Genomic DNA, 115,343 nt, shown 5'->3' with positions numbered 1-115,343 from the left:
TCACCACCACTGTTGATTCTATCAAAGACCATTTGTTTCATAGTCTCTGCTTCTTCAGGTGTTTTTGCTGTTTCATTAAGCAGGATGATTGATGAAATGTATCGACGATCGATCCCTTGTTTCACTAATTTTGGTAATGATTCATAATTCTTGCCATTTAGTTCAGGCCATTTTGTTAATCCAACTAAAGAATATTTATTATCATAAAATGAAGATATTGCAGTAAGACGTTGGAGCCCGTCCATTACTTCATAGCTAGAGTATTCATATTCATAAAGAAAAATTGGAGGTAATGGCACGTTCATAATTAGAGATTCTATTAATGCGGAGCGTTTCTCATTAGACCATCTATGTCGACGCTGGAATTCAGGGTTCATTTTATAACCATTGCTGCTAACCATTGAAGATATAGTGTTCAGAGGATAACGAGCTTGTTCTGTTACGATACGGATCTCTCCTTCTCGGTACTTTTTGTTTATTTCTTCATCAGTCATTTTGACTTCAGGTATTTTTCCATCACCTAAAATCAATTCTTCGCCATCTAAAAGTTGAATATCCATTGCCAGCCTCAGTTAGATAAAATCATTCTAATCTATAATAAATACAATAATATCATACATTAAAAACTCGACATCGTTTAATCAAAAATCTGTTATTTGATTTTTACAATAGTTTTTTGTGTGTCTTTATAGAGCCTTTTTTGATAGAATTTAATTATAAAATAGTACAAAAATAATGTTAAATCAGATGAACATCAATGTTTATTGTCCTTAACTCTTACCATATAAATGAGATGCGTACAAAATTTAGTGGTGTAACTTAAGTAAATATTAAAGACTTCAAAGCATACATAAGAAGAGATTTAATGAAGGTAATAGAAAAAAACTTCCCATTTGAAGTCATTGATCCAATAGCAGAAAATGAAAGTTATCGTAAAGAAATAAATCGTCCTATTTATCACATTCACAAATGGTGGGCTAAGAGACTCGGTTCAGTATTTCGGTCTATCGTTTCGGGCTCATTGGCTCAAGATAAATGGCCGGATTTTTATACAAACCAGAATTATCAAAATTCTGTAGTCTTAGACCCATTCATGGGATCTGGTACTACTCTAGGAGAGGCAGCAAAGTTAGGGGCGAAGGTTATCGGTTGTGATGTCAACCCTGTTAGTACTTTTATGGTTCGTCAAGCACTTACTCCCGTAGAACAAAGTGAGTTAATTAGCACTTTTAAAGCTATTGAGTCTGATGTAGCTAGTGAAATTCTTAGCTATTTTAAAACTGTTATCCCAGGTACTGACGTTACAACCCAAGCATTATATTATTTTTGGGTTAAAGAAGTAATTACACCATTAGGTGAAAAAATACCACTTTTTAGCAGCTATATTTTTAGCAAAAATGCATATTCTAAAGCAAAGCCTGAAGCTCAGATTTTGTGTCCTCAATGTGGTGCTGTATTTCAAGAGCTATATAATTCAACCGAAGTTAAATGTCCGGAATGTTTTGTTCAATTTAACCCTCAAGTTGGTCCCGTTCTACGAGCTACCGTTACAGACAGCAAAGGTGTGAAGTATAAAATTAAAGATTTAATTCAAGCAAGTGACAGTGCACCTTGTCACCGCTTATATGCAATTTTAGCTTTAAGTGAAGATGGAAAGAAGAAATACATTAAACCTAGTCGTTACGATTTTAATTTGCTCGAGAAAGCTTCCTGTAGACTAAGTGAGCTAGGGAAGGATCTTCCTCTACCGACAATGAAGGTGAGGCATGGTCATAATACTAACCAAGCAAGGGGCTACAACTATAATTATTGGAGAGATTTTTTCAATGAACGTCAGCTTTTAACTCTTGGTCTTTTACTTCGTCGTATACTTCAAATAGAAAATGATTCTATCAGAGATCATTTTGTCTGCCTTTTTAGTGGAACACTCGAGTTTAATAATCTTTTTTGTTCATTTAAAGGGGAAGGAACTGGAGCCGTACGACATATGTTTTCTAATCATATTTTAAAGCCTGAACGAACTCCGCTAGAGAATACTGTTTGGGGTGTTGATGGTAAAAGTAGTGGGTCATTCTCTGGTTTGTTTAAGAGTCGCTTACTAAAAGCTAAGAAATATTTAGATGAACCCTTTGAAATTTTCCTTGAAAATACTAATGGTAAGCTGAAAAGTTCCAAACTTGTTTGTAGTGATCCCATAGACCATATTCTGTGCACTGAGTATGAACAATTTGATAAACATGACCGAGCAGCTTTAGTATTAAATGGTGATAGCGCTAATCTTCCTCTACCAGATAATTCAGTGGATGCGGTTATTACAGACCCTCCTTATTTCGACTTTGTTCATTATAGCGAGTTAAGTGATTTCTTTTACGCTTGGCTTAGTAATGCTTTAGGCGAACATTATGCTTATCTAGCCAGAGATAATTCGTCGCATGAGAACGAAGTTCAGGATAATGATCAGGTTCGATTTTCGGCCAAGATTCAAACAATATTTGAAGAGTGTCATCGAGTTCTTATTAATGAAGGACTGATGAGCTTCAGCTATCATCACTCAACTATAGATGGGTGGATGGCGGTTTATAACGCAATTACTAAAGCTGGTTTTTATATTGTAGCTGCTCATCCAGTCAAAGCCGAGATGGCAGTCGCTACTCCTAAAAGCTTTTCGAAAGAACCGATTAATCTTGATGCAATCTTGGTTTGTAAGAAAGAACAACAACCACCAGAAATTAAAGATCCAAATATTGAAATGGTTGAACGTTTTAATGATTATATTACTCGTTTCAATAATGTAGGACGTAATCTGAGCTTGGGAGATAAGTTTGTTATTGCATGTTCAAGTGCACTTTCTATAGCATCTTGTTTAAATATGGATACACAGCAAGCAAGAGATCTAGCTCAGAAAGCTGTAGATGATCTTGTGTTCTGAGCGATCTAACTGGGTTATAAAGTAGTTTAGATAATGAGGTAGCAAAGCTATCTCTGTATCTAAATTCAAGAATCCATGTTTATCAAATGTATTATTAGAGTAGTGATATTTAATAAATTATTTTTATTTTTTTTGTGGTCGAATAGACTTATTTTGCTTTCTTTTTATTCCAGTCTTATAATTCTTAGAACCTTGTCCTTTGAGCAATTGGAAACTGACAGATTGAACATTTTCCACTAATTGATGTAACTGAAAAATTAACGGTTGCATGAAATTATTGTATATTATTTCTCGTTTATTAATTGATTCAAGCTGAGACTCCCAATGGGCTGTCATATCTGGTACAACCATCTGAATTGGAAGTGATTTTATTAATCCTTTACCAATGTCCGTAGACTGAATATCTTTACCTTTACGTTGTATAAACTGGCGTTTAAATAAAAGTTCAATAATGCCAGCTCTTGTTGCTTCAGTTCCAAGGCCATCAGTCTCACGCATTATTTTCTTTATAGATGAGTCTTGAACATACCTTGCTATACCAGTCATAGCAGATAAAAGCGAAGCATCATTAAAATATTTAGGTGCAGAAGTTTGTTTTTCAATTTGTTGAGCATTAATGCATTGAACTAGTTCTTTTTTTTGACGTTTGGCAGTTTCTTAGTAGAGAAGTCGTCATCTGATTTTATATTGTTTGATAATTTAGTTGGAAATAGTACTTTCCATCCTTGTAATATTACTTCTTTTTGTTTAGCAACGAATAGTCCACCTGAAATTTCTGTATCAATTTGTTTCTCTTGATATTCAAAATCAGAATAAAACTGAATTAAATATTGTCTGGCAATCAGTTCATAAATATTAATTTGGAAGGAAGATAGATTACTTATATTTAATGTTTTACTAGTTGGTATTATTGCGTGGTGAGCCGTTACTTTTGAGTCATCCCACGCTCGGCTCTTTAGGCTTAGATTTGCATTGTTTACAGCTTCAGCCAAGACTTTATGGTTTGATTTAATAGCATTAGTCACTTGGTTAACTTCTTTTAAATGCTCTTTAGGTAAGTGACGGCTGTCTGATCTTGGGTAGGTAATTAGTTGAAAACGCTCATAAAGCTCTTGGCAAGTATCTAAAACATTTTGAGCGCTCATGCCAAAACGCTTTGAAGCATCAATTTGTAATGCAGATAAACTATAAGGCAAAGGAGGTGCTTGTTTCTTTAGTGTCGTTTTAACATCAGTTACAACACCTTCTTTATTGATAATTTTTCCAACAACAGTCTCTACTAATTTTCTTGAAACTACATGATTGTCCTCATCCATATAAGGCTCACAAGCCTTACTAGGTTTCCATTTTGCCTCATAGCATTCACCAGTATTTGTTTTAAGAGTCGCTAATATTTCATAAAAAGGTTTAGAAACAAAATTCTCAATCTCCAAATCACGATGAACTACTAAGCCCAAAACAGGAGTTTGAACTCGGCCAATAGAGAGCACGCCCTGGTAACCAGATTTTTGCCCTTGAAGTGTGCATAACCTAGTCATATTAATGCCATAAAGCCAATCAGCTCGAGCTCTAGCTAATGCTGAGGTAGCAAGTGGTATAAAGTCAGAATTCTTTCGAAGTGAATTTACTGACTTTTTTACAGCCGTAGGATTAAGATCACTTATTAAACACCTTAATGTTTTAGCGTTTTTAGCTTTAGATACACCACAAAAGTGAATTACTTCGTCGACCAAAATTTGGCCTTCTCTATCTGGATCCCCTACATTGACAAGTTGATCGGCTTGTTTAATTAGCTTTTTGACAACTGAAAGTTGTTTCTTTGTTTTTGTTTTGGCAACAAGCTTCCATTGTTCTGGAATAATAGGCAAATGATCTACTGACCATTTCTTGAACTCAGGATTATAAATCTGAGGTTCGGCTTGTTCTAACAAATGACCAATACACCATGTGACGATATCGCCGCCGCCAGTTTCAGTGTAACCTTCATGTTTTTTATGGGGCTTAGGTAATACGGCTATTAGAGCTCTGGCTAGGCTAGGCTTTTCAGCAATAAATAATCTCATTTTATACTTTACTATCAAATCTACATGTTAACACTGTATATAATAACAGTGATTGGTGGCCGATGCATCACGCAGCCGAGAGTTATTATTAAATTTGTACAGTGTTAATTTTCTGGGATATTGTTAAGTTGCTTAATTAATTTTTTCTTGTCTTCTGTAGATAAGCGGCTAATCAAGCAAGCAAGTTCAGCTGATTCAGCCGTGTCACAGAAAAAATAATTCAATGGTACACATAGCTCATCAGCCATTCTCTGAAGAGTTTGCACATCTGGGGTGTGCCTATCTTTTTCATAATGGTTCATCCTACTGCTAGCTGAGCTAGGATCCATACCAATACGAATACCAAGTTCTTTTTGAGTCATATTAGCTCGCTTGCGAGCTTCATTGAGCCTGAGAGGGATAGGGTTAGTTTGTGCCACTTAGTTTTCATCTTGATACCTTGAATAACTTAGATTGTCTAAGTTTTACCTATATTAGTATACTTAGCAATCCTAAGTTTTTATTTGGTAAGTACACATGTCTCAAACTATTAAACTGAATGCGCATATTTATTTTTTGTTAATTGAAAAGAAACTAGACCATTTTACCGTCAGTTCATTGCGTAATGAATTGCAAGCTTATACTAACGCATACAGTGATCCTGTTGAGGCGAGGGTATTTATTTATAAACAAATTCGTTATTTAGCTAAGCAAAATTTACTTGCTAGGGCTGACTCTCCAAGTCCGATGAGAGCAATTTATAGTAAAACGTTGTTATTCAAAAGCTCTAATTTTATTAGAAAAACCATTAAAAATCGTGTTGGTGATTCACTTTTTAAAACTCAATCCAATAATAAAGTTAACTATTTTGAAGATGAACTTAATCAAGCGATAAAGACACATGAAACTGAAATGTTAGTTATTGCTAGTGAAACTAAAGAGTACCTACGACTGATGGGAAAATATACTAGTAAAATTGATAATATATTACCGCTTTATGAAAAAGGGCAAATTCGACTTTTAACTCTCAAGGGCAAGTTAGTGGCATTAAAAAATTTGAAAGAAAAAAATAGTGAACATTGTAATATTTAAATATTTCAATCTTATATTTCATATATATTAAATATAGTGATTTATTTTATGTATATGAAATATAAATAATAAGTCTGTAATTTTAGTTGCTAAAAAACTTCTTGAGTGGTAAAAAATAATTCAAGCACAGGTAGTTATTTTTGACTTTTGAAAGTTGAGAACAGCTAGACAGTTATTCTCATAAATTATGTAGTGTATCTAACTTTATTGAGAATCGTGATGAAACCAGTCTATAAGCTGTATTTCTCACAATTCTCATTTTGAAAAGTTAATTAGTGACAAGCTATCCACGTTCAGACAGCCGCTATTTACCCAAAGATCAACATAGCTTGGCTCCTAAAGTATTGGATGCGGTACTTAATGGTGCGGCCGGATTAGTTGACGGTTGCGACATGCCTAACGCCAAGCTTAAATCTAAAGCGTGGGACGACAGTAAAGTAGATGCTCACCATGCCATAGTGCCTACAGAGAAAGTGGCTAATTTATCATCGTTATCCACTAATGAGGCCAAGTTATATCAGCATATTGCGCGCCAATATCTAGCCCAGTTTTACCCAGCTTATATTTATGCAGAAACCACAGTTGAAGTCACTATTGCTGGTGGTCTTTTTGCCACTAAAGCACGTCAAGACAAAAGCTTAGGTTGGAAGCAACTGTTTAAACGGGTAGCTACGGCAAGTCATACCAATACACATTCAAATAACAGTGAAGACGATAACGACGATGCGGTGCAGTCGTTGCCACCCTTGGTTAAAGGGCAAATACTACAATGTGATCGCGGCGAGTTATTAGAAAAAATGACCCAGGCACCAAAGCATTTTACCGACGCCACCTTATTAGGCGCGATGACTGGGATTAGTCGTTATGTCACCAACAGTGACATTAAGAAAATTCTTAAAGAAACCGACGGCCTGGGCACAGAAGCGACTCGCGCTGGGATTATTGAATTGTTATTTAAGCGTGGTTACTTAGTTAGACAAGGTAAATCTATTCTTGCTACACCGGTCGGTATTGGCTTAATCCGCAGTTTACCAGAATCAGCCACTACTCCAGACATGACGGCTTTGTGGGAAAATAGCTTGGATGCTATCAGTCAAAAACGGCTTAAATATGATGCATTTATGCAGCCATTATTGAGTCAATTAGAAGGTTTAATCAGCCAAGCATCTAGTCAATTACCCTCAGCGTTGCAAGGCGTAGCAAGCCCTCATAAGAGTGCGAAAAGGTCCTTTAAGAAGAAAGTTACTGCAAGTAATAGATCAAGCGCCAAATCAACCATTACACCAAGGGCTAAAACACAAACTAAGCGCTAAATTACTCAAATTGGGTAGATTAGTAACACCATAAAGTCTCTGCCTTTTACAAATGACCAGCCACTCGCTGCAAAACCAAACTTGAAAGATCAACAGACCCTGTAAGGTTTAAAATAACCAGACTTATCTTAATCTTACACGTTTATGTCTGCCATAAATGCAAAAATATCATTATTGTTATTAAGTTTTAAATACACGTTTGATTCATTATTTTTTGCAGGCTATTGAACGCTTCGCGAAACAAAATAAACTTCATTTTAGTAAAATCATTACTACTTTTTACATTGTTATTTAGTGCTATTGGTTGCAAGGTCTTGTATATAAACTTTTGTATACAAAGTACTGTAAAGATAATGCGTTGATGTCAGCATTTAGTGCTTTCCTGCGTTAGTCGATTGATGCACTAACGCAGGGGCTTCTGTAATGTGTTAGTTAATGGGGTTAGTTAAGCTGCTTAGCTTCAATGATGGCGCTAAGCTCTGTGGGCCAAAGGGGGACTTGCTGAGCCAGTTCATCTTTACCCGCTTGTGTTATTTGCTCTTGAGTCTGTTCAACTTTGGTGTTGACCGTGTCTTTCACCAGTTTCTCAGCAAAAATCTGCGGTGAACCGCCAGTAAGTAACATCACTGCCATCTGATTATTATCAGCGTTCCACACAAAGCCTGCTTTGTCGGCAATATCAGGAATTGGGCTGTGGTTAGAAATCACATAATACAAGGGGCCTTGTTGTTGGATTTCATCTGCCGTTGCCAGTATTTTCATGGCATTGCCATATTGTGGCCCTAAAATCGCCTGCATTCTGTCTTTAACTATGGGCTGCTCAAACAGGCTGACATCGTTAGGGTCTAACCCAACTAAAGGCTTCATTAATGCCCACATCATTTGCCCTTGTGGAGACAACAGCAGCAGTGGCATTGCACAGGCATTTAATAAAAAACCAACCAGATAAGGTGGAGCTTGTTGCGGATTAAGCGTGTGTTACCCAAGATGGCAACTCCTAGTTATTACCCGCAAATTCGGGCAAAGGAGTGTAGTCATTTTTTGTACAAAAAACGAATGCTCTATAGCAAAAACTACTATTTTATAGTGCAATCTATCGATTTTTTATTCACGAAGTTGGTGTTAGTGAGGCGGTAGCCAATATTCAGTGTACGCTAACAGGTCGCTGGATTTTAATGCCTGTTAATCTTTTCGCTATGGCAAATATGTATAGGAATAAAAAAACAATATCCGCCATAAAACCAGAGTTAGAAACAATAAAAACACTCTATAAAGATAACCCTAGTGAAATAGCTAAACGGACAATGACACTATACAAACAGCACAAGATTAACATCGTGGATAAAAACAGTATTATTAATATTGTAAGCCAAGGTGTTTTTGGTTTTGGGATGTTTCAAGCCCTTCAACAGACAGTGTTTAGTAGTCAGTTTGCTTGGATTGCAAATATTGCAAAACCAGATGTTGTACTCGCATTGCTTGTCGGGGCTATTACCTATTTCTCTATGATCATGATGCCCGGCAGCGCAGAGCAAGCGAGTACCTTATTATTTTTAATCCCCGCAATTATTTGCATTATTACCTTAATTAACTTTCCATCTGCTATCGGTTTATATTGGGCAACATCGAGTGTTACAGGCTTACTTCAATCATTAGTATTGAATAAATATTTCCGCAACCAGGAAGCATCGACAGCCATTTAATTGCAGCCTTTAAAGATGCATTGCTCTACTTGCCCCCTCAATACATAGCGCAGTAAAAAGCGGCACAAGTGATGAACTGTGCCGCTTAATTCTGTTTATGTTAGAAATGAGTCTTATAGACGATAAGTTAAGGTTAACTTGGCGTTGCGCTCTTCCCCGGGCATACCCCCTAGGAACATGGCTTTTTCGTAATAGACTTTGTTAAGCAAGTTATTAAGATTTAGTTGTATTTTATAGGTCTGGGCATCGTAGCTGACGGCTGTGTCCATCACGGCGTAACTCGGCACGTAACCGTCTGGGATCCCAAATGAACTTGAGTGCGTGCTGCGCTCACCAACATATCGGCCACCGAGACTGAAGGATACCGCTTCACTTAAGCCTAGGTCTGCAGCGTAGGTTGCCCAAGCCCCCGCGGTGACATAGGGAATGCCTTTTTGACGTTGATTCGCATCTTTACTCGTAGGGTCTTGGTTGTCTCTGGCATCTTGATAGACGGTGTTGACATTGACGCTCCACTGTTCGTTTAAGTACGCATTAAGGTCAAGTTCTACGCCTTCAGTATCTTCACTGCCGTTATTGAAAAACTGCGCGACTTCAGGGCCTGACAACGCTGAATCATAAAGTGGGTTGGTGTATTGCAAGTTAGTACGCGAGGTTTTAAAGACCACTAGTGAAGCCAATAATTGATCGTCAAAACCTTTGGCTCTTATACCAAAATCATCACTGATGGATTCAGAGTCTTTACGATCACTTTGATCACCTTTGATATCACCCAGCACGCTATAAGCTGTGCGGCCTTTTGCATGGTTGACAAAAAAGGACAAGTCGTCGGTAGGCATATAAGTTAAGCCAAGGTTATAGGTGACACCGTTATCTGTAGTATCAGCCAATGGGGTGGGTTCAGCTTTGCTTGAGCTGTAACGGGCATCGACACCTAAATGCTGATAACTTTGTTTGATTTCGTTAAATGCGACGCCAACACGGCTGGTAAAGCCATTGCCTAAATAGCCTACATGCTGCATACCCACGCCCCAAGCACCGATAGTTTTGTCATAGTTGCTGGTAAGCAACGGGTCGTAGTCTTCAAATTGCCCGGTGCCCCAGTTTGGGTTACGAATATCGTAGATATAAGGCAAGCTACCTTGGTAGAGCTGTTGACCTTGTTTGTTTTTGATAACGTAATCTTTATCCCAAATCGAATATTGTTTTGAGCGTATGCTTCTGTCTTCAAAGTTAGCGTTAATTAATAACTCATTTTCTATACCCGCGAGGTCAAAGTCGTAGCGTAAATCGGCAAAGTACTGCCATGATATTTCATCGGCAGTGGCTTTACGATATTCTTGACGACGCGCAGCAAAGGGATACAAGGTGTCGTTTTCAAGTAAGGGTGCGCGCGGATCGGCATTAATGACACTGCCGCGTTTCCAGTAAACATAGTTATAGGCGCCTGTTTGTCGAGCAAAGCCAGTGTCGTAATTACGGTATTGTAATTGCTGATTCAAATACAGGTTATCGGTTAGGTAAATATTATGGGTCAGTTTAAGCCTTAGTTCTTCGCCTTCGTTAGCCTTGGCCATAGGAGAAATTAAACCATTGTGGCCGAATGAGTAGGGCGTTAAACCATCATTTGGGGTCAATGAATCTGCAAGTTGCTGACGCTGAGCATCGTTAAGTTGTATGCCTTTGTTAGCGGGGTCATTGACGAGATCTTGCCAAGAAACTTCACCTGCGGTTTTACCGTCAACAGATTCAGCATTGAAAATACGAATAGGGTGCCCGATAGAGTCAACCGGAATAGCATCTTTGATATAAGCTGCGGATAACATCAGGTTTTGCTCCTCTGTAATCACAAACTTTAGTGAGCCATAGATTTCATCTCTGTCTGTACCCATGTCACGATAACCCTCGCTGCGGGCACTTTTGGCGACTAGGCGGTAAGCTAAATCGTCAGTAATGCCTCCAGTGGTGTCCGCTAGCATTGAATAACTATCCCACTGACCCAGCTCTAATTCAAATTCATGATTGTTGGTGAACTGTGGTTTTTTCTCAATAAGATTGATCACCCCGCCAGCGCTACCCATGCCATAAAGCCCAGTAGCAGGACCTTTTAACACTTCTACTGAACTGACGTTTGTCAATGATCGGGTTGGGTTGAAGGTATTGCCTAACCCAGCACCGCCATACATGCCATCGTAGGTGTAGTTTGCGCCTAGTCCGCGGATCACTAAGTTGTCGCCTATGCCGTAGTTATTACCAGCCTGAGTGACACCACTGATATTACGCACTAGATCTTGCATGTTGGTAAGTGCTTGGGCATTTATCAGGGCTTCATCGACAATTACAACAGCTGCAGGTGTTTCCATCAGTGACATGTCTGATTTTGTCGCAAGGCCTGAGCTCATTACGACTTGGTTTTGTCTGCCGTAGACAGTTATGTGCTCATAGTCCTTATTGTTTTGTATGGTTTCAGTCTGATCTTTTGACTGAGCCGAAGTCTTAATAGACTTGTCTGTTTGTATCGCTTGCGCGGCGTAAGCAGGGATAAATGCACTGTGACATGCAAGGGCTATAAGGGATAAACGTAACGACTTCATATTTGACACCTTCATTAATAATGGTGCGAATGATAATGATTATCATAAAGGTTTCAAGTTTAATTTTAGTCATTGCTAACATTTGCCGCAAAAGTAAACGTTATGTCGTATTAATAATGGGGGAATTAAACCTTGGTTAGATAATCAGGTGAGATCTTATGCATCTTATTTGTGTTGATAATAGCCAGATTATTAACTTTTTTGCATTGACTTTTTGCCCATAACCCATGGTAGAGAGTCTGAATATAGGGCAGTTTAAAAGTAAAAAAAAGGTAAACCAATGGGGTTTACCTGTATACGGGAAGGGTTTAAAAATTAATGTGGTGGGTTAAATATCAATCATTAAACGGAAATAAATGTACAAAGAGTGTGTAGAACGAGTTGATCTTACCCATTGATACTTAACTCATACTTAATTAGAAATGAAGTGCGTGTTAATCAGTATTTAATGGCCAATAGTATAATCACTCTTGTATTTATTACTCCCAGTCTCGTGATGTTATCAACGCAAGCAGTGGCCACGATTAAGGCTAATCAACTTATCTAAAATATGTTCACCATCAATACGAATACCATTGTGCTCGTATTCAGACGTTAACCAATACTTTAAATTACCAACTTGTTTGGCTGTTTCTAAGCTGTATTGCATTTCTACATACATGTCCTCGCTATAAATTGCCGCTGCAACAGGTACCGAGTTATTCGCAAGTTGATGTAAATCATATAGCTTAGACCAATCATTTTTTCTGGCGATTAATTCTGCTGCAGCCGTTAGCGGCTTTAACGCATCAAATTGATTGAACATCCACGGGTAAATCATCTCGCCAGTAAACAGTAGTGGTTTATTCGGCTGATACTGGAACTCAGGAAAATTATCACGCACCCTATGTGCTGCCCATTTTGATGGGGTTTGTTGGCAATAAATAGATTCATGCAATAGGGCAAATATCGGGTTGGTGTTGTAATCTAAAAACTGACTAAGTTGATGTAAAAAGAGTGGATTAACATCAATGCCATGGCTGGTTTCAATTAAGGCTTGTTCTAGCAAATAATAAACCGCTTCAGGGCCTTGTTCCATGCCTAAATTAATTCCCAGTAGCTGGAACATTTCTACGGTGAGCTGCTCACCGGTTGCTAAGTAGACTTTATGCTCATACAAATATTGGGCGATATGGTCTACTAAGGTTCTAGCGTCAGTAAAACGGGTGAAGAAGTCAGCATTTTTAGCCAACACACGTTGATAAGTGGCTTGGTAAACTTCATCTGCGCTGCGTGTTAGGGAGGGAATACCGCCTGTGATATAGGCTTCTTTAACGCCCTGTGGTGCAGCAGATAAATAATGCAGCACGCAAAAACCGCCAAAGCTTTGGCCTAAAATGCTCCATGGCTGGTTTGCCGATAATTTAGTACGGATAAACTCTGCGTCACGAATAATATTGTCGGCGCGAAAATGACTTAAATACTCTGCTTGTTGGTTAGCCGTTAAATGACTTAACGATACGGCATTAACAGGTGTTGAGAGCCCTGTACCACGTTGATCGAGTAACAATACACGGTATTCTTGTAAGGCGCGCTTTATCCAACCGCTATTCGTCACAGGCCGAGCGGCACCAAACCCTGGACCACCCTGAAAAAATACTAAATAAGGAAGCGCTTTATGTTGATTTGCGACACTGACGATTTCACGGGCAAAGACTGAAATTTGCTGGCTTGAGCTGGACAGATAGTCCAAAGGCACTGAAAAGGTGTGTTTTTGAACAACAATGTCTTTTAAGGTTTGTGAAATAATCATATGAGCTTATCGTTATTAATTTGATTGTAATTGTATGTGCCCGCTTGTTTTATCACAATCAATCTGACTGATTAAATTTAAGTAAATTGCTATCAAGATCAAGTTAGCAAAGGTAAAATTAAATAATAATGATAACTTAGCAACGGCATTTAGGAGAGTTTAGATGAAATATCAAATCATACCGGTTACCCCGTTTCAGCAAAATTGCAGTGTGATTTGGTGTGAAGCTAGCCTAAAAGCTGCGGTTGTTGATCCCGGTGGTGATATAGACCGAATTATAGCTGAAGTGAAAAGACTGGGGTTAACGGTTGAAAAAGTACTGTTAACCCATGGGCATATCGATCATGTCGGTGGCGCTAAGAAACTTGCTATTCAATTAAATGTTCCCATTATTGGCCCGCATATAGCTGACCAGTTTTGGTTGCAAGGACTTGTTAAACAAAGTCAAAATTTTGGTTTTCCGCTTGTTGAAGCGTTTGAACCGGATCAGTATCTGAATGACGCAGATGTGGTTCGCGTGGGGGAACAGTCTTTATCGGTATTACATTGCCCTGGACATACTCCGGGACATATTGTGTTTTATTCCAAAGTTTCAGGATTGGCTTGGGTTGGAGATGTTCTCTTTAGACGATCGATTGGCCGTACAGACTTTCCGCAATCTAATCATCAAGACTTAGTCAGCTCCATTACCCAAAAACTATGGCCTTTGGGTAGCCATGTTAGTTTTATTCCTGGTCACGGCCCAATGTCTTCTTTTGCCGAAGAACGTGAACATAATCCTTTTGTTGCCGATCAATTACTCAGTTAGTTTTCACTAGTTCAGACTAAGTTAGTCGCTTGGCTAAAGGCTCAGTTATAGATTCAGCTATAGGTGCTCATAACGCATTCCCCAAACTAGATAAAACGACATTACATACTTTTATACATCTTCATGCTTTTCATACATAGCGTACAGTGTTAGGTTTAATCTACATAGCACTGTAGTTCGAGTTCTGAATGCGCCAACACTTGGTTGATTTATTAGATGTTTGGCAAGCTGATTATCAAGATGATTGGGTTGTCGCTATTCTTACACATGTACAAGGTTCTTCGTATCGAAAACCCGGAGCTATGATGTTTTTTCATCCGCTAGGGAAAACATTAGGAATGCTCAGTGGTGGCTGCTTAGAAGCCGATTTACGCCGACATGCACAGCGCGCTATTCAAACCCAGCAAGTTGTGCAATTAACCTATGATGCCACTGACGAGTCAGACACTAGCTATCAATTAGGTTGCGGTGGAATTGTCAATATTATGATGTTACCAATCAATTCATCAAATCAGTATTTAGGCCTGCAAAAGCTCTATTTTGATTTAAATAGCGGTAAAGCAGGTGAGTTTCAAATCGATATAGCCAAACAGGACACACCTTCAAATAAGGTCAGTGGTAAATGGCAGATTAAATCTAAAAATCTACAGGTTGAAAAAACGACTTTTATCCGATCCGTTAAGGGAAGCGAAAGCGTCAGCTCAGACGATGCTCAAACTCATCATATAGAAGGGCAGTTGATTATTCCTATTACTCCGCCAATTCATCTTGGTATTTTTGGCGGCGGATTAGATGCACAACCTATTGCACAAATGGCCGCTATTTTGGGCTGGCAAGTGACTATTTTTGATGAACGCACTGCCTATGCTCGTCAATACGATTTTCCCAGCGCCAACATAATGAAAATGCCGTTTGATGGTGTTAATGATGAGGTGTATCAAACTTTGGATGCCGCCTTTGTAATGACCCACAACCTTATTCTTGATGCTAAGGCGCTTAACCAACTGGTTAAGTTTAATTTAGGGTACATTTCCTTATTGGGGCCAAACCATAGGCGTGATAGAACGCTTAATATAGCCCAATTGAATATTAATGATTTTAGTGGCTATTTTTCAGCCCCAGCAGGGCTAGCATTGGGCGGTGAGTTACCAAGTTCGGTAGGATTAAGTATGTTGGCACAATGCCATGGGATATTACATAACAGCCAGTTAATTAGCTTAGATAAAGTGATGCGTTAATGTCACTCATCAAAATACCCAATCTAAACCAACAGGATGATAAATCACTCGTCGCGGTCATTTTAGCCGCAGGTAGCAGCAGTCGATTTGAAGGTGTTAAACAAATCGCGCAAATTAATGCGAGTCATTCCATACTGGTTTCGACAATTGAGGCTGTTAACGCCGCGCAGCAGGCATTTAATCATGTCGGCGTTAATAGAAATAGTGCAGAGCAAGCCAATATTATCCGTCAAAGTGCATTTACACTGGCGAAAGTGGCAGTGGTATTGGGCGCAAATCAGCAGCAAATAATGGACGATAAATTATCCTCCATGATGATTAACCAAGTAGAAGTGGTGGTTAATCAACAGTGGCAACAAGGTTTGTCCACCTCGATACACAGTGCGGTTCATTATGCGCTTGAACAACAAGCTTGCGGATTAATGCTGATATTAGCTGACCAGGTCGCATTAACTCGTCAACACTACCTGACCTTATTGCAATCTTTTGCCATGCATAATCAGACAGTCTGTGCTTTTTATCAGCAAAGTGTGGGCGTGCCAGCTATATTTTTACCAGATGATTTTGAACTATTGTTAGGGCTAACTGGTGACAGTGGCGCTAAAAAAATATTAAAAAAACGACAACAATCACATCGCTTAGTGGCAATAGATTTACCGCAAGCGAGCATAGATATTGATACCCGAGCCGATCTATCAAGATTTTTGGCAAACAAGGAGTGAGTGATGACAATTCCAACCCAAACCCTATTAGTTAATGGTAAAAACTTTACCATAGAAGCAGACCCTAATATGCCAGTTCTGTGGGCATTACGCGATATTATAGGCTTAACCGGCACCAAATTTGGATGTGGTTCAGGGCTTTGTGGTGCATGTACCATTCATGTCGATGGTGCGCCAATGCGTGGCTGTTTAACTAGTCTTAAACAAGTTAGCGGTAAGCAAGTGACGACTATTGAAGGTGTCGAAGCTGACAAGCTAAAAGCCAAATGGGCTGAACATAATGTGCCACAATGTGGCTACTGCCAAGCGGGGCAAATTATGTCTGCAGCGGCATTAATTGCACAAACTCCTAAACCAACAGATAGCCAAATTGATCAAGCTATGTCAGGCAATTTATGCCGTTGTGGTACATATCCACGTATTAAAGCTGCCATAAAAGCGACTACAACTGACAGTGCGGGGGCGTAATCATGACAACATTTACCGCAGTAGAAAATATTAGTCGCCGCGATGTATTAAAGCTTTTTGGTGCAGCAGGTGGTGGATTAGCATTAGGTGCGACAGGCCTAGCCTGGAGCCCAATGGCATTAGCACAAGATAAGCTGGCGATGATGAATATGTTCATCGCTATTGGCGAAGATAATAAAGTCTATTTAACCTGTCATCGTTCAGAAATGGGACAGGGGATCCGTACCGGAATTCCACAAGTCTTAGCCGATGAGTTAGAAGCGGATTGGGACAATATTGTTGTCGTGCAAGGTTTAGCAGATAAACGTTATGGCAGCCAAAATACCGATGGTAGTCGCAGTATTCGTAAACATTACACCCGAATGCGCCAGATGGGTGCGATGGCCAGAACCATGTTAGAAATGGCAGCGGCTGAAAGATGGCAAGTAGCGCTTACTGAAGTTTATGCAAAAGCGAATAAAGTACACCATAAAGGATCAAATAAAAGCTTATCATTTGGCGAACTCGCCCTTGATGCAGCCAAGCAAAAAGTGCCAGAAATCGAGTCGTTAACCTTAAAGCCTGCAAGTGAATTTACCCATATTGGTCAATCTAAAACCATTGTTGATATGCAAGCTATGCTTGATGGCAAAGCGATATATGGCTACGACATTAAGCTCGACGGTATGGTGTATGCCAGTATTAGTCGCCCGCCAGTTTTGGGCAGTGATGTAGCCAGTTTAGATGACACTGAGGCCAGAAAAGTGGCTGGGGTTATCGATGTTATTCAGTTGCCAGTACCAAAAGGTGCGCCGCTGTTTCATGCGTTAGGTGGTGTGGCTGTTATTGCCACTAATACCTGGAGCGCGATGCAAGGTCGTAAAGCATTAAAAGTGACCTGGACTGCGTCAGTAAATGACAGTCATGATACTGATAAATATATGGCTGAACTGGTCGTAAACGTTCAAAAACCTGGCAAGGTGATGCGCCAATTAGGCGACAGTGTCCAAGACTGGCCAAAAAAATCAACGCTAAATGCGGTGTATACAGTACCTTATTTAACCCATGCCATGATGGAACCTCCGGTTGCCACCGCGCATGTTACGAGTGAGGGGTGTGAGCTGTGGTCATCAACCCAGACCCCGCAAAGTACTCAGCAAAATGTGGCCGGCGCTTTGGGCATAGCAGAAGATAAAGTCAAAGTGAATGTCACTTTATTAGGCGGTGGTTTTGGGCGTAAATCTAAGCCGGATTTCAGTGTAGAAGCGGCGATTATTTCTAAACGATTAAATAAACCCGTAAAGGTATCATGGACCCGCGAAGATGAAATTCAGCACGGTTATTACCATGCTATTAGTGCTCAATTTTATCAAGCAAGGTTTGATGGTAACAATAAAGTTGATGCTTTTTTAGCGCGAACAGGTTTTCCGTCAATCAGTTCAACGTTTGCCGAAGGTGTTGATATGCCATCAGCCGGTGAACTCGATTTAGGTTTTTCAGATGTGCCGCTTGCGTTACCCCACATTCAGTTAGAAGCCGTTAAGGCAACAGCGCACACACGCATTGGCTGGATGCGATCAGTTTGTAATATTCAACATGCTTTTGGTATTGGCAGTTTTGTTGATGAATTAGCGGTTAAAGCCAATAAGTCTTGTATTCAAATGTGGCGTGATATACTTGGGGCTTCACGGAAAGAAACCTTTGCTAATCAAGGTTTTGAATACGGTAATTATGGTGAAGAATTAGCTGCTCATCCCGTTGATGTTGGCCGTTATCATCATTTGCTCGATATCATGGAAGACAAGTTAGCCAAGCTGCCTAAAGCAGCGAAAAACCAAGGCTGGGGTTTTGCTATTCACCGCAGTTTTGTCAGTTACGTTGCAGTGGCATCGTTAGTTGAAGTAATAGATGGCAAGCTTAGGGTATTAAAAACCATTGCCGCGATTGACGCGGGTTTAGTGGTTAATCCTGATAGGGTTAAATCACAAACTGAAGGCGCGGTTATCTTTGGTTTAAGTTTAGCTATGATGGGTGAAATTACCTTTAAAGAGGGTAAAGTGGAACAATCAAACTTCCATGATTATCTACTTCTACGGTTACCACAATGTCCGGATATTGAAGTGATACTAGTGCCCTCAAATGCCAACCCAGCAGGTGTTGGAGAACCAGGTGTTCCACCCGTAGCGCCAAGTTTAACTAATGCTATTTATGCCGCGACAGGGAAAAGATATCGAGATTTACCCCTAAATCGTGATTTATCGCTCTAAACAGATCATTTAATTAAAGTATAAATAGGTCTATGCCGACATAGATACAAGCCTAAGTGTTGGGTCAACACTTAGGCTTTTTATTGGTCTTGTGGTTAGGCTTTATCTCAACATATTTATCTGAGCAAAATTAAATTAAAAAATTAATACACTATACTTTGGTTCAGATTACTTTTTTGTGTACTTAAAGATTACTAGGGAAATCTTATGAAGGCTATTCAGTTTCGTAAAGTCGATGCTATGCTTATTAAGCTCAGTTTAAACGGTAAGTTTTGGGTTGTTTGCTCACTTGTTACCGTGATTACACTTGCCATAGCAGTGTTAAATCATCAGCATAATCAAGCAATGATACAAGCCAGTTCAATGGCTCAGGTCAGTGCGAGCGTGCAGGCGTTTGCAGATGTCGCAGCAAACCAGCAACTGTCTGCGGAGCAATTAAATCAGTTTGCTGAAACGAACCAATTATCTGTGGTGACACAATCGTCTGCAACTAGACGAGGTGATTCCATCACGGTAACGGCACCAGTGGCTGGTCAATTTTTATCATTAACAAGAGATGTTGCACAATGGGAGCAAATGCAATCTGATAGCAGCTTATTTTGGTATGCCTTACTGGGTTTATTGCCGTTATTTCAATTATGCTATTGGATCTCTACCTCGTTAGGTGGCGGATTATGGGATATGTATGTCGCGATTAAACGTTTAGCTGATGGCGATTTAAGCAAAAGGCTTAACTTTTTTGGTACCGATGATTTTAGTTTAATTGCCACTGAAATTGATCGCTGCGCAGATAATATGAGTGAAATGGTCAAAGCCATTGGTGAAAATGCTAAAACCTTAGCTATGGCAGCAAGCACTTTCAGCCAACAAGCCAGTACCAATGAAGACTTAATAAAACATCAACATCATTTTTTAGATTCGGTTTCACATTCTATGGAACAAATGACAGCAGCCATTGCAGATGTATCACATCACGCATCAACAACTTCAGGTCATACTAAAGAAAACTCAATCCAAGTGAATCAAAGTCGTAAAGGAATTAAAGATGCTGAAGAGCGTATTAATTTTTTAACTGCGCGCATTTCTGACGCCTTCGCCTCAGTAGAGAAACTGTCTAAAGATGCGACCCAAATTAATGTTGTAGTGACAACCATTAACTCTATTTCAGAGCAAACTAACTTACTGGCATTAAATGCGGCCATTGAGGCTGCGCGAGCAGGTGAGCAAGGCCGCGGCTTCGCAGTAGTTGCCGATGAAGTCAGAACCCTTGCAGGGCGGACGCAGAAAGCGACTGTTGAAATTCAAACTATGATTGAAGGGTTACAAACAGGTACAACCAAGTTAACTCAAATCACCAATGAAATAGTTGAGCAGGCAGACGAGGGAAGCGTCAGTATTAAAGCTGTAGGGGAAGAGATTAGCCATATGGCAGAATCGATTAATGTCGTATTTGATATGAGTAGCCAGATCGCTGCCTCAGCAGAAGAGCAAAGTGTGGCATCCGCTGACATCGTTTCACAAGTTAATGAAGTAAGAAGTCAATCCGATACTATTCTGGCTAATGCCAATCAGGCATTGGTTATTGCCAAAGACTTAAATGTGTCCTCAAAAGGGCTAAGCCAAATTTTGGCACAATATCGCACGAGTTAACCCACAGTAAGATTAATAATAACAGGCTCATGAATGGTTCTTGATTGAGCCATTTTTTGTTGTTAATTTACTGCTTATAAACTGACAGCATTGTGGAGTCATAAATGAATGGAATTATTAATTTATCGACATTATTAGCGACTATGAAGCCTGCTATTATGCCCGGAGATTGGGTGTTTTGTACGGTTAAAGGGACATTAGTGGATTACGTACACCTTAATCCGCTAGCTACTTTTGTAGAAGCTGAAGGGTTAACGTTACTGCTTAGTCAAACTCAGGCAGATCAAAATAACATTGCCTATAGTGGTACTTTTAAACAAATTACTCTCACGGTCCATTCAAGTTTAGAGGCTGTTGGGTTAACGGCTGCTATTGCCACTCAATTAACCGAGCATAATATTAGTGCTAATGTGGTGGCGGCTTATTATCATGATCATATTTTTATCCCAATAGATAAAGCGCAATTAGCACTAGCGGCTATTAACACTCTAAGTGCAGAACATAAATAGAAAGAGTAAAGTCCGTTTACGATAATATTGAAGGTTAGGGCGGCGGTGAAGGTTTTCTGTATAGTGATACTGGCGCATTGATGTACAAGTGTAATTTAGTATTTAAACATTAAATTTTACGGCAAGTTTTGTATAAAAAAATGGGGTTGGTTAGGGTGAATGTTGATAAAACGTTTATCTATCGGTCAGCTTCCGTTTGTTTTGGAGGGGATGGCATTTCACAAACAATATTTCGACCACTGTGTTTCGCTTTATATAAAGCAATATCAGCAAGTTTTATAAGATCCTCTAATTCACCCATTTGATTATTAAAGTTAGCGACACCTAAACTTGCGGTGATAGATAGCGAGCCTCCATCATGTAAAACAACCATTTCTGCTATCCTGTTGCGGATCACATTCGCCAATGCCACCGCAGCCTGTTTATTGGTATTGGGTAAAAAAATAATAAATTCTTCACCGCCCCAACGGGCTAAAATGTCATTATCTCTTATGTGCTGGTTTAACGTATCTGCAATACCTTTAAGTACCGCATCACCTGCAGCATGACCATGTTCATCATTTATTTTCTTAAACCAATCCACATCTAGTAAGATCATCGAAAAGTCTGTGTTATCCCTAATACCTAAATCCCACAATAGGCTGGCAGTGGCGGTAAACGCACGCCGATTATATAGCGCCGTTAAGTGATCGACCTGTGCGGTGACCTCTGCAGTGATACGGGCTTTATCGACTTCCTTTAAATTAAACGCCAATGCCAAAGCCAAAATTGACATTTCAATTAACATACCGATTTCAATACTATGGAATAACAATGTGTTATAAGGAATTACCCCACCAGTAGTTGCCGCCGAAATAGCAGCCCCTCCGGCGCCCATAAAGACCGCTGGGATAAAAAATTTCACCATTTTATGACCATTATTCAAGGCTAAAAAAACCCAGAGATACAAAAATAATGACTAATAGCGACGTGAGTGCGACAGCCACCTTCACTGCGAGTAATTGATCTGCATTAATCAATAAACAGACAATGAGTAAAACCAGGCTGGTGTATATCCAGCTATTGAGTTTGTATATTTTGGGTGAAAACACTTTTAATTTAAGAAATTCAAAACAAAAAGCGATACCAAAAATAATGTAAAAATACAAAAATAGGGTCATGAGCCATTGTTGTAAAAAAACATTGTTAGGCCAAATAAATTTAAAGCCATGACCAGTGTAAGCAATATTCAAACTTAAAAATGACAGTAAATATAAAGCATAAAAAACGTAACTGACATCTTTTAGGCTGATGAAAAGCGCAATGTTATAAACAAATAAGATAAAAAATGCACCGTATAGAAATCCATAAAAGTAGCTTGAGGACACGAGGTTGTTTTGGATGGTTTCTTCGGTCGATAAGTAAAGTGGAATTAGCAGAGGGTCATTGGACTTAAATCGCATCAACACCTGAGTCATACCCGGTTTAAATGTGTGTGGTTGCGATAGCATGCGGGTTTGTTTTTTTCTGGCGTGGTAGGGTAGGGCATCCCCTATATAGGCTTTATCTGTCAGCTTATTTTGATGAATGAAATAAAAATCCGCATGATCTAACCAGGCTGTATCGAGATAGAATACTCTTTTTACCTCCTCTGCTGACGCATTATTTATTAACACAGACGCCCATAATACATCATGGGTAAAGCCAAAGCTGACTTTTTTATCTCTGTTTTCAGTAAACAGTCCTTGCTTATACTGCGTTAAAGCATTTTGGTACGACAAATTCGCACTACTATCTTGTAGAATACTTAAGTGTTCGTTAATAAATAATTCACTAGAAACGTGTGATAATTCAATAGCTTTTCCCGTAGCGAAAAGACTATAAAATAATAGAAGTAACCATAAGAAACGGATGGCGAATACCCACAGTCATCAAGGATTGAACTTAGATTAGCCCTTAGAAAATCTTTTGTCTAATAGAGAAACTCACAATTACTACGAAATATCCAATCACTTCTACTAGTCGATTTTTATACCAATTAAATCTGCTCGCGGTATAAACATACTGGATGCCGTTCGCTTGAAAATCTTTGTCAGGCAAAGTGCTTTCAGCCTGCCCAATCCGACATTTTACTTGGTTAGAATTATCCAGCGTACTTAGTGTTTATTGATACCACAATGAAAAGAGCAGCCCTATATGGCTGCTCTTTTTATGTTAACTGATGTTATGGCATATATTGCTAAAGCTTAAGGGCTAACTTAATTGTTTGTCATCTGTTCTATCATGTCTAATGCCACGGCTTCAGCAATACTAATACCGTCAATACCCGCAGATAAAATGCCGCCAGCATATCCGGCTCCTTCACCTGCAGGGTACAAACCTCTGGTGTTGATACTTTGATAATCAGCACCACGTTTAATTTGTAATGGTGAAGAGGTACGAGTTTCAACCCCTGTTAACATGGCATCTTTGCTGTCAAAGCCGCGTATTTTCTTACCAAATGCAGGTATTGCTTCGCGAATAGCATCAATCGCAAATTGCGGTAGCGCGTCACTTAAATCGGTCATTTTGACATTAGGCTTATACGATGGCTCAACGTTTTCAAACGGTTTACCTGAGCCTGCAGCTAAAAAGTCGCCGACCATTTGCGCCGGAGCATCGTAATTACTGCCACCCATAATATAGGCATGACGCTCTAACTTACGTTGCAATGCAATACCTTGCAGTGGGTCGTTATTAAAGTCACTTGGATCAATACCCACTACGATAGCGCTGTTGGCATTACGTTCGCTGCGCGAGTATTGGCTCATACCGTTAGTGACTACCGCGTGTTCTTCTGAGGTTGCTGCTACAACCACACCGCCAGGACACATACAAAAACTGTAAACGCTGCGACCACTCTCACAATGATGCACTAGTTTATAATCAGCCGCGCCTAACAAAGGGTGACCTGCGTTATCGCCAAAACGGTCTTTGTCGATCATTTCTTGTTTGTGCTCTATACGAAAGCCAATCGAAAAAGACTGAGCTTGCATAAATACACCTTTATCATGCAACATTTGAAAGGTATCGCGGGCACTGTGACCTATTGCCGCAATCACATGCTTTGAATGTAAAACTTCACCATTTCTCAGGGTGACACCTGTGACTTGTCGATCGCTAATATTGATTTCATCAACACGGGTTTCAAAACGTATTTCACCGCCAAGTCGGGTAATTTCACGGCGCATTTTTTCCACCATGGTCACCAACTTAAAGGTACCAATGTGAGGTTTGCTGACATAAATGATTTCAGCCGGCGCACCTGCAGCAACAAATTCTTGTTTTACTTTTAAGCCTTTAAATCCAGGGTCTTTAACTTGGCTATATAACTTACCATCTGAGAAGGTACCTGCGCCACCTTCACCAAACTGCACATTCGATTCGGTATTTAGTTCACTGGTACGCCAGAAGCGAAAGGTATCTTTAGCACGTTCATGAACAGATTTGCCACGCTCTAAAATAATCGGTTTAAAGCCCATCTGTGCCAATATTAGGCCAACAAATAAACCGCAAGGTCCCATGCCTATTACTATCGGCCGCTCGGTTAATCCTGTTGGGGCAGTGGCAACGTACTTATAATCAGTGTCTGGTGACACGCGAATATTGTGATCATCGGCAAGGGATGCTAATAACGCTGCTTCGTCGATATTTGTTAAGGTGACATCTAGGGTATAAATTAAGAAAATTGCACTCTTTTTGCGGGCATCATAACCACGCTTGAATACATGTATCTTAGTCAGCTGATCCGCTGTAATAGAAAGCCTTTGCAATACGACTTGTTGCAAAGCATCTTCATTATGGTCTAGAGGCAATTGTATTTGGTTTAAACGGATCATTATTTACCTAAAAAGAGACTTAAAAAATCAGCGCGTAGTTTACGTGATTTAGACTAAAAATGAAATTAACTATTGATGTTATATACACGGAAAACGGTGCCATTTTACTGATCAGTGATATCTATTCTAATGATAATATCAGTGCATTATATTAATAAATGCTGCGGGGGGTCACTTAGCTCAGGTAGAATAGCGACTTGCCCACTTTTTATTTTTCGGATGTATTTTAGATGCAAATCAATCGTGTACTTCTAACCGCTATTGGCTGTGTTTTACTGGCCATGGTGACTATTCAGTCTGGTGCTTCTTTAGCTAAACAACTTTTTCCTGTAGTTGGTCCAGAGGGAACAACAGCACTGCGTTTAGGCTTTGCTGCAGCAGTACTTTGGTTGGTATTTCGCCCTTGGCGTGCCTTACCAAAGGGAAGAGACTGGCAAAGCATTATTATTTATGGTTTGTGCTTAGGCGGAATGAATATCTTATTTTATCTGTCTATTGACCGTATTCCGTTAGGTATCGCTGTTGCTCTTGAGTTTACTGGCCCTTTAGCGTTAGCGCTTTTAGGGTCAAAAAGAAAAACAGATCTACTTTGGGTGGGCTGTGCGATAGCAGGTATTTTACTACTGTTGCCAGACTCATCCAGTGCAGAAGGGCTTGACCTTACAGGTGCGTTAATGGCATTAGGGGCGGGAGCATGTTGGGCTGGATATATCTTGTTCGGTACTCGTACTGGCAAACAAGCATCAGGTGGTATTACTGTTGCCCTTGGTATGACAGTGGCTGCCATTGTATTGGTTCCCGTTGGCGTTGTGAGTCAAGGTTTAGCATTATTTAGCTGGGAAGTGTTGCCGCTAGGATTATTGGTGGGCATATTGTCCAGCGCCTTACCTTATTCTTTGGAAATGGTGGCATTAAGAAACATGCCGACGCAAACTTTTAGCGTATTTATGAGTTTAGAGCCAGCAATCGCGGCATTGGCTGGTTTTATTATTCTAGCCGAGCAACTGACTTTACTGCAGTGGTCCGCTATTGGTTTAGTGATAGTTGCGTCTATTGGCAGCAGTTTTACTCCTAAAAAAGTAATTGAGATGGGAGTGTAAAAAGTTATTTCGATTGCTAACACGCTTTTTTATCACTAAATGTCTGAGGGTTTGTTAGTCATTAAATAAGATGAGGTTTTTCTAACATGTATATTGGTGAAATATCAACAAAGACCGGATTATCTATCAAGGCCATTCGTTTCTATGAAGAAAGGGGACTCATCCAAACGCCTGAAAGAAAAGGGCGTTATAGGATATACCGCCCAAAAGATATAGAACTGCTGATATTAATCAAAGAAGCTAAAGCACTAGGGGTTACTTTGTCTCAACTTGAAGGCGTTATAGTGTATAAAAATGGTCAAGTTGACTGGGCAAAAATCAAGCTATTTCTTAGTGAGTTTAGAGAGCAACTTGTGGTTAAAATTAATGACCTCAATAATAAAATAGCTAATATTGATCGATGTTATGAGCAAATAACATGTTAGAAAGACTTGACTCTCCCCTAATAGGGAGACGCTAAGCTACATCTCAAATCACCTTCTTTGGACAATGAGATGAGTAAGAAAATATTAGTGTTATCAGCAAACCCAAGAAAGAATAGTTTTATTAACCATTTAGCTTGCGTATATGCTGATGCCGCAGACAAGAACCATCAAGTTAAACGACTCGATATATCCGATATGCAGTTTATTCTGGATCTATCTGCAGGATATAAAGAGAGCATGCTAATGGAAGATCCACTTCAGGAATTTCAGGCTGCACTTGAGTGGTGCGAGCATCTAGTGATTTTAACCCCAATTTGGTGGGGAGCTGTGCCGGCAAAGCTAAAAGGGCTAATCGATCGTACTTTTTTACCTGGTTTTGCATTTCAATATGAGCAGGGCAAGTTAATCCCTAAAAAACTATTACAAGGTAAAACCGCTCGCATTATCATGACAATGGATACTCCACCTTGGTATTATATTTGGGTGCAAGGTGCTCCAGCGCTCAAGCAGTTAAAGAAAACCACGCTTGAATTTGTGGGTTTTCATTCAATAAAAAACAACATGCTTGGCCCTATTATTAATTCAACCCAAGACACGAGAACGCAATGGATTCAGCGGGTATCAAAACTTGGTTTTGAGGCGAGTTAGTCATGCTAAATAGCACCCGTGATAACGTCTTAAAGTCATTTAAGCTGTTAATATCATTAGCTGATTTTAGACGGGAATTTCACTTATTATCTATTTCTTTTAGTGCTTTCTGTGAACTCATTCTTATCGATATTGCTGCTAATTTAGCTGGCCTGTGGATTTACATTTTTGGCATTAAAACGAGGTATTAAGTTTGTCATTAGTGACTAGCTTTAACCTCAGAGAATCATTTAATCTGCTAAATAGTATGCAATTGTTGAAACAACTCTAACTTGTTTAATGTGTGGGTTGTTCTTGTCGCGGTCATTAATTGAAAACTGTCCCTGTGACGCCTTTTTAATCTTACCTAACTGACTGTTTGAGTCAGTAGCAAACTTTTCAGCAACCATGCGAGCATTAGTCGTTGATTGCTCAATCATTTGCGGTTTAATTTGATTTAGTCGGGTAAAGATATATTCAACCTGTGCATTGTAATCATTTTGGCTAAATACAATGCCTTTTTTACCTAATTCGGTCAGTTTGGGCATGGCATTGCGCACCAGTTGAATACTTTTAGAGTAAACAGTAATGGTTTGCAGTGCGGTGTAACGGAACTCAAAATCTTGCTGTCCACCATATTGCTGTGCCAATTTATCGTTAATAGTGGGAGCTGAAAGGCTGATCTCATCCACAGCGATATTCTGTGAGGTTAGAAAGTTAATCACTTGCTGTGCCTGGGAATCGACTTGATTATATAAGCCTTCAATGTCATTACTGGCAGCGGTAAATTGTATCGGCCAGATAACTATATCGGCTGGGAACTCTGCTTCAGCTAATCCTTTTACTGTGACACTTCGGTCATAGGTTTTTACTTCAATTAAGGCCTGTTTTATCAGTATGCCAAAAACGGTGAAGCTGAGGACTAGCATAAGCCCCAATATTGTTGCAGTTGATTTTTGCATTTTTCTACCTTCATGATTGATTATAAATTGTCATACTTTTAGTATAAAAAATATTCAACTGGCTAATTGAATATATCTAGCTAAGATAAGTTGGTGCCATTGCAAAGGACTGAAAATGCCCGCCACGTTATTGAATCAGGATTCAGACCAAATCAAGCTAGTATTACCGTCAGCTATTATGGCATGGCGTAAAACTGTTTTTGAACGCATTTTCAGTATTTTATCCCTCATTTGCATCCCCGTTTATATTACCAGTGTTTACCTGTGTATCAAGCTCGATTATTGGTGGCTAGTGGTGTTTGATACTTTTGTATATTGTGCATTTTTAAGTGTTGCCTTTGGTTTTTTTATTCCGCTTAAAATACGCTTTATTATTGGCTGTGCAATGACTTATTTGATTGGCGTTGCTTTTTTACTGGCTATTGGGCCCTCAGGAGCTGGTTTTTTTTGGCTCTTTACTTATCCACTATTGAGTTGTGCTTTACTCGGCAATAAGGCGGGTTATATTGCACAAGTGATTAACTTTTTTACATTGTCTGTAATAGGTCTACTTTTTGATCATCATGTATTAACGTGGCCAGAGATTACCAATTATTCATTTTTTATTTGGTGCGTCGTCGCGATTAATTTTATGGTGACGAATATTCTAGCCATGGCTATTTGTGGTTACTTATTACAGGCAACGGTAAAGCAGTTAAAACAAACACAATCATCTCGCTACGCCTTTATCGTCAGTTTGGCCACATTGTCAGAATCGTATCATTCAAGCACTAAATTACACATTCATCGTGTGGCAATGTATATGCAAATTTTAGCAATGCAACTGGCCAAGACAGCACCTAGTCATGATGAAATGATTGCGAACATTGATGATCTCATGCTGGCCAGCATGTTACACGATGTAGGCATGCTTAAGATCCCAGAGCGATTATTGTGCTACAAAGGCAAGCTATCTTTAGATGATGTTGAAGACATAAAACGTCACTGCATCAGTGGTGCATCTTCCCTAAAAAGCTTACAACATTACCACTCTAATGATGAGTTGTTATTAATGGCTAGAGAGATGGCGTTATATCATCATGAAAATTGGGATGGCTCAGGATATCCGCAAAATGTGATGGGTACACTTATTCCGCTAAGTGCACGTCTTATGAGATTAATTGATGTGTATGACGGCATGACGAGTGAGCGGCATTATAAGCAAGCGGCAGGGCATAAGGCTGCTGTTGAGTTTATTAGTCAGCAATCAGGCGTTTTATTTGATCCAAATGTCGTTAATGCTTTTCTACTGGTAACAACAGATTTTGCCAAATTGAACCCAAAGTAGACCTTTTTTGGGCATAAAAAAACCAGCGTTAAACGCTGGTTTCTCGATGTAAGCAGTTATGATCTCTATTACTTAAATCAGTACTGATAAAGCTATAGCAATTAAAAAGGTTCAAAACTTAATCGTTATTAAACCAGTTTTGCTTTACGGTCACGTGAAGCTTGCGCTAAATCACGCAGTAATTTTTCTGAGTCTTCCCAATGCAAACATGCATCGGTAATACTTTGGCCATATGTAAGCGGCTGACCTTCAATCACTTTCTGATTACCTTCAATCATAAAGCTTTCTGCCATTATGCCTGCTATCGCGGTTGAACCATCACGTAATTGGGCAATAATGCTATCGGCAACATTTAATTGGTTTTTATGATTTTTCTGGCTATTGCCATGACTAAAATCAACCACCATACGCTGGCTAATTCCTACTTCTTCAAGTTGCTGACGCACGGCTTCTATATCAGCAGCTTGATAGTTAGGTTGTTTACCGCCACGTAAAATGATGTGGCCATAAGGGTTTCCATGGGTGCGGTAAACCGCCATGGCGCCATCTTTATCTGGTGAATAAAATATATGCGGTACTTGCGCTGCGCGTACAGCATCAACAGCTATATTGATATTACCGTCTGTGCCATTTTTAAAGCCGACAGGACACGATAAAGCTGATGCCATTTCACGGTGAATTTGGCTTTCTGTGGTGCGAGCACCAATAGCGCCCCAGGTGATGAGATCTGCAATATATTGACCATTTACCATGTCTAAAAACTCAGTGGCGATAGGCAACTTTAATTCAGTAATTTGTTGTAGCAGTTGACGCGCCATGCGTAAGCCTTTATTAGGGCTGAAGCTGCCGTCTAAGTCAGGATCTGAAATCAGACCTTTCCAACCTACAATGGTTCTAGGCTTTTCAAAATAGACTCTCATAACAATGCATAAGTCATCTTTTAATTCATGGTGTAATGTCGATAAACGCTGGGCATAATCTAATGCGGCTTTAGTGTCATGAATCGAGCAAGGTCCAATAATCACTAACAGGCGTTGGTCTTCACCAGAAATAATAGCTTCTACTTCTCTACGCTGCTGAACAAGGTAGTCAGCGGCATTTTGAGTAAGCGGGTATTCAGACGCAAGTTGTGCGGGTGAAATTACTTTGCATAATAGGGATGTGCGTAGTTCATCTGTTTTAATCGTCATTCATCTTACCGCTAAATCGTGAGATGCTTATTTGCACCATAATGGAGGCGATTATAACCTCAAATGTGCTGACGATGCGAGTTTCAGAGGTCAACTAATGCTTGAAAAATATCAATGATCTTCAGCGGTAAATCCGATTAGGCCCTTTTTCACATGCTTTCGAATAAATTCCAGACAGCTTTTGAAATAGCTTTGACGAATACTCCTTCATTATATAGATGAAATATTCGTCAAGTCAGCCGTGTTCGAGATTGTTCTATATTAAAGACAACCTAGAACATGTGGCGCTCTAATCCTGTAATATCAAGAATTTTAGTCGCTATCTCTTCTACTGAATGATTAGTGGTATTCACAAAGGGAATACGCTCCCTTTTATACATCATTTCAACCTCTTTGACTTCTAAACGGCATTGTCTAAGCGATGAATAGCGGCTATTTTCCATGCGACTTTGACGAATTTCATGTAAACGGTTGGGATCAATCGTTAGACCGAATAATTTAGACTTATTTCGTTTAAGCGCATCGGGTAATTTAAGGTTATCCATATCATCTTCAGTAAAAGGATAATTCGCTGCTTTTATACCAAATTGCATTGATAAATAGAGACTTGAAGGAGTTTTTCCACATCGCGATACCCCTAAAAGAATGATGTCTGCTTTATCCATATGTTTCATGGTTTGGCCGTCATCGTTTTCCATTGAAAAGTTAATCGCTTCAATTCGAGCTTCATAACTGTGGTTAGCTTTACCATGAGTTCGATGTAAAGCGGGTTTAGCTTCGACACCTAAATGTTGTTCTAATGGCGCAACAAAGGTGTTTAAAAAATCATAATCCATTCCTTCTGACGAGAATATGACATTCCTGATGTCGGGGTTAACGATAGAATGGAACACCAAGGGTCTTTCTCCTGTGGTAATAAAACTATCATTTATTTGAAGCTTTACTTTTTCTGCTTTTTGGAGCGTTTCGACAAATGGAATGGTAAGTGCTTCAAATTGAATAGGAAATTGCGATAACACCGCATGACCAAAAACCTCTGCTGTGATCGCTGTTCCATCTGATATGTAGAATACTTTAGGTGCCATAATGACCTCTTGTAGTAATAAAATTACAAATAAAATTAATTATTTACGCGTCTTATAGGGGAGTGTAAAATGCTACTGCCCTTATGTGAAGTGGCCACTGAAATAAAAACTTGCGGAGATAAAACTGTGCAGCAATACGTACTCTGGTATCAAGAATTAGGCATGGGTGATGTGAACAAGGTCGGCGGTAAAAACGCATCCCTTGGAGAAATGATCAGTAATCTAGCCAATGCAGGCGTTCAAGTACCTGGTGGTTTTGCAACTACCTCTCATGCGTTTAATGAGTTCCTTGAGCAAAGTGGTGTTAATCAAAAGATTTACGACCTACTCGAAACCTTAGATGTAGACGATGTAACCGCGCTAGCTAAAGCCGGTGCACAGATTAGACAGTGGGTTATTGAAACTCCATTCCATCCAGAATTTGAAGCCGCCGTACGTGAAGCTTACGAGCAGTTAGCTAGCGAAACTTCAGAGGCTTCATTTGCCGTGCGTTCATCGGCAACCGCTGAAGATATGCCAGACGCTTCATTCGCTGGTCAGCAAGAAACCTTCCTAAACGTAAAAGGTTACGATGCAGTTATTCTTGCTATTAAGCATGTGTTTGCTTCGCTCTTTAACGATCGTGCTATTTCATACCGGGTTCACCAAGGTTATGAGCACCAAGGTGTGGCATTGTCAGCCGGTATTCAGCGCATGGTTCGCTCTGACAAAGCGGCATCAGGTGTGATGTTTACCATGGACACTGAATCAGGTAACAACGACGTTGTCTTTATCACTTCATCATTTGGTTTAGGTGAAATGGTTGTGCAGGGCGCGGTTAACCCAGACGAATTTTATGTACACAAACCAATTTTAGCGCAAGGGCATCAAGCTGTTGTGCGCCGTAATATCGGCAGCAAGTTAATTCAAATGGTTTACTCTGATGAAACATCTCACGGTAAACAAGTTAAAATTGAAGATGTTGCTGCTGATCAACGCCGTATATTTTCAATCAATGATGCTGAAGTGATGGAACTGGCGAAACAAGCCGTTATTATCGAAAAGCATTATGGCCGTGCAATGGATATTGAATGGGCAAAAGATGGCAACGACGGTAAGTTATATATCGTTCAAGCTCGCCCTGAAACCGTGCGTAGCCGTGAAGATGTTCAGTTAATTGAACGTTACCATTTAAAAACCAAAGGCGACGTAGTGTGTGAAGGTCGTGCAATTGGGCATAAAATTGGATCAGGCGTAGCAAAAGTATTAACATCAATTGCCGACATGGATCAGATTCAACCAGGTGATGTACTAGTTACTGACATGACAGACCCTGATTGGGAACCTATCATGAAGCGCGCTAGTGCGATCGTCACTAACCGTGGTGGCCGTACATGTCATGCAGCCATTATTGCGCGTGAGTTAGGCGTTCCTGCTGTTGTAGGTTGTGGCAACGTCACAGACCTTATTAAAAACGGCGAACTCGTTACCGTTTCTTGCGCTGAAGGTGATACAGGCTTTATTTATTCTGGTAAACAAGAGTTTGAAATCGTCACCAATCGTGTTGATACCTTGCCTGACTTACCAATGAAAATCATGATGAATGTCGGTAATCCTGACCGTGCATTTGATTTTGCTCGTTTACCTAACGAAGGTGTAGGTCTTGCGCGCTTAGAGTTCATTATCAACCGTATGATTGGTATTCACCCTAAAGCTTTGCTTGAGTTCAATCAACAAACTGCTGAGTTGCAAACTGAAATCAACGAAATGATTGCTGGTTATGACTCTCCTGTTGAGTTTTATATCGCACGTTTAGTTGAAGGTATAGCGACTATCGCTTCTGCTTTCTACCCGAAAAAAGTGATTGTACGTATGTCAGACTTTAAGTCTAACGAATACGCTAACTTAGTCGGTGGTGAACATTATGAGCCAGAAGAAGAAAACCCAATGTTGGGCTTCCGTGGTGCGAGTCGTTATATCTCTGAATCATTTCGCGATTGTTTCGCGTTAGAGTGTGAAGCAATTAAGCGTGTTCGTAACCAAATGGGCTTAACCAACGTTGAAGTGATGATCCCATTCGTACGTACCCTAGGCGAAGCAGCTCAAGTTATCGACTTACTTAAAGAAGAAGGCTTAGAGCGCGGTAAAGATGGATTACGCGTTATTATGATGTGTGAATTACCGTCAAACGCATTACTTGCCGAACAGTTCTTAGAGTACTTTGATGGCTTCTCAATCGGCTCTAACGATTTAACGCAGTTAACTTTGGGTTTAGATCGTGACTCTGGCATTATCAGCCATCTATTCGACGAGCGTAATCCAGCCGTGAAAGCGCTTTTAGCTATGGCCATTAAAGCGGCTAAAGACAAAGGTGCTTACGTGGGCATTTGTGGCCAAGGCCCATCTGACCATGCTGACTTTGCACAATGGTTAGTCGAGCAAGGTATCGATAGCGTATCACTTAATCCGGATACTGTGATCGACACTTGGTTGTACTTAGCAAAAGATCATGCTTAATCAATTAAACTTATCAAAATAGCTGGTTTGAATTCGATTTAGCATTTAGCTTCGAAGCCAATTACAGCTATTTTTATCAAGTTGATAAAAAAGCCGCTATTTAGCGGCTTTTTTTTGTTTATAATGGCTGCAACTAATAATAAATAATAAGTCTGCCATGTTACCTCTACTTTCACATAAACAAACTTTAGAACCGATTTATCTAGCGTATTTAGACGTGCTGGAACAAAGTGATTTTAATGGTGAAATCGACAAACGATATAGCGCCAGACTTATTCAAGCCACCGACAATTCTGTTTATCAATTTTTGCCCCAAGCGGTCATTTATCCAGCCAGTCAAAAAGACGTTGAGCTGGTCTTACGTTTAGCTGCAAAACCTGAATTTAGTGCGGTGACATTCAGCGCCCGTGGTGGTGGAACAGGCACTAATGGTCAATCATTAACCCATGGGTTTATTTTAGACGTATCCCGTCATATGAACCAAGTGATCGAGATCAACGCCAAAGAAGGTTGGGTTAAAGTGCAGGCTGGGGTGGTTAAAGATGCACTTAATGATGCACTCAGGCCCCATGGTTATTTCTTCAGTCCTGACTTATCCACGTCAAACCGTGCCACAGTGGGCGGAATGGTTAACACTGATGCTTCAGGGGCTGGGTCTTTGGTGTACGGTAAAACATCCGATCATGTTTTAGGACTTACCAGTGTATTAATCGACGGTAGTGTTTTAACGACTAGACCAATTAATCAAGATTCAACCCATTCTTCACCGACAGAAAATGCACTAGCAGATAGTATTATTGCCAAAGTAGCTGATATTTGTCGTGATAAGCGTGAATTAATCGATAACCGATTTCCTAAGTTGAATCGTTTTTTAACCGGTTACGATTTAAAACATGTGTGGAATGATACCTTAAGTCAATTTGATTTATCGCGTATTCTTGCTGGATCAGAAGGCACGCTTGCAGTGATCACCGAAGCAAAATTGAATATTACACCATTACCCACCACACGGATGATGGTTAATATAAAATATGACTCATTTGAGTCTGCTTTACGCCACGCTCCATCATTAGTTCAAGCCAAAGCCACAGTAGTTGAAACCGTTGACTCCAAAGTATTAAACCTAGCAAAAAAAGATATTATTTGGCACTCGGTAGCTGATTTAATTCAAGATGTGCCTAACAAGGTTATTGAAGGATTAAATATGGTTGAGTTTGCTGGTGATGATGCTGACGTTCGGGCCAAGGTCGCCAGTTTAGAAGCGGTATTAACCCAGCAACTTAACGACGAGTTATATGGGCTTGTTGGTTTTCAAGTAACCAGCGATAAACCCAGTATCGAGCAAATATATGGTATGCGTAAAAAAGCGGTAGGTTTACTGGGTGCCACTAAAGGTCGCCGTAAACCTATCGCTTTTGCTGAGGACACAGCAGTGCCACCTGAAAATTTGGCCGACTTTATTATGGAGTTCCGAGCTCTGTTAGATGGCCATAAATTGCAATATGGCATGTTTGGCCATGTAGATGCTGGTGTTCTGCACGTTCGCCCAGCCCTTGATATGTGTGATGAGGCCGATGAAAAGCTATTAAAGGTTATTTCTGATCAAGTGGCTGCATTGACCCTTAAGTACGGCGGCTTGATGTGGGGCGAGCACGGAAAAGGTGTACGCGGCGAGTATGGTCCTGCGGTTTTTGGTGACGAGTTATATGGCGTACTGCAATATATAAAAGGCTTATTTGATCCAGATAATCGTTTAAACCCTGGTAAGTTAGTTGCCCCAGCACAATCAGGTCCATTGATGTTTAATGTTGATAGCGCCAAACGAGGCAGTTTTGACAGACAAATTCCAGTAGTAGTGCGTGACGCTTTTCCCGATGTGATGAATTGTAACGGCAATGGCTTGTGCTTTAACTACAGTGCTTATTCGCCTATGTGCCCATCTTTTAAAGTCACAGGTGACAGAATTCAATCGCCTAAAGGGCGTGCGGGATTAATGCGAGAGTGGTTAAGGTTACTTGAAGCTGAAGGTGTTGATGTCAAAGCGTTAGCCGCATCAAAGTCATTAAGCTTATTGCAACGGGTGCAAAATACCATTAATGCTAAACGTGATTATGACTATTCACATGAGGTGATGGAGTCTTTAAAAGGGTGTTTAGGCTGTAAAGCGTGTTCTAGTCAGTGTCCGGTAAAAGTCGATGTGCCGAAATTTAGGGCACAATTTTTTGATATATACTACAAACGTTATTTACGTCCGGCTAAAGATTATTTAGTTGCCGGCATTGAAGACTCGCTGCCATTAATGGCCTCAATGCCAAAAGTGACCAACCTTGCGTCACAAAATCCGTTAAGCCAATGGATTATTAAAAAAACGATTGGTTATGTCGACTCCCCCAAGCTGTCAGTCCCGACATTAAAGCAACGTTTAGATGGTCACCCAAGTAGGGGTTATGACCTAGATGCTTTATACAGTATTCCTGAAGCTGATCGCGCCCAATACGTACTTGTTGTACAAGATCCGTTTAACTCTTTTTATGATGCCGATATAGTGTATCGTTTTATTCAGTTAATCGAAAAGCTAGGCTTTAAACCGGTTTTATTACCCTTTAAACCCAATGGTAAGCCTAGCCATATCAAGGGCTTTTTGTCTAAGTTTGCTAAAACGGCTCAAGACAGTGCTGACTTTTTAAATAAGGTCCATTCCCTTGGGATGCCGATGGTCGGTTTAGATCCTGCTTTAGTATTGTGCTACCGAGACGAATACCACGAAGCTTTGGGGAAAAAGCGTGGCGACTTTGAAGTAAAACTGGCTAATGAGTGGTTAGTTACCGCAATTGAACATTTACCTAAAATCATTAAGCAGACACCTGCAGAGTTTACCTGGTTTAGCCACTGTACCGAATCAACGGCTAAACCCAATACAGGTAAGGAATGGCAAACTATTTTTAGTCACTTTGGTGCTAAGGTAAGTAGTTTAAATCTAGGCTGCTGTGGTATGGCGGGCACATACGGTCATGAGTTAGAAAATCTTGAGCGGTCTAAAGCGTTATTTGACATGTCTTGGCAATCAAGTATTGATAAAGTGGCTCAAAAGAGCCAGATTCTAGTGTCAGGGTACTCATGTCGAAGTCAGGTTAAACGGTTTGCCAAATTTAATCCAAAGCACCCAATAGAAGCATTGCTAGCTTTGCTTGATAATAACTAGGTAGTGATGAAATGATAGATAACGAGACTGAAACAATGCCATCTATTGAGCAATTCACCCATAAAGACGGGGCGAAGTTATGCAGTGATGAGGTGTTATTCAGTATTTTATCTGATGGTAGTTGGCTGTATCTTAACAGTCCGCTACCGACTAAATTTGCGCGAATGTTTAGTCATATTTTACATTGCATCGATACTGAGTACTTCTTAATTACTCCTGTCGAAAAGGTGAAAGTATCTGTTGAAACCTGGCCACTGTTAATGGTTGATGTCGATAAAACAGAGCAAGGTTTTTGCTTTAAATCTAACCTTGATACTGACTTTAACGTGATACCATCAGATATTGAATTGGAACAGCAGGGAATTTTTGTAAGCCTTCCTAGGGGATTAACAGCAATATTAAACCGCGCTTGCTATTACCGATACATTAATGAACATGTCGATTTTGACTAAAATACTGTTTTGTAGCGTATGCTTTAACGTAAGTTTATACGATATGTTTTATGAGTGAAAATTGATCTTCGGAGTATTCGCAGTACAACCGCAGCGAGGAGGCATTAATTGAAACGATTCGAAAGTTTAAATTACTTGGTATCACATTTAAATTTGACGCTGCAGCAAGCGTTAGATGCGCGCCTCAAGCGATATGAGTTAGATATTAAGCTATGGCCGGTATTGTTTACCCTGTGGCAAGAAGAAGGCTTGAGTCAAACAGAACTGTCTAAACGATGTGATGTAGCTAATTACACCATGACGCGGTTACTTGATCAGTTGCAAGTGCAAGGGTTCGTCACTCGCCACCAAGAAGCCGATAATCGGCGCGCATTTCAAATTTATTTAACCGACAACGGTAAAGCCTTAGAGCATGACCTCATCCATGAAGCAGAATGGGTCAATGAGCAATTTTTGGAGCAACTGACCGATACTGAGCAACAAGAGTTAATGCGTTTGTTAAATAAAATCAACAAAACATGCTAAAATCTCAACGTTTTCAATTATGATAATAGATTAATAATCAATAAATATTGAAAATGGAATAGCCAATCATGGTTGATGAAAATAGCATTATTGCTGAAACAGAACGTTTAATTTTGCGCCCTTTTACGGTATCAGACGTGCCTAGCCTTTTTTTACTGAACAGTATCCCAGAAATTCTTACCTATATTCCTGCAGAGCCAATGACTCAAGAGTCGCAAGCGTTAGATATTTTTGAAAATGTGATTACTGCAGACTATCAACTACATGGGTTTGGCCGCTGGGCGGTACATCATAAAGCAGACAATAAGGTCATTGGTTTTTGTGGGCCTAAATATTTACCTGAGTTTGATAAGGTCGAATTGGGTTACCGTTACTTACCAGAGTATTGGAAAAGGGGAATTGGTTATGAAGCGGCACAAGCTGCAATTAACACATTCAAGCCATCATATGGAATTGAACTTGCTATAGCATTAATTTTGCACGGAAATGTTGGCTCAGAAGCGGTAGCTAAAAAGGTGGGAATGTCAGTCTTTGAACAGAGCGAGTATTATGGTCATAAAGTGCATGTTTATCAGCGCGATTTATAAAGACCATTGATGATAATTTTAGATACAAAAAAACCAGCTATGTTAGCTGGTTTTTATTTGCTTGATGCAATGGATAGTTTACTAATCTTAATAATCTAGCTTTCTGAACAATAGCATTAACTATTCGTCAGCGTGGTCGCAAGTATCATTAGTACAATGGCCGTAAAGGTACAAGCTGTGGTGAGTTAATTTAATATTATGACGCATAGCAATCTCGTCCTGGCGACGTTCAATAACATCATCAGAGAACTCAATAACTTTGTCACAGGTTAAGCACACTAAATGGTCGTGGTGCTTTTGAGTCGACATTTCAAATACCGCTTTGCCCGACTCAAAATGGTGACGGTTTAAAATACCGGCATCATCAAATTGGTTAAGCACGCGGTAAACAGTAGCTAAACCAATTTCTTCGCCTACTTCAAGTAACCGCTTGTACAAGTCTTCTGCACTGATGTGTTGATTTTCAGGGTTTTGCATTAGCTCTAGAATTTTAACTCTTGGCAGGGTAATTTTTAAACCGGCTTTTTTAAGCGCTTGATTTCCATCTGTCATTGCTAATCTCTTGATTGCAGAACCAATCGGTTCATCCGTGGGTAATTAATTCATTATATGTGTTGAATCGGAAAACTTAAACCTCTTAAACTGCTTAATCGACTTATTAGCCCAAAAATCGCCGTTATTAACAACGCTTAGCAAAAAAATAGCTTATTTGTGACAGTAAGCCTACTTATACTAAGGGATTATTGCCATTAATGATCTTTGGATTAACACTAGAAAATATGTTTTATTTAGTCTATTGAAATAAATAAAACTAAAAATGATTGAAGTTAGTTGCAGGTTAAACCCTGCTATTGATAGTGTAAGCTTGATTACTTAGCCTGCTATTTGTCTGACAGCGGCAGAGCTGTTTCATTATATAACTTAAAAATACACCCTAATAATAAAAAGGAAGCACCATGTACCGGAATATTGTCGTGTTAACCGGCGCAGGCATTTCTGCAGAGTCAGGTATTCGCACTTTTCGTGATCAAGATGGTTTATGGGAGCAGCATCACATAGAAGATGTGGCGACACCTGAAGGCTATGCTAAAGATATTGCATTAGTTGAGCGATTTTATAATAACCGTTGGACACAATTACATTCAGGTGAAGTATGTGAGAATTTGGCTCATATTGCCTTGGCCAAATTAGAAGCTGAGTTTGAGGGCAATCTACTAGTGATTACCCAGAATGTAGATGACTTGCATGAACGTGCTGGTTCAAGACGTTTATTGCATATGCACGGGGAATTATCCAAAGGTCGATGCCCTAAATCACTGCAAACATTTATTTTGCGCGAACCCTTTGGTCCCGACAATTGCTGTACCTGCTGTATTCCTGCAATGCGTTTACGGCCACATATTGTCTGGTTTGGTGAAATGCCTTTCGGAATGGACCGAATACATGATGCACTGGACCGCTGCGACTTATTTATCGCTATCGGCACTTCAGGTACGGTTTATCCTGCAGCAGGTTTTGTTGATAGTGCTAATCATCATGGCGCGCAAACCGTTGAGGTTAATCTTGTTGCGCCCGATAGACATAGTCAATTCCAATACCATTTTACCGGTAAAGCAGGGGACATTATGCCCCAGTTAGTGGACAATATTTTGCAGGGTAAAACTATTGGCAGCGAGTCGATATCGTCATGAGTACTAAGTCCGCAGACATTAAGTCAATAGATTCTGAAACAATAGATACTGGGTCAGTGAGCACTGAGCACACATGCATTGATGGTGAGTTATTCCATAGGCTAGCTATCATTATGCGTGGTTTACCCGGAAGTGGTAAATCACATTGGGTAGAGCAATTTATTCAATCACAACCTTTGTCAGTTGCGTTGCAGACTAAGCAATATGGTTATTTCTCAACCGATAGTTTATTTGTTGTTGAGGGGCTGTATCAATTTGATATCAGTAAATTATCTGAATATCATCAAATTAATTTAAGCTTATTCATTGAGGCCTTATCAAGAGGTGAACCCATAGTCATATGTGATAATACCAATGTGTGTCATTGGGAATATATCGCTTATAAAACTGCTGCTGTCGCTTTGGGTTATAAGGTGAAAATTGTTATAACTGGTGAGCCAAAATCAGCATTTCATCAACAATTGTGCGCAAAACGCAACAAGCATAATGTTCCTTTGAAGCATATTCAAAGAATGGGGAAAGCGTTTGACCTAGGATGAATATTTGTTTTTTGAATACAAAAAAGCGCCTTTCGGCGCTTTTTTATTTAGACATCATTTAATGAATTAACGTTTGTCTAAACTCACAAATTCACGCGCTGACTCACCAGTATATAACTGGCGAGGGCGGCTAATTTTGTGACCTGGTTGATCTAACATTTCTTTCCAATGTGAAATCCAACCAACGGTACGTGACAATGCAAATAGCACTGTAAACATATCATTAGGGATACCAATGGCTTTCATGATGAGACCAGAGTAGAAGTCAACGTTCGGATATAGCTTCTTAGAGATAAAATATTCATCTTCAAGTGCAATACGCTCAAGTTCCATTGCTACATCGAGTAATGGGTCAACCACTTTAAGTTCATTTAGAACTTCATGACAGGTTTCACGCATCACTTTTGCGCGAGGGTCAAAGTTCTTGTAAACACGGTGTCCGAAGCCCATTAAGCGGAATGGGTCATTCTTGTCTTTCGCTTTAGCGATAAACTCTGGGATACGATCCACAGAACCAATCTCTTCAAGCATAGCAAGACAAGCTTCGTTTGCGCCGCCGTGAGCAGGGCCCCATAGTGATGCGATACCCGCTGCGATACACGCAAATGGGTTAGCACCAGAAGAACCAGCTAAACGTACAGTAGAGGTAGATGCATTTTGCTCATGGTCAGCATGGAGTACAAAAATACGATCCATTGCTTTTTCTACAACAGGGTTAACTTTATATTCTTCGCAAGGTGTTGCGAACATCATCGATAAAAAGTTACCCGCATAGCTTAAGTCGTTACGTGGATACACAAATGGTTGACCCATTGAGTATTTGTAACACATAGCAGCGATTGTTGGCATTTTTGACACCAAACGATAAGCTGCTATTTCACGATGCTTAGAATTGTTAACATCAAGAGAGTCTTGATAGAAAGCAGACAGTGCCCCTGTCACACCACATAGCATTGCCATTGGGTGTGCGTCACGACGGAAACCGCGGAAGAAGAAAGCGATTTGCTCGTGAACCATAGTGTGTTCTTTCACTGTGGCTTCAAACTTGTCGAAATCAGCCTTAGACGGTAGCTCTCCGTATAAAAGCAAGTAGCATAAATCTAAATAAGTTGATTCAGTTGCAAGTTGATCAATCGGATAACCACGGTGTAATAAAATACCTTGATCACCATCGATATATGTAATTGCAGACTCACAAGAAGCTGTTGCTAGAAAGCCTGGATCGAAAGTGAAATAACCTTTCTTCCCTAATGTACTGATGTCGATTACATCAAACCCTTCAGTACCTTTCTTGATTGGTAAGTCGATTGAATCGTTACCTGGTAACTCTAATTTGGCTATATTATCAGCCATACCCCGTTCTCCTTACGTCATTCTATATCTATGAGTGCGGCATGTTAAGCGGACATTACTTTACAGTGAATAGGGATCACAGATCAATTTAAATAAGCGTTTAAATTTGTTAGACCAAGGTATATATCTAGCTGAAAGCCTTGTGGTATAGGCTTTAGAATAAAAAAATCATAAAAAAACAGAATTTGCATAATGTGATGTTTGTATTTGACAATTCTCACGAGTATACTTGCTTACGTCCCTAAGGGCGACAAACATCACACTTTAGAAATGATTACTTTACAAACTAAAATAGTGATTTCTCAATTGCTTAGATGTTTGATAGTAATTTCTTTTTTGCTCAAATAATGTAATAAACATTTTTTGACCTTGATGCGTTTAAAGCAAAAAAGAGATACATAAAAAAATAATGCTCAATGGAGCTGAGTGAGCAGAACGTGAAAAAGCAAAGACCTGTCCATCTAGACCTGCAGACGATAAGCTTCCCTGCGACAGCTATCGCATCTATCCTACACCGCATTTCCGGTGTCATCATGCTATTCGCTATTGGTATTCTTTTGTGGCTGTTAAATTCAACTTTAACATCTGCTGAAGGCTTCGCTAGCGTACAAACCTTGTTTGATGGTTTCGTAATGAAGTTCATCCTTTGGGGCATTCTAACCGCGCTTGGATATCACTTATTAGGTGGCATACGTCATTTGATTATGGATACTGGCCGTTGGGAAGAGCTAGCTTCAGGTATCGCTTCAGCTAAAGTGATGTTTGCTTTAGCAGCAACCTTTTCTATCATAGCGGGGATTTGGGTATGGTAACTAACGCAGCAAGTTTTGGACGTAGTGGTGTCCATGACTATATTTTATTACGCGCAAGTGCGGTAATCCTAGCTTGTTATACTATTTTCTTGGTGGGATTTATCGCGTGTAGTTCTCCACTGACTTTCGAGATTTGGCATGGCTTGTTTAGCACATTGCCAATGAAAGTATTTACACTGTTAGCCTTAGTTGCTTTACTCGTCCACGCTTGGATTGGTGTATGGCAAGTATTGACTGACTATGTAAAAAGCACATCGTTACGTGGTGTATTACAATTTACCTTCGTTGTGACCGCATTCAGTTATTTAGCGGCCGGCATCGTGATAGTGTGGGGTGTATAAGTGAGTATTCCAGTACGCGAATTTGATGCAATCGTGATTGGCGCCGGTGGCGCTGGTATGCGAGCAGCATTACAGATTTCTAAAGAAGGTAAAAGCTGTGCGCTTTTATCAAAAGTGTTTCCTACCCGTTCTCATACCGTATCTGCGCAAGGTGGTATCACTGTTGCGTTAGGTAATGCGCATGAAGATCACTGGGAACAACACATGTATGATACGGTGAAAGGTTCTGATTTTATCGGCGACCAAGAAGCCATTGAGTTTATGTGTAAAACCGGTCCAGAAGCGATTATCGAACTTGAGCAAATGGGTTTACCATTCTCTCGTTTTGAAAATGGTACTATTTACCAGCGTCCTTTTGGTGGCCAATCAAGAAACTTTGGTGGTGAGCAAGCTGCGCGTACCGCTGCTGCCGCAGACCGAACAGGTCATGCTCTACTGCACTGTTTGTATCAACAAAACGTCAAGCATAAAACAGATGTTTATTCTGAATGGTATGCTTTAGATCTTGTTAAAAATGAAGATGACGTTGTTGTTGGCTGTACTGCGATTGAAATTGAAACAGGCAACATTGTTTATTTCAAAGCAAAAGCAACTATTTTAGCAACTGGCGGAGCAGGGCGTATTTATGCGTCAACCACTAATGCGCACATCAATACTGGTGATGGCGTTGGTATTGCGGCTCGTGCTGGTGTTCAGTTACAAGACATGGAAATGTGGCAGTTCCACCCTACGGGTATTGCTGGCGCAGGTACATTGGTGACTGAAGGTTGTCGCGGCGAAGGTGGATATCTTTTAAATAAAGATGGCGAACGTTTCATGGAACGTTATGCACCAAATGCCAAAGATTTAGCATCGCGTGACGTGGTAGCACGTTCAATGATGACTGAAATTCGTGAAGGTCGTGGTTTAGATGGTCCTTTAGGTCCACACTTATTACTTAAGCTTGATCATTTAGGCAAAGAGACCCTTGAAGCCCGTCTTCCTGGTGTGTGTGAATTATCACGTACTTTTGCTCACATTGATCCGGCTGATGGTCCAATTCCTGTTATTCCAACTTGTCATTATATGATGGGTGGATTGCCAACTAAAGTCAGTGGTCAAGTTATTCGTCAGAATGCTGATGGTACTGAGCAAGACGTACTAGGTTTATTTGCTGTAGGTGAGATCGCTTGTGTATCTGTACACGGTGCGAATCGCTTAGGTGGTAACTCTCTTCTTGATTTAGTGGTATTTGGTCGTGCTGCAGGTCAGCACTTAGGTAAAGCTTTAGATGCTACGCCTGATCCAAAAGCGGCCACAGACGTAGAAATTAGTGCATCACTTGCTCGTCTTAATCGTTGGGAAAGCAACAAAGACGGCGAAGATCCTTCGGTTATCCGTAAAGAGCTTCAATTGTGTATGCAGTTAAATTTCTCTGTTTTCCGCAGTGGTGATTCCATGGCAGAAGGTCTAGAACAGCTACAAGCAATCCAAAAGCGTCTTGAGAAGGCTAAGCTATCTGATAACTCTGATGAATTTAATACTCAACGTATTGAATGTTTAGAATTAGATAACTTAATGTCAACAGCGCTGGCAACTGCCTATGCAGCTAACTTCCGTACTGAAAGCCGTGGTGCACATTCTCGTGAAGATTATTTAGACCGTGATGATGATAATTGGTTATGCCACAGCTTGTATGATCCAAAAACACAAGCTATGACAAAACGTGATGTCAATATGACACCTAAATTACGTGATGCGTTTCCACCGGTAAAACGTACCTATTAGGCAGGAGTTGCAAAGATGAAATTAACATTTGCATTGTATCGTTATAATTCTGATGTAGATACCAAGCCTTATATGAAGGACTACACCTTAGAAGTGCCTGATGGCTCTGATATGATGGTGTTAGATGCATTAATTAAGCTGAAAGAACAAGACCCAACAATTGCGTTTCGTCGTTCATGCCGTGAAGGTGTGTGTGGTTCTGACGGTGTTAACATGAATGGTAAAAACGGCTTAGCGTGTATTACGCCAATTTCGACCTTTAAAGGGAAAAAAATTGTAGTTCGTCCTTTACCAGGCATGCCAGTTGTGCGAGATTTGGTCGTTGATCTAACTCAGTTCTATAAGCAATACGAAAAAATTAAGCCTTATCTTATCAATGATGAAAAGGCCCCAGCGCGTGAGCATTTACAATCACCTGAAGAGCGCGAGCACTTAGATGGTTTATACGAATGTATCATGTGTGCATGTTGTTCTACGGCTTGTCCTTCTTTCTGGTGGAATCCAGATAAGTTTATCGGACCAAGTGGTTTATTACATGCGTATCGTTTCTTAATTGACAGCCGTGATACCGCTACTGAAGAGCGTTTATCTGAGCTTGACGATGCTTACAGTGTGTTCCGTTGCCACGGAATTATGAACTGTGTTGATGTTTGTCCTAAAGGACTAAACCCAACTAAAGCAATTGGTCATATCAAGTCAATGTTATTGAAACGAGCTGTTTAATGAACACAGAAGAGCCTTTAAATACGTTTAATTAGCTCTTTATGAGAGTCATCTTCATATTGGAGATGGCTCTTTTGTGTGTTTACGGATTACCTTTGTCATTAATTTGTTAGATCCGTTATTTAGTACAAGTCTTTGGCAGAGATAGAAGTTAAGCATGACGATTGTGTTAATTGTTATGCATTATGGCTAGCACGTGTATCAAGTTTGAAAGGAATAACAATGCACCAAGGCATCATGAAAGCCTGGCTCGAGTCGTCTCACTTAAGTGGTTCGAATGCGACCTATGTAGAAGAGATGTATGAAGCCTATCAAGAAGATCCGCAATCAGTTTCTGCTGATTGGCAGGTCGTTTTTGATAATCTCCCACCTGTTAATGGTAGTTCTGTTGAAGTACCAGAGGTTTCCCACTCTAAAGTTCGTGACTATTTCCGTAGTTTAGCCTTAGAAAGCCGTGCGAAAGGGGCTGCTCGTGTCAGTGACCCAGAGTTAGATGCAAAGCAGGTTAAAGTACTGCAATTAATTAACGCTCATCGTTTCCGTGGTCATCAAAATGCTAACCTAGATCCATTAGGTATGTGGAAGCGTGACGTGGTTCAAGAGCTAGATCCTGCTTACCACGGCTTAACCGCTGAAGATATGCAGCGTGAGTTCAACACGGGTTCATTCGCATTAGGCGGTGAGACCATGAAACTTGCGGATATTATTTTTGCCCTTAAGAGCAGCTACTGTGGCTCGATTGGTGCGGAATATATGCATATCACTGATACCGACGAAAAACGTTGGATCCAGCAACGTCTAGAGCCAACCTTAGGTAAGGCTAATTACGACAATGCTGTTAAAAAACGTATTCTTGAAGGCCTAAATGCTGCTGAAGGTATTGAAAAATACTTAGGTGCAAAATTCCCAGGCGCTAAACGTTTCTCTTTAGAAGGTGGTGATGCGCTTGTTCCAATGATGCGCGAAATCATTTACCGTGCCGGTGAAGCGGGAACTAAAGAAATCGTCGTAGGTATGGCTCACCGTGGTCGTTTAAACTTACTCATTAACGTGCTCGGTAAACGTCCTAGTGAATTATTTGACGAGTTTGCTGGCAAGCATGCCGACACGCATGGTTCAGGTGACGTTAAATATCACCAAGGTTTCTCATCAGATTTTGAAACGCCAGGTGGCAATGTTCACCTAGCGTTAGCTTTTAATCCATCACACCTTGAGATCGTTAACCCAGTGGTTATCGGTTCCGTACGCGCTCGTCAAGATCGTCGCGGCTGTAAAGATGGCTTACAAGTTATGCCTATTACTATTCATGGTGACTCAGCTATTACTGGGCAGGGTATCGTACAAGAGACATTTAACATGTCTCAAACCCGTGGTTTTACAGTGGGTGGTAGTATCCGCATCGTGGTAAATAACCAGGTTGGTTTTACCACATCTAACCATGCAGATGTCCGGTCAACAGAATACTGTACTGATATTGCTAAAATGGTTCAGGCACCGATTTTCCACGTTAACTCAGATGATCCTGAAGCGGTTGCGTTTATTTCGCAGCTTGCGGTGGATTACCGTAATGAGTTTAAGCGTGATGTGGTGATTGATTTAGTTTGTTATCGTCGTCATGGCCATAACGAAGCTGATGAACCTAGTGCAACACAGCCGTTGATGTACGCAAAAATTAAAAAACACCCAACGCCGCGTAAAATTTATGCTGACAAGTTAATTGCTGAAAACAGCATTGCTGCTGATGAAGTAACAGGCTTAATTAATCATTACCGTGATGCGCTTGATGCCGGTGACTGTGTGGTCAAAGAGTGGCGTCCAATGACGTTACATACCGTTGACTGGACACCTTATCTGAATCGCGAATGGGATGAAGATTACGCAGGTTCTATGTCAATGGAACGTCTACAAAACTTAGCTAATAAGTTAGTCGATATTCCTGAAAATCATACGCTGCAATCACGAGTTGCCAAAATTTGTGCTGACCGTGTATTGATGGCAAAAGGCGAGAAGTTGCTTGACTGGGGGTTTGCTGAAACCTTAGCGTATGCTTCTATCCTTGAAGATAAAAAACGCGTGCGTATTACGGGTCAAGACTCTGGCCGTGGCACTTTCTTCCATCGTCATGCTGTATTGCATAATCAAAAAGACGGTACAACCTACTTACCTTTGCGTAATGTGGCAGAAGAACAAGCACCGATTGATATTATTGACTCAGTATTGTCAGAAGCATCAGTACTTGCATTTGAATATGGCTACGCGACTGCAGAACCAGGTGGTCTAACCATTTGGGAAGCGCAATTTGGTGACTTCGTTAACTGTGCTCAAGTGGTCATTGACCAATTCTTATCGTCAGGTGAACAAAAGTGGGGCCGTTTATGTGGTCTAACTATGTTACTACCACATGGCTATGAAGGTCAGGGCCCTGAGCATTCAAGTGCGCGTTTAGAACGTTTCTTACAATTATGTGCTAACCACAATATGCAGGTATGTGTGCCATCAACACCGGCACAGGTTTATCACATGTTACGTCGCCAAGTGGTACGCCCAATGCGTCGTCCATTAGTGGTGATGTCTCCAAAATCTTTGCTACGTCACCCATTAGCAGTGTCTAGCCTAGAAGAACTTGCTGAAGGTACTTTCCAAAATATTATTGGCGAGATAGATACGTTAGAGGCAAGCAAAGTAGACCGAGTTGTGTTCTGTAGCGGTAAGGTGTATTTCGAATTACTTGAAAGACGCCGTAAAGAAAATATCACTAACATAGCAATCATTCGTGTTGAGCAGTTGTATCCTTTCCCTGATGTGGAAATGCGTGCAGCACTAGAAACATATCAACATGTTACTGATTTTGTTTGGTGTCAGGAAGAGCCTCAAAACCAAGGTGCGTGGTACTGTAGTCAGCATCACTTCTGGGCTAATATTCCTGCAGGCGCTCAATTAACTTATGCCGGTCGTGAAGCGTCAGCTGCACCAGCGTGTGGTTATCCAGGGTTGCATGTACATCAGCAAGAGTCGTTATTGAATAGCGCATTAAAACTGTCGTAAAGATAATTTATATAAAGGGAAGCTTTCCATGAGTATCGAAATTAAGGTACCCGTATTACCAGAATCAGTTGCTGATGCAACTATTGCTACTTGGCATGTTAAGCCTGGTGAACAGGTGTCTCGCGATCAAAACTTAGTTGATATCGAGACCGACAAAGTTGTTCTAGAAGTTGTTGCACCAGAAGACGGTTCAATTTCTGAATTATTATTTGAAGAAGGCGACACCGTTTTAGGTGAGCAAGTTATCGCAAGATTTGTTGCTGGCGCTGTATCTGGACAAGAAGTGACTAAAGCTGAGGCGACAGCGCCTGCTGCTGAAGCTGCACCAGAGCAAACTTCTGATGAATCAAATGATGCATTAAGCCCATCAGTACGACGTTTAATTGCGGAGCATAATCTTGATGCTGCTAAAATTAAAGGTACTGGCGTTGGCGGACGTATTACTAAAGAAGACGTAGAAGCATTTGCTAAATCAGCACCTGCTAGCAAACCAGCGGCTGTAGCTGCACCGGTTGCACCGTTAGAAGGTCGTAGCGAAAAACGCGTACCTATGACGCGTTTACGTAAAACAATTGCAAAGCGTTTGTTAGAAGCTAAAAATTCTACCGCGATGTTAACTACGTTTAACGAAGTTAACATGAAGCCAATTATGGATATCCGTAAGCAATACCAAGATGTTTTTGAAAAGCGCCACGGTATCCGTTTAGGCTTTATGTCTTTCTACATCAAAGCGGTCACCGAAGCGCTTAAGCGTTTCCCTGAAGTTAATGCATCAATTGATGGTGATGATATTGTTTATCACAACTATTTTGATATCAGCATTGCAGTATCAACGCCTCGTGGTCTGGTAACCCCAGTACTACGTGACACCGATACTATGAACTTAGCTGAAATCGAAAAAGCGGTACGTGAATTAGCGCTTAAAGGCCGTGACGGAAAATTGTCTGTTGCTGACATGACCGGCGGTAACTTCACTGTGACTAACGGTGGCGTGTTTGGTTCGCTTATGTCTACGCCAATTTTAAATCTGCCACAAAGTGCAATCTTAGGCATGCATGCCATTAAAGATCGCCCAATGGCAGTCAATGGTCAGGTAGAAATCCTGCCAATGATGTACCTAGCACTCTCTTACGATCACCGTATTGTTGATGGTCGTGAGTCAGTTGGCTTCTTAGTCGCGATTAAAGACTTCTTAGAAGATCCAACTCGTCTACTACTTGATTTATAAGTAGTTAGATAAACCCTCGTCGCTGGCTCATATTGGGCCAGTTGGATTTGATTAGAAGTATATGGATAGATCATCATGAATTTGCATGAGTATCAGGCAAAATCTTTATTTGCCGAATATGGTTTACCAGTCTCTGAAGGCTTTGCATGTGATACTGCTCAAGAAGCAGTAGAAGCAGCTGGCCACATTGGCGGAAACTTATGGGTTGTTAAGTGTCAAGTACACGCAGGCGGCCGTGGTAAAGCAGGTGGCGTTAAAGTTACCGGTAATAAAGACGAAATCAGAGCATTCGCTGAAAACTGGTTAGGTAAGAACTTAGTAACGTACCAGACTGACGCTAAAGGTCAGCCAGTTGCTAAAATTCTAGTTGAAAGCTGTACTGACATCGCCAACGAATTGTACCTAGGTGCAGTAGTTGACCGTAGCACGCGTCGCGTTGTGTTCATGGCGTCGACTGAAGGTGGTGTTGATATTGAAACTGTGGCTGAACATACGCCAGAGCTTATCCACACAGCTATCATTGATCCGTTAACAGGTCCTCAAGCTTTCCAAGCTCGTGATCTTGGCTTCAAGTTAGGTTTAAACCCAACTCAAATGAAGCAGTTCACTAAGATCTTTATGGGTCTTGCGAACATGTTCAACGACCATGATTTTGCGTTATTAGAAATCAACCCACTTGTTATCACCACTGAAGGCAATCTTCACTGTTTAGATGGCAAAATTGGTATTGATGGCAACGCATTATATCGTCAGCCAAAAATCAAAGCGATGCACGACCCATCACAAGATGATGCTCGTGAAGCGCACGCTGCTAAATTTGAATTAAACTATGTTGCTTTAGACGGTAACGTAGGTTGTATGGTTAACGGTGCCGGCCTAGCAATGGGTACAATGGACATCGTAAACCTACACGGCGGCAAGCCAGCTAACTTCTTAGACGTTGGCGGTGGAGCAACTAAAGAACGTGTTGCTGAAGCATTTAAAATCATTCTTTCTGACAGCAATGTTAAAGCAGTATTAGTTAACATCTTCGGTGGTATCGTACGTTGCGATATGATCGCTGAAGGTATTATCGGTGCAGTTAAAGAAGTTGGCGTTAAAGTGCCAGTAGTTGTACGTCTTGAAGGTACTAACGCCGAATTAGGTCGTGAAGTATTGGCTAAGTCTGGTCTTGATATCATCGCGGCAACAAGTCTAACTGACGCGGCTGAACAAGTTGTTAAAGCTGCGGAGGGCAAATAATGTCTGTTTTAATTAACAAAGATACCAAGGTAATCTGTCAAGGTTTCACTGGTGGTCAGGGTACTTTCCACTCTGAACAGGCGATTGCTTATGGCACGCAAATGGTTGGTGGTGTTTCTCCTGGTAAAGGTGGTCAAACTCACCTAGGTCTTCCAGTGTTCAACACTGTTAAAGATGCGGTAGCTCAAACAGGTGCTACTGCAACTGTTATCTACGTACCAGCTCCATTTTGTAAAGACGCAATTCTTGAAGCAATCGATGCTGGCATTGAGCTGATCGTTTGTATCACTGAAGGCATCCCAACACTTGATATGTTACAAGTGAAAGTGAAGCTTGAAGAAACTGGTGTTCGCATGATCGGTCCTAACTGTCCTGGTGTTATCACTCCTGGTGAATGTAAGATTGGTATTATGCCTGGTCACATCCACTTACCTGGAAAAGTAGGTATTGTTTCTCGCTCTGGTACATTAACGTACGAAGCGGTTAAGCAAACTACTGATGAAGGTTTCGGCCAATCTACTTGTGTAGGTATCGGTGGCGACCCAATTCCTGGTACTAACTTCATCGACGTATTGGAAATGTTCCAAAACGATCCACAGACTGAAGCGATTGTAATGATCGGTGAAATCGGTGGTAATGCTGAAGAAGAAGCTGCTGCTTATATCAAAGCTCACGTAACTAAGCCGGTTGTATCTTACATTGCTGGTGTTACTGCACCAGAAGGTAAGCGCATGGGCCATGCTGGCGCAATTATCGCTGGCGGTAAAGGTACTGCTGAAGATAAGTTTGCGGCTCTTGAAGCTGCAGGCGTAACAACAGTTCGCTCTTTAGCTGACATTGGTAAAGCACTGCGTACTCGTACTGGTTGGTAATATCGTTACCCACTCGTTTAAAAGGCGCTTCGGCGCCTTTTTTGTTTTTAATTTTGACCATTATTGATGTTCTTTAAATCAATAAGCATAGGTTTGAGATAGCTGTTATGTCGATTTTTGGGATCATTTTTCCGTTAATATTTATGGTAACTTTGGGTTATCTACTGACACGTTTTGATTTTTTCACTAAAGAGCATATAAGCGGCATTAGTAAATTTACCTTTTATGTCAGTATTCCTGCCTTTTTGTTTATCAATATGTTGGCAGCACCTTTATCTGAAAGTATCGACATCTATGCATTATTATCGTTCTATATTCCCGTACTGATCATTTTCGCTTTGGGTTATCGTATTAATCGCCGCTTTAATCCGGTTCAATTTAGAAGCCGAGACGCCAGTGCTGTTTTTGCCTTAGGCTCAAGCTACTCCAATACCGTACTAGTTGGTTTGCCGATAATTATTGCTGCATTAGGTCAGGCGATGATAGGGCAAGTATTTATGATTATTACATTTCATAGCGCTTGTTTGTTTGCGTTAACTTTTATTCTGGCAGCAAGAGCACACGAACAGGGTTTCTCTTGGAGAAAATTTACTCGTTCTATGGTGTTAAACCCGGTTGTGATGAGTATTAGTTTAGGGATTGCAGCCAACGCTGTTGGTCTCAATTTAGGCACACATTTACAGGAAAGCCTTACGTTACTTTCAAAACCAGCCTTAGCGTGTGCTTTATTCGTACTTGGTGCTAATTTAAGTTTTTATAAAATAGGCGACAGTTGGCGGTTAGCGTTATTGGCGAGTGGGTTAAAAATTCTGTTGCTTCCAGCACTTGTTTACCTGATGTCGGTGATGGTATTTAATTTAGAAAGCCAAAAAACGACCATGCTTGTGTTGCTCAGCGCTTCACCTTTAGGGGTTAATGCCTACCTAATTGCCACTGAACTTAAACAACATGAGTCGACTTTAGGCAGTACGGTAGTGCTATCGACATTGCTCTCGGTATTCAGCTTTAGCTTGTGGTTGTTTTTTTTGTTATAAATTTTAACGTTTGTTTGTTAAAAATTATTTGGATTGTATGTGGCTAGTGTGGAACATAAATTTTTTATATTTTACAGGTGCTTAGTCTAAATTTAGATTAATATTATTTTTGTGGTGGTTGAATTAGTCGGACACTTAAATAAAAGATTATAATCCCATTATCGAGGCGAATATGCCAAAACGAATAAATAAACAATATCCAGACGATTTTAAACAAGAGGCTGCAGATCAACATCAAGCAAGGATTAAGTTATTTAGGTGGGATGTCACTAAAAATATCCAAAGGCATTATCAAATTAGTAATGGTAAATAAACATATATCAAACTGTTTAAATAGATTAAAAATAGTTGATTATGTTTCACATCACATCACATCACATCACATCAAAGCTAAGTATCATTCTCGACCGTTATTAGCAATCAATCAGCTGAGCTTTATACTTGGGGTAACAAATGTGATAGCTGGCATCTTGTAAAATCCTAAAGCCTAAGTGTAATCCAATAGCGTGTCCCTTTTGTTGCTCTGAAACTTATCATTTTTACACCAAAGCAGAGCAATTTTTCATATTTTCTGGAGTTGCAAATATGGAAGTTGAATAAAAAATATTTACTGTGCATCCTAGTCAAGGTATTGATAATCCAGCAAGCTCAAAGCATCAATTAAGTAATCAACACGAAAGTGATTTGGTATTTACTGTGGCGTCGACGCCCCCAATTCAGGGTGATAGAGTTGAAATATAATGAATGTAGTAGGCTGTACGCCATTGCTTTTTATTTTAAGTGTTGAATTTTTGCCATTGGCATACTCCCGAATTTAACCCCGAAGTGCAACACTCACAAAATTAAGCGACTACTCGTTATTTAATAACTATTATCAGTATTTCGATCTAACCCTCCCTTAACATATCTGTTATCTATTTTCTGTTGCCATTTGTCATATTCCTTTAAAAGTCAGTTGGGTTTACTTACTCCCCTCAAAAATTACAGTCTATCAATTTCGTACCACAAAGTGGCTTATTGTAATAACGTCATATCAAAGTCTATCAGCCTTATTATTGGCTCACCTCTATTGGTTGAAAAATAGTCTGTTTTTACATTTAAAATATCGTTCTTTCATGTGCTTAAGTTTAAATAAAGGGAAGCCGTTTTATAATGCAAGGCTGTGATTTACAGAATCTTATGCGCTGTAAAAAATAGAATGGATGTTTTAATAAAATAATAAAGGACTTTTTAATGAAAAGTACAACACTTCTGGGGGCCGCATTTGCTTTAACAGCAATGCAGGTCATCCTCCCTGAACAACAAGCTCATGCCCATGGTTGGACTGAATTTCCTCAGGCCAGACAATCAATATGTTATGACCAAGGTGGGCTTTGGTCTGGTACACCGCCTAATGCCGCTTGCGCACAAGCAAAAGCGATATCGGGAACTTATCCGTTTGTGCAACGTAATGAGTTTGCTATCAATATTGCTGCGCCGCGTTATAACAACATGGACGCGGTTAAAGCGGCTGTGCCCGATGGCAGTTTATGCTATGCCAATGACCCACAAAAAAGCGGTATGGGTGCTGAACATACTGAGTGGACGCGTACTGAAATGCAGCCAGGGATGTTTGAATTAGTCTTTAATGCTACAGCACCTCACAATCCTTCTTTTTGGCAATTTTATATTACCAAGGACGGTGTTGATGTTACTAAGCCACTAAAGTGGGATGATTTAACGCTTATTGAGGAATATGGTAATGTCGCGGTTGGTAATGATAAGAAATACCGTATGAATGTGACCATTCCTGCAGATCGTAGTGGCGATGCAATTTTATATACTCGTTGGCAACGGGTTGATGCTGTCGGAGAAGGTTTCTATAACTGTAGTGATATTACGATTTCAGGCGATGGCCCAATTAACCCACCCGAACCTGAGTTGCCTCATTTAGTGCAAGGCAGTGCTTTTATTCCAAGTGATATTAAACTATCAACACCTCAAATAGGTGAGTCAGTTAACTACACAATATTTAACAAAGACGGTGTAGAGCATACACACTTTTCGTTAACCATTACCCAAGATAATAATACCGACTGGGATCGTTTATTAGCATCGCAACTTAATGGCTATTACGACACTAATTATGGTGGCCAGGTGTTTATTGGTCGTTGGCATGCTGAAATGAATCACTATATGTATTTCCGTAACGAATTACATAATAACTTTATTAACAGCAAAAACAGTGAAACTTCTGGCCAGTTCAGTATCTCTGCAGCTAACTCATATGTAGATGCGGTTATCACACCAACCGTTTTACAGGTAATTAAAAATGCAACAGTTACCTATGGTGATTATGTTGTGTTAACACCAAAAGACAGTGTAGGTGATGTTGTCTCTGTTTCCTGGCTACAAATAAGCGGTTCACCTGTTGACACTGAAATTGGCTCAAACAATGAATTGATGATTAACACGGGTTTGCTAGAAAATACTGAGCACCAGCTAAGTTTCGAATTAACCATTTACGGTCAAGGCGAACAAGACTCTACAGTGTATAGCTTCAGTGTGATCCCTACTCAGGTTGAACCTGATCCAAACCCAGAGCCAGAACCGACACCTGATCCAAACACCAATTGGCATCCTAAAGTGATTTATACCGGTGGTGATCAGATCAACCATAATGGCAAAACGTGGACCGCCAAGTGGTGGACTCAAGGCGAAGAGCCTGGCACCACGGGTCAATGGGGAGTATGGCGTTAAGTTGTTGTAGATGAATGTTGGTTTATGAATACTGAGTCTTTTTATGTTAATTGATAATGTGTTTAATGATCAAATATTCAGCTAGTTCAACGTTAATTCGATGCTAATTAGTCATTTATTAGCAGCTCATTAAGCGCTAGAACAGTGCTTATTAAGTATTCGCTAGGTTATTTGAACTCGATGTATGACTGCGACTTATCCTCAACTTAAGGTAAGGCACTTTTATACATCGAATTTTTTATAGTGCAGCGCTATAAAATCATCATTGAATGGCAGATAACGGCTGTTACAGTCGATCTCTGGTTAGAGCGTGTTATTCATAAGCTTTTATTAATTGAGTGATGACAATATTAAAAGGAATGCAGATGGCGTTTAATGATATGTTTCGGCTGAGTGCCCATGCGGTAATAACTAATGATGAAGGGCAGGTATTACAACTTAAAGCGACCTATGGCGCTAAACATTGGGGCTTGCCTGGTGGCGCGTTAGAGTTAGGTGAAACCATACATCAAGCCGTTATACGTGAGTGTTTAGAAGAGTTAGGTTGCGATATTGCAATTGACTATCTGTCGGGCGTTTATTATCACGGTGCTTATCAATCACAGGTGTTTATTTTTAAATGCAATATTATGGATGTAACCATGATTGCATTGAGTTCAGAACACAGCGAGTACCAATATTTCGATATTGCTGATCTATCTACTGTGCAGCAAATTCGGGTCAAAGCTTGCTTAGATTTTTCTGGAAAAGTTGATAGCAAAGTTTTCTAAAAGTAGTGCTATGTATTGGTGAAACAATGCGTCTGCTAATAAACTCAGACTTTGATAATCTTTGTTAATCCAGACGCATATAACAATTGATGTTCCGACCCATTTACTTGTTAATCATGCCTTTTAATACAATATCGTCATAGGTTACAAATCCTTTGATGTCGTTGTCTTCTAATACTGGTGCTTTGTTAATGCCAAACCGCTCAAATAATCTGGCGGTATATCGCACATCCATATCAGCTGAAACAGAAAACACCGGTTTAATCATAATTTCATATACATTGGTGCGATCCGGTGACTTGTCTTTGGCCAAAACTTTGCGCGCAATATCACTCATCAAAACCAGGCCATACTCGTCATGTTCAGTGCGTTTATTAACCACTAACACTTTGACATTATTGGCAACAGCGGTGGCAATTGCTTCTGACACTGTAATTGTGCCATCTACCATGGCATAGTCTTGATTTAACACATCACGGTTTCTTACAGGGGATTTAACGTTCATATTTGGTCCTCAATCTCTTTAGTCAGCTGTTGTACTTGATGCGCCACACCCACGGCGTCTTCAACATCTATTTGAATGGCTATTCCGCGGCCTTTATTGGTATCAAATTTACCCACTTTAGAAATTGTCTCCAAAATATGACGTGACATGTGTTCTTCAACTAACCAGAAAATAACATCACGCTGTACATCTAAGCCTAAGCCCATAAAGGTTTTTTTCTTTACCAGACCTTCACCTCTTGCATGATTAATTACCGTTGCCCCAGTTGCGCCAGCTTCACGGGCGGCATCTAAAATTTCATCGGTACAGTCGTCATCCACAAAGGCGACAATTAATTTAAAGCGCATCTGTATGCTCCTCTTGCTGCTCAGCGGCAGCTTTACGTTTAGAGATGTATTCGACTATTTGGGCATAGGCCATCACGGAAATAATCGGAAATAAACTGGCAAAAGCGATCAGACCAAAGCCATCAATTAAAGGGTTACGGCCTTCCACGTTAGTGGCTAAACCTAAGCCTAATGCGGCAACGAGAGGCACGGTAACGGTTGAGGTAGTGACTCCGCCAGAGTCATAGGCCAATGGAATAATCATTTTAGGGGCGTAAAAAGTTTGAATGACCACTATGATGTAACCGCCCATGATGTAGTAATGAATGGGGTCGCCAACTACGATACGAAAACAGCCTAATGCAATACCAAAGGCAACACCAATAGCAACCGATATACGCAGGCCTTGGATGCCAACAGTGCCACCGGATACTTCATTGGCTTTAATTGCTACTGCAATCAGTGAGGGCTCTGCAATTGTGGTACTAAAACCTATTGCAGCTGCAAATACGTATACCCATAAATAATCTTGCCAAATAAACGGTGTGGGCGCGCCGTCAGGATGCAAAAATTCTGCTGTGGTGAGCTGATTGGCCATGCTTTCGCCTATAGGGAATAACGCCATCTCTAATCCGACTAAGAAAAAAGTCAAACCCACAATGACATAAATGAAACCCAAGGCCACTTTACGCCAGTTAGGAATAGGGCGTTTTAGTACGCCTAATTGAAAGCCAAATAAGATAACCGCAATGGGCACCACATCTCTGGCTGTCAGTAATAAGGTTTCCAATAGCTGATAAAACATGTTGGCTCCTTATAGAAAGACCATGCCGTAAAGCATGACAAAAATCATTGGCGTTAAGCTAGCAAAGGCAATTAAACCAAAGCCATCCAGCATAGGATTTCTGCCTTTAATAACGGTGGCTAACCCTACGCCTAAAGCCGTCACTAATGGAACGGTTATGGTCGATGTAGTGACACCTCCAGAGTCGTAGGCAATACCAATAATACTTGCTGGGGCAAAAAAGGTCAGTATCATCACGATGGAGTAACCGCCGATGATCATGTAATGGATAGGCCAGCCTTTTAAAATACGAATAACACCGAGTAAAATGGCCAAACCAACGGATATTGCTACAGTTAAGCGCAAGCCCATAGCATAGTCATTTAAAGCAGCTTCATTGTTAGTTATGGCACCTGCTTCTGCGGCAACTTTAGCGGCTTCATTGGCTACGGCTGTCAATGCAGGCTCTGCCAGTGTGGTACCAAATCCCAGAGAAAAAGAGAAAATAACTAGCCAAAACAGACTGCCTTTTCTGGCTAAGGCTTCTGCTAAAGATTCACCGATAGGGAATAAGCCCATTTCTAGGCCAAAAACGAAGAATGTTAAACCTAGTACAATAAATACTAGCCCAATAAGAATTGAACCTAATTGATCGGGTGCTTGTTTTAGAATAAAAATTTCAAAAAAAACCACAACGACAATAATGGGAACTAAGTCTTTAAAACTACTGAACATAGAGGTTAATAGTTTGAGCAGTGCTGACATCCATCCTCCATTAAAATCAACAATCTAGCCAATTCGTTAGCTTATGTAATCAGTGTGCCTTAGATGTTAGAAATAACAACAATATGGTTACAATAGTTACCGTTTTTTTGATGTAAATCAAAAAAGAGTCAATTGATGTGAGCTAGGTGGAATAGATTAACGATTAACATTTTTTCAATACAGCGTATTATCATTACATTGCTACATTTTTAGATATGCACTATTTGGAGATATGCACTATGTTGAAGTTATTGGGTATTTTTAGTCTTTTTGTTGTGTTAGTTTTTAAATTATTTTATGCAAATGCCAATGAGTCCTTCATTAATCCTACTGGGAATTTGCTGCAATCGCGTTCTGCTGACAGCTATTTTCAGGTGTTCAGTTTAACTAAAGGCATGTCTCTAATCGTTGAGGAAGGACGATTAGAGCCTCGTTCTATTGGCAGTATTAGCGTTAAGTTATATCGCAATTTCGATGTAGGTGACTTTGCCGCGGGTATCACTTTTCCCCGTGATGGCACTATATCTAAAGTCTCGATTTCAAATGATGCCGAGGAGGAACAGCAGGTAACCATTACGACTGTTACCGCAGGCAGTGGACGCTATCGGTTGGAGCAAAAAGTATGCATTATCAATGCCACACTAAAGATGTGTGGAGTCAGCCATGAGTAACATTGTTATTGCTGGCGTAGGTATGACGCCTTTTTGTAAGCCAGGACAGCATCAGCCTTATCGTGTGATGGCAGCCAATGCAATTAAGTTAGCTTTGGCCGATGCCGGTATTAATGCTAAGCAAATACAACAGGCATTTGGTGCATATATTTATGGTGATAGTACCTGCGCGCAACATGCTTTTTATGACGTTATTCAAAGCGGGATACCTATAATTAATGTCAATAATAATTGTTCTAGTGGTTCAACAGCTTTGTACTTAGCTAGGCAGGCTGTGATGTCTGGTGAAGTTGAGTGCGTATTAGCCTTTGGGTTTGAAGAAATGCAGCCAGGTGCCCTAGGGTCAAATTGGCAAGACAGAGAAAGCCCATTTACTCGAATAGCACCGGTGTTAAGTCAGTTTAATGCACCCGATGGTCCAATCGCCTTACGGGCTTTTGGTGCAGCGGGTCGACATTACATGGATAAATATAATGTCACTGCTGAATTATTTGCCAAGGTTGCAGTAAAGTCCCGCTGCCATGCGATGAACAACCCTTATGCTTTATTGAAAATGCCATTATGTGCGGAGCAAGTATTGGCTGATAAGGTGATTTACGATGACTATTTAACTCGCCTTATGGCGTGTCCTCCCACTTGTGGTGCGGCAGCTGTCATTGTATGCAGTGATAAATTTGCTCAACAGCATGGTATAAGCTCCAAGGTTAAAATTCTTGCTCAAGCTATGGCAACCGATACCCAAGATTCTTGGCAAGATCCTATTAATGCAGTAGGCCAGAGCATGACTCAAATGGCGGCGCAAAAAGTGTATAACGCCGCAGGTATATCGCCACAGGATGTAAATGTGATTGAGCTACATGACTGCTTTACGCCTAATGAAGTTATCACCTATGAAGCTTTGGGGTTATGTGCAGAGGGTGAAGCTGAAAAGTTTATTAAGCAAGGAAACAATACCTATGGTGGTCAGTTTGTTATTGGCCCTTCAGGTGGCTTAATGTCTAAAGGTCATCCTATTGGTGCGACAGGATTAGCGCAATGCGCTGAACTTGTGTGGCATTTACGCGATCAAGCAGGTGCTCGTCAGGTGCAAGGTGCTCGCTTAGCATTACAACATAATGTGGGTTTAGGTGGTGCTGTTGTGATGACCTTGTATGGCCACTAGTCAATTTTTATAATAGGATAATCACGACTTTAAAATCGTTATCTATCGCTGTTATCAGCGAGTATTGGTTTCAATGTAATAAGGTTAGTGCAATATAGGTCTTTAAATATTTGCATGTTTCCTACGTTTGAATAAGCATTGAGTGACTTTAAGCAAGAATGTAAATGACGAGTAACGAGAGCAGTAGAGTCATTAAGCTTGCTTCTATTAGTCGCTGACTTTGCTGTAATTGTTTTTTCCCTTGCCTAAGTACTGTGACTAATCTGCGTTGATTATAGATCCTGCAGGTTAGTAAGTCAGTTTGAGGATCGACCAATAATTTACATTGATATTTATGACCGTCTTTCAATAAGATATCGTGGCAACTTAAAATGCCGAAATTGAATTTTTTCGACACTACTTTACCATTCAATATCACCTTTTCTAGTCCACACCAATCGCTGGCTTGCAGCTCAAAATTGTCTTGGTTTAAAAGATAATTAAACTTGATCATAGCATCACTCCTGTTTTGCTTTAACTGTTGCGGCTAGTACTAAGCTAAGCAGAGTAATATGACATTTTCCAGTGTCAAAATATGAAGGTTTAAAGAAAACAGGCTAATTGATTGGTGGCTAAATGAATTTTTATTTTCACTATATTTTCTTGCCTAAATGGCGGTTATACACTTATTTACGTTTGCGATGATAAGCCAAACGTTACTCCGACTCACTGTAACTTTTAAGCAAATCTTTCCAAGTAATAATGCCAACTAATGTACCATGATCCAAAACAGGTAAACTGCCTATGCCATGTTTAAGAATAATCTCACAAGCATGTTTGATTGATGTGCTAGGTGAGACTGTCATCGGGTTGTGGGTCATTACTTGGTGGACGCGCTTATTGAGCGTTTCAGTGTCGCGGATAAGTTCTGCAGCGGTGCCTAGGTTAGGACTGAGAGCTTTTAGAAAGTCTCGATGAGATAAAATACCTTGCAGTTTGTCATTTTCATCAATGGCTAATAAATGGTGAAAGCTGACATTGTCGAAAATGTTTTTTGCAACAGATAGCCTATCATCCATCGAAACGGTAACAATACGTGTTGTCATAATGTCGCGAACTAATATCATTGCTGCAGGCATATTTATCTCCTATAACACGGCGAATAATATAGGCGTAAGCCGTATTATTTATGTATATCAGATAAACTATAGTACAACAATGAGTTAGCTACATAATCTTAATCAGAAAAAAGCTAAACGCTATCTCGTTAAGCCAAGATATTTTTGTGCTTTAATCGGTTTGAGCTGATGAACATCAACCAACACTAGGCCATCAATACAATCACCAAACTCAGCATCAATGCCAAAGTCGATGAATTGCACGCCCTGATCTTCACACAATTCACCATATTGTTTAAATAAAGTCGGTACTGAAACACCCATATTAGCTAATGTCCTTTTCAGAATTTTAAAATTGTCAGCGTATGTCTCACCATTGAATTGACGACATAATTGGTGTGACCGTTCATCGGTAAACTGGTAACTGTTAAATGAGGTTGCGAGTATAGATTGGGTTGGAAATTGATTTTTATAAAAATAAATAAGTAATTCTTTAGCGGGCTCTGGATAGTTGTTACTAATCGAAACAGGGCCGAATAAGTAACGATATTGAGGGTTTTTGAGTAGAAATGCGCCAATCCCCTGCCATAAATATTCAAGACTTCTTCTGCCCCAATATTTAGGTTGCACAAAGCTTCGACCTAACTCTAAGCCTTGCTCAAAATAAAGGCTAAAATCTGGCTGATATTGAAATAGGGTTTGGCTATATAGTCCTGTGGTAGATATTTCACTATGAATACGCTTTGCACTTGCAAAACGATAAGCACCGACGATTTCTAAATCATCTTTATCCCATAATACAAGGTGCCAATAGTCATTATCATATTTGTCGGTATCTCTGCGTTTACCCGTGCCTTCACCTACAGCTCTAAAGGCTATTTCGCGTAATCTGCCGATTTCACGCATGATGGCACTGCTGGCATCATGCTGATAAAGATAGATGATTTTATTGTCTGATGTGAGTCCAAGTTGTTCACATTGTTGTAATTCATGTTGTAAAGTGGTGCGCGATTCTGGGTGAGCGATGGCATTTTGAGTACTAAACAGCGGTGGCCTATTTTTACCTATACGGTAGAGATGGTTTTTTAGTAGCTTAACCTGAGTTTTTAACGGAAAGTCATTATTAGACACGGTTTCTTTCGCAATCAGTTTGCCAATACGAACTGGCATCACTTGATTGATTTGGCGAAACATTTCCTTAACAAGTAACAGTGTTGCTAATGGCTTATAAATCATTGATGCGCCATAAAAGGTTGCTGAATTTTTCGCATCAACAAACATAGGTAACAATGGTGCATTACAGGCTTTGGCCATTTTAACAAATCCACTTTGCCATAATAAATCAGTTACCCCGCTTGGGCGTAATCGAGACACTTCACCCGATGGAAAGATTAATAATGCACCTTCACGTTTTAGATGTTGATGGATATTATCTAAATTTTGCTTCGGGGTACCGCCAGTCATGTTTCTGACGGGTAATAAAATTGAGTGCAGTGGTTTAATAGCCATTAATAACTCATTGGCGACCACTTTAATATCTGGGCGGACTTTGCTGATTAACTTGATTAATGCAAGGGCGTCAAGTGAGCCGATAGGGTGGTTAGCATAAATCACCACTCGGCCGTCAATTGGAATGTTTTCTATTTCATTATTAGGTACGCTGTAACTAAAATTAAAGCTAGCCAGTACCTGTTCAACAAAGTCTACCCCAGTTAAATGCTTATACTGCATCGCAATATCATTGCATTGCTGCTCATGCAAAAGGTAACGTAACATGGTTTTGGTCGGTCTAGATAACCAAGGGAATTTAGCCAGTTGAGGCAAGTTCTTGTCAACCATTTGATCGACAGTAAACATCATTTCTGCTGACTTCATTATGCTACCTTCTTATTAGGGTGTTTTTGGGATGAAGCGGTATGAAGCGGTAAGGGGTCAGTGGTGCCAATATTGTCGATAATTTGCGGTGTTTTAGTCAGTTCATTCCATTTTAATAATTGAAAGTCACCGGAGAGGGTTTCCGCGATTAAGGTACAGTTTTCAACCCAATCACCGTCGTTAGCATAGATAATCCTATGCTTACCCTTATGGTGAATAGAGAGCTCGGGCTGATGAATATGGCCACAAATGACCATATCGACTTGTTGTTTTAAGGCAAATCGTAGCACTGCATCTTTAAAACTATTAATGGCTTGTTGGGCTTTGTTTACTCTGAGTTTTATATAGCTGGCAAGTGACCAATAAGGGTAGCCAAGTTGGCTGCGTATACTATGAAGGTGTCGATTTAGCCATAACAAAACATCGTATAAATGATCACCTAATTTGGCGTAGGTGCGGCTGACACACACTTCAGAGTCAAATTGATCCCCATGTAACATCAGGCAGCGTTTGCCCAGAATAGATTGATGAATATAACTTGGTGCGATTGTGATACCACGAAAATGACTATCTACGTATGGTTTGAACATATCATCGTGATTACCTGGGATATAAAATACTTGGGTGCCATTTTGGGCTAATGACAGTATTTTGGTTAATACGGCTTGATGGCTATCTGGCCAGTAGACCCGTTTTTTTAATGCCCAAATATCGATGATGTCACCGACTAAATACAGGTATTGGCATGGGTGATTATTTAAAAAATCTAATAAAAAATCAGCTTTGCAGTCAATACTGCCTAAATGAACATCCGACAGCCAAACGGCATAAAATGACTGTTGCTCGGATGATGACTCCTCTTCGCTATCATTTTCTTGATGAAGGTGTTTAGTCGATATATGAGATGAGAATACAGAGTGAGCAGATGCTTGCGAGACTTGTTTAAATAACGCACTGATTTTATCCATTCGCTTAATCTCTACAAATAGTATTGCATTAAGATAATGAAAGCTTACTGGGGATTATTGACTAATTCGTGACGGATATATTGCATTTAGGTGAAGCTTACAAATTGCTACTGAGTTAATTGACTTGAACAAGTAACAAAAAGGGAAGCCTATGCTTCCCTTTTTTGATCCTGCTTGGGTAATGAATATTTAACTATCATTACTTTGAACTGATTTAACGGCCTGCATTAATAATGGCACGAGCCATTTCATCGGCGACTGAACCTGTTGTGCGGTTTTCAGCATCTGCGCGAGTAAACACAGTTAATAATGTTTGATAAATTTGCTCAACCTTAGCGGTTGCAGCTGCTTTATCATAGTTATTTTCAAAAGAGACATTAATAATACCACCGGCATTAATCACATAATCAGGTGCGTATAAAATACCCATTTCTTTGAGCTTTTCACCGTGACGCACTTCAGCTAGTTGATTGTTGGCACAACCTGCGACAATAGTGGCTTTTAATAAAGGTAATGTAATGTCATTTAACGTTGCCCCTAAGGCACAAGGTGCATACACATCAACATCTTGGTTGTAGATATCCTGCGGCTCTACTAGGGTAGCACCAAACTCGGTTGCGACACGGTCAAGAGACGCTTGATGAATATCAGTAACAATGAGTTTTGCACCGGCTTCATGTAAATGTTTACACAAATAGTATCCGACATGGCCAACACCTTGAACTGACACTTTAATACCTTCTAAGCTATCAATTCCACGTTGGTGTTTAATGGCCGCTTTAATGCCTAAATAGGTACCTAGAGCTGTTAACGGCGAAGGATCACCTGACTTGCCTTCAAGTCCTGCTACATAAGGGGTTTCACGGTTGGCTATCATCATATCTGATGTGGATACGCCAACGTCTTCCGCAGAGTAGTATTTTCCGCCTAAGCTATTAACAAAACGACCAAAAGCGAGGAACAGTTTTTCACGGTCAGTGGTTTTAGGATCGGCAATAATAACGGCTTTACCTCCACCCATAGTTAAACCAGCAAGGGCATTTTTATATGTCATCCCTCTAGAAAGACGCAAGACGTCTGTCAATGCTTCATCATCAGATTGATAATTCCACATTCTACAACCACCCACAGCGGGGCCTTTGTTGGTATTGTGCACCGCAATAATGGCTTTTAAGCCACTTTCTTTATCATGACAAAACACCACTTGTTCGTGCTCATCAAACGAGACATGATTAAATACCGCCACGTAAATTCTCCACTTGCTTTGGGTCGTGTGTTAGTTTTCCAACACTTAATTATTAGCATATTTGATAATACTTGAACACAGGAATAGACAAGATTGAAAGTAACAATTCAGCAAGGGTAGATTGAGCTACACCAATGGCTTAGTACTACTTTTGTATGGTCTAAGGTCAAAATATCAAATATGTACCAAATTCGTTATTTGGTATTGCAGCAAGATAGCATTTAGCGATACTCTCAACAAAGCCTGATGTCGTAAATTTTGAAATTAAGCTGGCAATTTTGCTTGCCACTTTACGTAAACGTAAAGTATTTTAGGATGTGTGTTAAATTAAGTGTCGTTGGTGCTTGAATTATGACCGACGAATGCGTGATAACAATAAGATAGGAAGTGTTATGACTGATGAAGTAGTTGAGCAGGTTGCAACACCCGCTGTAGATCAAGAAGCATTAAGACAAGATTGGGTAAAAACACAATTTCAAAAAGCCAATCGTTTTTTAGCTGAAAAAGGTGTGCTGCCAAATAAAGTGTATGCAGAAGAAAGTCGTTACCTTGCACCTTATTTAGCGATTTGGAAGATGGATTCTAAACAACCGACTAAACAAACCTTTTGGGTGATGTCTGGTGATTTACCTACAGATTATGTCGATGTGAAAGTGGCTAAAACAGCTCGTGAAGCAATGCGTCACTTTTCAATGATGTGGCAACTTAAAGCTGAAAATTTACATAAATCTGGTGCAACGCGTGATCAGACCCAGCTTAAATTTGCTAATTTATTGGTAACTCGTGCAGAAAGTCTATACAGAATGCATGAAGATGAAAAGCTTTGGTCTTAAGCTCTGAACGTAAGCTCTGATCGTAAATTTTAGTAACATATGTTGACTGGGTTTATAGATTAAAAAAGGCACATTGAGTGCCTTTTTTATTTTATTCAAATGAGTTTAAACATTACTCAGCTAGGTAATACAGACCCTGATTTATCAGCTCAACTAATAGTTCTGCAATCGCTAAATTGTCGAACATTGTTGCAGCAAGTTCATTGTCTAAATTCACAGTATTAGCAAAGCTGACAAGTTCTGCTTCGGTAACATTTTCAAGTGCAAACACTTCACCATTAATAAACAAGCGGCTAATATTATCATTTTCTAAACGTAATACTTTTAAGCCGCCAATGCGCAATATGCTGGCGCCATCTTCAATGACTTGTTGTAATTCTTCTAAATCAAGCGGCTCTTCACCTTCACAAATATCAAGCTCAAAACGATTTTGACTTAATAGCTTACCTAACATAGTTTGATATTTTTCAGGTTGGGTAGCCAGCTCAGCTAATAGCTGCATAATCCCTTGTTGTTGTTCTTGACTCACTATTCCTGGTTCTAGGGCTTCTGAGTCTGAGGTGAAACGCTGGTGGCCACTGTTGTTATCAATCAGTGAATCCGCTAGCTGAGTTAGCAACTCTTGTTGGCTTGGTGCCCTGAAACCTATTGAATAGCTTATTGCTAAAGATAAGGTTTCACCGCAATGTGGGTATCCAGGTGGGATATATAACACATCACCTTTTTTCAATACCACGCCGATAATCGGCTCAAAATCTTCTACTAATGGCGAGTTTTCGTCACCACCTCGACGTTTATGATCGCCTTTATTACCCACTTTCCAGCGGCGTTCACCTTCACCTTGAATAATAAACACATCATAATTATCTATGTGTGGTCCGACTCCGCCTAATGGGGTCGCAAAGGACACCATTAAATCATCAAAACGCCAATCAGGTAAAAAGCGGAAAGCATCAACTAATGGTTGCGAGTCTGGATACCAATGATTAACGGCCTGAACTAACAGTTGCCAGTGGGTCTCACCATAAGCATCATAATCTTCAAATGGACCTTGAATAACGTTCCATTGATTCTGGTTTGCTTCAGTGACCACAATACGTGATGAAATTTCTTCTTCACAAGCAAGACCAGCTAATTCATCTGCGGCAATAGGGTCAACAAAGTCCTCGAAGGCTTGTGTTAATACTACTGGGGTTTGTTGCCAGTGCTTTTTTATGAATGCTTGGGTGTCAAAAGTTAATTGATACATGGTCTTACTCTCTGTTCGGTGTGAAAGCATTATAAAAGAAAAGCGGCAACTCGAATATCGAACTGCCGCTAGATTCAGTGAGGTTAATACACCTCAGCTGACGTCTTATTTTAGTTCGTCAACAAAGGCTTCTGCACGGCCAATGTAATTAGCTGGGGTCATTTTCTTAAGTTCGATTTTTACTTCAGCGGGTAGCTCAAGTCCATCGATAAATACCGCTAATTGTTGTGCATCTATGCGCTTACCGCGGGTTAATTCTTTTAGCTTCTCATATGGCTTTTCAATGCCATAACGACGCATAACGGTTTGCACGGGCTCAGCAAGTACTTCCCAGTTAACATCTAATTCTGCACGAAGATGCGCTTCGTTGACTTCTAGCTTGCTAATGCCTTTTAACGTGGCTTGATATGCAATCAATGAATGTGCAATACCCACACCTAAGTTACGTAATACCGTTGAGTCGGTAAGGTCGCGCTGCCAGCGAGAAACCGGTAATTTGGCCGCTAAGTGTTGCATTAATGCATTGGCGATGCCTAAGTTACCTTCAGAGTTTTCAAAGTCGATAGGGTTAACTTTATGTGGCATGGTTGAAGAACCAATTTCACCAGCAATGGTACGTTGTTTGAAGTGACCTAATGCCACATAGCCCCAAATATCACGATCGAAATCGATTAAAATGGTGTTAAAGCGCGCGATAGCATCAAATAGCTCTGCAATATAATCATGCGGTTCAATTTGAGTGGTGTAAGCATTCCAATGAATACCTAAACTGGTCACAAAACGTTGTGACAATGCATGCCAATCTACTTCTGGGTATGCTGATAGGTGGGCGTTATAGTTACCTACCGCACCATTAATCTTACCCATAATTTCTACGGCTTTAATTTGCTTCAATTGGCGCTCTAAACGGACAACCACGTTAGCCATTTCTTTACCTAAGGTAGAAGGTGAGGCTGGTTGTCCATGGGTACGCGACATTAAAGGCACGGTTTTATTGTCATGGGCTAGTTTTTTAATAGCATCAATAATTTGCTGACACTGAGGAACAAGCACTAATTCACGTGCTTCTTTTAACATTAACCCATGTGACAGGTTGTTGATGTCTTCAGATGTACAAGCAAAGTGAACAAATTCATCTATTGCGACTAATTCAGCATTGTCAGCAATTTGTTCTTTAATGAAGTATTCAACGGCTTTGACATCATGGTTAGTGGTGCTTTCGATAGCTTTAACACGTAATGCATCTTGCTCACTGAAGTTATCTTTGATGCTGTCTAATAAAGCCAGTGCTGTTTCACTGAACGGTGGCACTTCTTCAATGTCAGGACAGCTAGATAACAATTTTAACCAGTTGATCTCAACTTGTACGCGGTACTTAGTAAGACCGAACTCGCTGAAAATCCCTCTTAATGAGGCGGTTTTACTACCATAACGACCGTCTACCGGCGAGATAGCAGTCAGTGCGGAAAGATCCATTTGAAGCTCCTTGATGAACTTTTATATTGTAGGGTGATTCGAATTATTTATTTTGCTGGCTGCTGACAGCCATATCAAATATTGCTTTACGAGCAAACACTAAGTGGCGGCGTTTGCCGCCTAATTGACGCCACAGTACCGCGCTGCGCATAGCCGATAATAATAGTGAGCGAATTTTATGCTGCACATGTGTTTGCTTTAAAAATGCAGGATTACCCGAAATTTGTAATTTAGGGCCAAGGGCGCTAATCACATCGCTGTAAATACTGGCAAAATTAGCCAATACTTGTTCATCGGTAATCGCAAAATGGTGAAGTTGACGATGCACTTGACTTATACGTTCAGCAAGCATGCCTAAGCCGTTAGGTGAGCGAGATAGCTTACGCTCTAATGCCAATACACCAACCAGATAACGCGTAGTTTCAACGTCTTTATTGCTGCCGTCACCTAGTTGGTTTTGAATAAGCTGATAGCCTTTATCCAATAAATCCTTATCAGGATACACATCGGTAATGCCATCAGGATTAGTCACCAAAATAGTATTAAGGCTTGCCGCTAGGGCTTGCTCGTCACTCTCACCATGGCGGGCGATATATTGTACTTGCCCGATGGCCTGTAAAATGCCTGCAAAAGCCATAGTGCGTTCATATAATATATTGTCAGTCACTGTGCGGCTTACCTATCCCTTAATTAAATTATCAATGATGCCGCCGCCTAAGCATACTTCACCATCATAAAATACTGCTGATTGCCCAGGTGTAACAGCGGCAACAGGTTCATCAAAAATGACTTCGATAGTGTCATTGTTGATGTGTTTGATTTTGCAGTTAACATCACGTTGACGATAACGAGTTTTTACGCTAATACTGCTTGCATCAGCAGGACCTTTACGATCAACCCAATCTAACTGATTCACTATCATGCCAACAGACATTAACCGGGGATGATGACCACCTTGGCCAACCACAAGCACATTGCGGTCTAAGTCTTTATCAACCACATACCAAGGGTCGTCATTGCTATTTTTTAAGCCGCCAATCCCCAAACCTTTACGTTGACCTAAAGTGTGGTACATCAAGCCCTGGTGAGTACCAATGACTTCACCTTCAGCTGTTTCAATGCTACCTGGTAATGCAGGAAGATAAGTGGCTAAAAAGTCGGTGAATTTACGTTCGCCGATAAAACAAATACCTGTACTGTCTTTTTTGTCATGGGTGATTAAGCCCATTTCTTTAGCAATATCACGTACCTGGTGTTTTTCTAGCTCGCCGACAGGGAATAAGCTGCGTGCGACTTGCTCATGGCTGAGCGTGTATAAAAAATAGCTTTGATCTTTATTACCATCAACACCACGTAGCATTTGGGTAGTACCATCGGCATTGTCACGCCGGCGGACATAATGACCCATAGCGATGTAATCAGCGTCTAAAATTTCATCAGCGAATTCTAAAAACGCTTTGAATTTGATTTCTTTGTTGCACATGATATCGGGGTTAGGTGTACGGCCAGCCTTATACTCGGCTAAAAAGTACTCAAAAACATTATCCCAATATTCAGCGGCAAAGTTGACAGTATGTAATTTAATACCTAGCTTGTCGCAAACCGATTGTGCATCTTTAAGATCATCACTGGCAGCACAATATTCATCGGTGTCATCTTCTTCCCAGTTTTTCATAAATAGACCTTCAACCTCATAGCCTTGCTGCATAAGCAGATAAGCTGAAACTGAAGAGTCCACACCGCCGGACATGCCAACGATGACTTTTTTACCATTAGTGGGTGTGATTGATGTCATAGATCCTATAAACCGTTCAGTGTATCAATGAAACGCCCTTTTAGGGCATTGCAAAAAGGGAAATTGTGTAAATTCTGCGGCGCATATTCTATCACGCATTAGCCTTTGGGGCTATCTTGAAGCTGGTTTTGTGTGTTTCATGTATACCGCGTTCAAAAGTAGTCTGCATTCAGCACATCTAGCGGGTAATGTTGGCCTTGTTGGTCTAAAAAATCATCGATAGATTTAAGCACTAATGGGCTGCGCATTTGCGTCGATTTTGAACTTATTTCATCGCGTGTAAACCAGTGGGTAGCAGTAATTGCGCTGTCTTGTGGAATAGCAGTGACCTGCACAGGTAGCTCGACACAAAAACTAAACCTAACAAATGCGACATCATTGGCGGCGGTAAATTGATAAATGCCGACTAACCCAGATGGGGTGATATTAAGGCCTGTTTCTTCCAGTACTTCACGTTTGCAGGCGGCTATAATGGTCTCGTTAGCTTCTAGATGCCCAGCAGGCTGGTTATAACGTATTTGTCCATCAATCCATTCTTCAACCAATAAAAACTTACCGCTACAATGAATGACAGTAGCCACGGTGGTGTTAGGTTTATATCGCTGGCTCATAAATTTCTCTTAAATTGATCACGACTGTAATAACAATAAGCCTAGTTTATACGCCGCTTTATTGCCGTTATGTACTGCTTGCTGGCAGTACCGAAAATTCACCACTTTGAAGATCATCCAAACACCATTGACCTATTTTATAACGGATTAATCTAAGTGTAGGGTAACCGACATGTGCCGTCATACGCCTTACCTGGCGATTTTTTCCTTCGCATATTTGAATTTCTAACCAGCTGGTCGGGATAGCTTTGCGTTCTCTTACTGGAGGTGTGCGTGGCCAAACATCAGGTGTTGGCATTAAACGTACCTTGGCAGGTAAGGTCTTACCGTCTTTTAATTCAACGCCTAATTGAAGCGCGGTTATCGCATCTTGGGTAGGCTCGCCTTCAACTTGTACCCAATAGGTTTTAAATGTTTTCTGGTTTGGCTGGGTAATTTTTGCCTGTAATTGGCCATCATTAGTGAGTAGTAATAATCCTTCACTGTCTCTATCTAAGCGTCCCGCGGCATAAACATCGGCTATGGGGATAAAATCTTTTAAGGTCTGCCTGCCCGCTTCGTCGGGTAAACTGGCAAAGCACATCAAAGGGTTTATTAAACAACAAAATGACTGGGTTTGACGGCCTTGGCTTTACTTTACCCGAGTGAGGTGAAGTAGGAGATGGTTTTTTATATGTTTGTTTTTTTTCAGCAAAAAAATTTGAAGCAGATTTAGATGCTTTACTGTTAAACGGTTTTTTAGTCGATTTTTTATTTGCGGGAAGCGCCATAATGGGAACTGAAAGCCTTTGTGTGTTTATGCAATTGTCTCAATTTAGCCAAAGTAAAGTCGGCTATTGAAAACCAAGGGTTAACTTAAGTTTAATCAGCATTAAAACAGTAAAATAAAATGAACAGCAACAAGTTTACTGCTTATTCGCCATAAGTGGAATTTGAATATTATTCAGAATGCTCTATGATGTTGGCCTGAAAATTGTGATCTGCACCTAATTTTTTTAAAAAATGGGTTTACTGTACCAGTGACAATTGATCTTTCGATATGATTTTTGACGATGAAAGCTCAACGGTTGCTGTGAAGCAAGTAACTGATTTTTCATTGCTTGGTATCTAAAGCAATGCAGCAAGTACTAATAATAATAAAAAATGGGATTGGGGATTTCACCAGCGTTGGAACAAATAACACAGGTTAGCGATGCACATTTAATGGGTACTCACTAATAAGGTGTATTGGCTCAACTTCATTTCATCAATGTATACAGATTATGCTTGCATGATGACATAAGCGTGAAATCGACTTTATATCCGCACCAAAATATTCTAATAAATTATTAATTTACAATAATGTAGGAAAAACCATGAAAGATAACTCTCCAACGATTATTTATACTGAAACCGATGAAGCACCAGCATTAGCGACACTTTCTCTGTTACCTATTATTCGTACCTTTACTAATGCCGCAGGCGTTAAAGTTGAAACACGTGACATTTCCTTATCTGGTCGTGTGCTTGCTAACTTCCCTGAAAATTTAACAGCAGATCAGAAAATTGCTGATGCATTAACGGAGTTAGGTCAATTAGCTAACCAGCCTGAAGCTAACATCATTAAATTACCTAACGTCAGCGCGTCAGTGCCACAGTTAAAAGCGTGTATTGCTGAGCTTCAAGCTAAAGGCTATGACATTCCAAACTATCCGGATGAGCCAAAAACTGACGCTGAGAAAGAAACTCAGTCACGTTATGACAAAATTAAAGGCAGTGCAGTAAACCCTGTATTACGTGAAGGCAATTCAGATCGTCGTGCGCCAACGTCTGTAAAAAATTACGCCAAGAAAAACCCACATTCAATGGGTAAATGGGCGAGTGATTCTAAGTCACACGTTGCTCATATGAACGAAGGCGATTTTTATGGCAGCGAATTATCAGTGACGTTAACGGCTGCTGACAAAGTCAGTATCGTTTTAGCGAAAGCCGATGGCAGCGAGCAAGTATTAAAATCAGGTTTAGCGTTATTAGCTCACGAAGTGATTGATACTGCCGTAATGAGTAAGAAAGCATTAATTGAATTCTATACCCATGAAATTGAAGCTGCTAAATCAGAAGATATTTTATTATCGCTTCACTTGAAAGCAACGATGATGAAAGTATCTGATCCGATTTTATTTGGTCACGCCGTTAAAGTGTTCTTTAAAGCGGTATTTGATAAACACAGTGCCTTGTTTGCTGAGTTAGGCGTTGATGTTAATAATGGTTTTGGCGATGTATATGCCAAAATTAAATCTTTACCAGACGCACAGCGTGCTGAAGTTGAAGCAGATATTGCTGCAGTTTATGCCGCACGTCCAGCACTTGCTATGGTTGATTCAGATAAAGGTATCACCAACTTACACGTGCCAAGTGACATCATTATAGATGCTTCTATGCCTGCTGCTATTCGTTCATCAGGCCAAATGTGGGGCCCTGATGGTCAATTAAAAGACACTAAAGCAATGATCCCAGATCGCTGCTATGCCGGTGTTTATCAAGAGACTATCGCATTCTGTAAAGCCAACGGTGCATTCAACCCAACAACAATGGGTAGTGTACCTAACGTCGGTTTGATGGCGCAAAAAGCAGAAGAATATGGCAGCCACGACAAAACATTTGAAATCACAGCCGCTGGTACTGTAAAAGTTATCAATCAAGCGGGTGATGTTATTATGAGTCACGCGGTTGAAGCGGGTGATATTTACCGCATGTGCCAAGTGAAAGATGCACCAATTCGTGACTGGGTGAAGTTAGCGGTTAAGCGTTCACGTTTAAGCAATACTCCAGCGGTATTTTGGTTAGACAGCAACCGTGCTCACGATGCTGAGATCATCAAAAAAGTGAATACCTATTTAGCTGACAGTGACACTGCAGGGTTAGATATCCGCATCATGTCACCGGTAGATGCTACGCGTTTCACATTAGATCGCATCATTAAAGGTGAAGATACTATTTCTGTTACCGGTAACGTATTACGTGACTACCTAACAGATTTGTTCCCAATTCTTGAATTAGGCACAAGTGCTAAAATGCTATCTATCGTGCCATTAATGAACGGCGGTGGATTGTTTGAAACCGGTGCAGGTGGTTCAGCGCCTAAGCATGTTCAACAAGTTGAGAAAGAAAACCACTTACGTTGGGATTCTTTAGGTGAGTTCTTAGCACTTGCAGCTTCACTTGAGCACCTAAGTCAAACAACAGGTAATACAGAAGCTCAAGTTCTTGCAGATGCACTAGACGTGGCTATCGGTCAATTTCTTGATTGTAACAAGTCTCCATCACGCAGAGTGGGTGAGTTAGACAACCGTGGCTCGCATTTCTACTTAGCAATGTATTGGGCACAAGCTGTTGCTGCACAGACAACTGATAAGGTATTAGCGGCTAAGTTTACTCAACTAGCAGCTGACTTATCATCAAATGAAGCAATTATTGTTGCTGAGCTAAATGAAGCCCAAGGCCCATCAGTTGATTTAGGCGGATATTACCGTTTAGATGCGGCTAAAGCTGAGCAAGCCATGCGCCCAAGCAAAACACTAAACAGTTTGATTTTGGCATAAGCTGATATTTAAACTAAAAAAACGCGCCTAAATTGGGCGCGTTTTTGTTTGTGATAAAGCTATTTACTAAAAATAAAAAAGACAGGGATTAAAATCCCTGTCTTTTTGCTTTATAGTTCCATCCAACTAATTAGTTGGTGAAATGGCTGAAGCATGCATCCCTTTTGGGCCTGCTTCTATCTCAAAAGAAACTGGTTGACCCGCTTTAAGCGTACGGTAACCTTCCATTTCTATAGTTGAATAATGCGCAAATACATCTTCGCCACCCTGATCTGGGCAAATAAACCCGAATCCTTTGGCGTTGTTGAACCATTTAACAGTTCCGCTTGCCATACTTCCACTTCCTTCTTTTGTCTACTTACCAGTAAGATAGTAAAACTTATTATTCAGCGGTCTTTAAACGCCGCCTGACAAACAGAATGAAATTTGTACGAAAAGAAGTCAAGCAGAAATTAACAAAAAGACAACATTAAATTAATTTATTATTATCATGTGGTCGGTATTGAAATGAGAGGCTAGTATTAAAGCATGGCTAAAATAGGCAGCATTGAAAAAGTTGAAGAAAAAGTTGAATCAGACATACAAAGGCCCAACCTATACAAGGTAGTCCTAAATAATGATGATTACACACCAATGGATTTTGTGGTTGAAGTGTTACAACGTTTCTTTGATAAGAACGAACAGCAAGCAGTAGACATTATGCTAGCTATTCATCACCAAGGAAAAGGACTCTGTGGTGTTTTTTCATTCGGCATTGCTGAAACTAAAGTGTTACAAGTAAATCAGTGTGCAAGAGAAAACCAACATCCGTTACTGTGTAGTTTAGAGAAAGAATAGTGTAGCTTAAGACATAATAATCTTACTCTGCAGTTTGTGGTTAATTTGAGGGGGTGCTTATGCTGAACAAAGACTTAGAAGTCACCTTGAACCTAGCGTTTCAGCAAGCTAGAGATTCGCGTCATGAGTACATGACGGTAGAACATTTATTATTAGCGCTATTAGACAACCCCGCAGCTTATGAGGCGTTGATTGCTTGTGGGGCCGACATTAATAAACTTCGTGAAGAAGTGCATAATTTTATTCAACAAACCACGCCAATTATTGCAGATAGTGCAGATGAAAAAGAAACCCAACCAACATTGGGTTTTCAGCGTGTTTTGCAACGAGCAGTATTTCATGTTCAATCATCTGGGCGTAATGAAGTCACCGGAGCCAATGTTTTGGTTGCCATTTTCAGTGAGCAAGAGTCACAGGCGGTGTATTTATTACGTCGTTGCGAAATTACTCGTCTTGATGTGGTCAATTACATTTCCCACGGTTTTTCAAAAGATGAAGAAAAAGCCGATGATGGCGGCAGTGAACACACAGATGAGCAATCAGAATCGTCTGAAGATCGCAGCATGTTGTCGCAATTCGCAGCCAACCTGAATCAATTATCAATTGATGGGGTGATTGACCCATTAATTGGCCGTGATGCGGAAGTTGAGCGCGCGGTACAAACCTTATGTCGTCGTCGCAAAAACAATCCCTTGTTAGTGGGCGAGGCTGGTGTCGGCAAAACTGCCATTGCCGAAGGATTAGCGTACCGTATTGTTAATAAGCAAGTGCCTGAGGTGATGGCGAATGCTACGGTTTACTCATTAGACATGGGTTCATTATTAGCAGGCACCAAATACCGTGGTGACTTTGAGAAACGCTTTAAAAGCTTACTGAAAGAGTTAGCCGCAGATGAGCATGCTATTTTGTTTATCGATGAAATTCATACCATTATTGGCGCTGGTGCCGCTTCTGGCGGCGTGATGGATGCCTCTAATTTGCTTAAACCATTATTATCCAGTGGTAAATTACGTTGCATGGGCTCAACCACATTCCAGGAATATCAAAGTATTTTTGAAAAAGACCGGGCATTGGCGCGTCGCTTCCAGAAAATTGATGTCAATGAGCCTTCAGTTGCTGAAACCACTAAAATTTTAATGGGGTTAAAGTCGAAATACGAAGAATATCATGGCGTACGTTACACCCAAGCTGCAATTAGCAGCGCGGCTATTTTATCAGCCAAACACATTAATGATCGTCACTTACCAGACAAAGCCATTGACGTGATTGATGAAGCGGGCGCACGTATGGTGATGATGCCTGCAAGTAAACGCAAGAAAACCATTGGCCAAGCTGAAATCGAAGCCATTATCGCTAAACTTGCCCGTATTCCTGAAAAGTCGGTGTCCTCGTCTGACAAGGACTTACTTAAAAACCTTGAACGTAACCTTAAGATGGTGGTCTTTGGCCAAGATAAGGCCATTGAGAGCTTATCAGCGGCTATCCGTCTCTCTCGCAGCGGTTTAGGTAGCGATAAAAAGCCGGTTGGTAGTTTCTTATTTGCAGGCCCTACAGGGGTGGGCAAGACGGAAGTGACCAATCAATTAGCCGCTGCGTTAAGCTTAAAGCTAATTCGTTTTGACATGTCAGAGTACATGGAACGCCACGCGGTCTCACGCTTGATAGGCGCACCTCCAGGCTATGTCGGTTATGATCAAGGTGGTCAATTGACCGATGCGGTGATTAAAAACCCACATTGTGTTGTGCTTTTAGATGAAATTGAAAAAGCGCATCCTGAAGTATATAACTTGTTACTACAGGTTATGGATCACGGTACCTTAACCGATAACAATGGCCGTAAAGCTGATTTTCGCAATGTCACATTAGTGATGACAACCAACGCGGGTGTGCAAGAAACCATTCGTAAATCGATTGGCTTTCAACAGCAAGATCATACCCAAGATGCGCTTGCTGAAATCAATAAAGTGTTCACACCGGAGTTTCGTAACCGTTTAGATTCGATTGTGTGGTTTAACCATTTAGACTTAACCGTGATTGCCAAAGTGGTCGACAAGTTCTTAGTTGAACTTCAAGCTCAGTTAGATGATAAACGTGTCACCTTAGAGGTCAGTGATGAAGCCCGTACCTTGCTTGCTGAGAAAGGTTACGACAAAGACATGGGAGCGCGTCCAATGAGCCGTGTGGTCACTGAATTGATTAAACGCCCATTAGCGGATGAAATCCTATTCGGTAAGCTTGAAGCCGGTGGCATAGCGCATATCGACGTTAAAGACGGTGAGATTTATATCGAGTGTGAAACACCTGAAAAAGTGTCTTAATATATCATTATAAAGCCATAAAAAAAGATGGCCACGGCCATCTTTTTTTATGGCTTTATAATGATACGAGCTTGCTGAGTTGGTTTTTGTGAAGTAAAAATTGCACCAGAATACCAATCAGCTTTATGCCTACATTATCGTGACAGTGACTATAAAAAAACCGACACTAGAGTCGGTTTTTTTCATACGAAAACTATAATCATTAACGTGCGCGGAAGACGATACGTCCTTTAGATAAATCATAAGGAGTCAACTGAACAGTGACTTTATCACCCGTTAAAATACGGATGTAGTTTTTGCGCATTTTGCCAGAAATGTGGGCTATCACCACATGTCCATTTTCAAGCTCTACGCGGAACATTGTGTTGGGCAAGGTCTCAAGGATAGTCCCTTGCATTTCAATGTTGTCTTCTTTCGCCATTAATAAATTATCCCATTAGCCTTCAAATATGAAAATCGGGCGTATCATGCCGCAAAAACGCCTTGCTGTAAAGGCCGTTAACAAGATAACGGCTTAACTTGCTCTTCATTTTGCCAACCGTCAGCAGTTAATATTTGGTAAGGGCGATATTGGCGCTTATAAGACATTTTACGATTTTCATCGATTTGATAACCCAAATAGATGAAGTGTTTACCTAGGGATTTTGCCAGCTGGCACTGGATTAAAATCATCAAAGAACCTAATGAATTTTTTTCATAGTCTGGATCAAAGTAACTGTAAATTGCCGATAAGCTGTGGGCAAGATTATCTGTGACAGCGACACCAATCAATTTATCTTGATGGTAGAGTTCTATAAAGGTTGATGGTAGCCAATCACACAATAAAAAATCATCAAATTGAGATTGTGAAGGTGGGTACATCGGGCCGCCGTGATGACGTGCACTTATGTAACGGTCATATAATGCATAATGAGCAGCCGTGCTGCTTTCAACCACTTTCCAATGCAGGTGTTGATTTTTTTTCAAGGTGCGTTTTTGACGTTTTGACAACATAAATGTTTGCACGGGCACACGGATAGACTGGCATGCCTGGCAAGCAGGACAACGCGGTTTATAAATCGCATTCCCATTACGTCTAAAGCCCATCGCGAGTAATTGTTCAAACAATTGCCCATCAAGATGAGACTCTTGAATAACCAGTAGTTGCTCTTGATTACCAACGATATAGCTGCAATCAAAAGGTTTACTAATTCCTACTGTGACAGATTTAGAATTCAAATTTTACCTCTTGTTTGAGCCATATATTAGGTGAAACATCTAGTTCTCTATTTTGTCTTAAAGTCGTCAAAAATGAGGTTCTATTAACTGTCTCTGCGCCTAAATTAATCAAGTGTGGGTTAACTAATTGAGCGTCAATAAGCGCAAAATCATGCTTTGCCAAATGTTGATTTAACATGGTAAATGCTGCTTTTGAGGCATTGGTTTGCCGATGAAACATCGATTCACCGCAAAACACCTTACCTATTGGAATACCATATAGGCCACCAATTAGCCGATCTTCGTCCCATACTTCAAACGAATGGGCGAACCCTTGTAAGTGTAACTCGTAATAAGCCATTTGAATTTCTGGGGTGATCCAGGTGCCATTTTGATCGGCTCGAGGCTGAGCGCATTCTGCCATCACATCCAAAAAAGCATGATTGATGGTGTATCGCCAAGGTACTTTCTTTAGATACTTTTTTAAACTTTTACTGCCAAAATTCATTTTGGGAGTAAATACTGCTCTTGGATTAGGTGACCACCATAATATTGGGTCGTTTACGTTAAACCAGGGGAAAATACCATGATAATACGCCTCCAATAATCTTGCTGGAGATAAATCACCCCCTACAGCTAATAAGCCGTTAGGTTCAGATAAGGCCTGTTCTGGTGGGGGAAAATTAATTAACTCATTTAAATAAGACAGTGATTTCACAATTGATTATAGTTAGCATATAGGCCTTACTTATTAAGTTAACGGAAAAAGCGTATGTTGAACATCTCAGCGAGTAAATTATCTGGTTTTTTACTGTTAATATTTCTGTTCGGCAGCGTAAATTCGCCAGTATTGGCAGCTTACGACAGAAACCAAGCAGTACCCGTTGAAAAAGTACTCTATGGTTATGTTGAATCGGTTAAAAACATTACCGAGAAACAACTGGTCGCCGATAAAAACCAAGGATGGCGAACCTTTGGCGGTGCGCTTATTGGCGGGGTTATTGGTCATCAATTTGGTGGTGGATCCGGACAAGATGTTGCCACAGTACTTGGGGCACTATTAGGTGGTGGAATTGCGAACCAATATGGTAGTCAAGAATATTATCTTGAGTACAAATTAGTTGAAATGATGATTAAACAAGAAGACGGTACTCAAGTGATGATCATTCAAGACTTAGATCCTGGAATGGTGTTTAAAGCCGGAGATGAAGTCAGAGTGGTTTACTTACAGGGTTATGTTCGAGTTGATGTGGCGATGTAACTTTAGCAATGTAATCTATTTAAACATATCACGTTTAGAAATAACAAAGGCGCATAAAGCGCCTTTATTGTTGGAATTTAAATCAATTTAAAAACCACGCGGTAAGGTATTTTTACCTTTGGTATTTTCAAGTTTTGCACGCCATAGCTCTTTTGGGCTTAAGCCTGAACCTTCACTCGCTTGAGCTGATTTAACTGTCGTAGAAGAGGTTTTTTTAGCGGCAGCTGGTTTTGCTTTTGTCACGGTGGCTTTTTTAGCTGCGGGTTTTGTTGCCACCTTCGTGACGCTTTGTGAACCACTATCCATTTCTGCTAGCATTGATTCTAGCTCACTAAAACGAACTGATTTTCCGCCATCAATTTTATACCAACTTCCAGATTGTTCGATGTTAACTGCAGTACCTGACTGTTTTTCTAATGCAGCCTGCAATGAGCTAATAACGTCTTCCTTTGATAATGTTGTCATAATTTAACCTATTTTTAGCTAACTTACTTTTTGGTTTGAGCTAATTTTATAGGTTAAATGACACAAAAGTCCAATTTAGGGTATTTTTTATGTTAAACAGTATTTGTTATTGTTGGTACTTTAGGTGTTGTTTTGTCTGTTTGAAGCACGACTTTTAACAATGATAAGTCCCCAAAACAACACCTCGAATAATATTCCTAAACCTATAAAAGCGGCAATGCCAGATGAAAATCCCATTACATAACAGGCTAACGTAGCCAAAATGCAGAGCATTAATATCCAAAATCGTGATAAATGTTTCATGTACCGTCCCTGACACCATTGAAAAATATTAATTCATCTTAGTCTTAAGCATTAAGGTACTCAAATGAATCATTTTTCATGCTTTTTACAGGGTGTCACTTGATTAGCAGATACTGTAAAATAATATGATTAACCCAGCATCAATAATGGATTACTACCATGAGTCATAACGAAATAGATCGTCATTCTTTGTCAACTTACTTAAATGAGTTTTTGAATGTCGCAAAATTTAAAGATTATGCGCCAAACGGATTACAAGTGCAGGGTAAAAGCGCTATTCGCACAATTGTGACTGGGGTGACAGCCTGCCAACCGTTAATAGAACAAGCCATTGCTTTGAACGCCGATGCTATTTTGGTTCACCATGGCTTTTTTTGGAAAAATGAGCCTGAAGTATTAACGGGAATGAAATACAAACGCATTAAAGCACTCATGGATAATAACATTAACTTATTTGGCTATCATCTTCCGCTAGATGCTCATCATGGTGTTGGTAATAATGTGCAACTTGCACAGCAACTAGGTATTTTAAATCCAACTGTTTATGAAGATGTTCCGCAAGATTTATTATGGCATGGCCATTTAATGCAAACCATGAGTGCCAGCGAGTTCAATGCGCACATAAGTCAGGTGTTGAAAAGACCAGCGCTACATATTGGCGATAGCAGTAAACCTATTAATACCCTTGCCTGGTGTACTGGTGGGGCGCAAGACTATATTGATTATGCCGTTAAGATGGGTGTAGATGCATTTATCAGTGGTGAGGTGTCAGAGCGAACTTACCACAGTGCAATGGAGCAAAATATTCATTATTTTGCAGCAGGCCACCACGCAACTGAGCGTTATGGTATTCAGGCTTTAGGTCAGCATTTAGCGGATAAGTTTGGCTTAACTCATCATTTTGTCGATGTGGTTAATCCGGTTTGATTTAGGATGTTTCAAGCAAAAGCCCAGAAGTTTCTGGGCTTTTTTATTGAACAATTTGATCCGTTAATTTGATTCGGTAGTTAAATTAAAATTATCTCAGTGGTTAAAACAAAGTATTTGTGTCTTTACTTGGTTTGCCATATGCCTTTTTTATCCTGATAGATATGGCCTGTATTAGCCGCTTCAATGGCTTTTTCTGCGGCGAGTTTTGCTACGCTGGCAGTACTGAGGCCATTCTTTTGAGCTATACGTTGATAATGTTGTAAACGCTTAGCATTAATATCAGTGACTAATGCCTCAACCTCGGCAGAGCTTGTTATTACCGCCAGGTAACCGTTAATTTGTTCACCCACAAGTGCATTATTTTTAGCATCCTGTAACGTCATCGCCGATGCATTGAAACTGAGCAGTAAGCTAACTAATAGGGCGGGTAAGGTATATTTCATATTAAATTCCTATTAAAATAGCTGCTCGTTTTCTAATAAATTATCGAGTTCTTTATCCACTTTTATTCTAATATCATGCTCAATTTTAACGTTTAAATTGATCACAATAGGCTTATCTGATGGCTCAATTCTAACCGTGGGCGTACAGGCTGAAACTAAGCTGATTAACATCAAAGTTGAAGCAAACAGGGCGGCAAGTTTCACAGTGTCTTCCTTATTTAACGGACTTCTCTATATTCGATTGTAGCTGATTACCAATTTGGGTGCTGCGGTACAATTGAATCAAATTTTCTTCATGGGTGTAGTTAAGATGAATTGGCCGAGCAATATCCAGGCTTTTACCTTTAATGGCAACATTAATTTGTGCATCGCCATTAGAGCGCATTGCAAATTTACCCGATAACTGACGATAGTTTAAATGTTCTAAAGCACCGAAGACTAAGTTCAGATAAGGCTGCGATTGTTTTAATTGTTCAATGGCTTCATTATTATCCACTTTAATTAGGCCACCAGGTTGTCGTGCGGCTATATGTCCATCTGAGATAGTCAGTTCACCGTTGATAAATTCGGCGGGTAAAACGCCATCAAACAAGCCATCAGCATACACACCCACTTGCGGTTGCTGCTCAAGCAATTGTTCAAGGCTTAATCCTTGTAACAGTAAATAGCCATGGGATTTATCATGCAGTTTGAATACAAACTCTGGCACAAGAAATTGGCCCCCCAAAGCATCACCTCTAAGGGTCATTTTGATATCTGTTTCACTCAGTCCTGTTAGCTTTTGTAACCAATTATTCAGTGGCTTAGTAGGATCCATGTTGAGTTCAATATTAGCTTGTAAATTCAAATTGCTAAACAGTAATCCTGCACGGCCTTTTGCGATATTAATGTTGGTTTCAGGGCATGTTAGCTGACTTGTTGATATTGAATCTTCAATGTGTTGTTTCCAATTAAATTGGCATTGAGTATTGATCCAAGAGTCTGAAATATAATAGTCGATATAATCAAGGTTTAAATCGGTCAGCTGAGGTTGAATTAACATTTCAAAATATTGGATTCCATCCTGCTCTCTCATTGAATAGCTGCTCGCTACCTTAACCCGACCTGCGATGTTTAAACCTGGTGCAATAGGCTGATTTTTACCTATGGTAGGTAATGCTTGGCTAATATCGGTTTCTAGCAGCCATTGTCCTGCTAGCGATTGAGATTTAGGCTGAAAGAAGTGTTGGCTGGTGGCATTGATATTATCAAATTGCCATTGTTCTTGGCTTTGAATTAAGCCTTTATCTACAGATGTTTGCTGTTTTAAACTGACATGACCTAAATTAAGTAACGCCTGTTTTCGCTGTTTTGGGAGTGTCTGGCTGAGTTTGATATGATCTAATTGACTACTAATTTGATATTGACTGCTTTGCGCAAGGAATTGATCAATAAGGCTGTTAGTTGTGTTTACTTGCAATGTAAAATGAGTTGATGGCAGCCAATCAAATTGAGCACTCTTAGCAGAAAATGATTGCTTTTTACCCATGGAATCGATTGCTACAGCGTTAACTTTTTGCAGTTCAAGTTTTAATGGGGCTAACGTTAGCTGAGTATAACCTGTTGTCGATTCAAGTTTACTTTGTTGGTGAAATTGAATACTCATTTCTGTACTAGTAAAGCTTTGTGAGCTCGTTTGGGCGATGGTCGATTCTGATGCTGAGTTATTTTTATTCACATATAACTGAGACATTAAAATTTGGCTTGAAGGCATAATAATGAGCTTATCAGTAAAGTCTTTATTTAGCGTATGTTGTTCACTGTTATTATGCCTGTTTAATAAACGTTCAAATTCTGCTTCAAAGGTTACGCGTGCTTTAGATAAGGCGAATTCATTAAAGGGTAATGTTAGCGCTAAGGGTGACTCGGTTAATGGCGTAAATAGCTTTACCATATCAACTGCTTGAGTGATGTCTAATTCAACAGAAGGGGCGATATGGATTTCGCCTAAATCATTGACCTGAACATCAGTTAGGCGAAAGGTGTTGTCGATAATACCGCCTGAGACACTGGCAATAATTTCAGGTGTGAAAAAACTCACTGGCACTACAGTGCTAGTATTATCATTTGAATGTTCATTTGTTTCTAATGCCGCTAAAGGTAACCACAATAAACTTGGTTTAGGCACTGATACCAATAAACCAATCTGGCTAGTGGCGTCGCGCGAGTCAACTTTTAGACCGTCAATAAACGCATTAAGCTGAGACGCGATATTATCCGCAAACAACTGTTTAAGAAGTTGACTAAGCTGAAGTTGATTAACACTGATTTGTTGTTCAAATGGCGCTATATCGATTTTGGCTGCAAAAATATTTTGCGCACCTTGGTTTATACCTGCAGGAACAGGTTGTTGTTTAACATCCACTTCTATTTTAAAGTCATCAGGTACATTAAATGCTAAGTGCTCAAATTTTTGTGACTCAACTTTGAGTGCGCTGAAATGATTAACCGAATAAATTTCATTATTGGTTAAGTTAATTTGGGTATCGGCATGCCAATTACCATCAATATCAATTTGATATTGATTAAGAGGGGCTAAAACAGTGGCTAATTGTTGTTGGATTCCAACAATCATGCCGTATGTTTCCTGCTCACTTCTCTTAGCTTTAAGCGAAGTAATAGCGGCCGTGAGATAGTCTGATAATGCATTTAATCCAAGCTGACTTTGTTTGAGATTCAATTTGGTGGACAAGTGCAATTGTGTTGGCATTATTTGCGCATTAACGTTAAATAATTCATTGTCATCGAATCGCCACAGGGTAGATAAAGCGCCTTGTGGGTTGAGAGTAAATGTATCCATTTTTAAACTGTGGGGAAAATGAGTCATAACACCATTAGCCGTGGTTAATTCAGGTCCGGCAGCGGGCAAAGCGGGTAAGCGAATTATCGTTTCACCTAAATCAATGTCGGGGATGTGGTTAAATACTAATTGCCATACTGCACTGGACTCGGTTTGTTGCTGAGTTTGACGCTTAAAAAAGCTAGCGCCTAAATCAACATAAACGCTTTTACTACTCAACTTAACAATGTCACTGGGATCGAGTTGTTGTTTTTTTGCTATGGCAAGGGTATCTGTTAGGGTGAGTTCAAAACCTTGTATGGAAATGTAACTGTCTTCTATTTGTAAGATAAGCCGAGGAATGCGCAGTTGATTTATCGATACTAACTGTGTGTCTAAGTTCAGTACTTGAATATCATAGGGTGATAACAGTTTGTTGAGCACCTTGACACTGATAGGGTGAATATTTTGGCTGACATACCAAGTTGCACCGATAATCATCAGCAGTAAAAGTAGTAATATTCGCTTAACGGTGAATATGCCTTTAATCATTAACACTTCAAGAAGTTAAATAAAAAGCCAGCGTATCAAACTCTGGCTTAAAAGTAATGTTATCTATTGTTGAATTAATGCAGAATTAACCGTTTAAACCCAGCGAATATGAGTTGTTAGGGTATGGATTTCGCCGGGAGATAAGGTCACCTTGTCATCTAATACATTGGCGGCTTCTAAACATACCATAGTGAGGTAGTCATCTGCTTTAAAACGAGAAAGGCGAGTCGACTTTTCTATCCACGGATTCCACAATACTGCCGATTGGCTGTTCTCTCGGCTAACTTCGATAATCCCAGTTGGCGTGTGTAAGTGCTGAACTGGCGATAAATCCGTGTACACTCGATCTGTTTCTTTATCAAAGTTCACTTTATCATTGGGTTGTTGATAAGGACCTTGACCAAATTCAATATACTTAGAACCGTCAAAACCTGTGGCTGACAGTTGATGAATATCATTAATAGGTAAATAGGTATGGAGTGCTTGGGTTAAACTGACAGGATAGTTAGCACTATTTTTATTAACGATACTGACGGATAAAGTATCACTTAGGGTAAATAGTACTTTAACTTCGGTATCATGTGGCCAATATTGGCGGTCTTGTTCTGTGAGCTTTAGGCTAAATATCAAATCCACTATTTCATCGTGCATATTGATAGAGTCAAGACTCCAAAGCCGAGTACGGGCAAAACCGTGTTGAGGAAATCCGTCATTGCCACTCATACCAAACCATGGCCAACAAACGGGTATACCGCCGCGGATCCCATTACCTACTTGATAATCGTCTGCTGCTGATACCCATAATAATGGTGCTTTGCCAGTCGGGATGAACTGGTCAATTTGTGCCCCTTGAAGAAAGATCCGTGCTTGGCATAAATCGGTACTGACCTCGACATAATCAAGACCATTTTGATGTTTTTTGGTGGTCACTGAACCCATAATACATTTCCTTGTGTTCAACTTCGTGGTGTTTTAAGGCTGTGTAGTAAGTTAACGTTTTTTATTCAAAAAAGTAAGTTATTCAACTGTGGAAATTATCGCTTGATAAAATGCAATAAACGGTTGTTGGCAGGCATACTAAAGTCGTCAATTAACATTAATTGCTGTGCTTTGGCTAATTCGAGTATCCATTCAATATCTCGTATTCCACTTGAGGGATCATTTTGTTTAAGCCACTGTTCAAAATTAGCATTACTGTCGCTGGTAAAATGGCCGTTATAGTTAAATGGCCCGTATATAAATACTTGGCTATTTACTTTAGTTACTTGCCCGACACCGACAAAAAAAGCTTCAACTAGCTTGCTACTCATAATGTGCAAGGTATTGGCAGTATAAATAGCATCAAATATTTGCTTAGGCCACTGCTGACTAACATCTAAAGCAATTGCTGCGGGTAAATTAATGATATTAGCCTGCGCAATACGGGCATTGATATGATTTAAGTTAACGACTTGGTCGCTGGCTTGCCAACAAATATGTGGTAATTGACGGGCAAAAAATACCGCATGTTGACCTGTGCCAGTTCCCACTTCCAATAAATGAAGTGGCTTAATTAACCGTGGCGCAATAATATCTAAAATGGGTTGTTTGTTGTTTTCACACGCTTGAGAAAAGGGTAAAAGCGCTAACTCAATCAAGATAAATTAACCTTATCCATAAGCAGTTGCTGCAACGCTATAACCGCTTGCGTGCGATTACGAACCCCGAGTTTACGAAAAATAGCCGTAGCATGTGCCTTAATGGTCGCTTCTGACACACCAAAGTCATAGGCAATCTGCTTATTTAATAATCCTTCGGCAAACATTTGTAATACTTTGTACTGCTGCGGGGTTAAATCAGATAAACGGCTGGCCATTTGGTCTGTCGGATCATCACTTACTGGTAAAATTTGGGTGCCAGCGGGCAACCAAATATCGCCATATAAAACGGCATTTAGGGCTTCTGCTAAGGTTTCCATTGATGACGATTTCGGGATAAAACCACTGCTACCATAATGTATAGCACGGCTAATGGTATTGATGTCTTCATGTGCGGAAATGACCACAACAGGAATATTAGGGTAATGACTGCGCAAATGGATAAGCGTCGAATACCCATGTGATCCCGGCATTTGTAAATCTAACAAAATAAGGTCAACAGGGACTTCGGTTGAGTCCATCAATTTTTGTAATGCTTCTGCGCTGTCAGCTTCAAACCATTGAGTGTTATTAAAAGCTAAGCTTAAAGCTTGTCGCAAGGCATTACGAAATAAGGGGTGGTCGTCGGCAATAATGATACTTAAATTTTCTAGCTTCATGGCTTTTATATTCGTTGTTGCGCTTGAAGATTAAATCAATGTAACAGAAAAGTTATCTGGTATTCCATTGCTTTGTGTCTAAATGAACCGACAACAGTGCAAAATTACAACAAAAGTAGACTTTGGTCTAATTAAATTGGCTATCTTAATCGGTTGAATGGTCTATAAATGGTGGTTGAGTGGAGAAATATTGAAATTCATAATGCATTAACTAAGCTTAATACTTGATAAAGGTTGGTTTTTTTGATCCTAACCCCATGTTATTAAGTATAAAGCTGCTAAGTTAGTGCGTGAGTTTAAGTAAGTGATTTAAAAAGAAGAGTTTCAATGTTACTGACGCAGCACAATTAAATGCCTTTTTAAGTAACTAATAGGAGACACACAATGTCAGCAGGTAAATGCCCAGTTATGCACGGTGGCGCGACACAGAGTGATATGTCACATATGGAGTGGTGGCCTAAAGCGCTAAATCTAGACATTCTTCATCAACACGACAACAAAACCAATCCGATGGGACTTGATTTCAATTATCAAGACGAAGTTAAAAAGCTCGATGTTGAGTCTCTCAAAAAAGATCTTCACGCACTCATGACTGACAGCCAATCATGGTGGCCAGCGGATTGGGGCCATTACGGTGGACTAATGATCCGTATGACTTGGCACGCTGCAGGAACATACCGAATTGCCGATGGTCGAGGCGGAGCCAGTACGGGAAATCAACGTTTTGCCCCAATAAATTCATGGCCAGACAACGGTAACTTGGATAAAGCACGCCGTCTACTTTGGCCGATCAAGAAAAAATACGGTAATAAGCTAAGTTGGGCCGATTTAATTGCCTATGCAGGCACCATAGCTTATGAATCTATGGGATTGAAAACATTTGGTTTTGCCTTTGGTCGTCAAGACGTTTGGCATCCAGAGAAAGATATCTACTGGGGCGCTGAAAAAGAGTGGTTAGCACCTTCTGATAACGCGAATAGCCGATACTCAGGAGACCGTGAGTTAGCCAATCCGTTAGCCGCTGTGATGATGGGGCTTATTTATGTTAACCCTGAGGGCGTAGACGGCAACCCTGATCCACTTAAAACAGCTAAAGATGTACGTGAAACCTTTGCCCGCATGGCAATGAATGATGAAGAAACGGTAGCACTAACTGCTGGCGGTCATACTGTAGGTAAAGCCCATGGTAATGGCGATGCCTCATTATTAGGCGCTGAGCCTGAAGGTGCAGAGATTGAAGACCAAGGTTTTGGCTGGTTAAATAAAACCAAACGCGGCATAGGCCGTGATACTGTCACCAGCGGTATAGAAGGCGCATGGACAACTCATCCAACCCAATGGGACAACGGCTACTTTGACATGCTACTCAATTATGATTGGCAGCTTAAGAAAAGCCCCGCAGGCGCCTGGCAGTGGGAACCTGTAGACATAAAAGACGAGCACAAACCTGCTGACGTTGAAGATGCATCGATTAAATGTAATCCAATTATGACCGATGCCGATATGGCCATGAAAATGGATCCTGAGTATCGTAAAATCACCGAACGATTTGCCAAAGACCCTGCATATTTCTCTGATGTGTTTGCTAGAGCCTGGTTTAAATTAACCCACCGTGATTTAGGACCTAAAGCTCGCTACATTGGCCCTGATGTGCCAGAAGAGACCTTAATTTGGCAAGATCCTGTACCAGCAGGTAAAACTGACTACGATATTCAGGCGATTAAAGACAAGATTGCCGCCAGTAATTTAACAATCAGCGAAATGGTCGCCACAGCATGGGATAGTGCGCGAACCTTTAGGTCATCTGATCTTCGTGGTGGTGCTAATGGCGCTCGTATTTGTTTGGCGCCACAGAATCAATGGCTGGGTAATGAGCCTGCACGCTTATCTAAAGTGATAGCGGTATTGCAGCCAATAGCAAAACAAAGCGGTGCAAGCATGGCTGATGTCATTGTTCTGGCTGGTAATGTCGGTATTGAAAAGGCGGCTAAGCTTGCAGGTAGTGATGTATCAGTACCATTCACGCCAGGTCGGGGTGATGCTACAGCTGAAATGACCGATACTGAGTCATTTGATGTGCTAGAGCCCATTCATGATGCTTATCGTAACTGGCTTAAAAACGATTATGCCGTGAGCGCGGAAGAGTTAATGCTAGACCGTACTCAATTGATGGGGCTAAACGCCCACGAAATGACAGTATTAGTTGGCGGCATGCGGGTACTTGGTACTAACCACGATAATACCAAACACGGGGTATTTACTGAGCAAGAGGGCGCGTTAACTAACGACTTCTTCGTCAATTTGACCGATATGAATTATTCCTGGAAACCAGCAGGCAAAAATCTGTATCAAATATGTGAGCGAGATAGCGGCAAAGTTAAATGGACTGCAACGCGGGTTGATTTGGTATTCGGCTCTAACTCGATTCTTCGAGGTTATGCAGAAGTGTATGCTCAAGATGACAACAAACAAAAGTTTGTTGACGACTTTATCGCCGCGTGGTCTAAAGTCATGAATGCAGACCGTTTTGATATAGCGTAAACATAAATAGCTGCTTAGATTGCAAATCTAAAGGCAATATTTGAATGTAAACCATTGTGTTGCGCATTAAGGTGCGCGGTACAGTGGTTTTTTTATATACTGTTTACGGTCAATGAATCATTTAACCTCACACTTGATCATCAGCTTGAAGCTCACCAGAACCAAGATCAACTTCTAATGTGGTATGTATGCCACTATAATAACGACAAATTATAGAATATTAGGCCGTTATGAATAATAACCGAGAGATAGTTGACCATTTACGCGATCGTATTCCGGCGTTTGAATGTAAACCAGGTTGCCACGATTGCTGCGGGCCAGTTACCACCTCCTCAGAAGAAATGTCACGTTTACCAGTGAAATCAGATGCTGAGCATGACGCGGCATTAAATGAGTTTAACTGCGTACATTTAGGGCCAAATGGTTGTACGGTTTACGATGAAAGACCATTAATATGCCGGTTATTTGGTACTACACCTAATATGCCATGCCCAAATAGCTGCCGCCCCCAAGAGATGATTGATATTAAAGTTGAAAATCAAATTCATCATTTCATCAAAAATACCCGCCAGGTATTAGTGTAAATGTGATGTGGTTGGAAAATAGCTGACGTTAACTTGACCGACATCCTTGTGGTCATTGATACAGTTGATGTTTCTATTATTGGAGTGCTATGTGCTATGTGCTATGTGCTATGTGCTATGTGCGTTAGCTTAATGGCCAAACCTTGGTAGGATTGCGTTGTTCATCCACAGCAACAAAAGTAAATACACCTCTAATCGCATGTTCGCGATGGTCGTCATACATATTTTCGACGAAAATATTCACTTCAACTTTAAGCGAGGTATTACCCACATGAATAACCCTAGCGACTAATTCGGCTAAACTGCCTGCTGGAATGGCTTTTTTAAAATCAATTCTGTCGGAGCTAACAGTAACTAAAGACTTTCTGCAAAAACGGGTCGCAGCAATGAAAGCGGTTTCGTCCATCCATGCTAATGCATCTCCACCAAATAAAGTGTTGTGATGATTGGTGTTAGACGGAAAAATAGCTTTAATGACGCGAGCTTCAGACTGGTCAATGCGGGCGTGCATTTCGTCTGACATTAGGTTTGCTGTAGGTGAATTTGTCGTCGTTGTTGTACATGATTTATGGGTTGTGTTTGAGCTGGTATCAGTGGCGGTAAGGGGCATATTACTCCTAAGGATTATGCGAAACTAAGGTTGAATACTGAATTTTTAGAGGGTATTAACCTAATTTAAAAACAATTACTCAAAATCATTTAAGGCTTCATTTCATTAAAATGAGAAGCCTTAAATGTGAGTAACAACATTGGTTTTAAAGATTTAACAACAGCCAGTGAGCATTAATCTGCTTTTGTTGATGGGTTATCTTTTTTGCTTGTATCAGTACTATTTATACCAGCATTAGCGCCTGTATTGTCATTCTGATGTTCATCGGCATTTTTATCTGCGCTTTCACCTGGAGCAATGCTTTTATCTTTGTGATCACCTAAATGTGGCATTTTAAATTTAGCGCTGTACTTTAATACGGCTAAATTACTGGCAATAACACCCACCACTAAACCAATGATAATCCACACTTCAAAACCTGATAAATCCATACTGATGCTCCAAGGTTTAGTTAATCAACCGCTAAGCGTAATTCACATTTACGAATATCATCAGGGGTATCGACTTCTGGTGAATCGAATGCGCTAATCGCGATTTTTATTTTATAGCCATATTCTAATGCACGCAGTTGCTCTAATTTTTCTAGGTCTTCTAACTTACCTAGTGGTAATTGGGCAAAGGCATTAACAAAACGAGCGGGTGTAAGCATAAACACCTAAGTGTTTGTAGACAGGGTAGTCGTTAGTGTCACGGCCAAACGGAATGCGTGCGCGTGAGAAATACAGTGCGTTGAAGTCATTATCGAACACCATTTTTACGTGCATTGGGTCGTCTAATTCTTTCTTATCGGTGATTTCAAACCCTAAGGTCGCCATTTCAAATTCACCAGGATGGCGTTCAAATAAGCTAATGATTTGTTCAATCGAAATAGGGTCGATTAAGGGTTGATCGCCCTGTAGGTTAATCACTAAATCATCATCGGCTAAGCCTAGCTGGCTGATAGCATCATTAATACGATCGGTACCCGATGCGGCATCAGCGCTAGTCATAACCACTTTACCACCAAAACCTTCAACAGCATCTTTAATGCGAACATCATCAGTGGCAACGTAAATATTGTCTAATCCTCTGGCTAATGAGGCACGTTCGTAAACGTGTTGGATCATCGGTTTACCATTAATCGGCGCTAATGGCTTTCCAGGAAAACGGCTTGAACCATAACGAGCTGGAATTAATAGAGTAACATTCATCAATAAAAACCTATTTTAATGGTAAACAAAAGGGCTCATCTGAGCCCTTATGACAAAATGACTTAGACGTATTATATACGACGGAACAGCTTAGTCAGCATTTCATCGGTAACTTTTTCTTCCCAGCCTTTACCGTAAACATTGTCCCATAATGGGCCCATGCTCTTAGTGACTGCAACCATCTTAGCAATAGTCTCGTCTGGTAAGTCTTTACAGATGTTTTTCGGTAGAGTGATGTTGTGAATTTCCATCATTTTACGGAATTCTTTCACACCTTCTGGATAGAATTCTTCTAACACATCAAATGCTAAACAGTTGCCGATACCGTGATGGTAGCCTAATACATAGCCTAAACCGTAAGACACCGCATGACATGCACCCACCTGGCTATAAGCAATGCTCATTCCGCCCATGTAAGAGGCCATCATTAGCTTGTCATCTTTTTCTGGATGATCGTCTAGGTAAACTTGGCGACATAAATCCATCGATTTTTCAGCGAAGGCCTTAGCAAATTCGTTCAGGTAAGTACCTTGTAAAGACTCAACACAGTGGATAAAGCAATCCATACCAGTGTAGAACCATTGATCGGTTGGGACACCTGCAATTAACTCAGAATCCATAATGATTTGATCAAACACAGTGTAGTCAGAATTTAAGCCTAACTTACGCACTGGGCCGCAAAGTACCGCAGTACGTGATGCTTCAGCGCCGGTACCGGATACTGTAGGAATACCAATGTGGTGAATTGCAGGGTTTTTAATTAAATCCCAACCTTGGTATTCAGATGAGCTGCCTGGGTTAGTCAGCATAAGCGATACCGCTTTGGCTAAATCCATAGTAGAGCCGCCGCCTAAACCAACAACACTGACTGGTTGCTTAGTGTTAAAGGCTTTCACTTGTGCTGTTAATGCATCAACTTGTACCGTTGTAGGTTCGTCATCTACGTTAACGTAAATGACTAAGTCTTGGCTTTTGTTGGGAACTCGCCCTGCTAATGGTTTTTCTTGGTGTACGTCGTCAACCAGAAATACCACAAAATCATCGGCTTCTTTGCGCTCTTGCTCTAATACCACGTCCAATTGCACGAACGAACCACGGCCAAAAATCATTTTTGGTACACATTTAAAATTTTTAAAACTCATTACAACACTCTCCAGTTGAGATATTTACTGTAAAAAGTACTATCACCTCAAATGAGGTGATAGAAGATAAGTTATTTAAGCAAAAGCACGTTTGATGTTTTCAATACGCTCTGCAATTTGCTCATCTGTCCAAGACAGTTTAATTAACATCGAAATCGTACGGCTCATAATGGCATCTGATTTTGGTGTTTTAATTTGTGTATAGTCAGGGCGGTCAGCAATTAACATAATTGGTAACGCAGCAGGGGCTTTAAGCTCCTGAATATGTTTCCAATTTTTGAGGTAATGCCAGTTGTTGATATACCAGTAAAAACAACCATCGACCTTGTTTGCCGCAAGTTTCTTGTTTATCTCAATTGTGCGCTCTTCTGTAGGCAAGAAGAAGCTTAAGAAACCTGCTGAGTCACCTTCTGGATCAGGTAGTTCACGGAAAGTCACTTCTGGAATTTGTGCCATCGCATCTTTAATGGTCTTTTTGTTTTTACGTTGAATCGCAATAATTTTGTCTAGCTTACGTAACTGGGCTAAACCCATCGCGGCGTTCATTTCAGATATACGGAAGTTCAATCCCATTATTGGGTGACCTTCAGCGCCCCGGTCACTGCCAACGTGGTCATGGCCATGATCAGAGAACATATGGCTGTGGTTGTAGATATCTGAATTGTTAGTGACAATAGCGCCACCTTCACCACAAGTGATGGTTTTAACAGAATCAAAAGAGTAACAACCGACATCACCGATAGTGCCTAGTGCTTGACCTTTGTAGCTTGCACCTATGGCCTGGCAAGCATCTTCAAGAATAATCAAGTTGTGCTTCTTACAGACGGCTTTGATTTCATCCATTTTTGCCATAGAGCCACACATTTGCACTAGATTTACTGCTTTGGTGCGTGGGGTGATAACCGCTTCAATGCCTTCTGGCGATAAACATAAGGTTTCATCAATTTCAGCAAAAATGGGGATTGCGCCAGCCATAAATACTGCTTCCACAGAAGCCACAAAAGTAAACGGCGGTACAATAACTTCATCACCTGCGCCAACACCCGCTGCAGCCATAGCAGTTTGAAGTGCAGCAGTACCACTTGATACAAGATGAGCGTGTTTAACGTTCATCTTCTCACAGAGTAATTGCTCCATGTCGCGAGTTTTCCAGCGATCATTACGCATATGGTCAAAGTTGTAACGGAAGGTAAAACCGTTCTCCATTACGTCAGCGACTTCCTGCTTTTCTTCTGGACCGAATAATTCAAAACCTGGCATGGAAATTATCTCCTAAAATTCTACGCATCTTTGCGTTTACATAAACCCGCTAATTATAACTAGGTTAGTGGGGAGACTGCGACAGTTATTGAAAAATAATTCATTTTTCTTTATTGCTCAACTTGGGCGGTTAAAGATCACCTTGAAAACATATGCAGATATTACATCTTGTTATTGAGGTTTATTTCTGGCTATACTTACCGAATCTTGTCGGAGTGCCATTAAGGCTGAGACCGTTAATTCGGGATCCGTTGAACCTGATCAGGCTAAAACCTGCGTAGGTAACAAGCATAATAATCCTTGGTGATTATTCATGCGTAAAACTTAAGTGGTTTTACCATATCCACTTAGTTTTACCCGTGTTTACCTCTTTTGATTATTGACAGCAATTGAGTCTAACCATTGTTTGAATTGCGTTAACGATATTGCTCGCTCTCAACACACTTTCCTCCAGACAAGCAACTTTCTCTCATTTTATTCGAGGTTGCTCATGTCAAATCGTCGCGAAACCCGTGCTAGCGCACAAGCTTTTATTGATAACTTAAAACCATTACAACATCCCAATTCTGAGAAAATTTATCTGCAAGGTAGCCGTGCTGATTTACACGTAGCCATGCGCCAAATTCATCAAACCGATACCATTTTGGGCGGTGATGACACCAATCCCCTTACAGAGCAAAATCCTCCGTTAAAGGTTTACGATTGTGCTGGTGCGTATTCTGATCCCAATGCTGAAATCAATGTGCGCTTGGGTTTAGCCAAGCTTCGTCAAACTTGGATTGAAGAGCGTGACGATACCGAAGCACTTGATGGTGCTAGCTCTCATTTTACCCAACAACGTTTAGCTGACGATGGTTTGGACCATTTACGCTTTGATGCGCTAGTGCCACCGCGCCGCGCTAAAGTGGGTAAGCGAGTGACGCAAATGCATTACGCTCGCCAGGGGATTATTACTCCTGAAATGGAATACATTGCTATACGTGAAAACATGGCAAGGCAAGAGGTTAGCGATCCTGTGCTAACAAAAAAAGCTAAGGGTGAAGCTTTTGGTGCTGTGATTGGTGAGTTAATTACCCCTGAATTTGTCCGCAGTGAAGTGGCGAGAGGACGCGCTATTATTCCGCTTAATATTAATCATCCAGAGTCAGAGCCTATGATTATTGGGCGTAACTTTTTGGTTAAAGTGAACGCCAATATTGGTAACTCAGCGGTGACATCGTCCATCGAAGAAGAAGTTGAGAAGTTGGTGTGGTCGACACGTTGGGGCGCTGACACGGTAATGGATTTATCGACTGGCAGATATATTCACGAAACCCGCGAATGGATAATTCGTAATTCACCTGTTCCTATTGGCACAGTCCCCATTTATCAAGCGCTAGAGAAAGTAAACGGCGTGGCAGAAGATCTTACTTGGGAAGTGTTTAGAGATACCTTGATTGAACAAGCCGAGCAGGGCGTAGATTACTTTACCATTCATGCTGGCGTGTTATTACGCTATGTCCCCATGACAGCCAAACGCTTAACCGGCATGGTGTCTCGTGGTGGGTCGATAATGGCAAAATGGTGTTTAAGTCATCATAAAGAAAGCTTTTTGTATGAGCACTTTCGAGATATTTGTGAGATTTGTGCCGCCTATGACGTGTCACTGTCATTAGGCGATGGTATGCGTCCAGGTTCGATTGCCGATGCCAATGATGAAGCGCAATTTGCCGAATTAGAGACCTTAGGTGAGCTAGTTAAAATTGCCTGGGAATATGATGTACAAACCATCATAGAAGGCCCTGGCCATGTGCCTATGCAGTTGATTAAAATCAATATGGAAAAGCAATTAGCACTTTGTGATGAGGCGCCATTTTATACCTTAGGACCACAAACGACCGATATTGCACCGGGTTATGATCATTTTACCTCTGGCATAGGTGCGGCAATGATGGCCTGGTATGGCGTCGCTATGCTGTGTTATGTCACACCCAAGGAACATTTAGGTCTACCGAACAAAGAAGATGTAAAACAAGGGCTAATAGCTTACAAGATAGCAGCACATGCCGCCGATGTCGCCAAAGGACATCCGGGGGCACAGGTACGTGATAACGCATTATCAAAAGCCCGTTTTGAATTTAGATGGGAAGATCAATATAACCTAGGGCTTGATCCTGACACAGCCAGAGCCTATCACGATGAGTCATTACCGCAGGAGTCGGCAAAAGTCGCCCATTTTTGCTCTATGTGTGGCCCTAAATTCTGCTCGATGAAAATCACTCAAGATGTGCGTGAATATGCCGCCAACCTTGAAAAACAAGCGCTGCAAAATGTTGAAGTGATTTCGCCAGCTGATTATCAATCCTATCAAGCACAAGGTGATCTGCTACCTACTCAGTCAAAAGACACAATAGCTGCAAAAATGGCACAAAAGTCAGCGGAATTTAAAGCGACCGGTTCTAACTTGTATCATCAAAAATCGGTGGCAGAGGTTGCTGAGTAATGGCGCCAATAATTCAATCTGTCCAATCAGCTGTTAAAAAGTCAGCTGGGCTTAAACCGATAGTGTGGACTATTGCAGGATCAGACAGTGGTGGCGGAGCGGGTATTCAAGCCGACTTAGCCACTATTGCTGACTTGCAATGCCATGGTTGCAGTGTCATCACCACGCTAACTGCCCAAAACTCGGTAAAGGTGAGTTTAGTTGAGGCTGTGTCAGAAAGAATGTTACTGGCACAGCTCAATACGTTAGTCACCGACATGCCGCCTAAAGCAATTAAAATTGGTTTGCTTGCCAATCAACATCAGCTTAATCAGCTGGCTAATTGGTTGCGAAATTTTAGCACTAGTACTAATAACGAGCTCGATGGTAGGGCAAGCATAGCAGTGATCCTCGACCCTGTTATGGTGGCCAGCAGCGGTGATAAGCTTAATCAGCACAGGCTAGATTTTAGTCCATTTAAAGGAGTGATTAATATGATCACCCCAAATCAGATGGAGTTAATCAGCCTTGTTGAAGCGATAGATGCTCGCGCGACAGAAACTAATGCAATACACACTAATGCGACAGAAACTAAAGTATCAAAAGCTAACGTGGCAGATGATAGTGGCAGTCAGCATAAGTTAACTGATACACAAAATATGACGCTTGATTGCATGGTTAATATGGCCAAGCGGGTGAGTGATTATTTTGAGTGTGCTGTTGTCGCCAAAGGTGGCGATGCGCCATGGCAAGCTGACAAAGCCCATGATGTTTATATTTGTCATCATGTTGAAGGTGGCAGCGCCGAGCATAACAACAGCGTGTTTATATTAAGCTCAGATCGCGTTGATACCGTAAACAACCATGGCAGTGGCTGCACCTTGTCATCTGCAATGGCCAGTTTTATGGCACAGGATTTTGTGCTGCACGATGCCATAGTATTAGCTAAAGCCTATGTCACTAACGGTCTTAAGCACAGTATTAAGCTTGGTCAAGGGTCTGGATGTTTAGCCAGAACCGGTTGGCCAACATCGCTTGAGTTAATGCCACATATTTTACAGTTAGCTGTAGATGTTAAAGCTACCGATACAGCGCCAAAGGAGGTTGCTTTAGCGGTAAAACCATCCCTTGGAATTGATCAACAAGTTAATAACTCGCTATTAAGAACAGCTACTATTAATTTCACAAAACTGTCGACACCACTAGGTATTTATCCTGTGGTGTCATCGGTAGATATGTTAGAGAAGCTATTGAAAGCGGGCTGTAAAACAGTGCAACTGCGGATTAAGCAAGATGTGGAAGATATGCAAGTAGTGTCCTATGACAAGGTGCACAGTTTTGTTGATGAACAGCACAAAGCGATGTGGTTAGCAAAATACGGTTCAGGGCAGTTAAGTTCAGAACCGAAAACCTCAGCGCCTATTGCCGCTAAATACCTGTTAGAACAACACCAGTCAGAACAACAGCAGTTAGAACAACAAATACAACGTGCTATTCAGCTAGGTCGAGACTTTAATGCCCAATTGTTTATTAATGATCACTGGCAACTTGCACTTAAGCACGGTGCATTTGGGGTACATTTAGGTCAAGAAGATGCCTTAGTTGCAGATTTATCGGCCCTTGCAGCAAATAATATCGCGCTTGGGTTATCTAGCCATAGTTACTTTGAAATACTACTCGCGACTCAGTTAAAACCATCCTATATCGCCTTAGGGCATATATTCGCCACCACGACTAAACAGATGCCATCCAAGCCACAGGGGTTAACAAAACTAGCCTGTTATGTGTCGTTACTAAATGGTCATTATCCCACCGTTGCTATTGGGGGAATTGATGGTGATTGCTTAAAAGAGGTTGCCGAAACTGGTGTAGAGGATGTTGCAGTGGTGCGGGCAATAACTCAGGCCAAAGATGCGGTTGTTGCCTATAAAAACTTGAGTGAGCAATGGCAACAGTTAACCGAGTCGTCATTTCAAACAGAACCAACACAGCAAACGGAATCTAGTTCTCAATTTCAATCTAAATCTAAATCTAAATCGACTTTGCCAACTCAGCCTAATGAGCACGCCCAATACCAAGATAGTGATATTACCGCTAGCCAAACGCATTTGGAGGGCATATGAAAACTAGCTTAAATGATCATGAATACATTCAGTACTCCAAACAAATGCTACTAACTGATGTGTCAGAAAAAGGCCAGTTAGGTTTGATGAATGCCACCGCTATTATCGTCGGCGTTGGAGGTTTAGGGCAGCTGGTGGCGCAATACTTAGCCGCATCTGGGGTGAGTATAATTCATCTAATTGACGGTGATGATGTCGAGTTGTCTAACCTGCCTCGGCAAATATTGTTTGATGCTAATGATATAGGGAATAATAAAGCCAGTATTGCTATGAAAAAATTACATCAAAGGAATGTGGTTTGTGATTTAAGCGCCCATCAGGTGTTTATTAATCCTGGTAACTATCAGGCATTATTTGACAGCCTTGTCCCCAAATGTTCATTAGTTAGCGGCCTTTCATCAGCCGTATTGTTTGATTGCAGCGACAATTTTACTACCCGGCAATTAGTTAATCGGATCGCGATTGAATATAAAATGCCGCTGATCAGTGCATCAATTTCTGCTGATCAAGGCCAATGGTTCGCCTATTTACCTCTGTCAAATTCATCTGAGATGCAAGCATTAAGCATTAACTCTCACGGTTGTTATCACTGTGTTTATCCGTCCGACAGTATATTAAGCCAAAATTGTAGCCAAGCAGGGGTGTTAGGCCCAGCAGTTGGGGTTATGGCATCGATGCAGGCGTTAGCGGGTATGAACCAGATGATCGGTCGACCAATAGAGTACGGGGTCTTACATCGTTTTGATGCTAAAAGGCTGTCTTGGTCAAAAGCCAAAATGAATATTGATAAGCATTGCCATGTTTGCCAGTAACGTATCTGTCAGTGATGGCAAAAGTTGATGACCTAAATGATGAGCAAGGTTGTTGAACACTAACAGTAACAAACACAATAGTTAAGGTGCCGTGATGATTGAAATCAACATCAATGGAGAACTACAGTATCTTCAGCCCAATACCTCATTAGCCCAAGTGCTAGTGCTAAAACAGATAGAGCCTAGAAGTGTCGCGCTGGTGGTGAATCAGCAAATCATTCCACGCAGCGAGTGGCATCAATATCAATGCCAAGCTAATGATCAACTTGAATTTTTTTCCGCCGTAGCGGGAGGGTAATATGTTAACGATAGCCGATCATCAATTTGAATCCCGCCTATTCACTGGTACAGGTAAGTTTGCTAATTCGGCCACTATGTTGGCCTCTATAGAAGCGTCAAAGTCACAGTTAGTGACGCTAGCGATGAAGCGAATAGATTTTAAAAATGGCTTAGATGATTTACTGAGTCCGTTACAGCAATTAGGGGTAAAACTACTGCCTAATACTGCAGGGGCCAGAAATGCTAAAGAAGCGATTTTTGCCGCCGAACTAGCCTTTGAAATGTTAGGCACTAAATGGATTAAGCTAGAAATTCATCCTGATCCAAAATACTTAATGCCCGATCCAATAGAGACATTAATCGCTGCCCAAACGCTATGTGAGAGAGGCTTTATTGTATTGCCCTATATCCATGCTGATCCTGTGTTATGTCGTCGTTTAGAAGAAGTTGGCTGCGCTGCAGTTATGCCACTGGGAAGCCCTATTGGCAGTAATCAAGGCTTAGCCACCGAAGCTTTTTTAAAAATAATTATTGAGCAATCAAGCGTGCCAGTGATTGTTGATGCCGGTATCGGTGCACCTTCACAGGCATGCCGTGCAATGGAGATGGGAGCTGATGCTGTGTTAGTCAATACTGCCATTGCCAGTAGCGCTAATCCTGTTTTAATGGCCGATTGTTTTAAAAAAGCAGTCCAAAGTGGTCGGCAAGCTTATCAAGCAGGCCTGGGTGTAGTTAGTGCTAATGCCCATAATACCAGTCCGTTAACGGGGTTTTTAACCTCGAGTATGGTGGGCTAATGCGCTACTCTGAAATATTTAGCCAGCTCAACATTGATGATTTATCAATGAAGTTATACGCCACTACAGAAGCAGATGTTGAGCGGGCATTACTGTATCCAAGTGGCAATCTAAACAGTTTAATGGCGCTGTTATCGCCAGCGGCTCAACCATATATAGAGCAGATGGCACAGGAGTCGGCTCGTTTAACTCGACAGCGTTTTGGGGCTAACTTAGGGTTATACTTGCCCTTATATTTATCAAATTTGTGCGCCAATGAATGTGATTACTGTGGTTTTACCATGAGTAATAAAATCAAACGTAAAACCTTAAATGATGATGAAATTTTAGCTGAAGTGGCCATCATTAAATCCCGTGGATTTGACTCTGTTTTGTTAGTTTCAGGTGAACACGAAACCAAAGTCGGTATTGAATATTTTGCTCATGTTTTACCGCAAATAAAGCAGCATTTTAGTTATGTGGCAATGGAAGTACAGCCGCTTGAAACAGATGAATACCGTCGTCTCGTTTCTCAAGGGTTAGATGCTGTAATGGTTTATCAAGAAACCTATCGGGCGCACACTTATGCAAAACATCATACCCGCGGTAAAAAACAAGATTTTAATTATCGTCTCGATACTCCTGACAGGGTAGCTGAGTCTGGGGTGGATAAAATCGGATTAGGGGTGCTGTTAGGGTTAGATGACTGGCGTATGGATGCGTTATTAATGGGGTATCATCTTGATTATCTTGAGCGACAATATTGGCGAACCCGCTACAGTATCTCACTGCCAAGGTTACGGCCATGCACCGGCGGAATTGAGCCTAAAGTCGTGTTAACCGATATAGGCTTGGTGCAAATGATTTGTGCATTTAGACTGTTTAATCATCAGCTTGATATTAGTTTGTCTACCCGTGAAACCCCCGAGTTTAGGGATAACCTACTGCCACTTGGGATCACCAATATCAGCGCGGGCAGTTCAACCCAACCAGGGGGTTATCAGCAGCCAGATAGTCAGTTGGATCAGTTTGAAATAAGCGACCAGCGCAATGTTGGACAGGTGATAGCAGCCATGCAACAAAAAGGTTTTAATCCTGTGTTTAAAGATTGGGAAAATAGCTGGATAAAATGATAATAGAAACGGTTAAATACTGTACATTTTAGCCAGTATGAGCGATACTGAGTTAAGTTTTATTGGTTATCAGAGGACGTATTATGCAAATTCAATCCGCGTATTCATCGGGCGTTCAAGGTTTACAAAATTCACAACAAGGTCTGGCGCAGGCAACTACCGCAGTTGCTGCACCCGATCCTAAGCCGACAGCACCTGCGGCTCAACAGGATACGGTAACATTAAGTAGCCAAGCTGTTGAACACTCAGATAAAACCAGTGCATTAGTCTCTGCCGTTGAATCAAGGCAGCAGGGCGAGGCCTCAGTTAAAGTGATAGAAGCCGCCACCGAAACGGTTGGCAGCATCATCAATATTGAGGCCTAATGAGTTAAGTGAGCGGTGAGCGTTTAATGAATCTTTAGCGCCACAGCACCACTTATCTCACTTGTGATGAAAAATGGACATTCGTCAATCAAGCTTACCAAGCAATAATTTTCAACCTGCGACGAGTCAATCTAAGCAGGTTGTCGCCGTTTCTGCTTCAAGCCTAGCTTCAACAAATTTAGCGTCAATAAGTTCGGCATCAACCATTCCGTCTTCAAGTGCGACTTCAAGCGCCAGTTTAGCGGCCAATGTGGCACTTACAACAGCTAAGCCAATTACTAAATCAACCGTTACCCCAACTGCAGCAGCTGTTAGCCAAAATGTATCACCTGTGTTGACGCCAACGGCCGTCAAAACAGCAAGTTTTGCTACTGTATCGCCGATCAACACCAGTAGCGCTGCAGCGAATCAAAACCCAAGTGTTACCCCAACTAACAGTCCCAGCACTATTTCATCTAATGGGTTTAATTTGCGCACAGGTGCAAGCCACATTGCGGCAATTAATCCTGCACAAATAGCTAAACCTGAAGTGAGTCAAACAAGTGCAGTTAGTGTTGATGCAATACAAGCAGTCAATATTTTTGCCACAGCAGACCCTAGCGAAACAGAACCGACTAATACCAAAACCGATTATCAGCAGTTGTTTCAACAGCAAACACAAACCGAGTCTAATGTAGACGTTGAAAAAGAGCGCATTAATCCTTTTGAAGATAAAACACCACCAAGTCAGATTAATACCGGGTTTAGTCAAAATGCTGTTAGTCAGAGCGCTGTTAATCAGGATGCTAATAATCGTCAGCAAGACGCTCAAGTAAACGGTCAAGCTCAACAAGCAGAAGAGCCTTCAACATCAGAACAAGCCATTGCTGCTGAGCAACAAAAACAGCAGCAACAAGCGCAAGAACAACAGCAACAGCAGGCTAGTGATCAAGTTGAGCAGCAACAACAAAAAGTTGCCCAAGCTGAACAACAAATAATCAGTGAATTATCAAAGCGTGACATTGAGGTAAAAACCCACGAACAAGCCCACAAAGCCGTGGGTGGAATGTTTGCTCAAAGTCCTTCTTTTTCTTATGAAAAAGGCCCCGATGGTAAACGTTATGCGGTTGATGGTGAAGTTCAAATTGATGTAGGTGCTGTCTCTGGCGATCCACAAGCGACATTTAATAAAATGCAAAAGGTATATGCCGCTGCAATGGCGCCTAATCAGCCATCTAGTGCCGATATTCGTGTCGCAGCTGAAGCGGTACAAAAAATGAATCAAGCTAAAGCTGAAATGGCTGAATTGCGTCAGGAAAAAATTATTCCCGCTGAAGATATTCAGCATATCAATGAACTAGCTAATACCTACAAGCAGACTGATGCTCAACAAAATGGATTTCAGCAGTCACAGTTAGCCCCTTTCACATTGGCTGAAAAGAATACAGCAACAGCAGATGCAAAAAGTCGATTTAGTCAAAAGATGGCTGAGTCACAAGATACGCGAACACCTCAAGTACCACTAGCAACTTTAGCTTACCTACAAAATCAAGCGGTTCCCAACACATCCTCAACCAATTTTTTTATGTATGATAAATCTGATCAGGCGTTAGCTTTTTCAGTATAAGGCTGACTGGTTTCTATTTCGTGCTGCAATAAAATTAAACTTTCTAGTAAACGACATGCAGGGCCTTGTCGGTCTCTATTCGGCACAACTAAATTTAAGGTTATTCTGCGCTGATAACTGCCATGCAGTTTTAATTTATGCAACTTACCTTGCTTCACATCATCTTCAACCAAAAAGTTAGGTATCCAACAAAATCCAAGTTGGCGACCTAGAATAACTTTGGCTTCATGAAAATTTGATACGGTAATACGCTGCTCAGCTTTTAACCAACCAATATCATTGATTGAGTTTGACCCAGTATCTTTAATCACTATCTGCAAATGCTGCGCAAGCTGCTTTTCATCTTCAATACTGTCTAACTGAGCCAATGGATGGTTAGGATGACACACTAATTCAAAATCACATTCACATAATGGTTGTGCTAAATGGGCACGCGGTGGAGTGGCACAAATGGCAATATTAACCATTTGCTGGTTAATTAAGTCATGGGTACCAGAAATGACTGAATCAAGCACAGTCACTCGGGTACCGCGGCTGAGTGGAATAAAGGCTTCAAGCGCATCGACCAGTTTCTCGGTCGGATAAATGATCTCTTTGGCTATGGTGATACTGGGCTCCCACCCTTGGCCAAGGTTGGTGGCTAGCTGCTCGAGTTCATCTACAGATTGTGTCAGATGACGAGATCGGCGCAGTAGTACTTCGCCTTGTTCGGTAAGATAAGCTTTGCGGCCTTTTACTTCTAATAATTGAATACCCAACTGATGCTGTAATTTTGCCACAGCATGGTTTAGTGATGACTGGCTTTTATTGAGTTGTTCGGCCGCCTGGGAATAGCCACCATGATCAACCACAGCTTGTAAAATTCGCCATTGCTCTAGGGTTGATTTAGCACGATTCATATAAAAGCCTTTATTTTCAAGTTCAGGTAGTTGAATGGATTTAGCCAGCATTCAGATAGTAGCATTTTGCAGGGGAATGCATAGCCGGAAGAGCGCTTTAAAATCTATTATGAGTATGCCTTCACTTTATCGTTATGCTTTAGTTGTACAATTTTTGCGTAGAATAGCTTGTAGCGCCTAATGTTAAATTTGAACTAAGCCCCAAGCAAAGGTAAATGTTTGATACTTTTGTATTGCAGTGACAGCGTTATGCAGTGTTCAATCACTTTAGTTGGAAGCGGAAAATTAACATTTAATACTATGGCTCTATTTCCCTGATATTGAATAACATTTGGATACAGCTCTCTAAATGTATCAACCAATTTAGTGTTGCAGTTGAAAAAAATGAAATACAGCTCGGGGTATTTAGGTTTCCAGTCAATTCTTATCGGGCTACCATTTTTAACTGCATAACTCGGTTCGCCCCATTTTAGTGTTTCTTCAACTTCGCCTAAATGATGTTGACTGGCAATGTCTAAAATAAGCTGCCGCAGATTAACTAATAACGGCTTTATCTGCTCTGGGTAGCTTTCAAATTTGTGTTGAACTTCCATTTTCATGATCCGACACTCCCTTTAAATAATGATTGTTATGACTAATTTGACAGAAGCTGTAATTACGAAGGTAAGATGTTTATAAAACAACCTGACTTCACTGTTAGCATCTTATCGTCTGTTGAACCAAAGTAAACGTATGGTAATCATCATGATCACTTTCAAACTGGCGTAGAGCCTACATGGATGTGCTTGCGGCGTGTTGCAGAAGTGTTTGCATATAGGCTACTTCCAGTATTTGAAATAAGAACTAAACGATTATCAACCTAACAGATATGAACTAGCAGAATAAAAAAACGCCCGTGACATAAGTCACGGGCGTTTAGGTATTGTTAAAGTTCAAATCAAGAATCCAAATAGCAGATTACTGGTAGCTGCTGGCGTGTACGTTACGCACTGCGCGTCCCGATGGATCGATAATGCCGCGCAAACTTTCATCCCATGCCAACGCTTCTGGGGTAGAGCAGGCAACTGATTTGCCACCTGGTACGGTTTCAGCTGCACTTGGTAACGGGTAGAACTCTTCAAAGAAACAACGGTAAAAATAAGCTTCTTTGGTTTCTGGTGTGTTGTAAGGGAAACGGAATTTTGCGTTTGCCAATTGCACATCATCAACATGTTTACCCGCATGTTCTTTCAAGCCATCAATCCAAGAGTAGCCTACGCCATCACTGAACTGTTCTTTTTGACGCCACGCCACTTCTTTTGGCAATTTATGTTCAAATGCCTGACGCAGAATGTGTTTTTCGATGCGGCCATCTTTAGACATTTTCGCTTCTGGATTAATGCGCATAGCCACATCCATAAACTCTTTATCTAAGAAAGGTACTCGGGCTTCAAGTCCCCATGCTGCCATGGCTTTGTTGGCGCGTAAACAATCGAATAAATGCAGTTTGTCTAACTTGCGCACTAATTCCTCGTGAAATGCCTGCGCGTTAGGGGCTTTATGAAAGTATAAGTAACCACCAAATAATTCATCAGCACCTTCACCAGACAACACCATTTTAATGCCCATGGCTTTAATTTTTCGTGCCATTAGATACATAGGCGTCGCTGAACGAATTGTGGTGACATCGTATGTTTCTAAGTGATAAATCACTTCTTTAATGGCATCTAACCCTTCTTGGAATGTATACACAATTGGGTGATGAATGGTGCCAATGGCATCGGCCACTTTTTGCGCCGCTACCAAATCGGGTGATTCCGCTAAGCCAACCGCAAATGAGTGAAGCTGTGGCCACCAGGCGCCGGTTTCACCATCGTTTTCAATACGATGTTTTGCATAGGTTTGGGTAATCGCTGACACAACCGATGAATCTAACCCACCAGATAACAATACGCCGTAGGGTACGTCTGACATTAATTGACGTTTAACTGCCGCTTCTAAGGCTTCACGTAAGTCATCAATACTGGCGGGGTTATCTTTTACTGCATCATATTCCATCCAGTCACGGACATAATATTGCGTTGGTTGACCATCAGCTGAATATAAATACTGCCCCGGTAAAAACTCTGCCACGGTTTTACATACAGGCATAAGTGCTTTCATTTCTGAGGCTATGTAGAAGTTACCCGCAGTATCAAAGCCTGTGTATAGCGGAATAATACCCATGTGATCACGGCCGACTAAATAAGTTTGCTTGGCTTTGTCATACAACACAAACGCAAAGATGCCGTTAAGTTTATCTAAAAAGTCACAACCGTATTCTTGGTATAAAGATAAAATCACTTCACAGTCAGAGTTGGTTTGATATTGATATTTATCACCTAAATCAGCTTTCAGTTGCTTGTGGTTATAAATTTCACCATTGACCGCTAATATGATGTTGCCATCCTGGCTAATAAGCGGCTGGGCGCCATGGTCAACATCAACAATCGCTAAACGCTCGTGGGCAAGAATCGCATGCTCATCTGCATAAATGCCTGACCAGTCTGGGCCACGGTGGCGCAGCAGTTTTGACATTTCAAGTGCCACCTGGCGAAGTTCACTTGCATCTGATTTGATATCTAAAATTGAGAATATTGAACACATAATACGACTCCAACAACATTATTTAATCTTTATCTGTTTGGTACTTTGACAGCATTTTATTCACTAGCCAAGCATTATTTTTGATTAAAGCTCATTAAATTCGTCTTTTTAATGATTATACGTCTCGATGTAAAGCCATATATTAAAGAATGTTTAGTGAATTCGATAATTCATTAATGAATCATCGATTTTACTGCGGTGGATGCGTTATTTTTGAAGTATTGTGAATGATGTTGATGAAGATTGTTGAGTGAATAAAAATGAATTTATATTACGAAAATTAACCACTTGGTTGTTAAAGATATGGTTTGTCAAAAGTCACTTCGACAAGTAAGCCTGTGTTGTTATCTAAACTTGCGGCTAGATCAGTAGGACTTGCCGCCGCAGAAAGGGTGATTCTTGCGTTCATCTGCTGAAGAATATTGGCCACAATGGCTAATCCCAGTCCTGAACCTTGCTCACCACTACCTAATACTCGATAAAAGGGGTCAAACACCTTAGGTAATTCATCTGCACTAATGCCCGGCCCGGTATCTCGTATAGTGAAGCGAATATATTGAGACGTTTCAACAATGTTTAAATCAATTTTTCCATCTATGGGGCTATATCGAATCGCGTTATCAATTAAGTTTTGAATTAATGTTTTAAGTGTTATCACTGAGCCGATTATCTGGGCATCATTATCTTGGTTAAAGCCAATATCAATACTTTTAGCTTCAATAAGCGGGTATAAATCTTCAATAACGCCAATAAAGACTGCTTTTAAAGAGATTATTTGTGGTTGTTCCGTAATCGCGCCTTGTTGGCGGGCCAGAGAAAGCAGCTGTTCTAACAAATGAATACTGCGTTCAATCCCCGCTTGAAGTGCCGATAGTTTTTGACGTGCATCGTCATTCAATGGGTTTTGTTCAAGCCGCTGTGCTTGTAGTGACAGCACGGTAATAGGTGAGCGTAACTCGTGTGCAGCGTCTGCTATAAAGCGTTTTTGGTTGGCAATAACTTGACGGTTTTTGGTTAGTAAGCCATTGATTGCTTCAACAAATGGCACTATCTCGTTTGGCAGTTGCTGTGTTGAAATAAGGCTGAAATTATGTTCAGATTGATTATTCACTTCATCCGCAAGCGTTCGTATAGGGGTAAATATTTTTTGTAATATATAGCTCAGTAAAAGGAGCAATATGGGAATTAATACCAATAAAGGCATCAGAGTGTGGAGGGCTGTTTCATAGGCTATTTCATCGCGTATGGCAGTATCTTGAATTATGGCAATACGTTCTGTTAACGCTAGAGTTTTTACAAATACGCGCACAGAATGTGTCGGTAATATAACGGTGTGAAATCCATCTGATAAATCTCCTGGAAGCGCTAAATCACCTACCGATGGTGGATAGCCTAATAACTGAACGGTCACCTTAAATTCAAGTGATGACGGTGGTGATGCTGCCGAAATGCCATTATTGATACTTAATGAATAACGATCAAATAATGTTGCCATTTGCAGTAAAACGTCATCTTGTAATTCGTGAGCTTCTTCAAAGGCTGAAGTAAAGGTAAAGCTGGCGGCAATAATAGCCACAAATAAAATAGCAGAAGAAATCCAGTAAGATAGACGGTTTTTTAACGAGTTATATTGACGATTTTTGATACCATCCATCCTACACCTCTGACATTTTTAATCGTGTCTGAACCTAATTTTTTTCTAAGGCAATGGATAATAAATTCAACAGCATTGCTTTCAACTTCTTCGCCCCATCCATAAATACTATCTTCTAAATTACTTTTTGAATGAATTGAACCAGGACGTAGCAACAAAGTATGTAGTAAAGAAAACTCTCGATTAGATAACAAAATATTACATTGAGTCGCCGTTCTAGCTTCGTGAGTTGCCGGGTTCAACCAAATAATATGATTGGTTAATTCCGGATTAGGTTGATGCGAGTTTCGCCTAGACACTGCACGGATCCGGGCCAGCAATTCCGCAATATTAAACGGTTTGGTTAAGTAATCATCCGCACCAAAGTCCAGCCCTTTTATTTTGTCGTCCAGGCTGTCTCTTGCGGTGATAATAATCACCGCAATATCGTGATAAAAACTACGAATTTGTTGCATTACCTGTAAACCATCAATCTTGGGTAAGCCCAGATCAAGTAACACTACATCGTATGGTTGGCATGATAAGCTGAGTAGTGCAGCGTCACCATCGACAACCCAATCAACGGCATACGCCATATCTTTTAACGCGCTTTGCATCGCTTCGCCAATCATCTTATCGTCTTCAACTAACAAAATACGCATAACACCTCAATAATGACAATTAACGTTAATGATTTGTTTTAGAGGCTTGCTGTTTAAATAGCACTAAGCACAAAATCATACTGAAAAGTAGCACAGCAGATGCACCAAATCGGCTAAATTCTAAGCCACCCTGGCTAAGTGGTTTATCTAAATAGTCACCCACTACAGCACCTAATGGTCGGGTTAATATAAAGCTTAGCCAAAATAGTAAGGTACGAGAAATTTGGCTCCAAAGATATGCCGCTAACAGTAATAATAATAAACCACTGAATATAAATGCACTGGCATCATAACCTAGGTTAGCACTGTCTACCGTCCAATCGCCTAATGCTGTTCCTAAGGTTTGTGATAATAAAATGGTTATCCAGTAAAAACATTCTGAGCGAGTATTATTTACCGACTGATTGGTTAAACTGCCGACAGTGAGATACCAGATGGCAAATGAAATACCTAATAAACTGACCAGTAATATTGAACCTCCCGCATAGCCTATCCCTAATGAGCGATCAGCAAAATCTGCCATAGTCGTTCCTGCTGTTGTGGTGGCAATGATGGTTATCCAGTAAATACTTGAATGATATTGTTTAGTGCGTATTTGTATCACAACAGCAATTGAGAATAAGCTAATAAAAATGAGTGAGCTGTATAAATAGCCTAAATTTAAAGACATTGATAAAGCATCGCCGGCAGTTTCACCCAAAGTTGTAGCAATAATTTTAACCAGCCAAAAGATTAGGGTCACTTGTGGCACTTTCGGTAATGCTTGTTGTGTTGTTGTCATATTGCCGCCTGTAATGATTATTGTGTATGGATGACAAGCTTGCCGTTTTAACCGTGAGTTTTGTCAGCTTTTTTGGCTTGAATAGACAGGTAACTGACTAGAATCAATATAATGACCAGAAACACAATACTGGTATTAGTTGTACCAAACCCTAAACCGCCTTTTCTGACAGGTTGCGATAGCAAGTCGCCTATTGAGGCACCTAAAGGGCGGGTTAATATATAAGCTAACCAAAAACATAATACAGCGTTAACTTTAAAGCGATAAAACGCCACGGTAATCAGTGTTATTGCCGCTCCAAATAATACGGCTGACATGGCATAACCCACGTTCATATCCTCTGAAACCCAATCACCCGCAGCCGTGCCTAATGCGAAAGTGAATAAAATAGCTAGCCAATAAAATATTTCTCGTTTGAAAGTCACAATAGAGTGGATTGATAAGGTGTGTTCTTTGCTGTACCAATAGGCAAAGGTAGCGCCTAAAAGCAGGCTGAACGCAAGTGTTGAAAGCGGTAAGGGGACAGCTAATTTATCGGTTAATATATCGGTCACCAAAGTGCCAAATATACTGATTAATACCACCACGCTCCAATAGGTATTTGGACGATATTGAACTTGTTTAAATTGCAGATATAAGGCAGCAATGAGTAACACCCCCATAATCATACTGGTGTTAATCATACCAACGTGTAAGTGGAAGCTTAGGTAATCAGCTGCGGTTTCACCAACCGTGGTAGACATCATTTTAATCACCCAAAAAATTAAGGTGATTTCAGGCACTTTATTTAACCAAGTAGAGTTTGCTTGCACATTGTGTATCGATTTAGGAGGTACTGATAATGGTTTCATGTGGACTCCAATCCAAAGGTGAAACAAGGTTTAACAGTATTTTGGCAACCAATACTTAGCCCAAACATAGGCACCGAGTATTTCGAGTGTTTATTAGCATAAAAAAGACCCGCTACAAATGAGCGGGTCTGTTGGGTTAATATCTTATTGGGGGGGAGGATAAATTAATTATTTTGCTGGGCGTAGGCTATTAAACTCTGAACCTGTTAAATAGCCTGGCCAATCTTGATTATTGCCTAGGGTCTCTGCCGCTTGGTAATACACTTGTAAATCTTGTAATGCGCCCGATAAATCCCATGACGCATGATAATGATCGCACACATTGTGATAACAGCCTTTCATGGTTTTTTCCATTTCAGTTTTATAGGCTGCGGTTGCATCATCAAGTGGGTCACTGCCGCCACCAGCAAATACTGCTGGTACGCCATATTTAGCGAAACTGAAGTGGTCTGAACGGAAAAATCCGCCCGATGCTGGGTTACGTTCTGACTTAACTTCACGGTGTTGCAGTTTTGCTGCATCGGCTAGGTAGTTTTCTAATTCAGACTGACCCTTACCAACTATAGTGTAATCTTTAGTTTTGCCATACACATTGGTGCTGTCTAAGTTAAATACGGCAACGGTTTTATCCAATGGGTAAATCGGGTTAGCGGCATAAAAGCGTGAACCTAATAAACCTTGCTCTTCACCCGTTGTTGCCACAAAAGTTAATGAACGTTTTAAGCCTTTGCCTTGTTTTGCTTGCTCCGCAAACTGGCGGGCAATTTCCATAATACCCGCAGTACCTGAAGCATTATCTAGGGCACCGTTATAAATTTGATCGCCTTCTTTGGTTTCATCTTTACCTATGTGATCCCAATGCGCGGTGAATAGTAGCTGCTCATCAGCTTGGCTAGTGCCTTTTAAGGTGGCGACGACATTATAACTGTCGGCATATTCGGCTTTATTGGCAAACTTAATCGACGCGGTTTGGGCAAGTTCAACATTGACCGGCTCATCCGCAGCACGTTCCATTAAGGTTGGTAATGAAAAGCCTGATTTCGTAAAGAGTTGATTGGCCGCATCTAAGGTCATCCAGCCTTCTACCTGAATGCGATTATTCGCTTCATCAGTATTAAGCACTAAATCCTGTTGAGGGCCTGTCCAGCTATTTTCTACCACTGACCAAGGATAAGAAGCGGGTTTAGTGTCGTGAATAATAATGGCACCTAATGCACCTTGACGGCTGGCTTCTTCAAATTTATAACTCCAGCGACCGTAGTAGGTCATGGCTAAGCCATTAAACTTAGTCCCTTCAGGATTCGCAAAACCTGGGTCATTCACCAAAATAACCGCTATTTTGCCTTTCATATCGATGCCGCTGTAATCATTCCATTGTGATTCAGGCGCATTAATACCGTAGCCCACAAACACCAAAGGGGCTTTGTCGATAGTGATTTGCTCGTTAGCGTGACGGCTACTTAGCACGATGTCTTTGCGATACTGCATCGGCAAATCGGCCAAGGTAATCGTTTGCTGCTCACTTGGGGTGTAGGTCACCATAGGCACA

101 protein-coding genes, 4 pseudogenes and 1 riboswitch (2 of these 106 running past the window's edge) are annotated in these 115,343 nt (G+C 40.7%); of the genes and pseudogenes, 51 read left to right on the top strand and 54 right to left on the bottom strand.

All coding sequences use genetic code 11. From position 1 onward, the window contains the following. Positions 1-560, bottom strand: partial view of a DUF262 domain-containing protein gene (locus tag ACRWQN_RS12645; protein ID WP_434938095.1) — the 5' portion only. The gene continues 46 nt to the left of window position 1, outside the view; only the first 560 of its 606 coding nucleotides appear in the window; the start codon lies at positions 558-560; its stop codon lies off the left edge, out of view. 305 nt (positions 561-865) lie between these two features. Between ACRWQN_RS12645 and ACRWQN_RS12640 the strand changes: the two genes are divergently transcribed. Beyond that, a complete protein-coding gene (locus ACRWQN_RS12640; RefSeq protein WP_434938093.1) occupies positions 866-2,929 on the top strand; it encodes a DNA methyltransferase in 2,064 nt (687 codons plus the stop codon). Between the two features lie 123 nt (positions 2,930-3,052). Here ACRWQN_RS12640 and ACRWQN_RS12635 read toward each other — a convergent pair. Continuing rightward, positions 3,053-4,992 (bottom strand): annotated as a pseudogene (locus ACRWQN_RS12635) (DNA topoisomerase III). 104 nt (positions 4,993-5,096) lie between these two features. Next, positions 5,097-5,411 carry a helix-turn-helix domain-containing protein gene (locus tag ACRWQN_RS12630; protein ID WP_434938091.1) on the bottom strand — a complete coding sequence of 105 codons (315 nt, stop codon included), beginning with the start codon at positions 5,409-5,411 and terminating at the stop codon, positions 5,097-5,099. Positions 5,412-5,508: 97 nt separating this feature from the next. Between ACRWQN_RS12630 and ACRWQN_RS12625 the strand changes: the two genes are divergently transcribed. Together ACRWQN_RS12625 and ACRWQN_RS12620 are read left to right on the top strand one after the other, a co-directional pair. Continuing rightward, on the top strand, positions 5,509-6,063 hold the full coding sequence (locus ACRWQN_RS12625; protein WP_434938089.1) for a hypothetical protein: 555 nt from the start codon (positions 5,509-5,511) through the stop codon (positions 6,061-6,063). A 281-nt stretch (positions 6,064-6,344) separates the two neighbouring features. Continuing rightward, positions 6,345-7,376, top strand: a pseudogene (locus tag ACRWQN_RS12620) (DNA topoisomerase); the annotation flags it as partial. 441 nt (positions 7,377-7,817) lie between these two features. Here the strand turns inward: ACRWQN_RS12620 and ACRWQN_RS12615 are convergent. Continuing rightward, complete coding sequence (locus tag ACRWQN_RS12615) at positions 7,818-8,291, bottom strand: hypothetical protein (RefSeq protein WP_434938087.1); 474 nt, start codon at positions 8,289-8,291, stop codon at positions 7,818-7,820. Between the two features lie 260 nt (positions 8,292-8,551). Here ACRWQN_RS12615 and yidC point away from each other — a divergent pair, with 260 nt between their 5' ends. Then, the gene (gene yidC, locus ACRWQN_RS12610) at positions 8,552-9,079 is read left to right on the top strand and encodes a membrane protein insertase YidC (protein WP_434938085.1); all 528 of its coding nucleotides are present in this window, start codon (positions 8,552-8,554) and stop codon (positions 9,077-9,079) included. Positions 9,080-9,192: 113 nt separating this feature from the next. Here yidC and ACRWQN_RS12605 read toward each other — a convergent pair whose 3' ends face one another. Both ACRWQN_RS12605 and ACRWQN_RS12600 read right to left on the bottom strand, forming a co-directional pair. Beyond that, a complete protein-coding gene (locus ACRWQN_RS12605) occupies positions 9,193-11,673 on the bottom strand; it encodes a TonB-dependent receptor (protein ID WP_434938083.1) in 2,481 nt (826 codons plus the stop codon). A gap of 502 nt (positions 11,674-12,175) precedes the next feature. Further along, positions 12,176-13,465 carry an alpha/beta fold hydrolase gene (locus ACRWQN_RS12600; RefSeq protein ID WP_434938081.1) on the bottom strand — a complete coding sequence of 430 codons (1,290 nt, stop codon included), beginning with the start codon at positions 13,463-13,465 and terminating at the stop codon, positions 12,176-12,178. A 163-nt stretch (positions 13,466-13,628) separates the two neighbouring features. Between ACRWQN_RS12600 and ACRWQN_RS12595 the strand changes: the two genes are divergently transcribed. The 7 genes from ACRWQN_RS12595 to ACRWQN_RS12565 all read left to right on the top strand — a co-directional run bounded on the left by ACRWQN_RS12595 (position 13,629) and on the right by ACRWQN_RS12565 (position 21,106). Continuing rightward, entirely contained in the window at positions 13,629-14,273 is a 645-nt protein-coding gene (locus ACRWQN_RS12595) for an MBL fold metallo-hydrolase (RefSeq protein ID WP_434938079.1), read from the top strand. Positions 14,274-14,461: 188 nt separating this feature from the next. Beyond that, the gene (locus tag ACRWQN_RS12590) at positions 14,462-15,511 is read left to right on the top strand and encodes an XdhC family protein (RefSeq protein WP_434938077.1); all 1,050 of its coding nucleotides are present in this window, start codon (positions 14,462-14,464) and stop codon (positions 15,509-15,511) included. Next, positions 15,511-16,233, top strand: a complete 723-nt coding sequence (locus ACRWQN_RS12585) for a nucleotidyltransferase family protein (RefSeq protein ID WP_434938075.1) — start codon at positions 15,511-15,513, stop codon at positions 16,231-16,233. Before ACRWQN_RS12590 ends, ACRWQN_RS12585 begins: the two co-directional genes overlap by 1 nt. 3 nt (positions 16,234-16,236) lie before the next feature. Further along, on the top strand, positions 16,237-16,701 hold the full coding sequence (locus ACRWQN_RS12580) for a (2Fe-2S)-binding protein (protein ID WP_434931701.1): 465 nt from the start codon (positions 16,237-16,239) through the stop codon (positions 16,699-16,701). 2 nt (positions 16,702-16,703) lie between these two features. Further along, on the top strand, positions 16,704-18,947 hold the full coding sequence (locus ACRWQN_RS12575; RefSeq protein WP_434938073.1) for a molybdopterin cofactor-binding domain-containing protein: 2,244 nt from the start codon (positions 16,704-16,706) through the stop codon (positions 18,945-18,947). A 207-nt stretch (positions 18,948-19,154) separates the two neighbouring features. Further along, on the top strand, positions 19,155-20,597 hold the full coding sequence (locus tag ACRWQN_RS12570; RefSeq protein WP_434938072.1) for a methyl-accepting chemotaxis protein: 1,443 nt from the start codon (positions 19,155-19,157) through the stop codon (positions 20,595-20,597). Positions 20,598-20,701: 104 nt separating this feature from the next. Next, positions 20,702-21,106, top strand: a complete 405-nt coding sequence (locus ACRWQN_RS12565) for an ACT domain-containing protein (RefSeq protein ID WP_434938070.1) — start codon at positions 20,702-20,704, stop codon at positions 21,104-21,106. A gap of 178 nt (positions 21,107-21,284) precedes the next feature. On the opposite strand, the gene ACRWQN_RS12560 is transcribed toward ACRWQN_RS12565, so the two are convergent. The 3 genes from ACRWQN_RS12560 to ACRWQN_RS12550 all read right to left on the bottom strand — a co-directional run bounded on the left by ACRWQN_RS12560 (position 21,285) and on the right by ACRWQN_RS12550 (position 24,963). After that, the gene (locus ACRWQN_RS12560) at positions 21,285-22,013 is read right to left on the bottom strand and encodes a diguanylate cyclase (RefSeq protein WP_434938068.1); all 729 of its coding nucleotides are present in this window, start codon (positions 22,011-22,013) and stop codon (positions 21,285-21,287) included. Between the two features lie 10 nt (positions 22,014-22,023). Next, the gene (locus tag ACRWQN_RS12555; RefSeq protein ID WP_434940654.1) at positions 22,024-22,890 is read right to left on the bottom strand and encodes a 7TMR-DISM family protein; all 867 of its coding nucleotides are present in this window, start codon (positions 22,888-22,890) and stop codon (positions 22,024-22,026) included. Positions 22,891-23,343: 453 nt separating this feature from the next. Next, positions 23,344-24,963: an NAD(P)/FAD-dependent oxidoreductase gene (locus ACRWQN_RS12550; RefSeq protein ID WP_434938066.1), complete on the bottom strand. Its 1,620-nt coding sequence runs from the start codon at positions 24,961-24,963 to the stop codon at positions 23,344-23,346. A gap of 230 nt (positions 24,964-25,193) precedes the next feature. Here ACRWQN_RS12550 and ACRWQN_RS12545 point away from each other — a divergent pair, with 230 nt between their 5' ends. The 3 genes from ACRWQN_RS12545 to ACRWQN_RS12535 all read left to right on the top strand — a co-directional run bounded on the left by ACRWQN_RS12545 (position 25,194) and on the right by ACRWQN_RS12535 (position 27,136). Beyond that, on the top strand, positions 25,194-26,063 hold the full coding sequence (locus ACRWQN_RS12545) for an EamA family transporter (protein ID WP_434938064.1): 870 nt from the start codon (positions 25,194-25,196) through the stop codon (positions 26,061-26,063). Between the two features lie 86 nt (positions 26,064-26,149). Continuing rightward, the gene (locus ACRWQN_RS12540; protein ID WP_434938062.1) at positions 26,150-26,488 is read left to right on the top strand and encodes a MerR family transcriptional regulator; all 339 of its coding nucleotides are present in this window, start codon (positions 26,150-26,152) and stop codon (positions 26,486-26,488) included. A gap of 69 nt (positions 26,489-26,557) precedes the next feature. After that, positions 26,558-27,136, top strand: a complete 579-nt coding sequence (locus ACRWQN_RS12535; protein WP_434938060.1) for an NAD(P)H-dependent oxidoreductase — start codon at positions 26,558-26,560, stop codon at positions 27,134-27,136. Positions 27,137-27,366: 230 nt separating this feature from the next. On the opposite strand, the gene ACRWQN_RS12530 is transcribed toward ACRWQN_RS12535, so the two are convergent. After that, positions 27,367-28,077 carry an SIMPL domain-containing protein gene (locus ACRWQN_RS12530; protein ID WP_434938058.1) on the bottom strand — a complete coding sequence of 237 codons (711 nt, stop codon included), beginning with the start codon at positions 28,075-28,077 and terminating at the stop codon, positions 27,367-27,369. A gap of 115 nt (positions 28,078-28,192) precedes the next feature. Here ACRWQN_RS12530 and ACRWQN_RS12525 point away from each other — a divergent pair, with 115 nt between their 5' ends. Then, entirely contained in the window at positions 28,193-29,404 is a 1,212-nt protein-coding gene (locus ACRWQN_RS12525; protein ID WP_434938056.1) for an HD-GYP domain-containing protein, read from the top strand. Positions 29,405-29,532: 128 nt separating this feature from the next. Here ACRWQN_RS12525 and ACRWQN_RS12520 read toward each other — a convergent pair whose 3' ends face one another. Together ACRWQN_RS12520 and ppsR are read right to left on the bottom strand one after the other, a co-directional pair. Continuing rightward, positions 29,533-30,594, bottom strand: a complete 1,062-nt coding sequence (locus tag ACRWQN_RS12520; RefSeq protein WP_434938054.1) for a 3-deoxy-7-phosphoheptulonate synthase — start codon at positions 30,592-30,594, stop codon at positions 29,533-29,535. A gap of 272 nt (positions 30,595-30,866) precedes the next feature. Continuing rightward, positions 30,867-31,679, bottom strand: a complete 813-nt coding sequence (ppsR, locus tag ACRWQN_RS12515) for a posphoenolpyruvate synthetase regulatory kinase/phosphorylase PpsR (protein ID WP_434926414.1) — start codon at positions 31,677-31,679, stop codon at positions 30,867-30,869. 126 nt (positions 31,680-31,805) lie between these two features. Here ppsR and ppsA point away from each other — a divergent pair, with 126 nt between their 5' ends. The 5 genes from ppsA (at position 31,806) to ACRWQN_RS12490 (ending at position 38,941) form a co-directional block, all read left to right on the top strand. Next, positions 31,806-34,175 carry a phosphoenolpyruvate synthase gene (gene ppsA / locus ACRWQN_RS12510; RefSeq protein WP_434929063.1) on the top strand — a complete coding sequence of 790 codons (2,370 nt, stop codon included), beginning with the start codon at positions 31,806-31,808 and terminating at the stop codon, positions 34,173-34,175. A gap of 157 nt (positions 34,176-34,332) precedes the next feature. Next, complete coding sequence (gene ydiJ, locus ACRWQN_RS12505) at positions 34,333-37,377, top strand: D-2-hydroxyglutarate dehydrogenase YdiJ (RefSeq protein WP_434938052.1); 3,045 nt, start codon at positions 34,333-34,335, stop codon at positions 37,375-37,377. 11 nt (positions 37,378-37,388) lie between these two features. Then, complete coding sequence (locus ACRWQN_RS12500) at positions 37,389-37,829, top strand: DUF1285 domain-containing protein (RefSeq protein WP_226415200.1); 441 nt, start codon at positions 37,389-37,391, stop codon at positions 37,827-37,829. A 108-nt stretch (positions 37,830-37,937) separates the two neighbouring features. Further along, the gene (locus ACRWQN_RS12495) at positions 37,938-38,354 is read left to right on the top strand and encodes a MarR family winged helix-turn-helix transcriptional regulator (protein WP_434931708.1); all 417 of its coding nucleotides are present in this window, start codon (positions 37,938-37,940) and stop codon (positions 38,352-38,354) included. Positions 38,355-38,440: 86 nt separating this feature from the next. Then, a complete protein-coding gene (locus ACRWQN_RS12490; RefSeq protein WP_434929061.1) occupies positions 38,441-38,941 on the top strand; it encodes a GNAT family N-acetyltransferase in 501 nt (166 codons plus the stop codon). Positions 38,942-39,061: 120 nt separating this feature from the next. Here the strand turns inward: ACRWQN_RS12490 and fur are convergent, their stop codons facing one another. Next, on the bottom strand, positions 39,062-39,493 hold the full coding sequence (gene fur / locus ACRWQN_RS12485) for a ferric iron uptake transcriptional regulator (RefSeq protein ID WP_226415204.1): 432 nt from the start codon (positions 39,491-39,493) through the stop codon (positions 39,062-39,064). A 404-nt stretch (positions 39,494-39,897) separates the two neighbouring features. Here fur and cobB point away from each other — a divergent pair, with 404 nt between their 5' ends. Together cobB and ACRWQN_RS12475 are read left to right on the top strand one after the other, a co-directional pair. Continuing rightward, positions 39,898-40,632 (top strand): Sir2 family NAD+-dependent deacetylase, encoded by a 735-nt coding sequence (gene cobB, locus ACRWQN_RS12480; RefSeq protein WP_434931709.1) that lies wholly within the window; start codon positions 39,898-39,900, stop codon positions 40,630-40,632. Between the two features lie 113 nt (positions 40,633-40,745). Continuing rightward, a complete protein-coding gene (locus ACRWQN_RS12475) occupies positions 40,746-41,171 on the top strand; it encodes an AAA family ATPase (protein ID WP_434940653.1) in 426 nt (141 codons plus the stop codon). A gap of 66 nt (positions 41,172-41,237) precedes the next feature. Here ACRWQN_RS12475 and ACRWQN_RS12470 read toward each other — a convergent pair whose 3' ends face one another. After that, positions 41,238-42,524: a citrate synthase gene (locus tag ACRWQN_RS12470; RefSeq protein ID WP_434926411.1), complete on the bottom strand. Its 1,287-nt coding sequence runs from the start codon at positions 42,522-42,524 to the stop codon at positions 41,238-41,240. Between the two features lie 416 nt (positions 42,525-42,940). Between ACRWQN_RS12470 and sdhC the strand changes: the two genes are divergently transcribed. The 11 genes from sdhC to ACRWQN_RS12415 all read left to right on the top strand — a co-directional run bounded on the left by sdhC (position 42,941) and on the right by ACRWQN_RS12415 (position 57,097). Continuing rightward, on the top strand, positions 42,941-43,336 hold the full coding sequence (gene sdhC / locus ACRWQN_RS12465) for a succinate dehydrogenase cytochrome b556 subunit (RefSeq protein WP_226415282.1): 396 nt from the start codon (positions 42,941-42,943) through the stop codon (positions 43,334-43,336). Continuing rightward, on the top strand, positions 43,330-43,677 hold the full coding sequence (gene sdhD / locus ACRWQN_RS12460; protein ID WP_434926410.1) for a succinate dehydrogenase, hydrophobic membrane anchor protein: 348 nt from the start codon (positions 43,330-43,332) through the stop codon (positions 43,675-43,677). Before sdhC ends, sdhD begins: the two co-directional genes overlap by 7 nt. After that, positions 43,678-45,444: a succinate dehydrogenase flavoprotein subunit gene (gene sdhA / locus ACRWQN_RS12455; RefSeq protein ID WP_434931710.1), complete on the top strand. Its 1,767-nt coding sequence runs from the start codon at positions 43,678-43,680 to the stop codon at positions 45,442-45,444. A 15-nt stretch (positions 45,445-45,459) separates the two neighbouring features. Beyond that, positions 45,460-46,167, top strand: coding sequence for a succinate dehydrogenase iron-sulfur subunit (locus ACRWQN_RS12450; protein ID WP_226415291.1), 708 nt, complete (start codon positions 45,460-45,462; stop codon positions 46,165-46,167). Positions 46,168-46,389: 222 nt separating this feature from the next. Beyond that, on the top strand, positions 46,390-49,212 hold the full coding sequence (gene sucA / locus ACRWQN_RS12445; RefSeq protein ID WP_434938050.1) for a 2-oxoglutarate dehydrogenase E1 component: 2,823 nt from the start codon (positions 46,390-46,392) through the stop codon (positions 49,210-49,212). 28 nt (positions 49,213-49,240) lie between these two features. Next, positions 49,241-50,440 (top strand): 2-oxoglutarate dehydrogenase complex dihydrolipoyllysine-residue succinyltransferase, encoded by a 1,200-nt coding sequence (gene odhB / locus ACRWQN_RS12440; RefSeq protein WP_434938048.1) that lies wholly within the window; start codon positions 49,241-49,243, stop codon positions 50,438-50,440. 75 nt (positions 50,441-50,515) lie between these two features. Then, complete coding sequence (gene sucC / locus ACRWQN_RS12435; protein ID WP_226415298.1) at positions 50,516-51,682, top strand: ADP-forming succinate--CoA ligase subunit beta; 1,167 nt, start codon at positions 50,516-50,518, stop codon at positions 51,680-51,682. Beyond that, a complete protein-coding gene (gene sucD, locus ACRWQN_RS12430) occupies positions 51,682-52,554 on the top strand; it encodes a succinate--CoA ligase subunit alpha (RefSeq protein WP_434938046.1) in 873 nt (290 codons plus the stop codon). The genes sucC and sucD overlap by 1 nt, the downstream gene beginning before the upstream one ends. A 107-nt stretch (positions 52,555-52,661) precedes the next feature. Continuing rightward, positions 52,662-53,588, top strand: a complete 927-nt coding sequence (locus tag ACRWQN_RS12425; RefSeq protein WP_434926405.1) for an AEC family transporter — start codon at positions 52,662-52,664, stop codon at positions 53,586-53,588. A gap of 1,233 nt (positions 53,589-54,821) precedes the next feature. Then, positions 54,822-56,327: a lytic polysaccharide monooxygenase gene (locus tag ACRWQN_RS12420; protein WP_434938044.1), complete on the top strand. Its 1,506-nt coding sequence runs from the start codon at positions 54,822-54,824 to the stop codon at positions 56,325-56,327. Between the two features lie 365 nt (positions 56,328-56,692). Beyond that, positions 56,693-57,097, top strand: coding sequence for an NUDIX hydrolase (locus tag ACRWQN_RS12415; RefSeq protein ID WP_226415306.1), 405 nt, complete (start codon positions 56,693-56,695; stop codon positions 57,095-57,097). 103 nt (positions 57,098-57,200) lie between these two features. Here the strand turns inward: ACRWQN_RS12415 and ACRWQN_RS12410 are convergent, their stop codons facing one another. Genes ACRWQN_RS12410 through ACRWQN_RS12395 form a run of 4 tightly spaced genes read right to left on the bottom strand, consistent with a single transcriptional unit; the run spans position 57,201 to position 59,477 of the window. Then, positions 57,201-57,602 carry a CBS domain-containing protein gene (locus ACRWQN_RS12410; RefSeq protein WP_434938042.1) on the bottom strand — a complete coding sequence of 134 codons (402 nt, stop codon included), beginning with the start codon at positions 57,600-57,602 and terminating at the stop codon, positions 57,201-57,203. Continuing rightward, complete coding sequence (locus ACRWQN_RS12405; RefSeq protein ID WP_226415310.1) at positions 57,599-57,949, bottom strand: P-II family nitrogen regulator; 351 nt, start codon at positions 57,947-57,949, stop codon at positions 57,599-57,601. Before ACRWQN_RS12405 ends, ACRWQN_RS12410 begins: the two co-directional genes overlap by 4 nt. Beyond that, positions 57,939-58,733, bottom strand: a complete 795-nt coding sequence (locus tag ACRWQN_RS12400) for a DUF1538 domain-containing protein (protein WP_434926402.1) — start codon at positions 58,731-58,733, stop codon at positions 57,939-57,941. The genes ACRWQN_RS12405 and ACRWQN_RS12400 overlap by 11 nt, the downstream gene beginning before the upstream one ends. A 9-nt stretch (positions 58,734-58,742) precedes the next feature. Further along, the gene (locus tag ACRWQN_RS12395; RefSeq protein ID WP_434931714.1) at positions 58,743-59,477 is read right to left on the bottom strand and encodes a DUF1538 family protein; all 735 of its coding nucleotides are present in this window, start codon (positions 59,475-59,477) and stop codon (positions 58,743-58,745) included. Between the two features lie 239 nt (positions 59,478-59,716). Here ACRWQN_RS12395 and ACRWQN_RS12390 point away from each other — a divergent pair, with 239 nt between their 5' ends. Together ACRWQN_RS12390 and ACRWQN_RS12385 are read left to right on the top strand one after the other, a co-directional pair. After that, positions 59,717-60,148 carry a PliI family lysozyme inhibitor of I-type lysozyme gene (locus ACRWQN_RS12390; protein WP_434938039.1) on the top strand — a complete coding sequence of 144 codons (432 nt, stop codon included), beginning with the start codon at positions 59,717-59,719 and terminating at the stop codon, positions 60,146-60,148. Continuing rightward, a complete protein-coding gene (locus ACRWQN_RS12385) occupies positions 60,141-61,310 on the top strand; it encodes a lipid-transfer protein (protein ID WP_434938037.1) in 1,170 nt (389 codons plus the stop codon). Before ACRWQN_RS12390 ends, ACRWQN_RS12385 begins: the two co-directional genes overlap by 8 nt. A 148-nt stretch (positions 61,311-61,458) precedes the next feature. Here ACRWQN_RS12385 and ACRWQN_RS12380 read toward each other — a convergent pair whose 3' ends face one another. From ACRWQN_RS12380 to ACRWQN_RS12360, 5 genes are all read right to left on the bottom strand, one after another. Further along, positions 61,459-61,803, bottom strand: coding sequence for a hypothetical protein (locus tag ACRWQN_RS12380; RefSeq protein ID WP_434938035.1), 345 nt, complete (start codon positions 61,801-61,803; stop codon positions 61,459-61,461). Positions 61,804-62,005: 202 nt separating this feature from the next. Then, positions 62,006-62,428 (bottom strand): CBS domain-containing protein, encoded by a 423-nt coding sequence (locus tag ACRWQN_RS12375; protein WP_434926397.1) that lies wholly within the window; start codon positions 62,426-62,428, stop codon positions 62,006-62,008. Positions 62,429-62,548: 120 nt separating this feature from the next. Further along, positions 62,549-64,282, bottom strand: coding sequence for a GNAT family N-acyltransferase (locus ACRWQN_RS12370; RefSeq protein WP_434938033.1), 1,734 nt, complete (start codon positions 64,280-64,282; stop codon positions 62,549-62,551). After that, positions 64,282-65,250, bottom strand: coding sequence for a UDP-2,3-diacylglucosamine diphosphatase (locus ACRWQN_RS12365; RefSeq protein WP_434938031.1), 969 nt, complete (start codon positions 65,248-65,250; stop codon positions 64,282-64,284). Before ACRWQN_RS12365 ends, ACRWQN_RS12370 begins: the two co-directional genes overlap by 1 nt. Positions 65,251-65,464: 214 nt before the next feature. Beyond that, complete coding sequence (locus ACRWQN_RS12360; protein ID WP_434938029.1) at positions 65,465-66,496, bottom strand: Glu/Leu/Phe/Val dehydrogenase dimerization domain-containing protein; 1,032 nt, start codon at positions 66,494-66,496, stop codon at positions 65,465-65,467. A 392-nt stretch (positions 66,497-66,888) separates the two neighbouring features. On the opposite strand from ACRWQN_RS12360, the gene ACRWQN_RS12355 reads away from it, so the two are divergent. After that, complete coding sequence (locus tag ACRWQN_RS12355; RefSeq protein WP_235084457.1) at positions 66,889-67,329, top strand: DUF4826 family protein; 441 nt, start codon at positions 66,889-66,891, stop codon at positions 67,327-67,329. Positions 67,330-67,441: 112 nt separating this feature from the next. On the opposite strand, the gene ACRWQN_RS12350 is transcribed toward ACRWQN_RS12355, so the two are convergent. The 6 genes and pseudogenes from ACRWQN_RS12350 to ACRWQN_RS12325 form a co-directional block, all read right to left on the bottom strand. After that, positions 67,442-68,578, bottom strand: coding sequence for a JmjC domain-containing protein (locus tag ACRWQN_RS12350; protein WP_434938027.1), 1,137 nt, complete (start codon positions 68,576-68,578; stop codon positions 67,442-67,444). A gap of 105 nt (positions 68,579-68,683) precedes the next feature. Further along, the gene (gene purB, locus ACRWQN_RS12345; protein WP_226415337.1) at positions 68,684-70,054 is read right to left on the bottom strand and encodes an adenylosuccinate lyase; all 1,371 of its coding nucleotides are present in this window, start codon (positions 70,052-70,054) and stop codon (positions 68,684-68,686) included. 43 nt (positions 70,055-70,097) lie between these two features. Continuing rightward, positions 70,098-70,721, bottom strand: coding sequence for a high frequency lysogenization protein HflD (gene hflD / locus ACRWQN_RS12340; RefSeq protein WP_264177966.1), 624 nt, complete (start codon positions 70,719-70,721; stop codon positions 70,098-70,100). 12 nt (positions 70,722-70,733) lie between these two features. After that, on the bottom strand, positions 70,734-71,849 hold the full coding sequence (gene mnmA, locus ACRWQN_RS12335; protein WP_226415339.1) for a tRNA 2-thiouridine(34) synthase MnmA: 1,116 nt from the start codon (positions 71,847-71,849) through the stop codon (positions 70,734-70,736). A gap of 152 nt (positions 71,850-72,001) precedes the next feature. Next, a complete protein-coding gene (locus ACRWQN_RS12330; protein ID WP_434938025.1) occupies positions 72,002-72,460 on the bottom strand; it encodes an NUDIX hydrolase in 459 nt (152 codons plus the stop codon). A 67-nt stretch (positions 72,461-72,527) separates the two neighbouring features. Continuing rightward, a pseudogene (locus tag ACRWQN_RS12325) lies at positions 72,528-73,230 on the bottom strand (rRNA large subunit pseudouridine synthase E). 585 nt (positions 73,231-73,815) lie between these two features. Here ACRWQN_RS12325 and ACRWQN_RS12320 point away from each other — a divergent pair. Then, positions 73,816-76,041, top strand: a complete 2,226-nt coding sequence (locus tag ACRWQN_RS12320) for an NADP-dependent isocitrate dehydrogenase (RefSeq protein WP_434938023.1) — start codon at positions 73,816-73,818, stop codon at positions 76,039-76,041. A 126-nt stretch (positions 76,042-76,167) separates the two neighbouring features. Here ACRWQN_RS12320 and cspD read toward each other — a convergent pair whose 3' ends face one another. Next, entirely contained in the window at positions 76,168-76,374 is a 207-nt protein-coding gene (gene cspD / locus ACRWQN_RS12315) for a cold shock domain-containing protein CspD (RefSeq protein ID WP_226415349.1), read from the bottom strand. A gap of 195 nt (positions 76,375-76,569) precedes the next feature. On the opposite strand from cspD, the gene clpS reads away from it, so the two are divergent. After that, the gene (gene clpS / locus ACRWQN_RS12310) at positions 76,570-76,878 is read left to right on the top strand and encodes an ATP-dependent Clp protease adapter ClpS (protein WP_434938021.1); all 309 of its coding nucleotides are present in this window, start codon (positions 76,570-76,572) and stop codon (positions 76,876-76,878) included. A 59-nt stretch (positions 76,879-76,937) separates the two neighbouring features. Further along, positions 76,938-79,196, top strand: a complete 2,259-nt coding sequence (gene clpA, locus ACRWQN_RS12305) for an ATP-dependent Clp protease ATP-binding subunit ClpA (protein WP_434938019.1) — start codon at positions 76,938-76,940, stop codon at positions 79,194-79,196. A 202-nt stretch (positions 79,197-79,398) separates the two neighbouring features. On the opposite strand, the gene infA is transcribed toward clpA, so the two are convergent. The 3 genes from infA to aat all read right to left on the bottom strand — a co-directional run bounded on the left by infA (position 79,399) and on the right by aat (position 81,111). Next, positions 79,399-79,617, bottom strand: a complete 219-nt coding sequence (gene infA / locus ACRWQN_RS12300; protein WP_011496276.1) for a translation initiation factor IF-1 — start codon at positions 79,615-79,617, stop codon at positions 79,399-79,401. 77 nt (positions 79,618-79,694) lie between these two features. Beyond that, entirely contained in the window at positions 79,695-80,414 is a 720-nt protein-coding gene (locus ACRWQN_RS12295) for an arginyltransferase (RefSeq protein ID WP_434938017.1), read from the bottom strand. Next, positions 80,404-81,111, bottom strand: coding sequence for a leucyl/phenylalanyl-tRNA--protein transferase (gene aat / locus ACRWQN_RS12290; RefSeq protein WP_434938015.1), 708 nt, complete (start codon positions 81,109-81,111; stop codon positions 80,404-80,406). Before aat ends, ACRWQN_RS12295 begins: the two co-directional genes overlap by 11 nt. A gap of 54 nt (positions 81,112-81,165) precedes the next feature. Between aat and ACRWQN_RS12285 the strand changes: the two genes are divergently transcribed. Next, positions 81,166-81,654, top strand: coding sequence for a glycine zipper 2TM domain-containing protein (locus ACRWQN_RS12285; protein WP_434938013.1), 489 nt, complete (start codon positions 81,166-81,168; stop codon positions 81,652-81,654). An 87-nt stretch (positions 81,655-81,741) separates the two neighbouring features. On the opposite strand, the gene ACRWQN_RS12280 is transcribed toward ACRWQN_RS12285, so the two are convergent. Both ACRWQN_RS12280 and ACRWQN_RS12275 read right to left on the bottom strand, forming a co-directional pair. Further along, entirely contained in the window at positions 81,742-82,119 is a 378-nt protein-coding gene (locus ACRWQN_RS12280) for a hypothetical protein (protein WP_434938011.1), read from the bottom strand. Positions 82,120-82,239: 120 nt separating this feature from the next. Further along, positions 82,240-82,422: a hypothetical protein gene (locus ACRWQN_RS12275; RefSeq protein ID WP_434938009.1), complete on the bottom strand. Its 183-nt coding sequence runs from the start codon at positions 82,420-82,422 to the stop codon at positions 82,240-82,242. Positions 82,423-82,596: 174 nt separating this feature from the next. Between ACRWQN_RS12275 and ACRWQN_RS12270 the strand changes: the two genes are divergently transcribed. Next, entirely contained in the window at positions 82,597-83,349 is a 753-nt protein-coding gene (locus ACRWQN_RS12270; RefSeq protein WP_434940652.1) for a Nif3-like dinuclear metal center hexameric protein, read from the top strand. A 125-nt stretch (positions 83,350-83,474) separates the two neighbouring features. Here ACRWQN_RS12270 and ACRWQN_RS12265 read toward each other — a convergent pair whose 3' ends face one another. The 6 genes from ACRWQN_RS12265 to ACRWQN_RS12240 all read right to left on the bottom strand — a co-directional run bounded on the left by ACRWQN_RS12265 (position 83,475) and on the right by ACRWQN_RS12240 (position 89,461). Beyond that, positions 83,475-83,795, bottom strand: coding sequence for a YdbL family protein (locus ACRWQN_RS12265; RefSeq protein ID WP_434926380.1), 321 nt, complete (start codon positions 83,793-83,795; stop codon positions 83,475-83,477). Positions 83,796-83,807: 12 nt separating this feature from the next. Further along, on the bottom strand, positions 83,808-83,966 hold the full coding sequence (locus ACRWQN_RS12260) for a YnbE family lipoprotein (protein ID WP_226415897.1): 159 nt from the start codon (positions 83,964-83,966) through the stop codon (positions 83,808-83,810). A 43-nt stretch (positions 83,967-84,009) separates the two neighbouring features. Next, positions 84,010-87,165, bottom strand: coding sequence for a YdbH domain-containing protein (locus ACRWQN_RS12255; protein WP_434938007.1), 3,156 nt, complete (start codon positions 87,163-87,165; stop codon positions 84,010-84,012). Positions 87,166-87,258: 93 nt separating this feature from the next. Beyond that, the gene (locus tag ACRWQN_RS12250) at positions 87,259-88,104 is read right to left on the bottom strand and encodes a D-hexose-6-phosphate mutarotase (protein ID WP_434938005.1); all 846 of its coding nucleotides are present in this window, start codon (positions 88,102-88,104) and stop codon (positions 87,259-87,261) included. A gap of 95 nt (positions 88,105-88,199) precedes the next feature. Then, a complete protein-coding gene (locus tag ACRWQN_RS12245; RefSeq protein WP_434938003.1) occupies positions 88,200-88,802 on the bottom strand; it encodes a DUF938 domain-containing protein in 603 nt (200 codons plus the stop codon). Continuing rightward, on the bottom strand, positions 88,799-89,461 hold the full coding sequence (locus tag ACRWQN_RS12240) for a response regulator transcription factor (protein WP_226415377.1): 663 nt from the start codon (positions 89,459-89,461) through the stop codon (positions 88,799-88,801). The genes ACRWQN_RS12245 and ACRWQN_RS12240 overlap by 4 nt, the downstream gene beginning before the upstream one ends. Positions 89,462-89,845: 384 nt before the next feature. On the opposite strand from ACRWQN_RS12240, the gene katG reads away from it, so the two are divergent. Then, entirely contained in the window at positions 89,846-92,002 is a 2,157-nt protein-coding gene (gene katG / locus ACRWQN_RS12235) for a catalase/peroxidase HPI (RefSeq protein ID WP_434938001.1), read from the top strand. A gap of 230 nt (positions 92,003-92,232) precedes the next feature. Then, complete coding sequence (locus tag ACRWQN_RS12230) at positions 92,233-92,586, top strand: YkgJ family cysteine cluster protein (protein ID WP_434937999.1); 354 nt, start codon at positions 92,233-92,235, stop codon at positions 92,584-92,586. Between the two features lie 124 nt (positions 92,587-92,710). On the opposite strand, the gene ACRWQN_RS12225 is transcribed toward ACRWQN_RS12230, so the two are convergent. From ACRWQN_RS12225 to kdnA, 5 genes and pseudogenes are all read right to left on the bottom strand, one after another. Then, positions 92,711-93,109 carry an acyl-CoA thioesterase gene (locus ACRWQN_RS12225; RefSeq protein WP_434926374.1) on the bottom strand — a complete coding sequence of 133 codons (399 nt, stop codon included), beginning with the start codon at positions 93,107-93,109 and terminating at the stop codon, positions 92,711-92,713. 260 nt (positions 93,110-93,369) lie between these two features. Then, positions 93,370-93,627 carry a DUF2897 family protein gene (locus tag ACRWQN_RS12220; RefSeq protein WP_434926373.1) on the bottom strand — a complete coding sequence of 86 codons (258 nt, stop codon included), beginning with the start codon at positions 93,625-93,627 and terminating at the stop codon, positions 93,370-93,372. A gap of 20 nt (positions 93,628-93,647) precedes the next feature. Further along, a pseudogene (gene kdsB, locus ACRWQN_RS12215) lies at positions 93,648-94,386 on the bottom strand (8-amino-3,8-dideoxy-manno-octulosonate cytidylyltransferase KdsB). A gap of 71 nt (positions 94,387-94,457) precedes the next feature. Further along, positions 94,458-95,528, bottom strand: coding sequence for a 3-deoxy-alpha-D-manno-octulosonate 8-oxidase KdnB (gene kdnB / locus ACRWQN_RS12210; RefSeq protein WP_434931737.1), 1,071 nt, complete (start codon positions 95,526-95,528; stop codon positions 94,458-94,460). 75 nt (positions 95,529-95,603) lie between these two features. Further along, entirely contained in the window at positions 95,604-96,788 is a 1,185-nt protein-coding gene (kdnA, locus tag ACRWQN_RS12205; RefSeq protein WP_434931738.1) for an 8-amino-3,8-dideoxy-alpha-D-manno-octulosonate transaminase KdnA, read from the bottom strand. 201 nt (positions 96,789-96,989) lie between these two features. Beyond that, a riboswitch (TPP riboswitch) is annotated at positions 96,990-97,089 on the top strand. Between the two features lie 189 nt (positions 97,090-97,278). Between kdnA and thiC the strand changes: the two genes are divergently transcribed. The 8 genes from thiC (at position 97,279) to ACRWQN_RS12165 (ending at position 106,343) form a co-directional block, all read left to right on the top strand. Further along, complete coding sequence (thiC, locus tag ACRWQN_RS12200; protein ID WP_434937997.1) at positions 97,279-99,270, top strand: phosphomethylpyrimidine synthase ThiC; 1,992 nt, start codon at positions 97,279-97,281, stop codon at positions 99,268-99,270. After that, positions 99,270-101,372 (top strand): bifunctional hydroxymethylpyrimidine kinase/phosphomethylpyrimidine kinase, encoded by a 2,103-nt coding sequence (locus tag ACRWQN_RS12195; RefSeq protein ID WP_434937995.1) that lies wholly within the window; start codon positions 99,270-99,272, stop codon positions 101,370-101,372. The genes thiC and ACRWQN_RS12195 overlap by 1 nt, the downstream gene beginning before the upstream one ends. Next, complete coding sequence (locus ACRWQN_RS12190) at positions 101,369-102,184, top strand: HesA/MoeB/ThiF family protein (protein ID WP_434937994.1); 816 nt, start codon at positions 101,369-101,371, stop codon at positions 102,182-102,184. The genes ACRWQN_RS12195 and ACRWQN_RS12190 overlap by 4 nt, the downstream gene beginning before the upstream one ends. Positions 102,185-102,278: 94 nt before the next feature. Beyond that, positions 102,279-102,482: a sulfur carrier protein ThiS gene (gene thiS, locus ACRWQN_RS12185; RefSeq protein ID WP_434937993.1), complete on the top strand. Its 204-nt coding sequence runs from the start codon at positions 102,279-102,281 to the stop codon at positions 102,480-102,482. Position 102,483: 1 nt separating this feature from the next. Further along, positions 102,484-103,260: a thiazole synthase gene (locus ACRWQN_RS12180; protein ID WP_226415400.1), complete on the top strand. Its 777-nt coding sequence runs from the start codon at positions 102,484-102,486 to the stop codon at positions 103,258-103,260. Then, positions 103,260-104,372 carry a 2-iminoacetate synthase ThiH gene (thiH, locus tag ACRWQN_RS12175; protein ID WP_434937991.1) on the top strand — a complete coding sequence of 371 codons (1,113 nt, stop codon included), beginning with the start codon at positions 103,260-103,262 and terminating at the stop codon, positions 104,370-104,372. The genes ACRWQN_RS12180 and thiH overlap by 1 nt, the downstream gene beginning before the upstream one ends. A gap of 83 nt (positions 104,373-104,455) precedes the next feature. Beyond that, complete coding sequence (locus ACRWQN_RS12170) at positions 104,456-104,737, top strand: chemotaxis protein (protein WP_434937990.1); 282 nt, start codon at positions 104,456-104,458, stop codon at positions 104,735-104,737. Between the two features lie 73 nt (positions 104,738-104,810). Beyond that, positions 104,811-106,343 carry a putative metalloprotease CJM1_0395 family protein gene (locus ACRWQN_RS12165; protein ID WP_434937988.1) on the top strand — a complete coding sequence of 511 codons (1,533 nt, stop codon included), beginning with the start codon at positions 104,811-104,813 and terminating at the stop codon, positions 106,341-106,343. Here ACRWQN_RS12165 and ACRWQN_RS12160 read toward each other — a convergent pair. The 8 genes from ACRWQN_RS12160 to ACRWQN_RS12125 form a co-directional block, all read right to left on the bottom strand. Further along, entirely contained in the window at positions 106,319-107,242 is a 924-nt protein-coding gene (locus ACRWQN_RS12160; protein WP_434940651.1) for a LysR family transcriptional regulator, read from the bottom strand. The genes ACRWQN_RS12165 and ACRWQN_RS12160 overlap by 25 nt on opposite strands. A 194-nt stretch (positions 107,243-107,436) precedes the next feature. Then, positions 107,437-107,841 (bottom strand): DUF1801 domain-containing protein, encoded by a 405-nt coding sequence (locus ACRWQN_RS12155; protein WP_434937986.1) that lies wholly within the window; start codon positions 107,839-107,841, stop codon positions 107,437-107,439. Positions 107,842-108,199: 358 nt separating this feature from the next. Next, positions 108,200-109,867 carry an asparagine synthase B gene (asnB, locus tag ACRWQN_RS12150; protein WP_434931747.1) on the bottom strand — a complete coding sequence of 556 codons (1,668 nt, stop codon included), beginning with the start codon at positions 109,865-109,867 and terminating at the stop codon, positions 108,200-108,202. 295 nt (positions 109,868-110,162) lie between these two features. After that, the gene (locus tag ACRWQN_RS12145) at positions 110,163-111,521 is read right to left on the bottom strand and encodes a sensor histidine kinase (protein ID WP_434937984.1); all 1,359 of its coding nucleotides are present in this window, start codon (positions 111,519-111,521) and stop codon (positions 110,163-110,165) included. Then, positions 111,485-112,162, bottom strand: coding sequence for a response regulator transcription factor (locus tag ACRWQN_RS12140; protein WP_434937982.1), 678 nt, complete (start codon positions 112,160-112,162; stop codon positions 111,485-111,487). Before ACRWQN_RS12140 ends, ACRWQN_RS12145 begins: the two co-directional genes overlap by 37 nt. Positions 112,163-112,187: 25 nt before the next feature. Further along, a complete protein-coding gene (locus tag ACRWQN_RS12135; RefSeq protein ID WP_434937980.1) occupies positions 112,188-112,943 on the bottom strand; it encodes a COG4705 family protein in 756 nt (251 codons plus the stop codon). A gap of 47 nt (positions 112,944-112,990) precedes the next feature. Further along, on the bottom strand, positions 112,991-113,794 hold the full coding sequence (locus ACRWQN_RS12130; protein WP_434937978.1) for a COG4705 family protein: 804 nt from the start codon (positions 113,792-113,794) through the stop codon (positions 112,991-112,993). Between the two features lie 168 nt (positions 113,795-113,962). Beyond that, a protein-coding gene (locus ACRWQN_RS12125) for a M28 family metallopeptidase (RefSeq protein WP_434937976.1) crosses the window boundary here: on the bottom strand, positions 113,963-115,343 show its 3' portion. The gene runs 296 nt beyond the window's last position; the window shows 1,381 of its 1,677 coding nt (coding positions 297-1,677); its start codon lies off the right edge, out of view; the stop codon is at positions 113,963-113,965.

Source organism: Shewanella sp. HL-SH8 (genome assembly GCF_051165765.1).
In the GTDB taxonomy this organism is placed as follows: Bacteria; Pseudomonadota; Gammaproteobacteria; order Enterobacterales; family Shewanellaceae; genus Shewanella; species Shewanella glacialimarina.
This window is presented reverse-complemented; position numbering and strand designations above follow the sequence as displayed.

Bases quoted from the DNA above. Each gene is read 5' to 3' on its own strand.
- ACRWQN_RS12625 (WP_434938089.1), top strand. From the start codon at position 5,509: ATGTCTCAAACTATTAAACTGAATGCGCATATTTATTTTTTGTTAATT.
- ACRWQN_RS12395 (WP_434931714.1), bottom strand. From the start codon at position 59,477: ATGTCAGCACTGCTCAAACTATTAACCTCTATGTTCAGTAGTTTTAAA.
- ACRWQN_RS12405 (WP_226415310.1), bottom strand. From the start codon at position 57,949: ATGCGCTTTAAATTAATTGTCGCCTTTGTGGATGACGACTGTACCGAT.
- ACRWQN_RS12385 (WP_434938037.1), top strand. From the start codon at position 60,141: ATGAGTAACATTGTTATTGCTGGCGTAGGTATGACGCCTTTTTGTAAG.
- ACRWQN_RS12525 (WP_434938056.1), top strand. From the start codon at position 28,193: ATGCCCGCCACGTTATTGAATCAGGATTCAGACCAAATCAAGCTAGTA.
- ACRWQN_RS12230 (WP_434937999.1), top strand. From the start codon at position 92,233: ATGAATAATAACCGAGAGATAGTTGACCATTTACGCGATCGTATTCCG.
- ACRWQN_RS12530 (WP_434938058.1), bottom strand. From the start codon at position 28,077: ATGCAAAAATCAACTGCAACAATATTGGGGCTTATGCTAGTCCTCAGC.
- clpA (WP_434938019.1), top strand. From the start codon at position 76,938: ATGCTGAACAAAGACTTAGAAGTCACCTTGAACCTAGCGTTTCAGCAA.
- ACRWQN_RS12380 (WP_434938035.1), bottom strand. From the start codon at position 61,803: ATGATCAAGTTTAATTATCTTTTAAACCAAGACAATTTTGAGCTGCAA.
- ACRWQN_RS12145 (WP_434937984.1), bottom strand. From the start codon at position 111,521: ATGGATGGTATCAAAAATCGTCAATATAACTCGTTAAAAAACCGTCTA.
- ACRWQN_RS12225 (WP_434926374.1), bottom strand. From the start codon at position 93,109: ATGTCAGACGAAATGCACGCCCGCATTGACCAGTCTGAAGCTCGCGTC.
- ACRWQN_RS12260 (WP_226415897.1), bottom strand. From the start codon at position 83,966: ATGTTAATCAGCTTAGTTTCAGCCTGTACGCCCACGGTTAGAATTGAG.
- cobB (WP_434931709.1), top strand. From the start codon at position 39,898: ATGTACCGGAATATTGTCGTGTTAACCGGCGCAGGCATTTCTGCAGAG.
- ACRWQN_RS12285 (WP_434938013.1), top strand. From the start codon at position 81,166: ATGTTGAACATCTCAGCGAGTAAATTATCTGGTTTTTTACTGTTAATA.
- purB (WP_226415337.1), bottom strand. From the start codon at position 70,054: ATGGATCTTTCCGCACTGACTGCTATCTCGCCGGTAGACGGTCGTTAT.
- ACRWQN_RS12190 (WP_434937994.1), top strand. From the start codon at position 101,369: ATGAAAACTAGCTTAAATGATCATGAATACATTCAGTACTCCAAACAA.
- ACRWQN_RS12375 (WP_434926397.1), bottom strand. From the start codon at position 62,428: ATGCCTGCAGCAATGATATTAGTTCGCGACATTATGACAACACGTATT.
- ACRWQN_RS12400 (WP_434926402.1), bottom strand. From the start codon at position 58,733: ATGTTTTATCAGCTATTGGAAACCTTATTACTGACAGCCAGAGATGTG.
- yidC (WP_434938085.1), top strand. From the start codon at position 8,552: ATGCCTGTTAATCTTTTCGCTATGGCAAATATGTATAGGAATAAAAAA.
- ACRWQN_RS12570 (WP_434938072.1), top strand. From the start codon at position 19,155: ATGAAGGCTATTCAGTTTCGTAAAGTCGATGCTATGCTTATTAAGCTC.
- ACRWQN_RS12560 (WP_434938068.1), bottom strand. From the start codon at position 22,013: ATGGTGAAATTTTTTATCCCAGCGGTCTTTATGGGCGCCGGAGGGGCT.
- kdnB (WP_434931737.1), bottom strand. From the start codon at position 95,528: ATGAGTTTTAAAAATTTTAAATGTGTACCAAAAATGATTTTTGGCCGT.
- ACRWQN_RS12565 (WP_434938070.1), top strand. From the start codon at position 20,702: ATGAATGGAATTATTAATTTATCGACATTATTAGCGACTATGAAGCCT.
- sucD (WP_434938046.1), top strand. From the start codon at position 51,682: ATGTCTGTTTTAATTAACAAAGATACCAAGGTAATCTGTCAAGGTTTC.
- ACRWQN_RS12415 (WP_226415306.1), top strand. From the start codon at position 56,693: ATGGCGTTTAATGATATGTTTCGGCTGAGTGCCCATGCGGTAATAACT.
- ACRWQN_RS12130 (WP_434937978.1), bottom strand. From the start codon at position 113,794: ATGAAACCATTATCAGTACCTCCTAAATCGATACACAATGTGCAAGCA.
- ACRWQN_RS12410 (WP_434938042.1), bottom strand. From the start codon at position 57,602: ATGAACGTTAAATCCCCTGTAAGAAACCGTGATGTGTTAAATCAAGAC.
- ACRWQN_RS12535 (WP_434938060.1), top strand. From the start codon at position 26,558: ATGAGTAAGAAAATATTAGTGTTATCAGCAAACCCAAGAAAGAATAGT.
- sucC (WP_226415298.1), top strand. From the start codon at position 50,516: ATGAATTTGCATGAGTATCAGGCAAAATCTTTATTTGCCGAATATGGT.
- ACRWQN_RS12275 (WP_434938009.1), bottom strand. From the start codon at position 82,422: ATGAAACATTTATCACGATTTTGGATATTAATGCTCTGCATTTTGGCT.
- fur (WP_226415204.1), bottom strand. From the start codon at position 39,493: ATGACAGATGGAAATCAAGCGCTTAAAAAAGCCGGTTTAAAAATTACC.
- ACRWQN_RS12135 (WP_434937980.1), bottom strand. From the start codon at position 112,943: ATGACAACAACACAACAAGCATTACCGAAAGTGCCACAAGTGACCCTA.
- ACRWQN_RS12220 (WP_434926373.1), bottom strand. From the start codon at position 93,627: ATGGATTTATCAGGTTTTGAAGTGTGGATTATCATTGGTTTAGTGGTG.
- ACRWQN_RS12585 (WP_434938075.1), top strand. From the start codon at position 15,511: ATGTCACTCATCAAAATACCCAATCTAAACCAACAGGATGATAAATCA.
- thiH (WP_434937991.1), top strand. From the start codon at position 103,260: ATGCGCTACTCTGAAATATTTAGCCAGCTCAACATTGATGATTTATCA.
- thiC (WP_434937997.1), top strand. From the start codon at position 97,279: ATGTCAAATCGTCGCGAAACCCGTGCTAGCGCACAAGCTTTTATTGAT.
- ACRWQN_RS12590 (WP_434938077.1), top strand. From the start codon at position 14,462: ATGCGCCAACACTTGGTTGATTTATTAGATGTTTGGCAAGCTGATTAT.
- sdhC (WP_226415282.1), top strand. From the start codon at position 42,941: ATGGAGCTGAGTGAGCAGAACGTGAAAAAGCAAAGACCTGTCCATCTA.
- ACRWQN_RS12640 (WP_434938093.1), top strand. From the start codon at position 866: ATGAAGGTAATAGAAAAAAACTTCCCATTTGAAGTCATTGATCCAATA.
- ACRWQN_RS12550 (WP_434938066.1), bottom strand. From the start codon at position 24,963: ATGATCCGTTTAAACCAAATACAATTGCCTCTAGACCATAATGAAGAT.
- ACRWQN_RS12600 (WP_434938081.1), bottom strand. From the start codon at position 13,465: ATGATTATTTCACAAACCTTAAAAGACATTGTTGTTCAAAAACACACC.
- ACRWQN_RS12355 (WP_235084457.1), top strand. From the start codon at position 66,889: ATGACTGATGAAGTAGTTGAGCAGGTTGCAACACCCGCTGTAGATCAA.
- ACRWQN_RS12170 (WP_434937990.1), top strand. From the start codon at position 104,456: ATGCAAATTCAATCCGCGTATTCATCGGGCGTTCAAGGTTTACAAAAT.
- thiS (WP_434937993.1), top strand. From the start codon at position 102,279: ATGATTGAAATCAACATCAATGGAGAACTACAGTATCTTCAGCCCAAT.
- ACRWQN_RS12265 (WP_434926380.1), bottom strand. From the start codon at position 83,795: ATGAAATATACCTTACCCGCCCTATTAGTTAGCTTACTGCTCAGTTTC.
- ACRWQN_RS12605 (WP_434938083.1), bottom strand. From the start codon at position 11,673: ATGAAGTCGTTACGTTTATCCCTTATAGCCCTTGCATGTCACAGTGCA.
- ACRWQN_RS12475 (WP_434940653.1), top strand. From the start codon at position 40,746: ATGCGTGGTTTACCCGGAAGTGGTAAATCACATTGGGTAGAGCAATTT.
- ACRWQN_RS12450 (WP_226415291.1), top strand. From the start codon at position 45,460: ATGAAATTAACATTTGCATTGTATCGTTATAATTCTGATGTAGATACC.
- ACRWQN_RS12350 (WP_434938027.1), bottom strand. From the start codon at position 68,578: ATGTATCAATTAACTTTTGACACCCAAGCATTCATAAAAAAGCACTGG.
- ACRWQN_RS12250 (WP_434938005.1), bottom strand. From the start codon at position 88,104: ATGGGTTCAGTGACCACCAAAAAACATCAAAATGGTCTTGATTATGTC.
- ACRWQN_RS12520 (WP_434938054.1), bottom strand. From the start codon at position 30,594: ATGACGATTAAAACAGATGAACTACGCACATCCCTATTATGCAAAGTA.
- ACRWQN_RS12255 (WP_434938007.1), bottom strand. From the start codon at position 87,165: ATGATTAAAGGCATATTCACCGTTAAGCGAATATTACTACTTTTACTG.
- ACRWQN_RS12330 (WP_434938025.1), bottom strand. From the start codon at position 72,460: ATGAGCCAGCGATATAAACCTAACACCACCGTGGCTACTGTCATTCAT.
- ACRWQN_RS12180 (WP_226415400.1), top strand. From the start codon at position 102,484: ATGTTAACGATAGCCGATCATCAATTTGAATCCCGCCTATTCACTGGT.
- ppsR (WP_434926414.1), bottom strand. From the start codon at position 31,679: ATGGCACCTAAAGTATTCTACATATCAGATGGAACAGCGATCACAGCA.
- ydiJ (WP_434938052.1), top strand. From the start codon at position 34,333: ATGTTACCTCTACTTTCACATAAACAAACTTTAGAACCGATTTATCTA.
- ACRWQN_RS12425 (WP_434926405.1), top strand. From the start codon at position 52,662: ATGTCGATTTTTGGGATCATTTTTCCGTTAATATTTATGGTAACTTTG.
- ACRWQN_RS12545 (WP_434938064.1), top strand. From the start codon at position 25,194: ATGCAAATCAATCGTGTACTTCTAACCGCTATTGGCTGTGTTTTACTG.
- ACRWQN_RS12615 (WP_434938087.1), bottom strand. From the start codon at position 8,291: ATGCCACTGCTGCTGTTGTCTCCACAAGGGCAAATGATGTGGGCATTA.
- ACRWQN_RS12320 (WP_434938023.1), top strand. From the start codon at position 73,816: ATGAAAGATAACTCTCCAACGATTATTTATACTGAAACCGATGAAGCA.
- ACRWQN_RS12140 (WP_434937982.1), bottom strand. From the start codon at position 112,162: ATGCGTATTTTGTTAGTTGAAGACGATAAGATGATTGGCGAAGCGATG.
- ACRWQN_RS12365 (WP_434938031.1), bottom strand. From the start codon at position 65,250: ATGGATAAAATCAGTGCGTTATTTAAACAAGTCTCGCAAGCATCTGCT.
- sucA (WP_434938050.1), top strand. From the start codon at position 46,390: ATGCACCAAGGCATCATGAAAGCCTGGCTCGAGTCGTCTCACTTAAGT.
- ACRWQN_RS12155 (WP_434937986.1), bottom strand. From the start codon at position 107,841: ATGAAAATGGAAGTTCAACACAAATTTGAAAGCTACCCAGAGCAGATA.
- ACRWQN_RS12370 (WP_434938033.1), bottom strand. From the start codon at position 64,282: ATGAAGTCAGCAGAAATGATGTTTACTGTCGATCAAATGGTTGACAAG.
- ACRWQN_RS12580 (WP_434931701.1), top strand. From the start codon at position 16,237: ATGACAATTCCAACCCAAACCCTATTAGTTAATGGTAAAAACTTTACC.
- odhB (WP_434938048.1), top strand. From the start codon at position 49,241: ATGAGTATCGAAATTAAGGTACCCGTATTACCAGAATCAGTTGCTGAT.
- ACRWQN_RS12595 (WP_434938079.1), top strand. From the start codon at position 13,629: ATGAAATATCAAATCATACCGGTTACCCCGTTTCAGCAAAATTGCAGT.
- ACRWQN_RS12240 (WP_226415377.1), bottom strand. From the start codon at position 89,461: ATGAAGCTAGAAAATTTAAGTATCATTATTGCCGACGACCACCCCTTA.
- ACRWQN_RS12500 (WP_226415200.1), top strand. From the start codon at position 37,389: ATGATAGATAACGAGACTGAAACAATGCCATCTATTGAGCAATTCACC.
- sdhD (WP_434926410.1), top strand. From the start codon at position 43,330: ATGGTAACTAACGCAGCAAGTTTTGGACGTAGTGGTGTCCATGACTAT.
- ACRWQN_RS12195 (WP_434937995.1), top strand. From the start codon at position 99,270: ATGGCGCCAATAATTCAATCTGTCCAATCAGCTGTTAAAAAGTCAGCT.
- ACRWQN_RS12160 (WP_434940651.1), bottom strand. From the start codon at position 107,242: ATGAATCGTGCTAAATCAACCCTAGAGCAATGGCGAATTTTACAAGCT.
- kdnA (WP_434931738.1), bottom strand. From the start codon at position 96,788: ATGCCAGGTTTTGAATTATTCGGTCCAGAAGAAAAGCAGGAAGTCGCT.
- mnmA (WP_226415339.1), bottom strand. From the start codon at position 71,849: ATGACATCAATCACACCCACTAATGGTAAAAAAGTCATCGTTGGCATG.
- ACRWQN_RS12540 (WP_434938062.1), top strand. From the start codon at position 26,150: ATGTATATTGGTGAAATATCAACAAAGACCGGATTATCTATCAAGGCC.
- infA (WP_011496276.1), bottom strand. From the start codon at position 79,617: ATGGCGAAAGAAGACAACATTGAAATGCAAGGGACTATCCTTGAGACC.
- ACRWQN_RS12280 (WP_434938011.1), bottom strand. From the start codon at position 82,119: ATGACAACATTATCAAAGGAAGACGTTATTAGCTCATTGCAGGCTGCA.
- ACRWQN_RS12470 (WP_434926411.1), bottom strand. From the start codon at position 42,524: ATGGCTGATAATATAGCCAAATTAGAGTTACCAGGTAACGATTCAATC.
- ACRWQN_RS12420 (WP_434938044.1), top strand. From the start codon at position 54,822: ATGAAAAGTACAACACTTCTGGGGGCCGCATTTGCTTTAACAGCAATG.
- asnB (WP_434931747.1), bottom strand. From the start codon at position 109,867: ATGTGTTCAATATTCTCAATTTTAGATATCAAATCAGATGCAAGTGAA.
- ACRWQN_RS12165 (WP_434937988.1), top strand. From the start codon at position 104,811: ATGGACATTCGTCAATCAAGCTTACCAAGCAATAATTTTCAACCTGCG.
- ACRWQN_RS12390 (WP_434938039.1), top strand. From the start codon at position 59,717: ATGTTGAAGTTATTGGGTATTTTTAGTCTTTTTGTTGTGTTAGTTTTT.
- ACRWQN_RS12575 (WP_434938073.1), top strand. From the start codon at position 16,704: ATGACAACATTTACCGCAGTAGAAAATATTAGTCGCCGCGATGTATTA.
- clpS (WP_434938021.1), top strand. From the start codon at position 76,570: ATGGCTAAAATAGGCAGCATTGAAAAAGTTGAAGAAAAAGTTGAATCA.
- cspD (WP_226415349.1), bottom strand. From the start codon at position 76,374: ATGGCAAGCGGAACTGTTAAATGGTTCAACAACGCCAAAGGATTCGGG.
- katG (WP_434938001.1), top strand. From the start codon at position 89,846: ATGTCAGCAGGTAAATGCCCAGTTATGCACGGTGGCGCGACACAGAGT.